Below are 82,411 nucleotides of genomic sequence, written 5' to 3'. Positions count from 1 at the left end.
TGTGTTCGCACCTCCTGTACCGCCGGAAGTTAAGGTGCGGGGTGGACGTATTCAAAAAACACCCCCAAAAAAGGCACCTAAAAAGCCTGTTCCAGCAACCAAGAAGCCGCGCGCGACCAAGGCCGCGGCCGCCGCTCCGGCAGCTCCCGCACCAGCCAAGGCACCTCGCAAAACAGGTGGAAGTACCGGCGTTAAGAAATCCGTAAACCTGAAGGCGAAAGAGCTGGAAGCCTTGCAGGCCGGGTGTCTCCACGATCTGGATGCGAGGCAGGCAAAGTTTGTCGACCTTTGGCTGGTCACGCAAAACGGCACTCAGTCGTATCTCGACGCGGGCTACGAGTGCAAATCCGACGCGGTAGCAGCCGCTGCCGCCAGTCGGCTGTTAAAGAAGGTTAAGGATCACCCATATACCCAGGCGAAGCGCGCGGCGCTGTTTGCTAACACTGAGGCCGTCACCGGAAAGGTCATTGAGCGCATCTACGGCGCGGCCATGGCCGACCCACGCGAGCTGGTGGAATACGTCTACAAGTGCTGCCGGTGCTGCCACGGAAAGAACTTTCGCTACCAGATGACACCGCGTGAGCTGGAGGCGCGTCAGGAGCGGCATAAACAGCTGGTTGCAGAAGCGAAGCACGAGAAGCGCAAGCCGCCGGTATTCGATGAGCTGGGCGGGTTGGGCTTTGATGCCAACCGCGACCCGCACCCGGAATGCCCGGAGTGCAATGGCAACGGCATCGGCCAGCATGTGCTCAAGGACACCCGTCACCTGTCACCGGGTGCGCTGGTGTTGTACGGCGGCGTGAAGGAAACCAAAGACGGCTTGGAAATGAAGGTCTACGACAACCGTCCGTACCTTGAGCTGTTGGGCCGCCTATACAACATGAATATCGAACCGGCGGCGCCGCCTGTAGCGCTCGTCGATAAAGCGGTGCTCGATGAGCGATTGGAGCGGGGCAGGCTCGCCACTCAGGCGCAACGCGAAGCCATGGCCAAGCGCTTGGCCGATATCGCAGGCCTCGGCGACGGCGGTGATGAATGACGCTTTCTGCTGATCGCCAGCCAACCCCCCAAAACATCCGCATGGCCCGCAAGAACGTGAACCTGAGCGAAACCGCTGCGGGCGAACTGATCTACGTGAGCCGTGAGTCGTGGCGCCTGTACGAGAAGGGCGACACCAAAATCAAGCTCGGGCTGTGGGAGCTGTTCCTGTTCAAAACCGGACAGCTTTGGCTCAAGCCTGTTGTTGAAAAACGTCCACCGGCCATCCGCCGCGGACGAACCGAAAATCTGAGGCCGTTCAAGGCCGCCCCCGCTAGGAGCTGAATGATGGCGAACACCGCAGTTAAACCGAAGGGACAAGCGCACGACACCGATCTGCTGATGGCCAGCAACGTGTCGTCGTTCAAACAGTGGCTGATCACTCAGGGTATCGCGGTGACGGAGCCTGATCGCAGCAATGCCGCGCGCGGTGTTCATTACTGGGTTGAGGTACCTGGCTCCAAGCCGGTATCAGTGCAGGAGTGCTTCGGCCGCAAGCAGCGCTACGCACAGACCCACTTCCGCCTGCGCCAGCTGTTGAGCAGCTATCTGGCTTCCCCAGTGGCCACGGCCATCAAGGACATCGTTCGTCCTCAGACGCCCGGTCAGCTGCAAATGGTCGTCAGCGGCAAAATTCAATCCAAGGCGACGGCAGCTAATGCCGAAGTCCCGGCGGTTCTCCAGGCGGTGGCGCGGGATCCAGGTCAGTACCTGCTATCTGAGGCCGATATTGCCCAGGCGCTGGCCATCGCAAGCCCGATCCCAGTGGACGCCCAAGTACAGAACGTGTTCGGCGTACGAGTAGCGGGCGACCACCGCAAAGGAATGACCGTAGCAGCGCACATGAAGGTCTGCGACACCCCCGGTGGGCGCCGGTTGGTGGAAGTGGTCGAGTATCCAATCCACGCCGAGCGCGGTGACCTCAAGGCTCAGGCCGAAGCGTTGTTCAAGCGCGCGCACGCACTTCCCAATGCCACCATTCTGGTCGACGTGCTGGGGGATGGTCTTGTGTTCTTTAAGCACCTTCAGGCGTTCGCAAGTCCAACCGTCGCGCGCTACGGGCTGACAATGGGTCAGACGCTGCCCAAGGGCGGTAACGGGATGCGCTTCGTCAACCGTCGCGCCCAATGCACAGTTCTGGCTACTTATGCGATCCAGCGGGGGACTCTGAAGCTGGTGCTGCCATCCGACTCTGGGTTAAGCGATCCGCTGACGCTGCTGGGTTCCCGGCTGCCTTATTCGTTCGACGAGCTGGGGCGCTACAAGATCGCCAAGCCGTCCGATATCGGCACTGATCATCTGCCGACTGCGGATCTGTTTGAAGCCATTTCACTGGCGTTTCACAGCGTCGAGCTGCCGGTATCGGTGGAAAAGCCGGTCGAGGCCTGCGCCAGCCCAAGCACTGCACCAAAAGCACCAGCCAAGGTGATGGATCAGTACCTGACTGACCTGCGCGATGACTTCGCGATCAGCTGCCCGCTGGTGAAGGATGTCGAGGAAAGCATGGCCGCTTTTGCTAATCGCCGATGGGTGTACGCGCAGGCGATGATCGATGCACGCCCCGCATAGTCCGGGGATAGACCGGGACAGGACTGATGGACTGCCGTTTTTGCGAAAGCAATCGCGTCATCTGGCGGAGGCCTCGAAACGCCCCCGCCTACACCTACTGCCGTGATTGCGAACGCCGGAACTGTGAGGCCCAGGCACACAAGCTTCCGCACGGCGAATACGAATGTGACCGCGCACAGCTGCGGCTCAAGATTTAGAGGTTGCACATGCAAGCAGCAATCGCGGTACCAGCGGCGCCCGCCGCAATCACGCTGACTGATCGCCAGCAGTACCGGCTGGATACCGCGAACATGATTTTCAAGTCGCTGGCGGCCAGCGGGCTACGCATCTTCGGCAGAAAGGATCGCGTGGCGCGCATGGAGCCAAAGCGCCTTGGCGGCTTCTATCTGGTGCTGCCGACGGCCGACGCCCGCCCAGTGGATCTAGGGACGGCGGTGCGCGGCAAAGGCCGATTGTTACCTGGCTTCAGTGGTAGTTACGCCGAGCAGCGGCTGGTGCGATGCCTTGCCACCTTCGTGATGGAGGGGCGCAGCGTACCCGCGGCCATGCTGGCGCAGGCTTTGATGGCCGAGGGGAATCAGTATTTCGACCGGGTGGAAAGCAATTTCAATCAGGTAATCGCTGAGTTCCGATTCTCGCGCGCCTTTACCAAGCCGACCGAGATCAACCGCAAGACCGGGGAAATGAAGTGAAGGTGAGCCAGACCTTGACCAATCTGGTGACCGACGAAGAGTTGATCGTTGTTCGTGTGCAGGGCGACGAATTGTGGCTGCGCAATGAAGCTGGCGAGATCGAGCACGCCCTACGCGAGCACCTACCCGCCGAACGCTGGCGCTTGAACAACATAAATCGCCAGCGCGTTGCGGTGGTCTTCGAATTTCCGGCGCTATTCCAATTCAAGCCAAAAGCGAGATCCGCACCATGACCCTCTTTTTCAGTCGCGAACATTTTGAGCGCTCGTGTCGGCATGCAGGTATCACGGACTTCGCATTCAACGCGGAGACGGGCGAGTACGGGAACGCCCACACACAGAAGACGTTTCTGGTGTGGGAGTCGCTGGTGCAGTCCCGCCAGGCGGGACAACAGCCGAAAGCGTGGCTGCTGGTGCGCCGCGGGCGTGATCAGGGTATCTCCGTGACTCGGCCATATGCGCGCATGACCACGACTGAGTGGGCGCAGAGGGCTGCCAATGGTTGGGAGCAACCGCTGGCGCTGTGGTCGGCCATGCCAGTGACCGGCCCGAGCGAGAACGCCATTCTGAGCGAGCGCCAGCGCCAGCTGCTGGTGAAGGGTTATCACCCGGAGCGCGACCTACGCTATCGCGATGACGAGCTGCTGCGTGCGGCGGCGGGCTATTTGCTTCAGGTGCTGGTGCCGGACTTCGCTCCAACCGTCTGGCCATGGCCTCACGCGCCCATGAAACAAGAATCACGCCTACGCGCTATCGAGAAGGCTGGCGCGCTGCTGATCGCCGAGCATGAGCGCGAGTCGGCACAGCTGGCCAGCGAGGCCGCAGCATGAGCCAGCGCCTGATTCAAGATGATGAACGCTGGCCCGCTTTCGTCCGGCGCTACGCCAATGACCTGGCCGCGTTCGCGCGCGAGGTGTGCGGCATGGAGGTTGACGAGCAGCTGGCGCGGGCCTTCGAAAACGTGCAGATGCCTGACTGCCGTGTGTCGATGGCTTCAGACCTCAATTCGATGCAGCCGGGGGTGATCAGCCCGCTGGCGCCTATCGCGTTCTGGCGCCTGCTGTGCCGTCCCGAGTCGTTGACTATGGTGGCCGCCCCCTTCGGCGACATGCTGCGCTGCTGCGAGCGGTACAGCGGACTGGTGAAGAGTTTTGTTGGCGCGAACTCGTGGGCGCTGGAATACCTGCGCCTGTCGAGCAGCACCATGATGTTGAAGCAACAGGGGCAGTTCTCAGGCGCTGGCGTTCGCTTTATGGCGGCGAGCGAGCATTACCCTGAGCGCATGGCCGGTTTCTGTGGGCGCGATGTCATGTGGTTGATGGAGGACGCCAGCGCCATGGCCGCGGTTAGCTTTCAGGTTGTACGGGAGGGGCTGAACCTCTGCGGTGACGGCGGCATGGTGCTGCACTCGGGCCGGGGACTGCGCAAAGGCTTTTTCCGAGAGACCCAAACCACGCTGAGCTGCCGGGCGTCTGGCAGCAACTGGAAAGCGTTCGTTCTGAACGCCACGCAAGACCGCAAACCGTCTCTGAAAGTGCGCCAAGCGTAGCCGTAGAGTGACAGGGGCCGGGGAACTGGCCCCTTTGTGTGTAAGGATCATATGGCCAAGCCGAAGCCCCAGCGTCTGCGCTTAGAGACAGACCCGAGGTGGCCCGACTTCATGGAGCGCTACGCCTTCAACCTGTATGCGTTTGCGGTTGAAGTGTGCTCGATGGAGGTAACACCGCAGCAAGAAGAGCTATTTGATGAATCCTCAGTCTACGGCTGTCGGGTGTCGGTATCGTCTGGCCACGGTACTGGTAAAACGCGCAGCTTCGGCGTCATCTGCCTGTGGCACCTGCTGTGCTATCTCAACTCCAACACCTACGTAACCGCACCGAAACTCAAGACGGTGCGAGAGGGCGTGTGGAAAGAAATCACCACGATGCTGGCCGAGATCCGCAAAGGCCCGCATGCGTGGATTGCTGACTATGTGGTGATCCAGGCTGAGAAGGTCTATGTGACCGGTCACAGCGCCACATGGTACGTCACCACTCGTACAGCCCCGCGCGGCTCGCCTGAGAACCTGGCCGGTACCCACGGCGACTATCTGCTGTGGTTGGCGGATGAGGCCTCCGGCATCCCGGACGAAAACTTTGGCGTGATCGGGGGCGCCCTGACCGATGAGCGCAACCGCTTCATCATGGCCAGCCAGCCCACGCGCTCTACCGGCTTCTTTTGGGAAACGCACCATAGCCAGTCGATCTACCGGGGCGGTGGCTGGGTGCCGCTGGTGTTCAGCTCCGAAGAAAGCCCGATTGTCAGCCTCAAGTTCATCAAGGAAAAGCGGCTCCAGTACGGCGGCACGATGGAACCCGAATACCAGATCAAGGTATTGGGTAAGTTCCCGACCAACCTCAGCAAATATCTGCTGAGTTCGGTGCTGATCGAGCGGGCGATAGAGCAGGCGAGTCCGATCCTCCCAGGCGAAGAGTGGGGCCACGTCATTGTGGTCGACGTCGCGGCTGGCGTAGGGCGAGACAAGACGGTGGCCACCCACTTGCGCGTTGCAGGCAGGGGCGACCGGATGGCGAACGAGCGTCGGCGCCGGGTTGAGGTGGTCGATATCCCGATCTACAGCGCATCTGAGGACTGGACACCGCTGGCGGTCAAGCTGCGCGACTACGCCATGCGCTTCCCGAACGTAACCATCGTGATCGACGTGACGGCCATGGGTAAGCAGTTCCAGCGCCGACTGGAAGAGCTGCAAGAAGGCAACATGATCATTCAGGGCGTTCTGTGGGGCGCGCGACCGCATTCCAACGAGAACCGCAAACGCTTCATCAACCAGCGGGCGCAATGCACCGTGCACGCCACCGAGGCGATCAAAGACGGCGTGGTCAAGCTGTCGACCAAATACAAGCGCGACCTCATCGACCAAGGCTCCCGGCTGCCTTATTCGTTCGACGAGCTGGGGCGCTACAAGATCGCCAGCAAAGAGAGCATGGCGGCCGACGGCCTGTCATCCCCGGACTTGTTCGACACCCTCTGCATGGCATTCCTTGAGGACGTGAACTACGTGGCGTGCAGCGAAGAGACAGAGGTGGCGCAGTCTTCGCGCGCCGAAGCGACGTTGAGCAAGGCCGCCGACTTGCTGGCGGATGTCGCATAAACATACATTTTATTGTTTGTTGATGTATATTTAGCCGAAAGCGAGAAACAAACCCCGTGTTTCTGGCCTTAATTGCGCAAAATAGCGCCGATCATTGTCCGGGGATAGTTTGAGGTTTTGCTATGGAACTGCGCCGCTACAGGAAGAACTGGCATCGACGCCCCGAGAAAGTGGATTCATCCATGTTCGTGGCCTTTTGGGCTGATCAGAAGTTTGTGTCGGCGCTGGATGCTGAAGGTGTCGAGTGGCTGCTAGCCGGGAAGGACACTCTCAAATCAATCGAAGCGGGTGACCCAAGCCTTACCCGGATCCATCGCGGCACACTGGCGCGGGTTGAAGCGTTCGAACGGCTGGGGGCGCGCAATCTCCGTCGTACTGGCCTAAGAGCCTACACCCGAGATAATTACTGCCGGATCGCCGGGCGCGAGTTCGCTATCTCCCGCAAGTGCAAGAGCGCCGTGTATGAGCGTTTCGTTGCCCACGCGGCCCTCCAACCGCTCCCGGCGGAGGTGGCAGCATGAGCACCAAGCGCAGTCGCCACGATGAGAACCTTGAATATCGGGCGCGGCTTGGGCTGCTGAGCAAGGCAGCCTACGGTAGCGACCCGGTTACCTCTCGAGACTTTGGTTACAGAAAGACGCGAACGGCTGGCGCTACCCTCAAGCCGGGCGATGTTCCCGCGCTGTTAGCGGCAGCACTGGCCAGCGGCCCGATAAAGCAGGGTGAAGCGTTTGAACACTTTCTGGCAGTGGTGTGCGACGACTACCGGTTTCACGCCTTCCATTTCATTGTTGCCCCGGCCCGGGTCGCTGGCGGTCGGCGCCGCGCGGTCATGTTGAGCGAGCGCACGGTTAACGGCAGTGTCGACTTCGGTAAGGACGCGGCCTACGCCCAGCAGCTGGTCGACTACGCCGCGGCACTGGGGTCGCCACGGGTGATAGTTCACGCGCTATCGTTTTGCTGCACCCTAATCCGGCATCTGGTGCGTCTGCCATCCAATGGCATGAACTGGAGCAGCGCCAACCTTCAGTTGCCTGCGGATGACGAACAGCTGCGCAGCAAGTACCACGACAGCTACGCGCTGACGTTTGATCGCTACAAGCAGGCGGCAATCAGTAAGGCGATAAAATACCCGCCGATGGAAGCGCTGGATAAGCAGATTGCACGGGTGGCGCCGCATGCTGGCGAGCAGGGGCATATAACCCTGACCAAGCCGGGCGACCGCATGGAGCGCGAACTTGAAGCGTTGTGCCTGCTATGCCTCGACGAAGAGCGCGAACGGTTGTCTGGCGCCTCTGACGCTGAGCTGATGGCGGGTTGACCGTGGACAGCACAATTGACCCCGCCCTGAGCGGGGTTTGTTTTGTCCGGAGCATGCAAAGTGCCCCGGTGGCGCAAGCGTTGGCGCGGGGATAATCGGCCATCAATTATGGAGCCTCGTGTAATGACTGAATTGAAATGCAATTGCAGGCCACGGCTTGTTGCGGTGGACATGATGGTTGTTATCGAGGGCTTCGAAGACATCAGCCTGCTCTGCTTCAAGGCACCAATCCCAATGCCGGGGAGCAATAGCGGACGGCTCGCCATGTACGAAACAGAAGCCGGGCACGCGTGGAAATTCCTTGAGGCCGTCCACGGAAAGAAACTGTCGGCGAAGATCGTTTCAGGGGCGACGCGCGTTGTTCTGTACACCCTCAGCGGGGTCGTTGTCAGTGAGCCAGGCGCGTCATATAACTGGGAGGATACTTCCGCATTGATGACTGTTACCGCGCGATTGAGCTGGGATAGTGCTGAGCGTGTTGAGGTTGCGAAGGGCGCTCTGAATCGAGCCGAAACGGTAGCGTCCCCGGCAATCAAACTCCCATGATCCCGGAAGCCCGGTTTTATCTGGAGGTGCGCAAGTTCGCACTGACCGAGCCGTCGTATTCCTCCCGTCGCCAAGTAGTGCGTAGCCTGCCGAGCGAGCGCTTTCACCTTCACATGATGGCGCTGCGCGTGTATGGCGATCCCAACGAAACGCTGGCGATCATGGCCGCGGCCGGGCTGTCCACGGTCGATTCCGAGCTGATCGAAAAAGACGTGGTGCTGCCCACCAAAGAACACCTGATGTACCTCAAGCAGCGTTCCGGCATCGTCACACCTACAAGGTCGGTTCGCTGATGGCTGCCAAGAAGCCAGGGAAGCCGCGCGATCCGCTGGTGGTTGCAGCGAGCAAGCTCACCGCCGAGGCGCGGCGCAAGTTCGAAGCTGACCGGGCAAAGCGGATCGGCGATCAGAGCGCGATTCTGTCCGCCGACGACATGGCAGGATTGTACGACCCGAAGCGCGGCCTATTCACGACGTTGGGCGGCGAATTCAGACCGCTGACGCATGACGACCTGATAGCGTTCCGGGCGGCCGTGCATGACATCCAGCGCCGCCATGGCCAGCGCAAGGGGAACGTGCCTGTCTCCGGCGCCGGGGGCGGCATCCTGGCCAAGCAGGTTATCAATCTGTCATCGCCGGATGACCGTGGGCGCGCAACCCGCGAAATCACAATGGTTATCCCCGTCAGCAATCGCGGTGGCGTGGTGCATATCCAGACCAACGCCAGCGCGAAGTCGAACGTGGCGCGTCACCACGTCATGGTGCAGTTCCTTGACTATGACAAGGTGCTGGCGGACGGCAACAACACGCTTGAGGCTGCCAAGCGCATGCTGGCGGGCAAACTGAAGTTCGACTGTGACTGTGGTCGGCACACGTTCTGGTACCGCTACATCGCCAGCATTGGCAGCTTCAACTATGGGCGCCCCGAGGACGGTTTTCCGCGCGTCCGTAACCCCAAGCTGACGGGGATTGCCTGCAAGCACGTCATCCGCGTCATGGCCACGATCAACGCCGGGTCGACGTTCAATCTGTTTGCCAAGCGCATGATCGAAACCGGTCGGCGCACCCTCAGCAACAAGCAAACACCCGTCACCGTCGCCGAGCAGCAAGCGTTCATTGAACAAGCGTTGAAGGACGCCAAAAAGGCCAAGCGCGGCAATGTGATCAGAACGTCTGACGAGCGTGCTGCCCAGCGCAAAGCCCAGCCGTCGTACCAGCGCCAGCAAGAGGCGCGCAAGGTGAAGGCTGCCAATGATCGGCTACGCACCAGCAAGGCCGCCCAGGTGAACCGGAAGGCGTCCAGCGTCCAGCATCAGGCGCTGTCGGCGGCGATGAAAGCTCAGGGCTACAGCGCGAAACAGATCGCCGCGGCGCTCGGCGCAGTAGACAAGGCATAGGGATAAGACATGCTCAACAACATCGCTATTCAAATGAACCGGGCAAACCGCCAGCGCACCCTGCGCGAACCCAACGCGATCCCGTGCGTGCTCTTCGACAAGAAGGTCACCCGCACCAGCGACGACGAGACGAACGACGGCTATCCCACCATTGGCCCGCTGGGCGTTATGAGTGATGAGGACGAAGCGGCTTACGAGTGGGTTGAGGTGGGCGATGCGCGGATTCACTTTTCGCAGGGCTACGCCGCGCCGCTAGGTAACACCTCCGACGATGGTAGCCGGTTGGACTACGCGGAAGGCGTGCTGGAAGCATCCATTGAGATGCTGGCCGATCCCGGTACCGAAGGTTACGTGCAGCCGGGCAAGCGCATGCTGGTGGCCGTGCTGATGGGAGAGGGGGTGATCGTCAACTTTGAGATTGTCGACGTCACCGGCACCGTGAATATCCCCCCGTACACCCGCAAGTACCTGCTGAATCCTCGGCCAGACGAACCGGCGAGCGAAGATCTAGAAGGGTAGCGCCAGGCGCAGAGTGCAGCTGTTCGAAGTCCGGCCCCGGCGTGAAAGCATCGGGGCTTTTTTGTGCCCGGCAGGCGCGCAAACCAGCGCCGGGGAGGGCGTTTTAGCGCCTGTACGCTGGGGGTTAACTCAAGCCTCTGTGTGTACGTGAATGGCTAATTCAACTGAACCCCAAAAAGGACTGGTGTCGCGCCTCATTGGCGGCGCCCGCGATCTGATCATGGGCGGCCAACTCTCCGACATGAGTGCCAGCCAGGCCAATCAGCAGGCTGCGCACCGACTGGCTCAGGTGGACACCTTCGAATCTGATTACGTCGGCATCGAAATGCTGCTGGGCAACTCCGGCAAGCCGGTGCGCAACCGTTCTCAGATCTACATGAAGTACCACTTCATGATGCAGGAGGGGCTTATTTCCACGGCCCTGCGCAACAACATCCAGATGGCGCTGGGCGGTCACGAAACCACGGGGGAAACGGTTTTCCTTGAGGCCAAACCCAAGATCAGCCGCGCCGACAAAAAAATGGTCGATGAGCTGGCGCCGATCATCAAGATGCTCAATGACAGTTGCCACTCCATGGGCTTCAACGCGGCCGGGTTTGGTGACGCCTACGCGAAGCTGTACACCGTCAAGGGCGTAGGGATTGTAGCGTTCGACCACGAAGCGCTGTTCACGCCGCTAGTGCAGCCCTACGAAGAGCTGGGCCGTACTGTCGGCTACGTGGTGAGCCTGGGCGAGAAGCTACAGAGCCGAATCAGTCACATGGACATGGTGCGCTGGAAGATGCCGCGCATGCTCATGCTGCCGCAGATGAAGGCCATCGAGAACGCGCAGAAGATCAATCTGGAAGCCACCGACCTACGCAACATCGTGCCGCTTCCGGGGCTGGTGGGCGGCTCGCTGCTGGAGGCCGCGGAGCAGGATTTCGACAACCTGTACTCGGCCTTGCGCGGTCTGGTGGGGCAGCGTATCGCCAGCTCTATCGAAGAAGTGCTGCTGACGATGAACCTGGCCGACACCACGAAGGAACAGCGCGCCAAGATCATCGAAAACACCAAGAAGATGCTCGTGGAAATGAAGGCGCGGGCGCACAAGCAGGTTGAGGACGGTGTTTATTCCACGTCCCGCAACTTCAACATCATGCCGGTGTGGAACGACAAGCAGCTGACCCAAGTGAGCAGCATCGCTTCCGGCGCCAGCGGCCAGAACTTGGGCGTCGAAGACGTCATGTTTCACGCCAAAAAGCTGGCGGGCACGCTCGGCACTGACATCTCTCAGATGGGCTTCGCCGATCAGCTGTCGGGCGGCCTGGGCGACGGTGGTTCAAACCGCACCAGCGCCATGGGGGCAGAACGCGCCCGCATGCTGCGCACCAGCTACACCAAGACCTGCAACGACACTATCGACCGCCACATGATGGCCAAGTACGGCAAGTGCTGGCCTGACACCGAGCGGCCTTACACGATCCACTTCTACGGTGGTATCGCGGCGCTGGAGGCTGAAAAGCAGGCCAACTCAGAACGCGCCATGAACAAGTCCGCAATTCTGGTGCAGATCCTCGCGCAGCTGCGTGACTTGGGTCTGCCTAAAGAGGTGGTCGCTTACATGCTGGCCAAGGTCGCAGAGCTGGATGCTGAAGGCGCGGAAATGTTTGCCAAAGGCCTGGCCAACGCCAAGCCACCCGTACAGCCAGGCTTCGGCGGCGGTGAGCCGGATATAGATCTGCCCGATGACGCGAACGCCACCACAGACGACGAGGATGCAAGAAATGAATAAGCGCACGGGCGTGATCCGCTACAACCTGAACAACATCAAGCGCAATTTCACCGGCCAGCCGCGCAAGTTGGACATTGATGCCGCCATGCGCCTCTTCAACGGCGCCGCCGTGCAGGAAGCGATCCAGAAGGGCGACATCGTGGGCTACGTCGGGCACCAGTTCCGGGAGAAGTACGGCTTGGACGTTCCGGAAACTGTGCTGGTGGACGGTGTACAGGTAGTGCTTGAACCCTCGGTGCGAACGATCTACCTCAAGTGCCACCCCAACGGCGACGTCGAGCACGAGCAGGAGTTTCTTGCCACTGCGCCCGGTCGCGTTGGCCAGCGCTTGTGGGAAAGCAAGGCGTTTGGCTTCAGCTCGGCCATTTTCGCGCCTGAAGAGAACGGCCTGCGCGTACCGAAGGGCTATTTCGGCATGGATCTGGTGCGGGCACCCAACTACGACGACAACCGCGGCTATGCGGTGATGCTGGATAGCGTGGCGCCGGGCGGGTTTACGTCGGCGGACACCTTCGCAACGGAAAGCGCGGCCCTGCTGGACGCGGTGGACAGCATGATCAAGGTGTCGGACTCCTTTGCCGAGGGCTTGAGCACCGACTATCTGAAGGCGTGCCGGGACAACGATGAGCTGTTGGAGCACAACGCGCAGCTGCTGGAGCGCCTGAGACAAGCAAAGATTGAAGCGCCGATGCTTGATAGCGCGCCGCTGGTGATGGAGCGCGGTATCAACATGGAAATCGGGCAATCAATGCTCGACAGCGCCAAGCGCTTCATGAACAACACCAACCTGCCGGACTACCAGCCTGAGCCTGAAAAAGAGGAAGAAAAAGGCGCCATTGCAGTCGTGGCCAGCAGTGTGAAGAAAGCCATGGCTATGGTCGATTCCGTGATCAGGGGTCAGTAAGCCATGGCACTTGATCATGATGAAACGACGGGCTTTCTGCGGGGCGAGAGCATTGCCGCCGAGATTGAGAAGCTGGCGCAAGAGCTGAAGTTGCTGCGCGACATCGCCGACAGCACCAGCGAGATTGCGCGCCGCCTCAGCCAAAGCCAAGGGCAGCCCCCGGCAACGCCTACACCGCCAGGATCGCCAACGCCTACACCCGGTGGCCGAGGCCCAAGCAACGATCCGGTCAACGATCCCGCGCCACCTCGCCCGGCGGGTAACTCCGACGCTGACAGCACCACGCAGCGCAATCGTAGAGGCCCACCGGATGATCGGGTGAACATTCCCCGACGTGCTGGCGCTCGTGACGCCAATGGACGGTTTATTCGTGATGGCGCCAATCAGCCAGACGAGCAAGGCGGTTCCAGCGATGGCGCCGGGATGGATGGGAGCGCCGCGCGGGCTATTGGTGGGTCAATTGTTGATGCTGCCAGGGACATGGGGAGCAAGCTGACCGCTGATGTCGACAACGTAGACCCGGCCATTCAGGCGGCGAAAGAGATCGGCGGGATTCTTTCGCCTGCACTGGCGGTATTCAAGCCGTTCGGCCGCCTGTTTGGAAGGGACAAGCAGACCAAAGAGCACAGGGAGAACATCGGGTGGTTGCGCCGAATCTGGCGCACGCAAGCGGATGCGAACCGTAAGGGCGGCCGCAGTGGAATGGGCGCAATGCTCGGGATGCTGATGGCGTTGATTGGCACCGCACTGGCGCCACTCAAGATGCTGGGTAAGCTCTTGGGGTTGGGGCGCTTGCTCGGCGCCGCCAGCAGACTGTTGCCTGGGCGTTCGCGTGGTGGTCGCAACTCCAGGGGAGGTGGATCGGGTAGTTCTCGACGTGGCGCGCGGGGCGGCGCTGGCGGGAATGGTGGCAGAGGTGGCGCTGCTGGGAACAACGCGGGGGGCGGTGCCGGTGACTCAGGTGGGCGCGGTAACAGACGCAACGCCGACGGATCGCGTACACGGGGAGCAGATGCGGCTGGCGGCGGGGGGCGTGGCGGACGTCCACCTAGACCGCCAACCCCAAGAGGCGGCGGACTGGGCGGGCTTGCCAAAGGGTTAGGAAAAGGGCTGCTGAAGAAGATCCCTATCATCGGCGCCCTGTTCGGTGGCGCCATGATCGCCTCGGACGTCATGGCCGATGATGACCCCAATCTGTCGAAGGATGAGAACAAGAAAAACAAGTGGGGCAACGTCGGTAGCGGTGTCGGCGGCATTGTGGGCGGCGTGCTGGGGATGCTGGGCGGGCCAGCTGGCGCTATCGCTGGCGCCATGGTCGGTGATGCATTGGGCGGCATGGTTGGCGAGTGGCTGTCCACCGTGGATCTGGAAGCAATCCCCGGCAAGATCGGCGATGCATTCATCAGCCTGAAGGATGGCGCGCTTGATGCTGCCACCGCTGCATTCTCGTTTGTGTCCGACGGTTTCAAAGGCTTCCTTGACGTCCAGGCCAAAGCATTCGAAGCCGTAGGTCAGTGGATTAAAGGCGCCTGGAAGGATGCCACCGACGCGGTGTTGGGCGTTAAAGACACCGTGATGGACAAGGTGCAGGACGGCAAGGATTACGTGGCCGACAAGGCGACCAGCGTTGCAGACGCCGGTTCGAACGTGCTCTACAAGGCCACGGGCGGGAAATTCGGATCCAGCAGCTCCAATGCGGCCAAGGATCAGCTGATTCAGGCGATGGATGCGGGCGGCATCACAGACCCAAAATCCAAAGCCATGTTGATGGCCAACGTTGACCACGAATCGGGCGGCTTCAAGAAGAGTGAAGAGAACCTGAACTACAGCGCCAAGCGCTTGCAGGAGGTGTTCCCCAAATACTACAAGGACGCCGACTCAGCCCGTGCTGACGCGGGCAACCCTGAAGCCATCGCCAACAAGGTGTACGGCGGGCGCATGGGGAACAAGGATCCAGGCGACGGCTACAAGTTTCGTGGGCGTGGCGCGTTGCAGCTGACCGGGCGTGCCCAGTATGAGGAAATGGGCAAGAAGCTGGGCGTTGACCTTGTGAACAACCCTGAGCTGGCGGCAGACCCGAAGTATTCGGCGCAGATCGCCGTGCAGCACTGGAAAAGCTCCGGCGCCGACAAGGCAGCTCAGGCCGGGGACATGGACAAGGCGCGCAAGCTTACCAACGGCGGTACCAACGGCCTGGCCGACGTAAAGAAAAAGTACGAAGAAACCTATCTGGCGCAGGCCAAGGCGGGCGATCTAACGCCTACCCGGCGCGCGGACGAAATGAAGGTGGCGGCGCCAGCAGCAGTGGGAACGGCGGTGGCCAGCACCATGGCAACGGTGGCGTCACCCAAGACGCTGGCCGGAGCGCAGGCGGCCACGCCAATCGGCATCATGGCGCCCACACAGCCGCGGCCGGTGACGGTGGCAAACAGTTCGGTACCGGCAACGCTGGCCGCCCCCAAAGTGGCGAGCTATGCGCCAGCGGCGGCCGACGCCAGCCAGGTGAAGATCCCTAGCATGGCAGAGGTCAAGGCGCCACCGCCGGGCGCTGGTGGCGGCAAAGATGGAGCGACAACGGTCAATCTTGAGGCGCCGCTATCGCAGAACGTTGGCGACCGCAGCATTGCGCATGCCTCCGCGGGCGGGATTGGAATGATGGGGCCGTATTGACCTGCAAACCGCTGCCCAAGGGTGGCGGTTTTCTTTGCCAAGATGACCGCAAAGCATTCCGAGCGCGTCCGTCATGGCCGAAACGTTAAACACAGACCTGATTTTTCGCATGATTGCGCACTGGTGGGCGACCAAGCCGAACACCTACCTTGGCAGCACCTACGGCAACCCAGTCGAAGAGATGCTGCAAAAGCCCCTCAATTCGCCACTGGCCGATTGGTTCCTCGCCAAGCTGCTCAAGGATATCCCCGTGCTTGGCGCGTTCCCCGCAGGGACGATCAACCTGTACGCCTCGTCTGAAGGCGTCGACATCAAAACCGTTCATATCGAGGTCGCTGGCCGCATGTTGAGCCTGTCCGACTTGTCAGAGGTATCCCGTGGCAATTACTAAAGACCAGTTCATTCAGGACGCGGCAGACGAGATCACCAACTACCCGACGCTGGCCAAGCGCTTCCAGATCGGCGATCCGCTGATCACCCAAGGCCTGGCATCTATGGCCGCCATGCTGGCGCAGTTGAGCGCACAGGTGGAAATCACCACCGGTGAGGTGTATCTGAAGGCGCGCGATGTGACCGTATTGGCGGATGCGTCGGTGAAGGGGGTGCTGCCATTCGGCCGCCCGTGTATCGCCGGGATCAGCGTCAAGAATGACGGCACCAAGGTGCTGAAGATCTTGACCGGGCGCGTGTTGCGCGATCAGAACGGGCGGATGTGGCGGGTGACAACCGGTGCTCAGGTGGCTGTGGGCGAGTCCGCCAGCATCGTGGCCCGCCAGGTGGAGCTGCGAACCGTGACACACACCGTCGCGCAGAATCAGCCGTTCTACACCATCGACCTGGCAGAACCTCAAATTGGCCATATTGCTGAAGTGTCGGTGACCGGCTGGGACTACGCCCCCGAGTTCTGCAACGTGCTGGACGGCGATCAGATCTATCACATTCACACCGATGAAAATCAGGTCATCGGGCTAGTGTTCGGCGTTAGCGGGCTTTCAGGGATGCAGCCTGCCGTCGGCACGAAAATCAATATCTCGATCTACGACACTGAGGGCGATATCAGTCCGACCGTCGGCATGGCGTTCTACTTCGAATACACCGATGCCACCGAGAAAGCGACCATGTTGCTGTCTGAGGTGACGCAAGTCGGCGAAGCGCCTATGGACATCCCGACAATGCGCGAGAGCTGTTCCTTTCCGGGGATCTACAGCGAAAACGCGGTCTACCTGTCGAACTTTGATTTTCTGGTGCGCAAGAAGCTGGGCGCGATCACGTTCCTCAGCGTGTGGAATGAGCGCAAAGAAGAGCAGGTGCGAGAGCCGGGTATCGACAATATCAACCGGTTGTATGTGTCAGTGGTCAAGGAAGGGGTAACACAGGCCGCGCTGCAAACTGAGATCACATTCATCATCACCACCGCCGATAACAGCTACCGCATCACGTTCGTCGCGGCGATAGAAAAACACGTTCCCCTCAAGCTCACCCTCTACGTGCCGTCGACTTATGACTCTGCGGCGATCAAACAGGCCGTGCGTGCGCTGATCCTGGACAACTACGGTCGCACGTCGGAGTGGGCCAAGCGCGGCGAAGCCAAGATGCTGAAGAAGGACATCTATGACCTGTTGCGCCAGAACGTCCCGGCGCTCACTCAGCGCGTGGCTGACATCTCGGTCGACCTGATTGGTGATGACACGGCAGATCTGCCCGAGCACTTCCGCTATGTCACGGAAGAGAGCCTGGAAGTGCTCACGGAGACAGCGAACTAATGGAACTCAAGCCCTTATTGCGCAGTGCCGAATTTGACGCCATTGAGTCCGAATTCAAGGCGTTATTCGTCAGTCTCTACCGCAAGAATCTTGCGGGCCAGGTGATTGACGCCAACACGCTCGGGATGCCGCACCTTGGGCCAGACGCCTTTATCAGTCGTGGGTTGAACAACGACGGGCTGGCGCTGCTCAACGACACCACGAGCGACAAAACCCGCATGCTGTTCAAGGCGTGGCGCTACCTCAACCCTCAGCGCGGCACACACTTCCTGCGGTTCTACCTGCGGGCCTTGTTCGGCGACGTCTTCACCATTGACCAGATGTGGTGCAAGAAGGACGGCGCGTATCCGGTCGACCTCATGACGGAGAACGAAATAGGGCTGGCGGGTGAAGAGCTGACCGATTACTTCCTTACCAGTCGCTTGCGCGTGGATATCGAGACAGAGATTGTTCCGGAGCGGATCCTTGCGGCTGCCCGTACAGCGGTGGCTGCCCGGTTCGTGCTGGATCTACGTGCCGCGCGCCGGGCGGCGCTGACAATCCCGATTGCCTGCATCGCCTACGGATTCAACGTTGGGCGTATCACCGGTACCGCGCTTTATCACCAGCGTCGGATCGAGGCGTATACGCAAATCGGCCCAGGCATCAAGGTCGGCGGTTCGAACTTGTTGTTCAGCTCCAGCGACCGTTTAGACATGCAAACCTTCACCAAGTAGGGCCGTTTTTCGGCCTTACGCTTTGCCATAAATAACCGCCGGGGGCTTTATGGCAGATCCTTTAATTCTCAATCCCACGCTGACGCTCGCCGGTCAGGCTGCGGCGTTCAACGCCAACAACACCGGGATTGAACTCATCGTCGACAGCGTTTCGTTTGGCCTGGCTCACTACGACCCTAACGGCTCCGAAGTGGCGCTGGTCAATCCAATCGGTAACCGGGTGCCGTTCGCAGGCGGTAGTCGCCCAACGCCTTACCAGCTGCGCATCAGCGCCGCATGGAAGGAAGACGTGGGCGACGTGCCCATTGGCGAGATCGCTTTCTGGTCTGGTGACACGCTGGTGTTCGTTTGGTCGAGAGCAGACGGCCAGATCGCGTCCTACAAGACCAATGGCGTGGCCTACGTCATGTTCGCGGATCTGGCATTCGCCCAGGTACCGGCGAACAGCATCACTATCGTCATCGATCCCGACCAAAGTGCTGCGCTCGCCGCGCTGTCGGCGCATGAAGGTGCCGCGAATGCTCACCCGCAGTATCTACTGCGCGCGGACGTTGCAAAGGATGCCGGGCCACTGATGGGCCTTGTGCATTCCGCTGGCAGCGCTGCGAATGCGTTGGTGCTAAAGCTGGATGCCCCTGAGTCGAAACTGGCAGCCCTGGCCAAGTTCCAGCGCTTCCAGTTTGTGGCGGCCAGCACCAACACCGGGCCGGTAACGGTCAACATCGCGGGAATTGGCGTCAAAGCTGTGAAGCGTGGCGGCGATAACGGGCTGATCGAGCTGGACGCGGGCGATATCAAGGCAGGATCCCTGTACGACCTCAACTACGACGGCGCCAGCTTCCAGTTGGGCGGTGGCGTGGGTAGCGGCAAGGCGTTTGAGCGCTTTTCATTCACGGCATCGGTGGCACAGACCATCTTCAATGCCCCACACGTCCCCGGCAGCATCATCGTGCTGCACAACGGGCGCGAAATCACCGATTACGCCTCAGCAGCGGACGGCTCCAAAGTCACCAAAACCATCCCTTGCAACTTGGGTGACAACTTCGAAATCCTGGCCTTCAAATCATTCAGGGTTGCTGACGGCTACACCAAGGCCGAGGTTCAAGCCTTGATGAAAACCGCGTCGGGCTTGCCTGTAGGCTCGATGCTGCCGGTACCAACCGGGATTGTTCCTATCGGCTACATGGAGCTGGATGGCAGTGTGCAGAGCATCGCCACCTATCCGGATCTGGCCGCATACCTCGGGACGGCCTTCAACAAGGGCAATGAGGGCGCCGGTAACTTCCGCTTGCCTGATTCGCGCGGCGAGTTTCTACGCGGTTGGGATCATGGGCGTGGTGTGGATGCAGGCCGCGCGATTGGTAGCTGGGCCGCTGACTCTACCAAGGCTCACTTTCACAAATTACCAACGAGTTCAGGCGGGGGCCAGATTTACGACCCTATGGGAGACGTTCCGGTAACGGTGCTGAAAGATGGGGCCGCTGACTGGGCTACGCGTGCCACTTTTGGGGGTGACAACGACACTTTGTCTATTGGGGTGGTGAGAACCTACAACCAAAGCGCCGAATCGGAAACCCGCCCGCGCAGCTTGGCGGTGATGTGGTGCATCAAAGCGTGGAACGCCCCGGTCAATCAGGGGCAGATCGACGTTGCCGCGCTGGCTGCTGAGCTGGAGAAAATGAAATCGGCGGTACCGGTGGGCGCCCTGATGCCATTCCCGGATGGCGTGGTGCCGCCGGGCTATTTGGAAGCGGACGGCAGCCTGTTTCTGGACGCGCTTTATCCTGACCTGGCCGCGTACCTCAACAAGAAATACAACATTGCCGGTGACCCGGCTAACTCCACCCGCTTGCCTGAAACGCGCGGCGAGTTCCTGCGTGGCTGGGATCATGGGCGCGGGGTTGATGCGGGCCGAGTTATCGGCAGCTATCAGACCGGTACCAAGATTCAAGGGGATGACGGCGTAGGGCCGACCGTCCAAGGTATCGGCAACGTCAATCAAATCGACGCTGACCCGGCGCCGGGTTTTAGCGCCGACATCAATTATACGGCCAGCGGTATCACAGCCGGATCATTTGGCTTGCCTTACTGGCGGACAGTCCGCCCGCGCAACCTTGCGGTGATGTGGTGCATCAAAGCCTGGAACACACCGGTTAACCAGGGAACGATTGATATCGCTGTCTTGGCTCCGCTGGCGACCCAAGCGACCGAAATCAAGGACGGGACGGCGAAGGTCGCAACTCAAAATGAAGTTGATGCGGGCGCCGATGACACTAAGTTTGTAACCGCCAAAAAGCTCTTTGGTGGCTTCGGAATGTCCATTGGTACTAGTGGGTTTATTCGACTTCCCAGCTGGCTTGGAGGCTTCACTTTTCAGTGGGGAATTACCGTTGTGAGTTCAAACGGTGATTGCGTAATTACTCTACCGACGAATTACAACACCAGGCACGTTCAGATTCTCGGAATCTCAGGGGCTATCACTGGTATGGCCGTCGCTTACACGGCGGTCAGCTTATCCGGTGCAGTAATCCCGTGCTATGTCCCATCTTCCGGTGCCAAGGCGGGTGGTGGATACAACGTAGTTTGGCTCTCCATCGGGAAATAACTTATGCAAATTTTCATGTCTCCTACAGCTGCCGGTTTTTTCCATCGGCCAGGCAATACCAACATCCCGGAAGATGCTGTAGAGATCAGCGCTGACACATATGCAAGTCTCCTCAGTGGCTTGTCGGCTGGGTTACTGATCGGCTGGGATGATCAGAGTGTTCCGAAGCTCGTTGATCCACCTGTACCCGTTCAGGATATTTCGGCTCATGAGCGAGCGTGGCGCGACGGCGAGCTGTCCTCTGTGATGTGGCTGCGCGAGCGGCACCGCGATCAGCTAGAGATTGCCGTGGCAACAACTTTGACGGCAGAGCAATTCAACGAGTTGCTGGTTTACATGCAGACACTGCGTGATTGGCCTCAGTCCCCCCAATTCCCTGCTTCACAAGAGCGCCCAATCGCTCCGCAATGGCTCGCAGGCGCACAGGAAGATCACCAATGAGCAGAGCAAGCGTACTTGCCCAGAATGACCAAGAGGTGCAGGACTACGTACTGCAATTCAAGACGCGTCCGAATGGGCCAACGGCCCCGATTTCGCACGCAGATGATTCTTTGGCAACCACAGAATTTGTGATGCGGGCGGTGGGGAGTTTTGCAGGGCAAACAACCTTCAGTACGCCCACTGTCGTGCTAACTCCGGCAATGGCTGGTCGCAGAATCGTTGTCAATGGCCCTGCAACAGTGACGTTGCCGTTGTTGAGCGCGGGCACCAGCGGCGCGAAGTTCTATATCCAAAACGTGGGGTCGGGCGACGTCGTGGTCAATCGGCAAGGCTCCGATCTCATCGTAGCTCTTGCGAATAACCTGTCGAGCATCACTATCCCGCCTTTGTCGAATGGTGTTCTCACAATCGGCGATACGAACTATGTATTGGAAGAGGGGATGTCTGCGCTGAAATACTCCGCTGAGTTTGCCACAACACTGGCAGTCATCGGCAAGGAACGTATGCCAAGCGGAAGGCTTCGCCAGTGGGGCACATTGACCACTAGCGGCTCGGGGGATCTGGCAGTGCTGTTCCCAGAGGTCTTCGCCACCCGGCTTCTATCGCTGGTGGCCGTGGCTTACATCGGTGGCGGCCCCACCCGAGACACGAACGTGATGGTTCGCACTGATGGTTTGGGGCGGACAGGTTTTAGCGTGGGCGCATTTCTGACTGGTGCACGAACGGCAGAGGCGGTTTATTGGGTTGCGGAAGGGTATTAAGGGGTATCTATGATCTATTACAGCCAGTCGCCTGCGGGCTTCTACAACACCGAAAGTCATGGCGAGCGAAGAATCCTCGTGATTGATCCGAATTGGTCGCGCCCACTCAAAGACGGCGATCCCGACGAAGAGGCAGAGCCGCAATGGATTGAGGTCGACAACCCGGCGTGCTTGATCCCTGCCAACGCGGTAGCTATCTCCGACGAGCTTTACGAGTCGCTGCTGTTGGCGCCGTCACGTAGCAAAGTCATCGTCCCCGGCCCGGATGGGTTGCCAATGGAAGCGGATCTGCCTCCGATGTCCGACGAGGAAGCCGCCGCAACCGAACGTAGCTGGCGGGATGCGCAGCTTGCCGAGTCGGACGGTGTTGTTTCTCGCCACCGTGACGAAGTGGAGGCTGGTGGCGCCACAACGCTGACCGCCGAGCAATACACCGAGCTGCAAGCGTACCGCCAAAAACTGCGCAAATGGCCGCAGGGTGAAGAGTTCCCACTGGTGGATCATCGCCCGGTGGCGCCGACGTGGTTGGTCGATGGGGAGGTGCTGCTTTGATGCGGCACGCCCACACGCTGACACCCGGCAATCCAGTAGCGAAAGAGGTTTCAAATGGCTGAATTAAACGGCAGCTTTATCCAGCAAAAGGAGGCCTTTGGCTGGTACCTGCTTGACTGGTTTAACAAGCTGTACACCGATACTTCGGCGCTTCAAGAGTTCCGCGCCAGGCGCCCGGCTCAGGCCATGCAGTGGGCGCCGTCGCGCATGCTCGACAAGGTTGAGTCAATGCTGGCGCAGTACCGCAAGAACGAGAACGGCGAGAAAGGCGCAACCACCAAGCTGCCGGTGATTCTGCTCGCGACTGATGATGATTTTTTGGGTACCGGCGCCGACTGGGGCGGCCACCATACTGGGTTTGAGCGCGTGCAAATCTTTGAAGGTGGCTCGTGGTACGACTACCGACAGGACATGCACGACCGGCGTATTCAGGTGGTGGTGATTGCCAGTGATGGCGATACGGCCAAATCACTGGCGGCGCAGCTCAGCGCGTTCATGCAGCAGCCGCACCGCCGCTACATGGACGCCAAATACAAGTTCGGGCAATACGAAGTTCCGGCGCCGATGCAGCTAGAAACGAAGCGCATCGACTGGATGAAGATCGAAACCGAGCAGAAGAACCTGAAGATCCTTGCGGCCGACGTAGCGCTCAAATGCGTCGTGCCGATCTTCCGCGCCCCGGCCGAGGGCGAGCCGAACGACGGCAGTACCAACGTGCCGCCGGGCTATCCAGTTGTCCAAGGCGTGCTTTACCAGCAGCACATGGGGCACGACTTCAAGCATTTGGTGGATGGCGATGAACGTCTACTTGAGTGAAAACGGCGACCAGCTCCCCACCGACGTCGTAATTCGATGGGTGAGCCGGTCGGACTTGACGCCAATCCCGCGCAGCCTGGAGTTCACCGTAAAGCTGATTGATGGCGTGGAAGCCAAGCTGAAGCGGGGCGCCACTATCTGGTCAGGCCGAGAGAACCTGGCTTACAAGATCGTCAAAACACAGAAGGCGCCGCCGCTCGGTGAAGTGCAGGGCAAAGAGCAGCAGCAGGCGATGAGTGTTATCGCGTTGCTGGCCAGCTGCGCGCCACTGGCCGAACCGGTGGCGCAGGCAGTCGTAATGCGGGATGCATCGTTCTCGGCCGTCCTGCGCAGCTGTGGCGCTTACCTGCGCATCGGTAGCGACTTCTCTGTGCCGCGGTTCAGTTGCTTTCGTGGCACACAACCCAGTTACGGCGTAGCCAGGGTGCTACAGGAAGAGGGCGCCGCGCTGGTGCTGGTCGGCGGCAAGTTGCAGGTGATGCGCCTGACCGATATCGCCAAACAGGCGCCGGTTGACGACATTGGCCAAGTGGACTCAAGCGCGAAGGTTGATAGCGAGTTTCTGGAGCTTCAGCAAGTCCCGAGCTTCTACACCGTCGACGACTCTGGCGCGATCATCACCGGGCAGATGGGTGAATCGCGCGTAATCAACTTCATGCCACGGGGCGAGCCGCGCCAACTGCGCAACGCCTCGTGTGTGCTGGTACGCACCAAAACCGTCGACTCTCAGCAGTGCCAGCAGATTCAGGCGGGTAGCGTGCTGGCGGTGGGCGGGGAGAATCTTGTGGTCATCACCGCCGCACACGCTGGCATGCAGAAAACCGGGGCGATGGAGAGCACCAGCCGCCTATGGCTGGGGAGGTTGGTCAATGCTACCTAACTACGCGGCCGCATTCGTGCGGGCGGTCGATGGGAACCGGGAGCGGCGCGAGATCCGCGTCGAGATCCCACCATTCACTGACGGCGCCCAAGAGTTCCCGATTGCGGAAATGTGCTACCCGATGGGCTGCGACTCGACCAACACTGAGATCCGCATTGTCGTCGGCATGCCGATATGGGTGTCATTCCGTAATGGTGATGAGCGCTACCCAATCATCGTGGGGCATCGGCCGGTGAACACGGGCAACGAGCAATCAACTCGGCGCTGGAACCACGATAACTTCGAATTCAACGCCGACAAGGTGTTCACCATCAACGCGGGCGAGAAAATCGCGCTGGTTGTGGGCGGTACCACACTGGTGCTGACGGCTGATTCAATAGCGGCCATTGCCGCGGCGCTGACCATCAACGGGCCGGTTACGCAGACCGGCGGAGACATCACCAGCGACGGCATCAGCGTCCAAAAGCACCCGCACAAGGACAGCTTGAACGGCCTGACAAGCAAGCCTTTGCCGAGTTAAGGAGCGGACTACCGTTCGTCGGGAGAGGGCGCAGATAGGGGGCTTTACGCCCCCTGATTGTCCGGGGACAAAACCGCATAGATATGTGCTTTTGTACAGGCTGTACAAATAGCCACTATGGCGTAATGATGATTCTCGCGGTTATTCTGCGCGCCAGATACGACAAGACCCGCTATAAGCGGGTCTTGAAGGGCTATGCGGAGGTGCAAACTCCCTTAGCCTTGAGTCGAGGGGAATTCCAGCTGTGGCGGCGGGGATGCTCGACTCTGTAGGCCCAATTCTGGCGCGAACACGCGCCCTTGTCTACAGATCCGCCCCCTCACTCATCGAGCAGTCGCGCTTTTTTGTGCGCCCGAGTGGTTTTCGTGCGCCCAAAATGGACGTAAGCGTATGCGATAGACGGGGTTGGATATCAAGCGTTTGTTACCCGTCTTTGCGACTGTACGGCCCAATGGGGATTCATTGCACAGGGCCGACCGTGCGACGCGCTTCACGCCTTCCCAGGCTCGCAACCTGGGGGCATTACCATGTGGGCAAGGGGAATAGACCGGCACCACGTTAAAAACGCCGCGGGAACCGTCCAGCAGGACAAGGTTCGGTAATGCAGCAGGTCTATGAAGTGTCTACTCAGCGGGCAATGGGGGCAGGAATCTAGCCGATTCTTCCAAAAGTGAGTAGCAAGGCGAACCACTCGAAACCTTTATGGGGCCGGGAGGGCTTGCCTGTTCTGAAGCGCAGCGAAAGAACAGGCAAGCGGGAGGTGTTGCGGCGCAAAGCGCCACATTACGCCCCGGCTTTTGGGCTTCAAAATGGTGAGTATTTCCACACTCCCGAGAACCCGCCCCATGCCTAAAACCAACTCCCTGGACTTCTCTTCGCCTGCCGGTGCTGAAAAGGCAATCAAACAGATTACTCAGCAGCTGGGGCGTGCGGGACAAACCGTTGTTTCGTCTGAATTCAGTAACAAGGCCCGGCGCAGTTCCGACACCACTTACCGCGAAGCCTTCCTGACTCTGGTCAGTGGGCAGATGATCACGCTGCGGGTGAACAGTACCGGCGATATCTATCAGGTCGTGCTCAACAAGTCGGTGATGCCGCTCAAGGAACACACCGACATTGAAAAGGCTGTGGGCGAGATCGCTTCCATGGCTGAAAAGAATCAGCATGCATTCCAGAAAGCCCAGGCTCGCAAAGCTGTTGCGTTGCCTCGGGGCATGTCCACACCCAAGCACAAGCAGGTCGATGCGCTGACGCAACAAGTTGCCGAGCTGGACACCCAAATCACCGAACGCAAGGCCACGATTGCAGCGCTGGTGTCGAAGTTGGGCGGCGCCATGACTGATTCGGTACCGGAGCTGACCGGTTTGGACGATGCTGCCCGCGACGTGCTGACCAAGCTGGCGAAAGCCGAAGGCCAGGTGCTGGAGGATGGCGACGTGCCGAGCAAGTCAGGGCGTGACACGTTGATCGATCTCGGTCTGATCGACCGGTACACCGAGAAGGGCGCCAATGTACTCAACGACAAGGGCCGTGCGTGCGCGGCACTGTTGGACTCGGCGCCGCCGGTTTCCCAGTCTTCCACCAGTGATGGATTGCCCGTTCTGACACTGGCGAGCACCTACGTAGCTGCGCGCGAGATCGTGGCCGCCAGCGGGATCATGCTCGACGACGCAGCCACCGCCGGAGCTGTAGCCCATCTGCAAGCTGGCCTTGAAGTCGTCGAGAACAACGGCCCGATCAACCTGGCAGAAGGCAACGTAGAGCAGGCGTTGCACGAAATGCGTATGGCCGAATCCTTCCGGACGGCCATCGCAATGCTCGACAGCGCCAAAGAACGCCAGATGGATGACAAGGCACTGGATCAGTTGGTGGCCATCGCGAAGGTCAGCGCCGCTTCTGAAGATGAAATCGCCGATCAGGACGCACTTGCCACTTTGCTGGCGCTGGCGATGGTCGACGTGGCTGAGGGGATCTACTTCCTGACCGAGAAAGGCCGCCAGCACCTCAATGAAAACGGTATGGACGCCTACGGTGAGCCGTTCGCGGAATAGCCCCGCCGAGCGTGAAGGGTTTCAGCCATAAAACCGCTCGAAAACGTTATAAAATTATTGTTTAATGATACTCGTCTTGTACGGGGATTATTTTATGTCGGATCAAATGCGTCAAATGGAACATGACACCGCACAGGGCCGAGCAGCGTCGACTCGGCTTGAACTGATGCTGATAGGTATGCGGGTAGCGAAGGCGAGCACTGAAGACATCCGTTGCGCTATGGGGGTGATGTCCTTCTTGGAAGCCCTCGAATTCGGGATCCTTCCCGATTGCCTTACGAGCGATCCAGAAGCCGCCGAGCTGGCGCCTGAGCCATTCAACGTCGAAGATCAAGCCGTCTGCCAGAAGGTGTTACGCAAGCTGCTGGAGATCAACGAAGGCGCGAGCCTCGGCCGCGTGGTGATCAACGTCCGGGCGCTATTCAGCCCACATAACCAGCTGCTGGATTTTGATAGTGATGTGTTGAAGCTCCATCCGCGACTTGCGCAGGGAGTACAGGCAAGCGCTGGAGGCTGGCGCGCCTTGTCCGGGCCGGGGCAGGTTCAGCCGGGTGACCACCTCAGCTTCACCGTGGGCGGCAAGCCCTTGTGCGTGAAGGCGCGCGAGGTGCTGTTTGCCGGTACCGACCGTGAGGAAGTCGTCTACAACCGTCGGCGCAATCACTATTTCATCACCGCTATGGCGCTGGCCGGTAACAGCTCTCACAAGGACGTGCTGGTGCGCGCAGCTGGGGGTGTCCAATGATGCTGGCCGGTCAGCAATTCGACGAACGCTCACTGCTGGAAAGGGCGCTGCGCAACATCCGCCCGAGCAAAGACCAGCCGGTGCGCGTGCGGTGGGCGCTGGTGCGCGATGCCTTTGGGCTTGGCTCAATGGCCGCCTACGCCATGTGCAGAGAGTTCCAACTTGACCCTGAAGAGAAGGTAAACCCATGAGCGACCACAGCGAACTGATGCGGCTGGCCAGCGCAGCAACGCAAGGCGATTGGCAGGTTATCGAAACAGAATTGCCTTGTCGTTTAGGGGGTACGCACATAGAACGCCGCATCTTCACCGTGAAAGACCATCCGCAGCTAAAAGCACCTTGGCCGGTAGTGAATGGTTCTGTCGCGCTGGGTACAGATACTGTGCCGGTTCATCACATGGTGAGCATAAGCGCCGAGGATGCTGCATTCATCGCTGCTGCAAGCCCTGCCGCTGTCGTGGCCCTGATCGCCGAGATCAAACGGCTTTCGGAAGAGGTCGAAATTGACGACAAGATCATAGCCGAGCGTGATCGCCTACTGAATGTCATTCCAGAGTGCGCCCCCCACGGCCAGTGCGTGCCTTACGCCATCCAGTGGGTGAAAGACATTCAGGCCGAAGTAAAAGAGCTGACAGAAGAGCGCGACAGCCTCAAAGCCGAAAACGTAATACTTCGAAAGGAAGCTAAATCGTGAGTCCGCCGCCCCTCATCAGCTCGCAGCGCTACCTCAACCCGAAGAAGGTGCAGCGCAAGGCCGGAACGTTCAAAACGTTCATTGTCAGCACGTTGACCGTTGAGTTGCGTGGCGCCATGTACCGGGTGTTGCTCGACGGGCATCACAACTTGGCAGCTGCCAAGGTCGCGGGCGTTGAGCCGGAGTGGCGCGGGCCTTCGCTCAAGATGCAGCGGTTACTCAAGCACAAATCAAAGGCAGACGTGGCGCTGTTCCTCATCAACAACCTGACCGACAGCGACTGGTATTTCATCGACTCCGGCCAGGTGGTACCTGAGCTTCTTGCAGTAGCGTGACTCACCCGCAAAGCACACGGCGCCCTTCGGCGCCGTTTGTGTTTCTGGCCTTCAAATAACGATCAGAACAATAGCGAATAGCTGTTAATATTTGCCTATGGTGTCCGGGGATACTTTTTTATCCACGTTTTTCGCGTTTTTGGCCGGTTTAAGGGGGAAATATGCAGGGGAAGCGGGTTTTGAGCCGTGCGAACTACGAAAACGATTCGGCGTTTGAGAGCGATGTCGATCAGGTGGCGAAAGTCCTGGGGACAGACGGGAAACGCGAGCTGATGTTTTCTCTGCTGCGCGAGTGTCGCGGCTGTGGCCAAGACCCGTCATTTGCCAGCACGGAATACGACGTGAAGCACGTTCGCGGTGTGTTTCAGCGGACAATGATTTGCAAGGTCTGCAACCGTGAAGTGCCAATCGCAAGCGATGAGTGCCAATCCATCGGCCGCATCGTGACCCTGTGGAACACTACCCCGCTGACCATTGAGGGGCGAGTTTCATGATTACCTCAATCGAAAAAGAAGCCGACCTCTGCGCCATATTCATCCGCGAGTTCAACTCCGTGCCCGGTTGGAAGTGTTATCCAGAAGCTGCTGGCTTTGACGTCCTCGTGGTGCATGAGGATGGTCGCCAGATCGGCGTCGAAGCCAAAATGGCACTTAACGCCAAGGTTGCTGACCAGATTCTGCCAAATCGTGGGGATGATCTTTATGGACGCCCCGGCCCGGATTACCGCTTAGTCATTGTCAGCAAAATCACTGACGCGAGCGCTGGCATAGTGAAAATGCTTGAGTGCCTTGGTGTAAGAGTTCTGTTACCTCGAACAGCCAGCTGGACAGCTAACGGTGACCAATTCACCTTTGACCTCTCCAACAAACTGTTGGAAGTCAGTACCAGAAAGCCGTTTTATGACTGGTACATGTTCGACTGGAACCCTTCTGATCGCTGTCCAGTACCGATACTTGCAACCAACCTACCGGCCGGTGTCCCATCGCCGATTCGTCTCACGCCTTGGAAAGAGTCCGCCTTGAAAGTGATTGCACAACTGCGCAGTCAAGGGTTCATAACCGCCAAGCAAATTGCTGGCCACGGGGTGGGCGTAACCGCGTGGACGCAGGCGCCGGGGAATAAACCGGCCTGGCTTGCGAAAGGCGCAGTGCGGGGCACATGGGTTGAAACACCAAACCTGCCCGCATTCGATAAACAACATCCCGAGGTATATGCGTTGGCCGTCGAAGCCCTTGTGAGCGCAGTACCTCAGTTGGGTATGGCCCTTCCGGGCACAGAGCAGGCGACTCCAAATCGTCAGCAATTGGAGCTGGTATGAAGCCGAACGCCGTTTTGATCATCTGCGGGAATTCAATGCCGTGCAGGGTGGCGCCCATCGAATGGCAAAACGTGGTAGCCACCGAACCGGTAGAGAAATTTCAAGGTGGCCCTTTCTACGAAGAAACGCGAGAAGACGATTCATGGATGCGAAGCACTGCGGACTGTCGCGCCGAGCGTGTTCGCGAGAATGCAGAGCAAAGTGATCCGCATCACCCACAACGTCGCAGCAAGGGCGAGAAAGCCCGTAATCGAGGCCGCCGAAAATGAAGACATTAAGCATTCGTCAGCCGTGGGCGTGGCTGATCGTCCGGCCTGACCTCAAAACGCCAGAAGAGCGCGCAGCAGCGGCGCACCAGCTCAAGGACATCGAGAACCGCACCTGGCTGACGAAGTTTCGCGGGCGTTTTCTGGTGCATGCGTCCAAGGGGATGACCAAGAACGAATACACCTTTGCCGCTGAATTCGCCCGTTCCATTGGGGTGACCGTTCCACCGGCCGCAGACCTGCAACGTGGCGGAATCATCGGATCGGTTGAAGCGGTCGACAGCGTTGAGCAGCACCAATCGCCGTGGTACATGCCCGGCAACAAGGCAATCGTGCTCCGTGACCCGCGCCCACTCCCGTTTCTGAGCATCAACGGCCGACTGGGGTTCTTCGAATGCCCTTACGCCTTACCCACCAACCACCCGGAAACCTGAACCGATGAAAGCCCCTATCTACTGCCGCACCAGCGGCCAACGTGTTGGTGGTTGCAGCTGCTACCGATGCCGCCCCACCGATCAAAAGTCGAAGCCGGTTGTGGATGCCGGGCTAGCGAAGTCTGCCCGGTAGCCACAACTGGCCGCTGCCGCAGGCGACTTGAACGGCATCCTACGGCAGAAGGGGCACTGGAGATCATGAGAAGGCACAAGTTACAGCCCCCCGTAAATCAAGGGTTCCAGCGGTGGGGGTAGTTCACCCTAGTGACCTACCCCTAGTTCACAGCTAATGACCTGGGGTAGCTCACAGCTGGTGAGCTATGGGTAGGTCATCAGCTGTGAGCTACCCATAGATCATATGTGTTTCGATATCGTGCAAGCTTGAGAGATATCGAACACGAATGATCTAACCTAGCTCACTGGGATGAGCGATCTTGAAGGCGCGTAGCGTGAGCTACCCTTAGTTCATCCGTGATCGATATCTGACAAGCTTGCTGCGTAGCGGACAATTTTGTAAGGTAGCGACCAAGTTATCGAGGTTACAACGGAATGGCCGAAGAGATCCGCAAGCTCAATCAACCAGCCCCGCGTGGGACATGGGTGCAAACTGAACGCGCAGCGCACGAAGCCTGGGCGCAGTTGATTGATGATGCCCCGCGCGCGGCACAGCTGCTGCATCGCCTTGTGGCGAATATGGACGAAACCGGCGGGCTTGTCGCCAGTCATGCAACGCTGGCCAAGCTCAACAACGTGTCAGTGGCCACCACGAAACGCGCCCTGAAGGTGCTCACAGAGAACAACTGGGTTCAGGCGATCCGGATTGGCGGTGACCGGGGCGGGTGTCTTGCTTACATCGTCAACAGCCGTGTGGCTTGGGCATCGAGCAGAGAAAACCTCAAGCTGGCGTCATTCAGCGCTCGCGTTATTGTTTCGTCCGAGGATCAACAAGACCTCGGCAGCGCCCCGTTGCGGCAAGCCCCGTCGCTTGGGCCGGGGGATATGCAGCTCCCGGCCGGGCCGGGAATGGAGCCGCCCGCGCAAGGATTGCTTGATGGTTTCGAGCCAGATCTACCATCGATCCCGCGCGGATCTGATCGCGGGTAGTCGTATGCTACTCAGATCGTAATCAGGTCAAACCATTCATCCATCGCGTCATCTGCCTTGTTGATAGCCAGCTGGCGCTGCTGGAAATGCACCATAGCCAGCACAGCCACTTCCCCATTCTCTAAATCCGCGTGAAGGCGATATTTCTGCCCTTTCTCGTCTACCCCGTCGGTTTCAAGCCGGGGCTTGTGCCGATTCGCTGCATCCCCCAGCACCATCGTGTTGTTGCCTTCTGATGTCCGGTAATCGCGGATTGCCTGCGCCCAATGATCCTCGGTGAACAGGCAGTCATAGGCTTCCGTTCGCGTGTTGGTCACAAAGGCAAAGCCATCATCCCCCACCTCCCGAAACTTCACTGATTTGGCGATGGCCAGAATTCCCGTGGCTGGGTCAATAAGGCCCACCAACGTCACGCTTTCCCCGGTGTATCCGCTGACCGATGCCATGATTTTCATATCGAGCCTCAAAATAAACAATAAAACGCTAATGTTTTGCTTGCGAGATAAACAATAAAATTATAACGTTTCTCTGCCGAAGGTTACGGCCTAAACGAAAGGGAATAAGTTATGCGCAAGATTATCGAGAGTGTGCCTCATCAGTTCTGGATGGGTTTGCTGGTGGCCGCAGCCATTGGTGCTTACAGCTGGGTCGGCGAGTCGGACTACCAGCAGCAAGTCGAGAGCGCCCAGCTCTATTGTGAGATGTCTGATCGCGGTGCGTGGCCGGTGCGACCCGAGCTGAAGTGTCCGAAACCTGATATCCAGCAGGGGCTACACCTCGTTGCCTTGTGACGTGATTCAAGCCATTTAGCCCCGATTGTCGGGGCTTTTTGCGTTTTTGGCTCTCAAAAAAGTATCCCCGTACCATTTTCGGGTGATTTTGACGCCATTTCGTTTTGCCAGCAAAGTGACTTATCATAATGTCACCATATCCACAGTGCAGGACTCGACATGGCAGCAGCTGGAAAAGATCAGGCGCCGAAGGCCGGTAAGCGAATGGGCAGACCTGTTTCGAATGCTCAGCCGAAAGAGCGCATGACGTTCTATATCGCGTCGGATCTGGCGTTTAAGGTGCGCGCATTGGCGTTTGAGCAGAAAAAGCGCCCTTCCGCAGTATTCAACGACTTGGTGCGGGCGGCACCGGAGCCGAAGCTGCAAGCAGATTTGAGCCGTGAATCGCTTCAGGCTGCGTCCACGTATTCGCGCGCCGATCAGGTCAATGTCGACAAAGAGCGCGTTACGCTCTGGATGGAGCCAGCGCTGGCCCACAAAGTGCGGGCGCTGGCGTTCGCCGAACATGTGCCGCACTCCAAGATCGCCACGGATCTGCTGCAAAAGGCGCCCACGCCTGACCCCAAGATGACCTTGGACTGATTGCAGGTCGTGCAATGAGAGGCGTCGAAAGGCGCCTTTTTTGTGTCTGGAGAACATGAAAACCGGCGCCGGGATGCGGGTTTTTGGCGGGGTATCGTGAGGCTTTCCAGCGGAGCCACGGTAAATGACTGATCCCTATGCAAAGTTGACCGCTGCCGCGCATAGCGGTGCGTTCGGCCTTGGCGTCAAACGCGCACCAACGCCTGCGCAAGTGCGGGCGGGCAACTACCCGAAAGGCAGCCTGCGTCTGCATGGCCTCGCCGTCACCATTGAAACCCCTATGTTCACCCCGCGTACCGGCAAGGCTGACGGTGAGCCGTGGGCAATCGTGTGCATGGCGAACTACGGCTACCTCAACGGGTACAACGGCGCCGACGGCGATGCCTTTGACGTGTACGTGGGGCCAGTCCCCGAAAGCACACTCGTCGTGGTTGTGAATCAGGTGAAGAAGGATCGCACCTTTGATGAGCACAAGGCCGTGCTGGGCTTCCACGACGTCGACGGCGCGCTCAACGCCTACCGCAACAGCTATGAGCGCGGTTGGCAGGGAATGGGCAGCTACGTGGTGTGCTCCGTGAAACAGTTCAAGGCCTGGCTGAAGTCAGGCGATCTAACCCGGCCCCTTGAGGCCGTCGATTTGATTCCTGATGAGGTGAAACCTATGACCGGCGCCGTTGTGGCCTGGGGCGAGAACAATCTGCCCGTAGGCATGACCTTGGGCGAGGTGATGTATGGCCTGCGCCGAGGCGACCCCGACAAACTGCTGCTCGACAGCGCGAACATGGCCGACATCACTGAGTTTTTGAGTGACGGCAACATGCTCGACGCCATGGTGATCGAGTACGCCCAGTTCGACCGCAAGGCCAACCAGCTGCTGCGTGTGATGCGTGCCGCGGCCGCGACGGTCAAGGTCGACGCCGTTGAAGTCAGCAAGCCATTCAAGAACCGCGGCACCACTCAGGTGGCCATGCTGTTCACGATGAGTGACGGCCAAAGCGTTACGGTGTTCTTTCACAACCCGGACAGCACGCCGAACCGGCTCACGGCTCTTGACGAGCTGATCAGCTGGAAGTGGGTGCTGAACAAAAAGGACATCACGCTGGTAGTCGCTCCGGAGCGCGGCCAAGACATCAATCCGCGCCAGGTTGCCCGCCGCATCATGGCGCTGGTGGAGAAGAACAGCGCGAAGTTCCTGAAGGCGAGCGGTGCCAGCGCCGAGAGCGCCGCGAAGATTGAAGACCTGAAAGCGCAGGTGCAGACCAAAGCGGCCGAGCTGCAAGGGCTGGATGAGCAAGTGGCCGAGCTACAGGCCAAGGTCGAAAAACTCACGGTACCGGCCGCGAGCGACGACGCGCAGCCTGAAGGCATCGTGGCGAAGGCATCCGACTACGCCGAGCAATACCTGGCTCAAGCAGACGGCATTGCCGACAAAATCAAAGCGCTGGGTGGTACGCCGCTGACGCGCGAAGAGTTCATGGCGCAGGTAGCGAGCGGTGAGCAGAAAGGCTTCACCCTGGACGTCCTGACCGCGAAGCTCGCCGAGCACAACGCGGATCTGGGCGCGGTGAAGTCCGGCAAGAAGACAGGCCGTGCAGTTGTCGGTAAGGGCGGTACCAAGAAGAACGCCATCGAATGGCTGAGCACTGCAATTGCCGAAACCATGGCGGCCATCGACAGCGGCGGCATTCTGGCGACGATCAACGCCAGCAATTACTTGAGCCAAGTCGCCGAAATGCTGCGCACCCTGGAAGCGCAACAGAGCGCTGGCCAAGACAATCAGGATCATGGCAACGGCGCCGATGATGCCGAGGCGGAAAAGATCGCGCGGTTGCTGGAAATGCTGGCGGGTGCTCGTGCCAGGCTGGCCGACATGGCGCCAACTGATGCGTATTACGGCAATCTGGTCAAAGACATCGCCGACATGGCGAAACAGCTGTGGGATGCCGGGTATCGTGGCCCCGAAGCGACGGCAATGAGCGTGCAGGAAGTGCCGCCGCTGGTGCCAGATGCTCAGGCCGATATGCTCGGTGATGATCCTGCGTTGCGCGACAACCGTACCGATCTGGCGAAGCTGACCGCTGCGCTAACTGCTGGCGACCCTATGGGGGCGCTGGGTGTGCTGGATGCCGTCACCGACGTAGATGCGCTGCGTGAGCTGGTATTGAAAGCGGGCTTCAGCCTCGGCGCAAGTGGCACCAAAGACGAGATTCTTTCCGGTGTCGGGCGTGACCTCGTGCGTGCAGCCAAAGCGAAGGTGGACGGCTTCGGGTTGCGCGAGCTGGATAAGCAAGCCGCGGCCGCCACTCAGGAGCCTGTCAGCACCCTGCCAGCGCCTGACGCCGCCGCGCGTGAACAACGAATCGCCGAGTTGAACGAAAACATCGCCAAGCTTCAGGAAAGCGGCGCCGACGCCTCCGATTACATCGCAGAACTCAAGCAGCTGACAGAAACGCCGCCAGTGGCCGCCAGTGAGCCGCAGAAGCCTACCCCTGATGTTGATGAGGACAATGGGGAGATCGCGCCAGACGGCCGCGAGAACACGGTGAAAACTGCCAAGGGGACGAAGGTTGTCACCGGCTTCAAGGTGATCGAGGCGAAAAAGCTGGTGATCAGCCACGAATCCGACGGCACCGCCAACCCGGACTACCCGAGCGAGCTGCAACCGCGCGACCGTGCGCGTGCGACGTCTCAGGCCTGGGTGCAGAAGACAGCTCGCAATCTTGATCCGGACAGCCTGGGGCGCACCAATCGCGCCGACAGCGGCGCGCCTATCGTCGGTACCGACCGTGTGGTCGAGTCCGGCAATGGCCGCGCCATGGCGATCCGTGAGGCGTACCGCATTGGTAAGGCCGACGAGTACCGCTTGTGGCTGCTGGAACACGCCGATTACTTCAAGGTGAGCGCCGCCAAGATTCAGAGCATGAAAGCCCCTGTGCTGGTGCGTGTGCGCGTCAGTGCCGTGGATCGAGCGGAGTTCGCCGTAGAGGCCAACCAAGACGACAAGCTGGCCATGACGGCGACTGAGAAGGCCCGCAGCGATGCCAAGCGCCTGGATGCCGCCATGATGGCGAAGCTGGCAGACGGTGACCTCACCAGCGCCGCGAACCGCGATTTCGTGAATGCGTTCCTGCAAAGCCTGGGTGATGCCGAGGCGGCGCAGTACATGACCACCGACGGTCGCCCTACCGCCAGCCTGATCAGCCGCGTACAAGCAGCGCTCTTTGCTGGCGCCTACTCCGATGACCGTCTGCTGGAGCTGACCGCCGATTCCAGCAAGCCGGAGATTGCCAACATCGTCAGCGCGCTGAACATGGCGGCGCCGGACTTCATGCGGGCCAAGGAACTGGACGTGGCTGGCGCTGAAGACGCTGGCGAGAAGGTCACCGACTCCCTGGAGCTGTCGCTTGATCAGGAAGCGGTGAACGCGATCATCAGCGCCACCAACGTGCTGCGCAAAGCCAAGGAAAGCGGTTTGGGTCTGGACGAGTTCCTGCGCCAAGGCGACATGTTTGGCGACCTCGATCCGTCCGTTGCCGCAATGGCTACGTTCATCAGCAAGAACAACCGCAGTGCCAAGCGCCTGGGTGCCGCATTCAAAGCCATGGCGCAGTTCGTCGAGTCGGAAGCGCGCCGCAAGCAGACTGCCGGTCTGTTCGGTGATGAACCGGCCAGCTTTGGCGATATCGTCAAGGCCGCCAATGCGCAGCTGGAAAAGGAATTTGGTGAAGGCGTGTTCGCCATCGAGCAGAATGACCTCTTCAGCCAGCCAGCGGCCGCACAGCCTTCTGAGCAGGCCAACCCCGACGAGAAGGACACCGCCTTGCAAGCAGCCAAAGCCTATCTGGACAGCATCATTGAAGGATCCGCTGACTTGAGCGATCCAGACAGTGTGATGAAAGAGCTGGAGCGCATCTACGCGGCGTTCGGTGAAGGTGAACTGAGCGGCCTGTTTGGTGATGCCGCGGATGCATACACGCAGCACGCACTCAAAGCCACGGCGGAGGCCTTCTAGCCATGAACCAGAAGCTAATGAAACGCCTGCTGCTGGGGGCTTTGCTGGCGGCGGCTCTGCAATGCCAGGTCGCAATGGCGGCGTGTGATCCGATGGCGCCGCACCACGGCGAACAGGCGGCAAAGCGCTGTTTACCGGCATAGTGGTATAACGTTCTAGCAAGTGATATCAAAAGATATCTTTTGGTAGAAGATGATACGAACAAATAGAAGCCCGCCGCGTGCGGGCTTTTTTGTGCATGCGCTTTCAACAGTTTATCGGCGTAATTATGATTTTATGACGTTGTGATAAAAAGTAATTGACGGGCTAGAATCTAGCCCATAAAGTAGGCCCATCGAAATCACTGAAGAGCAAACCCGCATGGTTACCCCGGCAGATACCACCACTACCATCCCGAGTGCTCCTGAGCTGGAAAACGTCGGCACCGAGCGCCAGAACCAAATCCTGAATGTCATGTTGGCGGCAATTGGTACAGAGCCAACCTGCTGGACGAAGATCAGCAAAGCGGTCGGCGACCAAGTGAAGATTCGTAAAAACGGCTGGATGACAGTGCGCAACCTTCTCCAGTGGCTCATCGATAATAAATTTGTGGCCCGTGTTCCTTTCGACCCCAAGACCCTTGTGTCTGACACCTTCATTCGCCTGCCTCGCTGACCTTCCCGCCCACACAGCCCCTTCATTGGGGCTTTGTCGGTATCAGCACCAGCCCGAGACAACCCAATGAACACAGTTCTGCATTTGAAAATCGGCGAAAACCGAGCCGTACCACGCCTTTGGATGGAGGGCGTAACACTGGCCCGCGCCGGTCTTGAGATTGGCGCTCTTTATGCGCTGAACGAGCGAAGCGAAGAATCGAAAGGCCTTGAGCTGTGCCGCGTTGACGAAGCCTACGAAGGGCAGACTTTCCTTGTCAGTGAGCGCAACCGGGGCGGTAAGACCGTTCCGTTGATGGAGATTCGCAGCCACCGGCTTGCTGAGGCGTTCGAAGGCATCGAGAAAGTGCGCGTTGCGCTGTTTGAAGGTCGGATCGTCATCACGGCCAACCGCGCCGACGAAAACATTGTGCAGCGTACCCGTCGGTTACTCACGAAAGCGCGTGATGGTGTCGCGCTGGGCGTATGCAGTCTCTTCCATGGCGGAGGCGTGCTTGATAAAGCCCTGCATCACGGTATGCAGCGCTCAGGCGTTAAATCGTTCGTGCAGGTAGGTGTAGAAATGGACGAGCGCTATCTGGACGCCTCACGCCGCAACAGTCCGGAGCTGTGGCCATCGGAGTCGATTGCATTGCTAGGCGATATCCGCGACGTTGATTGGCGTCTGTTGCCTCAATGCGATTTGCTGGCGGGCGGCGTGCCGTGCACTGGGGCGTCCCTCTCTGGACGTTCCAAAAACAAGCTTAAAGCCGCTGAAGAGCATAAGGACGCCGGGGCATTGTTCTTTGACTACCTCGACGCTGTAAAGGAACTGAACCCGGCTGTTGTGGTGCTTGAGAACGTTCCTCAATACCGAAATACCGCGTCCATGATGGTGATTCGCTCCGTGCTGTCGTCACTGGGCTATCACGTCACTGAGGCTGTGTTGAATGGCAACGACTTCGGCACGCTCGAAGCCCGTGAGCGGCTGATCGTGGTGGGAGTCTGTCGTGGCTTGGGCGTGCAATTCGATTTTGAGCAAGTCCGGCCACTGCGCGAGAAGGAAGCCACGCTGCGTTCGATTCTTGAGCCAATCCCGCTCGACTCCAAGCGGTGGCGCTCTATCAAAAACCTGAAGGCTAAGGCAATCAAGGACAAGGCGGCCGGTAAGGGTTTCGCCCCTCAGTTCCTGACCGGTGATGAGACGCTTTGCGGAACCATTGGAAAGGGATACATGAAGCGTCGAGGAACAGAGCCATTCCTCCTGCATCCGGATGACCCTGATATGGCAAGGCTCTTAACGAAGATCGAACACTGTCGAGTCAAAACTATTCCGGAGTGCGTCATTGCAGGTGAGTCGGAAACTGTAGCCCATGAAATCAACGGCCAGTCCGTGTGTTTCGCGAAAGTGGAATCTGTTGGCGTCGGCATCGGCCAGATGATCCAATCTGCGGTTGATTCATTTATGACCGTTTCCCAGCGCCCCCTCCCCCTTGCATAAACAGCTTTATCGACGACAGCCCGCCGAGCGCGGGCTTTTTGGGTAACAACATCAGGAGATTCACCATGCCAGCACGCAAACAGATGTCATTGAAACAAATGGAAATCCATGCGAAAGCCTTGTGCTTCGACTGGAACGAAAAGTACCCAGCGGGCACAACCGTTGACTACGAGTCAACGCTGGGCAGCGGCATAATCCTCCGCGCTGAAACAAAGGGCGAAGCGTTCGTCTCAAGCTGCGAGGCGGTCGTATTCATCAGTGGCGTATCCGGGTACGTGTCCGTTGAGCATTGCAATGCGGTCAATTCGGAAGCTGTCGGCGCCGGTTCGGCAGAATGATCTGAGGAACCAATGGCCAAGCCAAAACTCATAGCGCCCGATGCTTCGCTGCACAACACGGACGCGGCTTACGTTGCCCAGGTGATCAAGCGTACCGGCATGAGTCAGCGTGCTTGTGCTGCTCGTGTCGGCGTGTCGCACGCCACGCTCAAGAACTGGATAGCAGGCACGCACGAATGGTCATACCCGGCGCAATACGCGCTTGAGTGCCTAGCAGCGTTCGCTGATGTGGAATGACCAGCAGCACCCTCAAAGCCCGCCCTGTGCGGGCTTTTTCGTGGGATAACAAAAGATATCAATTGGTACTAACTGATACCCGGCAAGGCAGAACAAGAATATATCTTTGGATATCTCAAGATAGCTGCATGCAGCCGGTACGAAGAGATACGGCGTGGTACGGAAAGATAACCAATAATATTTATGGATATCTTAAGATATCCATTGATACCAGTTTGGTAGAGATATACAGTCGTACCTTGCAGTATCAAGAGATATCTTTCTCTATCTTCTTCTACTTTAAGGTGTCGAATAATGCCTACAACAGTTGCAGTTAGCCCCAAGGGCGGCGCAGGTAAAACCACGACCATGCTTAATCTGGCGCTGCAACTGGCCAAGAAGGGCGCCCAGGTCGCGCTGCTCGATGCTGACCCAAACAACCCGCTGAAGGACTTCGCGTCCGGTGGTCATTGCCCGGATAATCTGCTGATCATTCCAGACGTCAATGAAGACAATATTGGCGACAAGATCCGCGAAGCCGCGGAGAAAGTGCCGTTCGTTCTGGTGGATCTGGAAGGCACCGCGGCGAAGATCGTCGTCAATGCGCTGCAACAGGCTGACTATGTGCTGATCCCAATGCGTGGCTCGCATCTGGATGCAAAAGAGGCGGGTAAAGCGATCAAGCTGGTGACGGATCAGGAAAAGGCAGTTCGCCGCCATGTCCCGAGCTACAACCTGCCGTATTCCATTCTGTTCACCTGTACGCCAGCTGCCTACGAGACGCGTAACACGGCAGGTCTGCGTGATGATCTTCAAAAGATGGACATCCCAATGTTCGAAACGGAAATGAAGGATCGGGATGCCTTCAAGTCGATGTTCAAATTCCAGCGCCCGCTTGAGCTGCTGGATCCGGCATTGGTACCCGGCATCCCCAACGCAATCGTCAACGCCGAAGCCGTCACTGCTGAGCTGCTGGCGAAGCTCAAGTCTATTCAGGAGCCTGCATCATGAGTGGAGATCAACCAAAAGAGCCGCAGGAGGCTGCCAACGCCTTCTCGATCCTGGGGGATTTCAAAGCAAAACCCCCAGCTTCGGCATCAGTGGTTACCAAAGAGATAGAAAAAGATATCTCAAAAGTAGCTAAAGAAAACGGCTTCCATTCTCGTGATGCAAAACCGGATCAGGCCGCGAAAACAAAGCGTTTCAACGCGGCCGAGCCTAAAAAGCAGCTGAACATCAAGATCCCTGTTCCGATGCACGACCGGTATTACCGGATGGCTGAAGAACGGGGAATTAGCGTCTTGCATCAGCTGCTGGGCGATGCGCTGGACGCGCTGGAAGAGAAAGAAGCCAAGGCCGCCGAAAACAAGGAGTAAGCCGTGGATTTGTTCGAAGACGACAAGCGCCTGTTCCTCAAGCCTGTGCTGGCGTTCGCTGATTGCCTGATGGGCGCGTTCGTTGCCGGGCCGTGCGGCTGTATTCGCTGCACCGATGACGACGGAAGCCAGAAGGGCTACACGCACCTGCATACTGTTGAAATTGGGGGCGGCGTGTTCAATCGCCGTTTCGCCACTTCAACCTATTCCGACGTGCGTGGGGCGCTGGCCAAGGCTTGGGAGTCTTTCTACAAAGCCGTGCTTCCTGACGCTGGACGCGCCGACATGGGTGCTATTGCTGCATTTGTGCAGGGTTCGGCTGCCCGACGCATTGAGCTGGTGTTGTACGCTGCGGGCGTTATCAAAGACGTCGACGGCGTACCGCATTTCATGGCCGGGGAAGTGTGACGGCCCACAACGGAAAGGAACGTGACCATGGCTGTGCAAGGGTTTGGGCCGATTCAGGTCGGTGACATCACGCTTACCCCATCCGCCCACCTTTTGGCTTTGGCCAAAGATGAGCAGGCGGAGTTCAAGGTGGACGCGGAAGGCTATCCAGAAATCTGGCTTGGCGGGCGTCTTTGGGAGGTTTCGCCGAACGGCGTGCTTCCACCGAACACCATTCACGATCCGGGCGCGCCGGGGCCGGTAGTGAGGGTGATGGCCATAGAAGATCGCGCATTCATCGTGGCCTGGCTGAGCAGGCCGGAAGTCACTGAGTAACTGAGCAAATACCCTCCGGGGCGCCCACTGCTGGCGCCCCAAAATACGGGCCTGCAAATGATCAGGCCTGTACACCATGCATATTTCCCCCATCGAGAAAGCCCGCCTGAGTTCGCGGCTGCTGGCGCTGCGCCAGATGCTGATCAGCGGCGCGCTCAAGGCGCTTGAGAAGGTGCGCGTCAGCGCTGAAGCCTTGGGCATCCGCCGCAAACTGACCGGCCAGACGGCGACGGCGCCGCAAGTTGATTCAGTGACTGCCGCTGAGCAAGCCTCAGACGACGGTTTAAGCGACGATCCCAACAGCGCCAACTACCGCTATGCCGACGTCGGTTACATCCCCGGCAGCCGCAAAGAAGAGGCCGCAGGCACGATTCGCAAAGCCCGTGCCGAGGGCCGCATGCTGCGCGGCTCCGATATCGACTTCGACGCCATTGAAGAAACGCCCCGTGAAGCGCGGGCGCTGGTGGTCAAGTCCAACCTGTTCGGCGTGGTCGACTGGGAAGCAATCAAGCAGGGCGGCGCCGAGCCAGCCGCTGCATTCCTGATGGATCGCGTTTACGCCTCTATCGCGAAGGAACCAACCGAAGACAGTCCCACCGCCCGCCGCGCCTACGTGCTGGGGCTGGAGACGCTGCGCACGCGCCTGGAGCTGTGCCAGACCCCGAAAGAGGTTGTGGCCACGCTGGACGAGATCCGCGACGAATTGCTGGGCAGCCAGCTGGACGCCGACGAAGCCGAGCGTTACGAAGACGTGACCGGCCGCGCCCGCGGCATGACAGAGCAGATCCGCGGGCTTGAGGCGCAACAGAACGCGCTGCAAAACGCCATGTATGAGGCCAGTGGCCAGAACAACAAGGCGCAACGCGACCTCGAAGGCCGGGTGAGCCGTGGCTGGGGTGTCGGGCCAGAACATGAGCAAGCGGTGCGTGACGCCAAGAAGGCATATCGCGATGCCATGAAGGTCTGGACTGACGTTCTGGAGAAGAACAGGCCCGCCATCGAGCAGCTGACCGCTGCGCGCGCGGCGCTGTATCAGGAGCGAGCTGAAATCACGGGCGTGGCCAAGGCCCGCAACCTGAACTCGCCGATCAATCGCGCGTGGATGTCCATGGGCGACAAGTTCGTCAAGGCGCTGATGTTCCGTGGCCGGTCTGGCTCTGAAGCATTCGCCCGGCATGTGTCCAATGCCTTATCCGGCGATCCGAAGGAATGGGAGTGGGCGGACAAGAAGGGCGGCGATGTCATCGAAGGCGCACCCAAGGCGCCGACGAAGAAGCGCCAGACCTTCGCGCTCAAAGTCGTGGACAAGTTCGACCGCAAGGGCGGGCGCCCGGTCGTCGTCAACTCTACGCGCTCGTTGCAGCAGCTGTGCGGCTTCCGGGCGGTGCAGTCCGGCAACTGGGTGCTGGATGACCGAGACAGCTCCAAATGGCATGTGGAGCAGTCAGCGGGCGCCATGATGGATATGGCGGACGTGCTTGGCATCAGCGAAGAGAACCTGGGCTTTGGCGGTCGCCTTGGGCTGGCATTCGGCGCCCGCGGCAAGGGCGGGAAGGGCGCCGCCACCGCGCAATACGAACCGGTACTGCGCGCGATCAACATCACCAAAATGAACGGCGGCGGTGGCTTGGGCCACGAGCACTTTCACGCGATGGACAACATCCTGCCGGGATTGCTGCGCGGTGAGGCTGGCGCCGCTGATGAATTCGGCGTGGACAAGCCGGAGCTGGTGCCCGAGGGGCCAATCCGGAACGCTTTCGTCGCACTGAAAAAAGCGCTGACCGAGGGCGACCACCGTTTGCCCGAGACGATCAAGTTCACCCCGCGCACCTTCGGCAATGCCCGCCTGAACTTGGACAATCCGAGCCAGGACATTGCCCGCCGCATCAAAGCAGCAGGAAACGCAGAAGCGGCCGTGCTGGCGGTCGACACCTATTTTGGCCAGCGCAATGACGCGCGTTCTCTGAAGTTTAGAAAGAACTGGCGCACCGTTGCCGCGGCGTATTTCTCGCCCGAGGGCACGACTGAAGTGCGGTTGAACACCGGCAAAGGCGTCTCCCGCTACATGGCCGAAGCCGCACTGCTGGATAACTCCAAAGAGGGCAAATACTGGTCATCCACCCCGGAAATGGCGGCGCGGGCGTTCCAAGCCTACTTGGAAGACAAGCTGGCAACGATGGATCGCCAGAACGACTACCTGAGCTGCCTGGCTGACAACAAACACCACTACTTCCCCGAGCAGGGTCTGCCCTTCAAGCCGTATCCGGAGGGAGAAGAGCGCGCGCGTATCGGCGCCGCTTTCGACGAGCTGTTCAAGACGCTGCGTGACGGCAAGACCTTTGAAAAGGCGCTGGCCAACACCGCACTGCTGGATTCGATTTTTGGGGGCTTTGATGAGTAATTTGGGACAACCGGGCGTTCTGTCGCCGATTGAGCGGGCGCGCCTCAGCTCCGAGCTGCTGACGATCCGCGCCGCGCTGGCAGATAACGCGCTGTCGCCTATCGAGAAGATTCGCGCCAGTACCCGCGGGCTGGCTATTCGTGCCCTACTGGGACAAGCACAGAAGCCGGATGCAGATGCAGGCCAAGCCGCATTTGAGCAGGCGCGCCAGTTCTATCAGGAGAATCTGAAGGGGCAATTGATCCAGTCGGTAGTTGGGCCGGTGAGCGTCAACAGCACGGGCTGGAAGAAATCCAAGCAGGGCATGAAGTCCGACGTGCTGAAGGCGCGCTTGATAGAGTTCGTGCGTGAGATTCTGGAGACGGGTACCGCTGGCCAGCGCCAGGAGCCGCACAAGGCCCGCAACGATTCGTTCGTCGCGTTCTATTTCATTCAGAAACAGGTGAAGGTCGACGACCTGCTGGTGACCGCAGGTGTGACGGTGGCCGAAGACGGCAAGGGGAATTTGTTCTACAGCATTTCCCACGCGGATCGCGGGAGCTGGAAGGCATACAAAAACGGCGCCACGGATTATGCAGGGGTAGGGCCCCGCTCCGATGACGCCGCCAACGGAATGCTTGACAGCCTGCCGCTAGTGCAGGAGTCCAGCTCCGTCGAGGACACTGTAGCAGACGATGATATCAATATCACCATACTGGCAGTTGTGGCGGTCGATCCGAACGCGCCAGCGGCCAATGCGAGATATTTCACCAAGGACGACGCCCGTGAAGCTGCTCAGCGGGCGCTGGCAGCTACCTCCACCGCAACGCTGATTACAGGCATCGTGCCGCAGAAGTCTGGCGGCGTGCTTGTGATGGGCGACGTGGCGGCGCTGGACGCCTACGCGCATGCCTATCTTGATCAGGCGAAGTACACCAAGACGTCGACGGGGTTGCTGCTGAGCAAAAGCCAGGCGCGGCTGGCGCAGTACCTGCCGAGTTCGCAAGACGTCTTGCCGTCGGGCGCGGTCATTTACACCTATGCCGATGGCGGGGTATCGGTGGCCGTGGCGCCTGAGCTGTCGGGAATCGCACGCAACCTGCCCGACCTGAAAAGCCAGATGGCGCAGCGTTGGGGGCCGGAGAAGTACCGCGCGGTGTTTGGCGAGGATGCAGCGCAGCAAGACGTGCAGGCCTACAACGAGGAGCAGGCAGCCATAGCGCAGCGCAAACAGGGCACCGCCGATGCTGCCGCGCAGACCTTGGCTGCGCAGCAGCTGGCGCTGGAGCAAGAGAAAGCCGCGAAGGATGCAGAGGCAAAGGAAACGGCCCGCATCGTTGCAGAGAATCAAGCGCGGGATCTGGCCGAGTTTGAACGCACTATCGGCGCCGGGGTGTCAGACAACCCGATCTATCAGGCCTATCTCGACACGTTGGAAGAGCTGCCAACCCAAAGCAGCAACGCCGGGTTCCTCGGCTGGGCAGGGATCCGTGCGGGTGAGTTTGAACGGCTGAAGGGCGGGCGGGTATCGGACAACAAAGATGAATACCTGGCTTACGTGCGCAAGTGGGCAGACGAGCACTTGGCAGATCGGGTGAAGAAACCGGCGGCCGTTGCCGAAGTCCCGACGGAACAGGAAAAATCCCCCGAAGCCCAATATCAAATCGTTGAGTACACGACCAAACGCGACAAGGTGCTGCGCGGGATCATCCGCACTGACCTGACCCTGGCCGAAGCCAAGGCCATCGACCCCTACACCTGGCGCATGAATGGGGGCTACTTCATCCGCGAAAAGCATCTGGCGGGCGATACCAGCGCCATACAGGCCGCTCCGGCGCCGGTTGTGCTTTCCCCGGAGCAGGAGGTGGAAAAGCAGGAACGTGACGCCCGCGCGGCGCTGGAGCGTCAGCAGGAAGTCATTTCCAGCCAGGTGGGAAAACTGCGCGCAGCCGGTGACAAGGCTATTTCCTCCGGCAAGGAAGGCATGAACGCCGACCGCAAAACCAACACCCACCGCCGGGCCGGGATGGCGGCGAGTGCCTACGCCCGGTCAGCAGCTGATGAAGCCGACGGCAAAGCCCTGAACAGCATCGCCGACGCAATCGAGGTCGGCGCCGCCGGGCCGCTGGCCAACCTCAGCAGTCGTTCGCAGCTGCAAGAATTGAACAGCGCGCTTACTCGAGCAAAATACGAATCTGAACGCGGGTTGAGCTACAGCAATCAGCTGGCGCGCCGTGGTCAGCCGGTCGGGCCTGAGTTGTTGCAGCACGTCAGCATGCCGCCGCGACTGGTGTGGTCGAGCCGGTACCAGAGTGCAGCGATGACGCTGGCCAAGAAGGCGGCGCCGGGCAACTCCAAGCTGATCGCAGCCTTGAGCAAGCTGGGTAGCCGCACAGAGCGCTGGGCGCTGGTGAATGACGGCGATATCGCCATCACTCGCAAGGCCTACAAGGTGCTGGGGACGATCAAGGAACAGTGGGATCTGAAAGACCCGATGGAAATGCTGGCGCGTATCGACCGCCTGAATCGCATGGGCATCACCAACGATGCGCAGTTGCAGGACGCTTGCCGGGCGCTGCTGCCGCACCTGGCGGAAAAGCAGGAAGAAAGCGCCGTGGTCAAAGCCGAGCGCGCCATTATCGGCCAGAAGGTGGGGATCGACTTTTTCCCAACCCCTGCCGCTGTGGCGCACCGGATGGCTCGGATGGCGCGAATCAGCAAGGGCACGCGGGTACTGGAGCCGAGCGCGGGCAATGGCAACCTCGCCGACGTCGCTGCCGCTGCCGGTGGCGAAGTGGACGTGATCGAGATCAGCAGCCAGCTGCGCGACATCCTCACGGCCAAGGGCTACAACGCCATCGCGCACGACTTCATGACCTTCACGCCGGAAGAGTCCTATCAGGCCATTTTGATGAACCCGCCGTTCTCCAAGCGTCAGGACGCCGAACACATCATGCGCGCCTACGGGATGCTGGCCAGTGGCGGGACGCTGGTGGCGATTGCGGGGGAGGGTGTGTTTTTCGGTCAGGATCAGAAGGCGGAGCAGTTCCGCGCCTGGCTCGATACGCACAACGCCGACGTCGAAAAGCTGGAAGGCGGGACTTTCCAAGACAACGCGCTTTTGGCGCAAACCTCTGCAAATGCCCGGCTGATCGTGCTGCACAAGTAAGCGATCCAGCGGCGCGCAAACCATGCAAACCCCCATCCGGATGGGGGTTTTTTACGTCTCAAAATCGTTGCTGACACAGATCGGGCGCAGCCCAAAAAACTGGCAACGAGGTAAGACATGAGCAAGAGCAATATTTACGCGCCCGACACCACTCTGGCGGCGGATGAGCAGAAAATCGGCGAGCTGGTGCGTCTGAGCCGTGGTAATGGCAACATGCTCGACAGCACGTCCGACACCGCGGTAAACGCCATCGGCGAAGCCATCAAAAACCCTGACGACATGCTTCCGGCCCGTATGGCGCCACTGATGGCGGCGGTTGACGAAAAGCACCGCCCACAGATCCTGGCTTCCCTGCTCGACGGTATCCGTCGCTTCCAGTACGAACACGGCTTCATGCCTTCGGCGGACATGATTGACTCAGCGCTGTCGCAAGGTCTGTCGGTTGCTGATGGCAGCGCAGGCGTTTTGCCCGGCGGCGCTACGCTGGATAGCGTCAGCAACTCGTTGCAAGGCACTCCGCTCTCTCACCAGCCGAACCGTATTTCGGTCGCGATTTGCGGCGGCCTGGCCGAGTCCATGCCGTTTGGCGCTTACCTGCCGTCCGACCTTTCGTCGAACGAATCGAAACTGGCCATCGTCAACAGCGTTGCCGGTTCGAACTTCGGCGCCCACAAGGACGGCGATATTCTCGACGGCGTGAACAGCGGCCAGCATTACATCAGCGCTGAGCGCTCCGTGGTTGCAGAGTTGGCGGTTGACCGTGCGACTGCGACGTTTGCATTCAAGACCGATTTGGCCGGTACCGGCGCGGGTGTTCCGCTCATCCCGACGCGCACCTACGTCAAGGTCAACGGCCTGAAGGTGGCCATCGAAATCAACCCGAACGCTACTACCGCGGCTCGTCAGATTGCTGGCCAGGTCAACGTCCGCAAGGCCGACGGTACCGTAACTACCCACGGCATTTCCGGCAGCGTCACGTATGGCGCTGGTACCGGTTCGCTGGGTTTTGCCCCGGCCCTGCCTGCGGACGTCGTGGTCAAAGTTGTAGGCTTCATCGACTACGAAGCCAAACCGGAACTGACGCCTACGATCAAGACCAAGGCCGAAAGCTTCAGCCTGTTTTGCACCGAACAGCGCGTGCTGATGCAGGTTACTCCGGGCGCTCGCAGCCAGGCGCAAAACGAACTGGGCGCGGACTTCCTGACCGTCTCGGTGAACTCGGCGCGCCGCCAGTGGGCGAACGAGCGTTACTACCTGGCTCTGGAGAAGATCCGCGAAGTAGCAGCCATCACCGGCAAGATGTTCGACTTCGACGCGGCCAACCAGCTGCTGCAAAAGTCGCGTGCCCAACGCTGGCGCGACTTTGCCGCATTCTTGGGTGAGGTTGACCAAGAGGTCGCCAACAACACCATGGAATACGGCATTTCGATGCTGTTCGTGGGTAAAAAGGGCGCTTCGAACTTCCGCACCATGGGTGCCGACGACTTCACCCCGTCGGGTGTCCAGGCGCGTCCAGGCATCTACCGCGTAGGTCGCTACAAAAACCAGTACGACGTCTACTACACCCCGCGTCATGTCAACGAAACCGCCACCAGTCTGGAAATGTTGGCCATCGGCCGCGCGGCGCAGGTTGCGCGTAACCCTGTCGTGTTCTCCGACGCCTTGGCGCCGACGTTGATCCCGTTGGGCATCCTGAGCGACCTGAAGTCGGGCGCCGCGCTGTATGGCCGCAGCTTGACCGAGATCAACCCGCACGACCTGTCCGCAATGGGCTGTGCGCTGATCACTGTCGAGAACGTCGACACGCTGGTGGACTGATAAGGGGGCGATATGGCTAAGGCAAGTAAACCCGCCAGCGAATCCAAGTCCCGAGCGCCTCGGACAACTCGCCAGGTAGATGCTGCTCCGGCCAGTGATGCCCTCGACAACAAAGAGGCGGGCGCTACGGCGCCCGTTTCTTTGTCCCTCGACAAGGCAGCAACTGGTGACACCACTGATGCAACGAATTCATCCCAGCCACCAGCTGCTGATGGCCAGCCAGGTGATGGGGCTGGCCCAGCCGAGCCACCGGCCGCGGCACTTGTCGTGGGGGAACGGGTTTTCTTCCCCGGTATGGGGCGATTCCCGCCCGACTGGAAGCCCAAGCCGCCACCGCCGCCGGAATCTGAATCGGAGGGCGATGAAGACGAGCAAACCGGCGCCGAGGAAGGGGCTGATGAGGCCGTACAGTCTTCCTCGTGGGGTTTGCCGGACATTGCCGAATTTCCTGCCGAACTGACCCTAGTGAACAACACCCGGAACATCCTCGTGGTGCGCCCGTTGAACACCAGGCTTTTGCAGTTCGGCGAGAAGATAGTGCAGTGCCCGACTGCCAAGCAGTACGACGCGATCAAACGCGAATTCGCTGGCCGCGCGCGGCGAGAGCGCTGGGATTCAGACAAGGGCTTACAGGTGAAACATGGCGAAGATTGAAATCAAGCAGGGGGCGGGGGATGACCCGAGCAAGTTGGCAGAAGCCATCTGTGCCGGACAGTCGTACCCCTTCATGGCGACCATCACTCACAAAGCGGTCAAGCCGCTGCTGGTGCCGTCGACGGGACTCAATGAAGTCATTGCGCCGGGCGCCGAGGGTGTGCAGTTCAAGGTTAAGAGCTTTGAGCAGGCTTGGGTTGTCGTGACCGACAGTGCCGCACTGGCAGCCCGCTACAACAGCGACAAAAAAGACTTCGTAGTAATTGAAGTCCCTGACGTTGTGCAAGAACAGCCCGTGAAAGAGGATTCGGAAGTTTCGGATCCCGCCGACGGCAAGAAACCAGCTACTCGCAAAGGTGCCGATTCGGGTGCTGGCGCGGTGACTGAATAAGGGGGCTGCAAATGACTGTCAACATGTCCCGCGCCATCAACAAGCGCTCCGGCGTACAGCAGAACTACATCGCGGATAAATCCGAGATCGGTTCGGTTGCGTCGGATTACAACGGCGGCTTTATCGGTCGCTTCGCCCGTGGCCGCATCGACAAGGTGTTTGCCGTTTCCCTGTCGCGGATTGACCGCAAGCTGGGTGCAGCGGTGAGCCTGAACATTTCGCCGTTGGGCGAGGCGATGATTCAGGTTTATGAAGCATTGCGTTACGGCACCCAGCAGGCCGTCGTTTCTCGCCTGATCGCCAGCGATGCGGTGAACAAGCTGCTGATTGCGACGGCTACTGTTCCGGCGCAAGCCGGTGGTGAAGCTCCGGCCGTCTGGAGCACTGGCCTCGAAAGCGCTGAGCTTCCGGTAGGCGCTCTGATCGCGTTTAAGCACCACGAATGCTTCAACGATGGTCTGACCTGCGAAATCAACGCGCAAGCGGCTGAGGATGATCAGGGCGTCGCTGTGCCGTCGAAGATCATCACTGTGCAGTTCATCGACAAGGTGAGCGGTAAGACCATCATCGGCCCATTCACCGGCTCGCTGGATTTGAACGCGACCGATGAGTACGGCAACAGCAGCTACATCGCAGACGTGATCGACAAGGGCACCGATGATTTGGACGTGATCGAGGTCGCAGCGAATGCTTCGGTACCGGTGACGTGCGGCTTTTACGGCAAGGCGAACAATCAGGACAAGTTCGTTTCGGCGCATCTGGAGTATTTCACCGAGGGCCGCAAGGTTTACACCGCGACAGAAATGGCCGCGGCTGCTGATCGCCTGCGCCGCTCCAAGCCGAATTTTACCTACCTGAATGCGGGCGGTACCGAAAACGTTGCGCTGCTGTCGCTGATGGCCGACTTGGGCAAAGAGCTGAATAAGCAGTTTCCGTTCGACGTGCCTGGGCGCCTGTCTCCGGAAGCTGCTGTCGCGTTCGTGCAGTCCATCGGCGCCAGCGTGAAAACCCTGTATGGCCAAGCCTATTGGGCGCCACTCAAGCGTGACAACCCGATTGCCGGTGGTAAAGCGTTTTTCGGTACTTCGGGCCAACAGATCGGCCTGCGCTGCGCGCGTAACGCCCAGGTGAACGCCAAGGGCATCGCTCCGCGTAACCGCGTGATTGCAGGCAGTGATTACGGTCTGAGCGGCACCAACATCACGCAGACGTATGACGTGAACGAGGTGGACGATCTGGAGCTGCTGGCTGAAAACCAGATCAACCCGTGCATCTTCAAGGACTACCCAACCAGCGGCGGCAAATACGCTTGGCTTGACTCGCTGACCGGTGCGCAAACCACTGGCGCGAGCAAGCTGATTGCCGTGGCGGAAATGGCGACCTTCCTTGATGACAAGGTGGCGGCCTACGGTCAGGAAACACTGCAAAAGCCAATGAACGATTCCGTCACCATGATGACCCGGTTCATGGCTAAAAACCTGCTCCCGGCATGCGAGTCGGCTGGCTGGTTTAACGGCACCGCCGAGCTGGATGGTTCTGCCTGGCGCACCCGGACTCAACCTGATGAGTCGGCGCCTTACGACATCATGTCGGTGCAGTACGACGTCTGCTACCAAGGGACGAACCGTATCACCAAAGCGCAACAATCCATCATCCGTCAATCGTAAGGGGCTGGTATGAACTTGCTCAGTGAAATCCTCAAAAACTCGACTACCGTGGCGGACGCCGTGCATAAGGCAGCGGCCGGTGGCAGCGATGCTGCCGCCGCGGCCGCTGCGTTGCTCGACAACGCGAAAAACCAGAACAACGCCGACGACGTGCCCGGCATCGTTTACACCGAAGAAATGCGCTTGGACGCTACGCGCGTGGTCTACGAGTGGGCGCAGACCGACGAGCTGGAAGAAGGTGAAGGCTACGGCGATCGCCTGCTGGCGCTGGTCGTTGGTACCGCCGCCCACAGCGACACCGATTTGACCGAAGACGAAGTGGAATATGCTGGCATGGTTGCCGAAGTCGTTGGCGACTATCTGGAAGAGAAGGGCATTCCAGAAGATGACATTGACGCACTGCTCGGCGATGCAACCTTCGACAACGACGTAGCCGAGCGTGTGCATGAAGCACTGCTGGACAAGCTCCCAAATGGCGAAGACGCCATGATGGACGATGCCGGTCGATTCGTTGATGGCGACGATGACGACAAGATGCTGGACGCCACCTACCGCAAAAAAATCGTGGTGCGCGGCGGCAAGAAAATCCGCATCAATAAGCGCATTGCGGGCACCGTCCGCTTGAACGCCAAACAGAAGGCGGCTGTACGCAAGATGCAGCGCAAAGCCTTCAGCGGTGCGGCGAAGATCAAACGTGCCCGCTCCATGCGTGTGCGCAAGAAGATGGGTCTGTAAGCCGTGGATCTCAGCATCGACAAGGGCGCAGCGTACCTGTCCAGTTCCCTCAAGGGTGTGACCGGCACCCTGGCAGGGAGCACGTCGAACAAACTGCTGGGGTCAGCTGCAAGTGCGGTGGGGCGAGCAGGGGAGGGGCTTATCACTGGCGTGGCCAATCAGGCGGAAAATAAGCTTGCTGGCTTCGTGGGTGGCAAAGAAAACCTGAACCTGCTCAAAAGCGGCGCTGAATCGGTCACCGGTACCGTTTCGGCGCTCTGGAATGGCGAAACCACCTTTTCCGAGGTTGGCGAAAAAATCAGCGGTTCCGTGGATGCGCTTCTTGACGGTGATAAGGCCGGAATAGCGTTTGGCGGTGCCGTTGATTCGCTGATGGGGATGAAGGCGGCCAGTAACGACTTGGGCAGCGACTGGGGCAACCTGTCGCCGCTGCTGTTGGCGCGGCTGTTCGTGTGCGACTCCAAGGGCGTCCCCGACATCAAGGAATACGAGGGCGTTTATGGCGCCATGGAAGAAGGCTCGTTTGAAGCGCCGATGAATTGGCAAAGCCCCTTCGAAAACATGGGGGCGGAAACCAAGGCGCCCGCGCTTACCGCGATGATTCAAAGCGGCTCGTTGGTGCCGGTGATCAACGCATTGCAGGCCGTGAACCCGGATCCGAACGGGAAGATCGGCGGCATGCTCGACACGGGAGCCGACAAGCTCAAGGCCGCGGTGAAAGAGCTGGAAGGCCGTACAGGCATGACCAAGCTGAATTCGCGCCAGGTATTCAGCGGAGCGCCGCCGGTACGCATGAACTTCAGCATGGAATTTCGCGCGACCACGGATGCCGCGAAAGAAGTGATGGCGCCGTTACAGCGCCTGCTGGAGTGGGTTTTCCCGCAAGAGCTGGCCGAAGAGGGAATTTTGTCCGAGGTGCTGCAAACTGCGCGCGACGTCGACAGCTTCATCAAGGCGTTGTTTCCATCGTTCGCGCCGAAGCTGCTCGGCCTGACCTACGCTGCGCAGACCTACGCGCCGATGGTTGTGGAGTCGATCAGCTACCCGCTGCACGGGCCGAAGGACTCTCGGGGCAACTTCATCGCGCTGACGGTGCAGGTCAATATGGCCACGCTGACGGCGCTGGATCGCGCCGACATCAAGCGGTTTTTCACCCGGTAAAGCCTAGCCAAACCATGCAAACCCCGCCGCTGTGCGGGGTTTTTTATGCCCGATGATTGCCCTGAATACACAAACTCAGGGGTGTCCCGATGACGGTCAATATCCATCAGGTGCTATCCAGCACCTACCAGAACACTTTAGACCTGGGGCGCAAGGCCTCGACCGCTGACGCGGTGCTGGTCATCCATTCCCCAGGGATGGAAAAGCTACAACTGCTGTGCAAGCAGTTCCCGTGGCCTGTAGCGACAGTCAAAGATGCCATGGAGTTTTTCGGCCCCAACGGGCAGGCGATGGCGCAACCACAGAACAACAAATCCAAGTTCGAAGGCCCGGTAGCTCTCTACGAAGTGCAAGCCGGTACCGTCGGCCAGGAACTGATCAAGATGATCGAAAACGGTGCCGTGTTCGACGCGACAGCCTACGCGGGGCGCCCTGAAGATCATGCCTACAGCCTTGACATCAAGGGTGCCTTTTTTGTGATGGACACCCCCGACCGAGACTGGGAAAACGATACGGCGTTGTTGTTGGCGGGAACAATGCATTTCCACTGGTTCGGCAACAAGTAAGGGGCTGGCATGAAGATCAGCGTGCTGGTCAAGCAGCACATGGCTGTGCTGCCAATTGGCTGCGTGCTCACCGACGAACAGGTAGAGCGCAGCCTGCGGGATGCCGCGCGGCAATATTGTGGCTGCGCCGATCTGGCAAGTGGCGAAGAGGTCGACGACCAGGCGCTGATCGGCAGCAATGTGGCTCAGGACGTGGAGATAAACACCAGCGAGATGTCGTTAATTCGACCGCTGTGGCTGCTGTATCTGGAGCGGGAAAACAGCATGGCGCTGGAGGCATCCCGCTCGCAGGGCGCGGAGCTGTTCGGGCGGTCTGTGGCAGAGGTACAGATGGCGATTCAGGATTATGAAATGCGGCTACCTCAGCTGGCATTCAGTGAAGACTGGACGTTCGTCTGATGGCCAGCATCTTCGAACGCCTCGGTGATCAAGCGCTGGGAAAAGTGGCTGGTGCCCTCAGCGCGTCGGCGCCGGTTATCAAATTCACCAAGATTGCCGGGAATCTGCTTAACGGCAACCTCTCGGCGGCCGCCAACGGGTTGATGGATAACTTCCTTGGGCCGACCAGCTCATACGGCAGCGGCAACGTGGCGCTGGCGGGAACGTCCTGGGCGACTTTGTACGCAATGTATGAGGAATCCATGGGCGTTCTGCGCGAACGCTCCAACCTGTGGCATGTGCTGGTGGAGCCAATAGGCAAAGTCGGCGCGCCGCGGGTGAACTTGCTGGCGACTGAGTTCAGCTACAACGGCGTGCAGCTGGGGTATGAAGCGAAAAAGATCGGCTCTGGGTTCGTCCAAGTGCCAACTGGGGCGGAACCGATGGAGCTGTCACTGACCTGCTACGACGTCGACGGCGAGATCAAGACGTGGTTCGAAGAGCTGAAGCGCCAGCACGCCCACCCGGATGGCACCTACGGCTTGCCGGGCGACTACGCCAACACCTTCACCATTACCCACGGCGCTATTGAAGAAGGCCGCGGCTATGCAAACTCGTGGGTTCTTGTCCCGGTGAGCTGCCAAGTGGCGCAGAACCGTGGCGTCGAAGAGTTTTCGGCGTTGAACCTGACTTTCACGCAGTACGAAACGTTTGGGGCTTTATGAAGGCAATCCAACCTGTGCATTCGTTGCGCCTGTCGGTGCAACCCCGCGAACTGACTATCGGCCAAGTGCAGGAGCTGTGCACCATCCCTTATCAATTCGCCCAGCGCACCATTACTGCATTCCTCAATGCGGTCTGTGAGCAGATCCCACGCCCGCCGGGCAAGCTGTCTGTGACTGATCCACTGCTGTGGTCGGTCAACGAGCGCATGAACGTTGTCATTTTCTATCTGGCGGCGATGATCGAGGGCGGCCCGGACTTTAAACTGGGGAGCGGGCATCTACACGACTACCTGCTGGGTGACACCGATTATGTGGAACGCGTCGAGTTCGACCATGGCGGCGAGCGCCACTTATGTACGCCGCTACATGGGTACCAGGCCGAAGCCATCGAAACGTTGGTGGAGACGGGCACACTGCCAAAAACCTATTTCAGCTGGCAGCTGGGCGTAATGTCGGCCTGCATCCGCGGCGTCGATGAGCCGCCACTGGAGTACGTCGACCCCGTGTCCTACGGCAAGGCGCTGAAGGCGCGAATTGACGTGTTGCGCAGCGCGCGGGAAACCGAGTTTGTGACGCTGTTCGATGCGTATTCACTGGCGTCTCAACAGCTTCAGCACTTTGTACATGCCGTATTCAACGCGCAGGGTGTGCTGGCCGCTCAAGTCACGGAACCGGGGACGGTTGTCGATGGCAAGGAGGTACCCGCGCTGGGGCCAGCCCGATTTCACCCCCGTTCCGGAATCAGCCGAGGGGCGTGTGAATTGCTGGAAGCAGATGACGAACACGAAAGCTGACTTAGCTCTGTACTTCAATCAAGACCTGATAACGGCGAGTCGACTTCCGCAAAGTCAGGTCATCGCGCTGTTTGAGTCGCCGAGCTACCAGAACTGGAAGAAAAGCCAGGAAAACCAGAACAAGGGTCTGTCTGCCGTCATCGGCGGGATCAACAACGTCATCAAGGGGTTGAACATGCTCGGCAATGTGCTCGGTCGACGGCGCCGATAGCGCAAACCCCCTCCCGGAAAACCCGCGTGGCCATCGGAAAATGATGGCCATGTGCTTATGGGTAATGGGATCAGGATATGACGTCGCAGGTATCGCAAAGCCCAGTGATGAAGGCGGTAATGAACGGCTTGCAGGTGCTGTTCATTACGTTCATTTGCTGGCTGGGGAACAACATCAGTTCTTCGGTTAAGGGTTCTGTTACGGACTTCAGCAACAAGCTGGATGGGGTTGTGAAATCCATCGGCGAGATTGCCGCCAAACAGACAATGACCGACCGCGACGTAGCTGCGTTGACGCTGCGTGTGGGCAAGCTGGAAGACAAAAACGAGACGCTGGTACAGCAGGCTGCTCGCCTCGGTTTCAAGGTTGAACAACTGGAGCGGGAGCAGGGCAATGGCCGATAAAGAACTGGTGACATTGGCGCAACTGCAAGCGGTCTGCACCACGCAAAAGGGGCGTGACGCTTGCGGTCAATACCTGGCTCCGCTCAACGTGGCCATGCGTTCGCGTCAGATCAACACCTTCCATCGAATCACTGCATTTTTGGCGCAGATTGCCCACGAATCGGGCGAGTTCTTACGCGTGACTGAAGGCCTGAATTACAGCGCCGACGGCTTGGCCAACACTTGGCCCAGCCGTTACGCCGTGCCGGACGGGAAGGGCGGCTATGTGAAGGTGATGATCGACGGTAAGCCCCGCAACAAGCCGAACGCCTTGGGGCTGAAGCTGGCGCGCAACCCGGAAGCCATTGCCAACAACGTCTACGCCAATCGCTTCGACAACGGGCCGGAGGAAAGCGGCGACGGCTGGCGCTATCGCGGCGCCGGACTCAAGCAACTTACGTTCAAAGCCAACCATCAGGAATTCGGCAAGGCGATGGGCCTGGAGCTGTCACTGGTACCGGACTATCTGCGCCTGCCAGAAGGTGCGGCGCAATCGGCGGCATGGTTCTGGTACAGCCGCGGCCTCAACGCGCTGGCTGATGTTGGCAGCTTCAAACTGATCACCGAGAAAATCAACGGTGGGTTAATCGGCTATCCCTCGCGCGTGGAGTATCTGGCGCGCGCACAGAAGGCGATGCAGACATGAACGATCTACTGCGCTGGCTGGGTCGATTCGTCGAAGAGGGCACCACCGGCAGACCGTCGGTGAAGCGCTTCGGCTTCGCCCTGTGCGTGACCGTGCTGTCGGCAATCATGTGTGTGTTCGGCGGCGTGATGGGCGGCGTGGTGTGGATGGCGCAGGGCAGCCCGCAGGCCACTGAGCTGGTGCGGATCATCGCCGGTTCGTTGGAGGTCATTTCCGGAATGGTGCTCGGCGCCGTCACCACCGGTTACGTCGCCGGGAAGGCTGTCGAGCGGCCGCGCAAGGAACAGGCGGCCCGTGATGAGCCGGACAAGGCATAACTGAGCGCTGAGGCGCGGGAGGTAGGTGTGAACGTATATGGATGGTTTGGCGGTGCTCTCGTGTTGGTGCTGGCGCTGTGGACAGCTGACCACTACCGGCAGAGCGAGAACGCCGCGCAGCAGCAGGTCGACCGGCTGGCGGGTGAAGTCGAGACGTTGACGGCGCACAACACGACACTGGCCCAGGCGCTGACTGATCGCACGCTGGTGCAGGAGCAGCTGGCGCAAGTCAGCCAGGCAACGCGCCAGATGAACAGCACGCTGGCCATGCAGTCGACCCAAATAAACCGCAACTTTGATGAGCTAAAGCGCAATGACCAAGCGATTGCTGATTACTTCAGTCTGTCTGTCCCTACTGCTCTCGGGATGCGCTACGCCCGCCCCGAAACAACCGACCCCGTTGCTTATCGAGCCGCCGCCGCAGGTCTGCGCCAGCCTGGTGCCGTGCCGTCTGCCGGGGCGCCCACCACTCAAGCTCAATGAAGATCCATATCGCGCTATTGATGAGACGGAAAACGCGCTAACCGAGTGCGCCTCTCAAGTGCTCGACTGCATCAAGCAACAGGCCGTTGCACGGGGGATGCAGGGGCGCGGGCCACTTCCGGTTGCGGATCAAGCCAAGTGACAAAAAACGTCATTTTCTGACAAAAGTTGTCCGGGGATACTTTTTTTGATGGCTAAATGCCTGCAAAACGCATGAAAAGGCGAGTTTTGCCGATTTTTAGTGAGGGGATGGCTGGCGTTGCAGGGAAAGCCCGACGGGGGAGGGATCCCGCCGGGATTGGTTCGTGGTGTGCAGTTACATGTGACCCAGCGTCTGCTGGGGTACTGGCTGCTTTGCCATGATCGGGTGATGCGGCGTCACTCGTTCCATGACGAACTTCGACCACTTGGCCATCAGCGGGCGGCGTTTCTCCAGCTGGTTGCCACGCACGTAGGCGCGGGAAGTCGTGTTGCCCACGACGTGCGCCAGTGAGATTTCGCACAGCTCGAACGAGAAAGCGGTTTTCTCATCCGCCCAGGTGCGGAACGTCGCGCGGAAACCGTGAGGCGTGCAGTGCTTCTCGCCCATCTTGCGCAGCAGGCGGCGCAATGCGTTGTCCGGCAGCATCGTCGTCGAACGCGGGCCGTGAAACACGTACTCGCTTCGGCCACGGGAGCCTGTATCGCGCAGTATGTTGACCGCCTCTTCAGTGAGCGGTATCTGGTGCTCGACCTTGTTTTTCATCCGCGCGGCCGGGATCGTCCACACGCGATTGATCATGTCGATTTCTTCCCACTTCGCGCCCAGCGCTTCGCTGGTACGGCACGCGGTCAGAATCAGAAACTGCAAGCAGCGCGCCGTTCTGGAGTCTTCGCCATCCAGCATGTACATGAAGTACGGGATGCGAGAAAACTCCATGCTGTCGAGCTGGGTGACGTTGTTCTGATTGTTCGGCATCAGGTTTTGCAAGTGACCTTTCCAGCGCGCCGGGTTTTCGCCTTGGCGATGCCCATGGGCTTTGGCGTGGTCAAATACCCGCTCCAGGCGGTTGCGCACACGACGCGCCGTTTCTGGCTTTTCCGTCCAGATCGGGTCGAGCACTTTCATGATGTCGGGTGTTTCTACAGATCCGACCGGCATGGTGCCGATTTTTGGAAACACGTATTCAGTGAGCGAGTTGAGCCACTGCTGCCCGTGTTTGTCCGACCACCCTGCTCGATGCCGCTCAATGTAAGCCAGCGCCTCATCTTCAACAGTTACCGCAGCACTAGACGCTTCCTTGCGTTGCTCAAGAGGATCGATCCCTTTGATGACCTGAGCGCGTAGCTCTGTCGCTTTCTTCCTGGCCTCAGTCAGATTGATCTCAGGGAACGCCCCTAAGCCCATATCGTGACGTTCGCCATCAGTTGGGGAGGTGTAGCGAAAGAGCCAAGACTTAGTGCCTGTGGGTCTGACTTTGAGGGCTAGTCCGCCTTTATCTTGGTAGACGCCGGGGATAATTATCGTCGCGATAACTTTCTGATTGAGCGGCATAGTTTTCGACCTTTTTGCAGGGTGTAACGGTATGGGTTCGCATTGCTTGCAGCTTCCATTCTCGGACTGAGTGACAGGGGTTGTGGGAGCTTTCCCAGTCCGTACTTCATTGGGGGTTAGAGGCGCAGATTTTACCGAAAGCTACGGGGATGGTGTATCCCCGGTTGAAATGCCTTGCAGGCCTTGTGGCATAAGGCTTTCCCGAATATCAGAAATTGCCGATCCCACACTGCGCCCCACACTCGCTAAGGTAGCAAGTGAAAAGCTAAGTTCCAATAGCGCAGCAATTAGACGACGGACGGTAGTTGTCATTTAGCATTATCGTCAAGATTGCTGATTTCAGCGTAACAAATTGAATTGTCAGGGGAAGATGTGACACTTACTACCTGTCTGGCGCCTGAACCGGCGCAGAAATAAAAATTCGCTGATGCCAAGCTGCTCACACGCTGGTCGACCAAACAGAACAGCGCGGTGGTCAAAATGAGCGAACTGACGGCGCAGGTTGTGCGCATCCACTTCATTATCGCCGGGTTGGCGTGCTGGTAGGAGCGGGCGAGCCAGACGACGTGGAGCAGTAGCGCCGCGATAACAGGTATAGCCATGTGTCACCCCTTGAAAGTGAATTCGATCAGCCAGCACCACGGGTTGGGGTGCTCGCTCAAGTCGGCGGCCGCCTGGTGCCAATACGAATTGAAGTCTTCTCGGCTGGAATAGCCGCACAACTTCCAGTGCTCAGCGGTGATATCCAGCAGGCGGGTTATGCCCATTTGTCGCACTATCCCCGTACCAAATTTTTGCGGCTTTTCTGGTACGAATTCACGAATCAATTCGAAAGCGTAGCCCATGCCAATCGGCGGTGGGATCAATCCCGAACGGAAGGCTACGCGGGCTGCTGGCATCAACTCTTCCTCTGAAAAAGACTCGAGTCCAAATCGCGCAAGCGCGCCCGCGCAAACAGACGGCTGTGGGCGCAAGGGCAGAACCATCAAGCGTGCTTTGCCGCTCTGTATGTTGGTGCCCACTTGGGGGGAAACCAGAACCTGCGGTAACCGCAGGTCGATGCCTTCAATCTCGTAATGTCTCATCGCGATGTCAGTGTGAAAGCTACCTTTCGGATCGGCTGCTTGTGTTGTTCGAAGAGTCGGGCTTTGAGGCTGTCGATCAACTGCCTTGCCCGGTTGCGTGCGCCCTGATAGTTCATGCGCGGTAAGCCATTGGGTTCCCACGTTGCAGTCAGGCTGTTACCCGCCGCATCCGCTACTGTAAAACTGCCTGTCCATTTCACTGGCTTGCTCGGTTTATCGCCGCTGCTGGTGTCTCGGCGGCCATCAAAAGTCACGATCATTTTTCGCTAATCCTTGGCGTGGTGGCGGACGTTGGCCCGCCGGGCAGTGCTGTTACAAGATGGTTCTGGCGCCTTGCTCGTTTAGCGCGCTTACGATGCCGTTGGCCTGCATCCGCTCCATGATTCGGGCGGCGCGGTTGTAGTTGATCTTGAATTTGCGCTGTACCGCGCTGGTGGACGTGAGGCCTGATTCGCGGACGAAGGCGATTGCTTCAACCAGCAGTTCGTCGTCGGTTCCGATGGTCATCGTCACCCCCTCCGGGGTGCTAATGGTCATCGACACGCCCGCAGCGGTGTCCACGGCGTAAATACCTTCAGGGGACTCTTCGCCGCCCAGCGCTTCCAGCAATGCCGGGATGAACTCAGCGAAGGTCAACATCATCAGGGCGAAGCTCGCGTCGAGCTGGCCAAGGGCATCTTCGCCCCCGTCTTTCTCGGCCTGATCCTTCAGTAAGTCTTCAAACTTCAGGCGTTTAATCACCATTTTGTCGTCGAGCACGAACGACAGTTTGTCCTGCCACGCCATCGACAGCTGTGTGACGACCTTGCCGGTGCTGACATGCAGCTGAACCTCTTCACCGGTCATGTCTTGGCGCTTGCATCGCACAATGCCGCCGTCCTCGTGGGTGTCGCGCAGTTCGCACTCGTCCAACACGAAGAAGTCATCGGCCGCTTTCTGCATTTTCACCCAGTCGGTCAGCGTGGCTGTTGGCGACATCTTCACGGTCAGCGGGCGCACCGGCAGCGTGCCCAGCACTTCGCGCAGAGTTGACAGCAGATCCTCGGCACGCTTGGGGCTGGAACTGTCGACGATGATCAGCCCCAGTGTCGGCGCGATAGCGGCAAAGGTGCTGGAGCGGCGAACGAACGCGCGCGGCAGAAACGCCTGAATGATTTCGTCCTTGATCTGGTCGCGCTCTTTTTTGTAGACCTTGCGCATTTGCTCGGCCTCGATCTCTTCCACCTTCTCTTTGACCGCATCACGCACCACGCTGCCCGGAAGAATGCGTTCTTCCTTGCGGGTGCTCACCAGCAGGAAGTCGCCACTGACATGCACCAGTGGAGCGTCTTCGCCTTTGCCGAATGGGGCGGTAAATCCGTAGGTGGTTACTTCCTGGCTGGCGCAGGCGCGGGCCGGTTTTGAAGCCAATGCGGCTTCCAGCGCTTCGGCTGTGAATTCGAATGCTTGGGTGATCCGGTAGAGCAGGAGATTCTTGAAAAACATGCCTGTTTCCTTACTGATGATGGCTGCATGGCCTGAGCCGCGCACGAACTTGAACTGGGAATGGCCCCTCTCAATCGGAGCCGTTCTTATCTTGTCCTGTCCCTATTGATCCCCGGACAGGTCTGTTTGCGGCTCGCTTTTCCAGACCGGGGAGAGTAAACAGGTTTTCTAAAGTTTAATAGCGTTTTTATGGGGTTGCGCGTAAATTACCCACGGTTTACTTATGGAATCTTGAGCATGAACCTAGAAGTGTTTGAAGGCGCCAGCACCGCGAAGGAAGCGGTTGACGCCGGGAAGCGGGCACGACAGCAGCGATTTAGCCTGTATGCAGACCTGCACAGTCCGAGAGGCATTCGCGCGCTGTTTAAGCATCTGCCTGATGCGGAATGCCATGCCCTCGCGAACCAGATCACTCAGGCGATGCAAGACCGGGGCGGGTTTCCTGAGTTCCTGGCGCGGAAGGTCGAAGAGGCCGCAGGGCTGCCCTTTGGCTATCTGGATCAGCCTTATCCCTACCCTGAACTGCGGGCTTCGCTGAATCGCGCCAAGCGCCTAAAACGCATGGCTGATGCGCGCGGAGAGGCCGCGGTGGGTGCAGTGGGTAAGCGTAATTTTGAACAGCTTGAGCAGGCGTGTTTCGGGTATCGAGGCGTGTCGGAAGCCTTCTATGTGAAGGCCTTTGCGAAGCTGCGAAAGCTGCCAAAAGTTGAGCTGTTCTATGCGCAAAAGCTGCGAGAGCTGGACGAAATCAGAAGGGGTTGAGCGGTGAGCTGTTCAAAAGAACAGTATTTACAATGTCCGGGGATAAGGGATTAATTGGCTGGCAATACGCCTGTATGTTATACAGCGCGCAGCTTATCTGGGATCCACCGAATTAGAGGCAAAAAAAAAGAACCGTCCCGCCTGCAAGCGAAGGTTCTTTTTTTAGACGCATACGATGTTTAGACCATTTGCACCACTAAGCCTTCCATGCTTTAGGCCTGCTTTTTATCAAAGCTATCAGCCGTGGGAACTGCCGCATCGCCCAATAACATCAGGAGATGTCGAACACCGTGCCCCGACTTTACCATAATTGCTTCCATAGCAAAGCCTCGCCGTGCTTGGCAATCATTCATTTTGCCATTTTTGAGAGGCGTTCCCGCCTTTTAACCGCAGCAAGTCCGACTTTTGCCCTTGTCACCTGCCAATCCGGGGGGTGCTTGTGAGCATCATTCGCGCTGCCCGCAAAAACCAGTTCTACGTCCTGCCAACGCCAACAATCGAAGACGACCGCTTGAGCTGGGAGGCTCGCGGAATGCTCGTGTACCTGTTGAGCAAGCAAGACAACTGGACAGTGCAAATCAAAGACCTGATCAACCGCACCAAGAACGCCATCGGCAAGTCTGCTGGGCGCGACAAGGTGTATTCGGTTCTCAAGGAATTGCAAATGGCGGGTTACATCGTCCGCCGGTTTGAACGCGGTGACGGTGTATTCCTTGGGGTCAGCTACGAAGTGTCTGAAGTGCCAGACCTCGACGCTGGTGCGAGCTTCACCGCGAGTCAGAAAAAGGGCAAGGATCAGCCGTTTCCGTCAAATCCGGAAACGGTGGCGCCGGGTACGGATTCACCGCTTACGGCTCAGCCGGATACGGCAAAGCCCGACGCTTTAGTTAATAATAAACAAGCAGTTAGCATTGAAAAAGCAGTTAAAAAACTCACAGCTGACCCTGTGGGAGCGAATGACGACAATTCGCTCAGTGCTGCTGATCGCAAGACACTGGGACAAGCCCCGGCCAACTACCCGCAGAATCCCGACAGTAAAACGTTCGCCGCCTGGCTCGCGTATGCCGTGGCGTTCCATGCCAAGTACCGCCAGTGGCCGATCTACAACCGCACCGTGGGCGGCCAGATGGCCAAGGTGGTCGAGCGCATCGGGCAAGACATCGCCCCGCTGACCACCCGTTACTACGTCGAAGCGGTGAAAACGCCCGCCATTGCCGACAACTGCCACCCCATCAGCTCATTGCTTCGCCACTGCGAATCCTACGTGGTGAAAGCTCAGGCGCACGAGAAGCTGCGCGTGCGCCGCGCAGAGGCCGAAAAGGTCGTGGAAGTCGCAGCCAAGGCTGCGTCCATCACCGTCGCGCCAGAACCGAAGACTGGCGCAAAGCCCGAAATTACCAACGCTGCCAAACAGGCCAGAGCACTGCTCGGGCAGATTGTGGGCGGCACTATGAAAGAGCGACTGACCGCGTAGGGGTGGTGAGCAATGGCAATGGACGGAAGAAGCAAGACGAAGGGCGAAGAGAAATGGCACGACACCGTGGCGGACGTGTGCGGGTGCATCTGTTGCATCTTGGACGGCAGGCCGCGCAATTACGAAGAGCAGGCGTATGTGTCGATCCATCACTGCGACGGCCGCACCAAAAAGCACGCGCATTGGTACGTGCTGCCTCTGTGTGCGGGACATCACCAGCCCGGTACCGGCCCGCTCAAGTCGATGAAAGCGGTACACGGCAACAAAGCCGAGTTCATTGCTGAGTATGCGCGCGAGATCGTGCTGCTTGAGGCGTGTGTGCAGATGGTCGAAGTGGCGGGCCGGGTAGTGCCTGGCGAAGTCCGGATGCTGCTCAGCAAGTGGCACGCCAGCGAACAGTATCAAGACCACGAGAATCGGGGCGCTGCATAACCTCGCAAAAAGGTCGAGCAGAACAACATAAAAACGCTATTGAGTTATTGTGCTGTTGTGTCATTATGTCGTGGACGGTTAGCCATCCAAGGCCTTGACGATGAATTCACCAATGCTTATCAGCCGGGTCGCAGCGGGTGTCCTGCTCGACCGGCTCCGGTTCCTGTCCACCGCCCAGGCGATGCTTGAAACCTTTCAGGCGGCTGAAGAGCCGTTGTTTAGCGCTGATGCATGGGCGCTCGCTGCGGCCGAACTGGCGCAGCGGCTGGAAGCGGGTCTGGCGGTTGAAATGGATCGGGTCAACACGGTGATTCTTGTAGAGGCGCTGGAGGGCAGCAGGATCGGCGCAGCGCGGAAAGGGTGGCAGGAATTGGCCGCGCTTCTGGCGAGTCGATTTGAACCGTACATGGGGCGCCGGGTGATGTTGGATATCGCCCGCGCCGCCGACCGATAACCACGAGTGTGAAGTAGGGAGTAGCACTATGTGTGCAGCGAAAAGAAAAACGCTTGAGGAGGTGCTGACAGAACAAGTCGTCACTTTTTCAAACAGCGACCGACCGGGCGAGATCATCGGCGCCAGTATTGAGCGGTTGTTTAGTGAAGTCGTGAAAGACGTCTTCGCCCCGCACGGTTCGTTCAGCAGCAAGGTGCGCGACGAGATTGCCAAGGCACTGCCGTCAAACATTGCTCAGGTGATCGAACTGCCGCGCTACAACGATCTAATCATCACGGCGCTTAAAGACCGCTGGATGGACGCGGGCGTTACTGGCGACATGCTGCGGCGGGCAGAAAAGGCGATTGATGAAGTCCTTCACGATGACATGATTCCTGAGTTCGTCAGCCTCAACCATCTACTGGACGCCTTTGTCGAGGCGAATCAGGAAAAGGCGCTTGAGCATGGTTGGCACTTGCCGCATGTGACCATCAGCGAGTCAGACGGCATCCGCCAACGCTATATCCACATCCTCTTCGATGCAGAGCCAGAAGCCAGCCACCGCGCCCGGCATGGCCTGCTCGACCGCACGCGTTCCGAAGTCGAATACGCCAACCGCATCAGTGTACGCATCACGGGCCACACCGACCGCGGGCATGAATACGGCGAGGTATACAGCGCCTTGCTCGATGGCGAGCCAATCGGCCGTCATTTCGGCATGACGTCGAAGTGGAAGCGCCAGATCGCGGCCATGTATTTCGGCGCCGCGAAACTGATCATCGACAGCCGTGAAGGCGACCACACCTACGACTGACCCGCGCAGGCGCCCCGCTGAAGGTGCGCCAACCCACCTCAAGGATCTGACTATGCCACTGCGTCACGCCATCGTTTACCTGATCGACAAGAAGCCGGACGGCACCCCGGCAGTGCTGCACACCCCCGACACGGAGCTGGCCGTAACCACCGCCAGCGAAAACATGCTCGGCGACCTCAATGAGAGCTACAACGGCAAGCAGGGCAAGGCGTGGGGCTTGTTCCACCCTGAGTCTGGCGCGTACCCGTTCAGTGGCTGGCTCAAAGCGTACCTGTCCGGCGGTTGCGGGTTCGTGGAATTCACCCGGGACGCCGTAGAACATCTGCAAAAGCTGATGGAAGAGTCGAACCTGACTGTCGGCGGCCACGCGCTGTTCGCGCACTATCAGCAGGGGATGACGGAATATCTGGCCATCGCGCTGCTGCATCACAGCGAAGGCGTGTCGGTCACCGACGAGCTGGACGTAACCCCGTCGCGCCATCTGGACATGAGCCAGTTGCACCTGGCGGCCCGGATCAATATTTCGGAGTGGCAGAAGAACCCCGCGTCGAAACAGTACATTTCCTTCATCAAGGGCAAGGGCGGGCGCAAGGCAACGGACTACTTCCGTGACTTCATCGGTTGTCAGGAAGGCGTCGACGGGCCGGGCGAAACCCGCACCTTGCTCAAGGCGTTCACCGACTTTGTTGAGGCCGAGGATTTGCCGAAGGACAGCGTGCGCGAGAAGACGCTGACTTTGGTCGACTACGCCAGCAGCCAAGCAAAGATTGGCGGACTGGTGACCTTGGACGAGCTTTCCGAGGTGATCGACGAGCAGAACCCGACGGCATTCGCTGACTTCGCTCGTGCAGCTGCTTACGGCCTGTCGCCGGAGATCCCCGCAGACAAACGCACCCTCAACCAGTTTCGCCGCTTCACCGGCCGCGCTGAGGGCATGTCGATCAGCTTCGAATCTCATCTGCTGGGTTCCAAGATCGAGTTCGACGAAGCAAACGGCACGCTGACCCTGAAGGGTCTGCCGGTGGCGCTGCTGGATCAACTGAAGCGGGCCAAGGCCTGATCAAAGCGGCGCCGCCTTCCTGCATGGGCGCGGCGCCTACATGGAGTGATTTATGTGTGAAGTTCTGCTGAAAGCGTTGGGGCCGCGTCCGGAGCGCCCTGTCGATGGATTGTTTATCGCTGCACAGCTTGCCCAAGTCATCGCTGACGGGACGTTGCCGGTCGGCACCAAGCTGAATCAGCAGGAAATCGCAGACCACTACGGCACCAGCCGCATGCCGGTGCGTGAAGCGTTGCGCTGCGTCCAAGCCCAAGGGTTGATCAACGGCAAGCCGCACCACACGCCGCAGGTAGTGGCCATCGCTGCCAACGATGATTCGGAGCTGGCCAGCTCCAAGGCCCGAGAAACTGCGCTGCGGGTAGAGCTGGCCAAGGCTGTGCGCTTGCTGGAGAAATGCCACCCACGCCTTGACCGCCCGAACGATCATCTGGCCCCGGACGTTGCGGCGTTCCTTGCCGCCAATCAGGCGGGCAACGGGGGAGAGCAGTGATGTCCGGACAACAGAAGTTTCCGTGGAAGTCCCACGGTATCACCTTCACCGCTCGCGGCCATCTGGAACGCACGGTCGAAAGCCTGACTGAAGGCAAAACCCCTGAGCACCTGGCTGCCGCGCAAACGCTGCTACGGGAAGCGCTCCACCACCACCGCTTGAGCGCTGACCAGTACACCGAGATCAAAGGAAGATTGCACCTATGAGCCAGAAGCCAGAATTCAACCTGAACACGCCTGATGGCGGGCGCGGTTACATCGACCACCTGTTCAAGACCGTGCTTAAGCGTCACGACTTCCGCCAGTACATCAATGAGCGGCTGGCCGGTGACTTCGCGTGCGCGATGTCGCAGTACATTGAAGGCCTGCGCGTAGATTTGGCCCGGCAGGTCTACAAGAACACGACACAGGTAACGCACTACAACGATGAGTTGCAGGGGCGTCTGCACTTGGCCGATGAGCTGATTCGTGAAGCGTGGCGCCTGATGGATGGCCAAGACGGAAAAACGTCGGGCTGGCATCTGCTGGCGAGCCACTACCTCAACAACCCGGAAGCGCCGGGCGTGGATATCAAGGCCAGCGGCTTGATCGACACTGCCCGCGTGGATCTGTACGAGCGCCTGCACATGCAAGAATTCGCGTTGGTGCCGTACTTCGACGACAGCGTTGGCCAGTGGTTTATCCCACCAGCAGATGATGATCAGCACGAAGGCCAGACCTTCGGCACTTGGCGCCAGGCTATCGACTCGCTGGCGCAGGTTGGCGAACAGCCGGTGGCGCCGGTCGCCAGTGACACCGAAGCGGAACTGGCCGATCTAAGGCAGCGTTACAAACGGCTGCATGCCGACATGGAAACCATTGCCTCTCGCAAGGTTCCTGTGACACTGCCGATTGCCGAATTCGCCGCCGCGGCTATCGCGGACGCCTTGTCAAACACTGCATATAAGAGCGATAGCCAATGACCATTCAACTTGTTGCCGGGCTTTCGCGTGAAACCCTGACCACCGCGCTGAGGGCTATCACCCAAGGCCTTGAAACCTTGGCAAACGGCGCCGCCATCGACTGTTACAAATCCGCGGCGGGGGAGATCCGCGCTTACTCGGCTAATTTGCAGGCCGCGGAAAGCCAAGCAGGGCATAGCTTTGCCGTGGCATTGCCTGAGCGCCGCGAAGCTAGCTTTTACGCAGACGGCCATTACTCAGGCGCTGACCTTGCGGCGATCTGGAACGCCGCACTGATGGCCTCCGCGGCGGAGCTGGAGCGAGCCACGCGCTACATGGAAATCAATGCTACCTCCGCGCAGGGCAAGCACCTTGAGGGGCAGCGCTATCGGGACGAACGAGACGCCGCCGAGCTGCGCAATTCGGAGCTGACCGACTTATTGAGCAAGTCAGGCGAGCTTTTTGGGGCCGTAGAGGATGAACTCGGTGCCATCAGCGCATCGGCAGTTGGTGTTATGCGAATCAAGATCGCCGCTGCCCTAGAACCCAAACCCGAGGGAGAGATTCAATCCGAATACTTGCAGTCTTGCGCCGCCGCAGAACGGGCATTGGCTATAAAGTCGCTGCGCACCAATGCTGATGCAGGCGAGGTTGAGCGCTTGCGTGCCGAACTTGCCGAATTGCGTAAATGGGAACAGTTGATTCGCGAAAATTCTCCACTGGTGCAGCGGATGGAAGCTGCCGAGCAAGAGCGCGACATTCTGCGCGCCCAGCTTGCCGTACCTGCGGAGACTGGTCGACTGATCAACTCCCAAGACAACCGCGGCACTGATCAGCCGTTGTTCGCAGTAATGGAAAAACGCGGAATGGTCACGCTCGATACGCACGACCATGACCGGATTGAGTGGTATCACTCCGACAGCGGCACCACGGCAGATGAACGCACGATTCAGCGCCTGGAGAAAATTCAAGCCTCCGGACGAGAAGTCAAAGGCTGGGAGCGTTACGCGGTGAAGGATATCGACGTGTTTGTCACCGCCTGCTTTACAGAGCAAGGCTGCAAAGACTTCCTTGCGCGTGATGGCCACAACCACACCAAGCCGTACATTTACGCATTCGGTAGCTATCGAAACGGGGAATACCAGTCGTTGCGCAATTGGCTGAAGTCGCTCCCGGCGTCCGCTAACCCTAAGACCGATGGCGTGTTGAAGGATGGAGAGTGATGGAGCTGGTAAATACGGAGATCATGTCCGTCACCTGTGACAAGTGCGGTGCTACTCATCAAACCGCGGACATGCAGGATTTCAGGGATTCCAACACCTACCCGCCGACCGCGCATTTCATGTGTATGGACTGCAATCAACTGGCAACCATTCATGCGGCGCAGATGCCCAAGCGGCTATTTGCTCACCTCGTCAATAAGCTCGCCAAAGAACGATTCGGCGACGTCGATCAAAGATCCTTCAACAGCCTGGGCGTAATTTGAAATGACCAATCAACCGACGATTGACAGCGTGATGCGGCAGGCTCTTGAGCAAGCGCTACTCGCTATGAAGCGCATCTATCAGGCAGGCCATGACAACATCGTTGCTGCGGGCGGTTCCTGCGACTCACCGGATTACATGATGGCAGGTGATCCCACCGCACGGGAGCTGCGCGCTCTTCTCGATGGACAATCGGCAACTTGCGCAAAATCGCAAGTTCCACCATCGGTCGAGCAGCAGGCACTGGTGGCTCTACCTGATGGCTACTGCATCATGCCCAAAAGTCTGACTGCGGAGAATGGAGCGAAGGCGCTGCTGCTGGGGGAATTCAAAGTGACGGTAACCAATGAATGCCCCGAGTGTGCCGAGCTTGATGACCCGGACGAGTATTGCGAGATTTGCGACGGTGAAGGCCAGTACAGCCAGAGTCATACGATTTCTTGGGATCAGATCAAGTTCATTTACAGCAAGGCGGTAGCTGGCCTACGCCTCAGAACACACGCCGACCCGCTGACCTTCCAATTTCGCCATCGATCTACCAACGAGCTGCGCAGCGTCTGCGTGACAAGAGCCGAGGTTGCCGAAGACATGGCAGACACCTTGTTTGAAAAGCTGGTTTCCCAGTTTTGCGAGTGTGAGCCGGTTGGCGAAACGAATGAAGTTGAATGCCGCTGCGACGAGCACGGCGACGAATTTGAACTGGTTGCGGATGCCGACAGTGTTGGCCAGTCTGCGCCGTTAGCGGCAGGTCGCTTATGAGCAGCGCCATTCTCAGCCCATGCGGGCTGTACCGGTACCGCCTCGACCGTGATTGCGGCCTACCATTTGAAGGCAGCAAGATTATTGCCTACTTCGGCATCAACCCATCGACAGCAGACGCAACGCTAGACGATCAGACGGTGCGTAAGTGGCGCGGCTTCACTGTGCGAAACGGCGGCCACCGCTTCATCGTCGGCAACGTCTTTGCATACCGGGCCACCGACGTCGACGAGCTGGCGCGTGTTGAAGAGCCTTTCGGGCTTGAGTGGCGAGAACACCTAACGCAGATCATTGCCGAGGCCGATATTCTGGTGCCTTGCTGGGGGCGCCTGAGCAAGATTCCGCGTGAGCTGCGCCGTGCTCCCACGGAACTCATGAAACGTCTGGTTGAGTCCGGGAAGCCGGTCTTGCACTTCGGAGTGACCAAAAGCGGCGACCCCGCTCACCCGTTGTTACTGCCCTACGAAACACCACTCACGCCATGGAGCGCGGTATGACTGAACAAATGATTGAAGTACCACTGGTGCTGACCGAACAGCAGCGCAGGGACGTCTTGCGGTTCCACGAAACCACCGAGGATGACCAGGGTTACGACGTCTCTGCGGATCGGATGAAGTCGCTGGCGCGTGTCGGGCTAATCCGGTCTATTGGGTTCAAACGTTATGAATTCACGGATGCAGGGCTGGCGCTTGTCGAGGCTGTGCGTGTGGCTGCGAATGAAGATGATGACGTGCAGGAGCTTCGAAAAAAACTCGAGCACGGCACCGGACTTTGCCAACTGAACGTGTTGTGGAAAGACGGGCGTTCGGCGGCAGACGCGACAATCGACCAAGCTCAATACGCGCAGCTCCTGAAAGTCATCGCGCCCGGCGTTGCGGGGGTCAGCTCTGCATTCCATGCTGCTGTTTCTGGCGCGGTGCCGACAGGGTGGAAGCTCGTACCATCCCGACCGACCCAGGCAATGCTTGATGCTGTCTCCGTCGGCGCCCATGGGCGACACGTCGTTGAACAGCGTGCCGAACACATATGGGAGTCGATGCTTCAGGCCATCCCAGTGCTGAGCATGGTCGAGCTATCGCCAGGTACTGAGCCATTCGCTTGGATCGCCGACTATGCAGCTTGTGGGGGCGGCCGAAGCGTATTCACCAGCGAGCAGGCCGCTCGCAATACAGACGCAATGTGTGCCAAAACACCAGTGTTCACCCTTGGCACGGTTTCGGCAGCCATGGCGGCGATTAAAACGCTGGAAGCCAAGGGCTACACCTACACCGGCGCCGAGCAGTGGAAGCCGCCGCTTGGCGCTGCGCCGGACTTCAATCTGATTGACGAGCTGCGCACCGACCGGGAGCGGTTCAAGGATGAGCTTGTATCTGCGCGCGGGATGCTGAGTACCGTCGCCGGGTGCGCTACGCACGAATGTGAGGACTGCCAAGAACACGCGGCGCTGCACGTTGCTGCGATTGATGCACTTATTGCCACCACAGCCGTGGACGACGCCCATGGATAAATCTCAGCCATATATGGGAGGCTGGCGTCTGGTACCGCTTCGCCCGACCCCTGAAATGTTGATGTCCGTCGACGATGAGGCCGAAGACAAGTATGTGGCCCGTGGGCGTGCAAGTAGTGCTTGGACGTCGATGCTGGAGGCGTCACCACTGGCAAATCATCCAATTGAGCCTGATGCATGGCTTGATCCTCAGTCCGGAGAGAAATGCGTCACCATTGGCGCCACGCTGAAGCGCTACAACGAACTGGCAGGCGGTGCGCCAGCTGCGGCCGTGAGTGCATACAGTGAGCCACTGTTTCGCAACCCGACGATGGATGGCCGGTGGTACGCCGCTGACGATATCGACAGCCTTGTGTATCAGCTCGACGTGCTTTTAAACGGCGAGGACGGTGCGGCAGACAATGCGCGACTATGCGACATCGTGGCGCAGTTGAGGGCTGAGGTTGCCCGTCCCGCTCTGCGAGTGACCCAGGGCGAAGATGAGGCTGAAAAGCTGCTACGGGATATCGCGCAGCGCCCCGTTTCCGCACTAACAACGGAGCAGTGGGGGCGGCTATTCGCAATAATCAACCCAAATGCAGAACCTTCTCCCCAAAAGGACACCCCGCTATGAACATGGTCGAGGTGATGCTGGGGGATCTTGAAGACTGGGCGTTGGGCTGGGCAGTGGCGCAGGTTCTTGGCATCGAAGTGAAGCTGTCGCCACCACACAACGGCACCTACTGGCGCGTAGCCCTGGTATCCACCGGCCATTCCTTCCGGCCTTGGACGGACTGGAATCAGGGCGGCCCGCTGATGGACAAGTACGCAAAGGGCTACGGAATCGTTATGGGTAGCGAACCGCCGAGGTTTCGCGTTTTTGCCCACGATGACGGCCCGGTGGGATTCTGCCGAATTGCCGGTGGCGCGACGATCCTTCAAGCGTTCTGCCGGGCGCTGGTGAGACTGCACCGGGGCGACGTGGTGCTGGTGCCGGAGGTGCTGGTGCAGCCGGTGGAGGTTGCAGCCAATGCAGTCAGACCTGTTTGAAGAGCTGAAACCTGTCCCGCCCGAGGATCCCAAGGCGCGCTTGCACAACGACCTGATCAAGCTGGGCGATATGCTCGGTGATGGTCTGGGGCACGAGCCAGACGGGAAGTGGATAGGGCAGGAGTACCGACGTGTCGCTAAGGCGCTTGGGTATGGGCCTCCCCGTCGCAACAACGGCGCCGCAATCAACGCCAGGGTGTCCAGCTACTTGGAAACGGCCCGTTGCGAATGTGGTGGCCTGCTCAAACAGAAGCGCTCCGGCTCTATGCGGGTGTTCTGCACAGCCTGCTGCAAAAACTACCAGCTCAAGACCAGCAAAAAGCCAAAGCAGGCCGCTGGCGCCTGACCCCGCCCGCAGTGGCCCGTCGTGTAGAAGCGGCGGCGCCCCTTTCATAGTATCGTTTGCCGGAATTACGCCCACAAACTGATACCGAAAGGGACTTTCTTGATGTCTAAAAAGCTCATCGCGCTCGCGCTAACCACCGGCCTTGGCCTGCTCACCGGCATTCAAAGCGCATCCGCGGGCGTGAGTCTTTTCAAGGACTACACCTACGGCACGCCCATCGGCAAATACACCCGATCCGCGGGCTATTACGACTGTTCGAACAGCGAGCACACCGGCCGCTGCACCGACAACTTTGATTTTGTCGGGCAGAAATTCACCGTGGCCCTGTTCTTTCGTGAAGACAAGCTGGACGCCGTGGCGCTGATCGCCCCCTACCAGCAGGCGCTATACCAGAAGGTCACCGACGCCCTGTCGAAGTCCTTCAACATCATTTCCATGGAAAACACCCAATCGTTTATCGACATGGTGACGCTGCGCAACACCGCCAAGGGCCAAGACGACTACGTAAAGCAGTTCGCGGCGTTTGAGAAAGCTGCACTGGCAACCGGCGACATCACCTACACCTACCTTGAAGTGCCGGATACCGTCGGGTATGCCAACGTCGACGCCATCATGAAGGCCTCACAGGAAGACGTCCGGAGCGCAGCTATCAGGCTCTTCAGCGACAGCAAATCGTCGAACCTGATCGTCCGCTTTGAGGCGCCGAACGTGAGCTATGCCAATGCGGGAGCGCAGGCCGAAGAATCGTTCTGATTGGTCGACGAGCCTGTGCGCCCTGGCAGGCGCGCAGGCATTCAGCGAAAACACAAAAACGCTATTGAGATAATGCGTCGTTGTGTCATTATGTCGGCATTGCTACTCACAGGGAAAAGGTTCATGAGCGACTGCGTGCCGTACGCCATTCATATCGCTACCGGAGAGGAAATGGCGGTCGTAATGTCATTGGCTCAGCAGCGAGGCTGGGACAGTGAGAAGGGTATGAATGGTATTGCTGCGTGGTACATGCTTCGCGATATGGGCTTTCAAATTACGCCCATGAAGCGACCGGAAGACCGGGTGACCTTGAAGCGGTTTCTTCCAACGCTCGATGCAAGTAAGACGTACATCATCAGCGTCACGCATCATTGGTTCACTGTTCGCGATGGCATACGCTTTGATAAAGCTCGCACACATCCACGAACCGAAGTGGCAGCTTACATCGAAGTGCAGCGCCCAGCTGATCAGATGGATGCGTGCTATGAAGCGCTGGCAGAAGGTGCTTGTGCTTATCGACGCTCATTCGGCGCCGGGGATGTCCTGATCGAACATGTTCATGCTGAAGTAGAGAGCGCGCAGTGAGCGAGTGCACCGATTACACGATGACCACACAGCAGGCCGCCGATGTCACCGCGCTTGTAGGTGTGCCACTGGCCGGGCGGATCAGCCTGTTGACCGACTACTGCAACGAGCATGGATCGGAACGGTTGGTTGAGCTGTTCGCCCAGTTCATCGGGATGGCGAACGCAGTCGCTGACAACTGCCGGAACATGACCGATCTAGTGTTGATCGGTGAGTTGGGAATGCATCCCGATAGGTTCGACAGCTTGAACCTGCCGACCGTGCTGGGAGCGTGTCAGGGCGTGGTGCTTGCCGCCCAGTGCGATCCTGCTGGCGCGTGTGAGGGTTGTGCCTACCGGGTTGGCTCAATGGCGAATCAATCGCCGATGGCTACAAGTGACGCCGCCTACATGGCATTCGACCAGAGAGGGTTCATGTGTCATGCGGAGACTGATGACAGGGGAAACCCCACCAAGGTGTGCGTAGGGCACGCGAAGGCGTTCAAATGCGCCGGGGACGCATAGCCATGGCCAAGAAACTGACCGCCAAGCAGATGGAAGGCCGCTACGAGGCTTTGAACGAAGCCGCTGAGCACCTGCTGATGGATTGGACGAATGTGCCCAGCGAGCTTGCTGAGGGCCGGGTGATGTCTGAATGGCTGAAGAGGCAAGCCGAAAAGTGGCTGGCGCGTGCTAAAGAAGCTCGGAAAGCTTCAAGGTAGACGCTCTCGTTCAGCATACATCACCGCCTGGAGTTCATGCAGAGCAGTGAGATTGCCGCCGTTGGTGTCACGCCAAGCCTGATGGGTGATTTTGTAAAGCCGATCGATCTCGGCAAGAACGGTGCGGTACCGGGCAACCTCAAGCGCCAGCCGACGAACCTCGGGGCTTGGGTACTTGACCCACAGGGTACGCAATTCGTCTTGGGTCACCGGTATGAACGGCGGTAGTTTCGGGGGCATGGATGAATGCCTTTGGCTGTATGTATAACCAGTATGCTGGGATGGCTTCGGCACTGCAAACCGAGTGATGAGAGCCGCCCCCGGCCGAATGGAAAGCTATCTGAAACAAGCCTTTCAGAGAGCCTGATATTAGAATGACACCTACTTTTTTTGAGCAATCGTAAAAGCCGTGCCCACGGCAGGAGAAAGACCCCGATGGAACTGATGGACGTTGCAATGCCTAGCCTGGTTTTTTTCAGCACTTGGTGCGCGTTGCTGTTGCTCGCCCAACTCTGGCGCGAGGTGTGGAACTGGCTCGATGACCATGCGCGGCCGATTGCGCATAACCCTTTGATGGCTTGGGTGCTGCGGGTGTGTTTCCGTAATCGGGTGGAGGCGGGTGATGTGTGGCTGTACGTGCTGCTGGTGACGTTTTGGCCGCTTTACCTTGCGGGTGTTGTGATTTTCTTTTCTGCGCGCGGCGCTCGTGGGCTACGGCGCTGGTACAAGCATCGGAATGCCGCGACCGTTAGCGCGTGACGTCTTGCCATTGGCTGCAAACGAAGAGAGTGCACTTTATGGGCGTACAACCGATTACCGACGTCGACGAATACAGAGCAGTCCTCAATATCGTCGTGGCAGCTGAAACGGAGGGTAACTACCTACTGGCACGACCGCTTCGCGCATTGATTGATGCGTCCCCATTTGACGGGTGCTGGTGCAATGGCCACGCCCGTCGCCCACATGAGCCAGCGTGCGTAACCTGCGGCGGCGAAGGTTTTGTGCCGGCGACGAAGGCTACACGCCATGACTGACGACGGACTTGGAAAGGCGCGCGAGGATCTGGCTGAAGTCAGACGGCGCCTAGAAAACACGCAAGCGATGCTTGAGCTGGCCCCAATGAAGCCAGGCATTCGTGAGAGCGAAGCCAAGGCGAAAGCGCTGGCGTCTATCAAAGAAACGCTGCAAAGCGTCGAGGCGCTGGCGCAGACCTTGGGCGGCATTCCTGCGCCTGTGCGCCACTGAAAGGAGGCCATGTCATGGTTGTAAAAGCACGAAAAGGGAAGCCAGCCTCCTCGGCACCAGAAAGCCCGATTGAATGGACGCGCGCAGACCCGGCCGCCCTGAAGTTGTTCGATCCAGCGTCGAAAACCTGCACCATGAATTGCGGCCCACATGGACTCGATCCGCGCAGCCGTGAGGAGCGACTATTCCTGTGCGACGACTGCACGATTAACGAACCGAAAGCGATTCGCACGATGATCCATCTGGTGATGGCGGTGGTTGACTATGAAGGCCGCGACCCGGTGCGGGCCTTTACCACGCCAGAAGAGGCCGAGGTGTATCTGGCCGTCGTGCAGGCGCATCAGCGCACACGGCCCAGCGTACTAACCCTGGCTGATGATGAGGTTGACGATTGGGAAAGCCTTCTCCGTGAATGGGAGGATAAGCACCCGGCGCCAGGTCATGGATCTGCCAACCGCTTCGAAATTGAAACCATTCCCTTGGGCTTTGAGTAGAGAGGAACCTCCGCCATGACCGAACCCTACACCGCAAAAATCACCATCGACATCAAGGCCGTCAGCGTCGAGCACGCGAACGAACTGTGGCTGGCCGCCGTTCAACTGATCGAAACAACGACCTCCAAAGGCAGTAGCTATCTGCCCGGCAAAGGGGAGGTGAGCTTTACCGTGGTCGAGACGGGCAACCCAGACGCCGGATCGCTTCAGCGAGAAATGAACGAGCTGATGGCCAAGGCGCTGCGTGGCGAGCTGGACTGATCCTGACGTTGCCGTAACGTGTTGAAAACGCTTGTGACCTTGCTAAAAGGAACCCGATCTATGTCGACTGAACGAGGGCTTAGCCAATGAGTATGGAATACGTGCGCAAAAGCTACGGGGTACCGGCCAAGCGCGGCATGCGCGTGCTGTACACCGGCTGCGGGCGGCATGAGTACGGCACGATTCGAAGCGCGCGCAACGGGCGCCTGATGATCCGGCTCGATGCCAGCAAGCTGACGATGCCGTTCCATCCGACTTGGGAGCTGGCGTACCAGCCCGAGGAAGTCAAAGCAGCCTAGCGCCGCGTTACGAAACGAACACTAGGCTCAATGACAGGGAGAGACAGATGGCCAAGCAACTGCCGTTGGCTGAAAAGACCTATCACCCTGAGCGCGACCAGACGCATTACGTTGGCCGCAAGGGATACGTGACGCTGTGCGGCATCAAGCTGGGCGACATCGAGCAGGGGCTACCCACTGATGCGCTGGTGGACTGTCCGGCGTGTGTCGATCTCGTGCAGTACGTGCAGACCCACAAATTCGACGAGCCAGGACAGACCCGACATGGCAAAGATTGACAGTGTGGCGTTGCGCCAATTCCTCAACCCGGTGAATGACGCCAGTGCCGAACACCGTAAGGCCATGAAGCCGCTGGCGCGCCTGGACGAGCTGACAACCCGTCAACGCAACAAGGTGCTGCGCGAGTGCGCCCAAGCCGAGCAGGCCTACAACGCCGCTGTGGGTGAGTTGATTGGGGGAGTGAATAAGCTGGTGCTGGACGCCGAGGCCGAAGAAGCCGCGCAGGTATAGACCAACCGCCATTCAATGGAAGCCCGCCGCGTGCGGGCTTTTTTGTGGCTGATGATCGGCGAGTGGCAAACCAGATAAAAACACACAAACGCTATTGTGTTAGTATTCTGTTATGTCATTATGTCGTATATCAATTCACGCGCACGGAGGCTTCTATGACCGGCCAGGCACTACAGCGTCACGAGATCGTTTTTACTATGGCACCCGACAGCAAGGTGCGTGTTGAAGGGCTGTTGAAGCGTTGCGGCCACCAAAACCTCAACCTGTTGCTGGCGCGAGGGCTGGCGCTGGTTGAGTTCGTGCTGGATCAGATCGACATGGGGCGCGTGGTTGGCAGTGTAATCATGGGCGAGAGCGAGTTTCTGCCACTGAGTGAGCGGCCGGAGCTGCTGAAGCCGTCTCGACCTCGGCCAGCATCTGTTCGACCGGCCGACAATCCACCGTCCGCCGCCGCAGACGTCGCTGTCAGCGCCGATCACCCGAAACTGATAGCAAGGCAGCGGGTGCTGGTGGAAACGATCCGTGAAGAGCGCGAACCGCGGGCGCGCAGATTGTTCAAGCATGCAGCCTTCGCCGTAAACGATGATGCTGGCCCGGTACGGTCACTGGCGTTCCATCTGGAGCGTAGAGAATCCATGGGGCTGCCGCCGCCAATCTCCTACAACGGCCACGCCTTGCCCGGTGAGCTGCGCGAGCACCATCTGGAAGAGATACAGCAAATGATGGCCGCCGAGTCGATGGCCACGCACTTCATGATGTGTGAAGCCACTGAAGAGCTGTCCTACTTCGGGTATTTCCCAAACACTGGGTGGCACCGCTTGAATGCCGGTACCCGCGAGTGGACGCTCGACGGTGCCATTTTGGCCGGTGAGCGATCCCTGTACCCGATGGATCTGGCAGCGCTCTACCTGCGCCGTCAAGCCAGCAAGCCGCCCGAGCAGCAGCTGCAAGCCTGACCCCCGGCACCCCTCCCTGATTGATGGCGAACACCTGCAAACCCTGCGGGTGGCGCCGCCGTGCGCGCCATTACATTGGCTGGCGCTATTCAAGGGGGCGGTTCCATCCCCGTTTGATCGTCTGGAGGCTGTGAATTGAGCGTGTTTGAAGTGGCCGATGAGGCTCGCAGTGATTTTGAGTGTGACCACGAAGGCCCGTTTGAGCGCAAGAAAGGTGCGATGGGGCGCGACATGGATGAATACAAGGATCCGCAAGTGCAGCGCGAATACATGATTTGGCTGCGCGCCCGCGGCTCTGTGCGTTCCTGTCACTGCTGTGGCGGCGTGGTGGCGCGATGAAGGGCCGCATCTTTTCCGAAGAGGATCTGGCTCGTCTACCGGAGAGCATGACTCGCCGGGCGCTGGGCAAAAAGCCTGCTGTCGGCAAGGCCGTGCCTGAGCATTTGCGCATGGCTGGCGACGAACCCAAGAAGTCCGGAAGCAACGGCGGGATGAAGGCCATGCAGGCGCTGGGGCGTCTGGAAGCGGGTGAACTCAACAAGACAGAAGAGGCGTATCGGGCGCACCTCGAAATGCGCCGGATGGCTGGCGAGATTCTTTGGTACCAGTTTGAGCCGTTCCGGCTGGTGCTGGCCGCGAAGACGACCTATGCGCCGGACTTCTTGGTTCAGCTCGCCAGCGGCCATCTGGAAGTGCATGAGGTGAAGGGGCACTGGATGGAAGACGCCCGGATAAAGATCAAGGTGGCCGCCAAGATGTTCCCCGTTTTCAAGTTCATAGCCGTGATGAAAGAGGGCGGGAGCAAGGGCCGGGACGTGTCGTGGAAGGTGGAGGAATTCTGAATGCAGCTCGACGAAGCCACGCAACAAGCGCATGAGGGATATCTCAACCACGTACTGGCTTGCAGTTCGTGCTATCCACCAACAAAACGCTATTGTTTGTGTGGTTCAGAGCTGCATGACAGGTACCTGGCTCAGTACCTGATGAGTCTGGATCTGCACGCACGGCGCACGTACTTGGCGCGCCTTGAGGCAGTGAACCCGGCACGTTGTGAGGCGCTGAAGGTGCTACTGCTCGAAATCAACGAGCGTGAAAAGTCGACTTAAGTCGTAGGAAAGCGCTCTAAAACACAGCTATCTTCCGCGTTCTTGGTGATATCCAGACGAGCGGTCGAAGCGTTTGATTTGATTGGATCCACCCGGAATCATCGGGAAACAGGCGGTTAATTCCGAAATCGGCTTGGTGCGAATCCTAGAAAGTTGGCAAAACGTCCGTGGGTGTGTGGGAACTTTTTCGGCAAATCGGGGTTGCGATTGGTACGGGGATACAATCTAATGGCGCTCTGACAGCAGTAGTCGTAAAGGTGACGTCAAAGTGTCCGATATTGGTGCTAACGAAAACGCAGTAGCGCAGGTAGAAAGCGCGCCGATCAATCCGGCGCCTGAAAGCCTGGCGATGTTCGAATCTGATGAGTGCGGGGAGGGCATGAGTCCGGCCAGCCGCTCAAAGGAAGAAGAACAAGCTCTGCGCGATATTGTCGGCGCTCGGCTTGTGAGAGCGCGGCGGGCGGCAGGCCTCAAGGATCTAGACGTAGCGATTCGCCTCGGCCACTCCAATCTGACCATGATCAGCCTCTTTGAAAACGGGCACCGTTCGCCGAGCCTGAAGAACCTTCAGGTACTGGCCGACCTCTACAGCGTCACCACGGATTACCTGCTCGGCCGCACTGACAATCTTGGGCTTGAGCCTGAAGAGGGCAATCAGGCGCTGATCACTGGCGTGCTGACGGGCGTGTTGACCAAATACAACCAGCGTTATCTGGAAGGCTTGGCCTCTGTGATGGCCATCGGCGTCGAAGGCGCGAGCATGGATCGGGTGCTGCTGGGCAAAGTGGCAGACATATCCGTCGAGCTGAGCGATTCGTTGGCAGTCATCCGCAAGCACCACGGCGCCGCTTTCGAAGGGCTGCGTGGCGGTGGGAAGCTGGAACGGCTTATCTCCGAATTCTCGGTAACGATGAAAGACCATATTTCGCGCAAACAACACGAATCCGCACTTATTGAATTCGATCATCCTGTCTGCACGGTGCAGCAGGTGAGTGAGGCAGTACAACACGCCCTGTTTGTTTAACACCGGCTTGTAAGCCAGCCACCCGGCATAGGGTGGCCATGCCGGGCTGTCGTGCGCTAGGTGCTGGGCGGATGGGGCTGTTCACACGGTTCCGCCGTTATTGGGGGCTTTCGACAGGGAGTCACCATCAGGCATTCGAAGCTGGATAACGGTCAAAGTTGGGGAAGTGGTTCGACACCATTGCAGCGCCAGCCGTGGCGTCCCCTGTACGGTACTGGGAAGCCCGTTTCGGCGGGCTAGTCCTTTCAGGATCCGGCCCGCAGTTGCGGGTTTTTTTGCGCCGGACGCGCAGAAGGTTGGCGTTTTTTACGTGGCCAATAGCCAAAAGACTTTGCATTTAAGGTTGCTAACCAGTGGCACGGAAAAAAATCGAGGGTACAGACGTACAACCCAAGCCCGCCGGGGACAAAGAATCCCCGGACAGCGGTAAAACCCGTGTGTTCGCACCTCCTGTACCGCCGGAAGTTAAGGTGCGGGGTGGACGTATTCAAAAAACACCCCCAAAAAAGGCACCTAAAAAGCCTGTTCCAGCAACCAAGAAGCCGCGCGCGACCA

At 59.1% G+C, this 82,411-nt stretch carries 107 protein-coding genes and 2 pseudogenes; 101 read left to right on the top strand and 8 right to left on the bottom strand.

Annotation, left to right across the window (positions count from 1 at the left end; genetic code table 11):
• From ACP7EE_RS25100 to ACP7EE_RS24920, 37 genes are all read left to right on the top strand, one after another.
• Positions 1-1,039: terminase small subunit (locus tag ACP7EE_RS25100; protein WP_426237559.1), on the top strand; the 1,039-nt coding region annotated here is incomplete at its 5' end.
• On the top strand, positions 1,036-1,323 hold the full coding sequence (locus ACP7EE_RS25095; protein WP_426237557.1) for a hypothetical protein: 288 nt from the start codon (positions 1,036-1,038) through the stop codon (positions 1,321-1,323). The genes ACP7EE_RS25100 and ACP7EE_RS25095, both read left to right, overlap by 4 nt.
• A gap of 3 nt (positions 1,324-1,326) precedes the next feature.
• Positions 1,327-2,607, top strand: a complete 1,281-nt coding sequence (locus ACP7EE_RS25090) for a hypothetical protein (protein WP_426237555.1) — start codon at positions 1,327-1,329, stop codon at positions 2,605-2,607.
• A gap of 206 nt (positions 2,608-2,813) precedes the next feature.
• Positions 2,814-3,299 carry a hypothetical protein gene (locus tag ACP7EE_RS25085; RefSeq protein ID WP_426237553.1) on the top strand — a complete coding sequence of 162 codons (486 nt, stop codon included), beginning with the start codon at positions 2,814-2,816 and terminating at the stop codon, positions 3,297-3,299.
• 14 nt (positions 3,300-3,313) lie between these two features.
• Positions 3,314-3,532 carry a hypothetical protein gene (locus tag ACP7EE_RS25080; protein WP_426237551.1) on the top strand — a complete coding sequence of 73 codons (219 nt, stop codon included), beginning with the start codon at positions 3,314-3,316 and terminating at the stop codon, positions 3,530-3,532.
• The gene (locus ACP7EE_RS25075) at positions 3,529-4,128 is read left to right on the top strand and encodes a hypothetical protein (protein ID WP_426237549.1); all 600 of its coding nucleotides are present in this window, start codon (positions 3,529-3,531) and stop codon (positions 4,126-4,128) included. Before ACP7EE_RS25080 ends, ACP7EE_RS25075 begins: the two co-directional genes overlap by 4 nt.
• Positions 4,125-4,847, top strand: coding sequence for a hypothetical protein (locus ACP7EE_RS25070; RefSeq protein WP_426237547.1), 723 nt, complete (start codon positions 4,125-4,127; stop codon positions 4,845-4,847). The genes ACP7EE_RS25075 and ACP7EE_RS25070 overlap by 4 nt, the downstream gene beginning before the upstream one ends.
• 111 nt (positions 4,848-4,958) lie before the next feature.
• Complete coding sequence (locus tag ACP7EE_RS25065) at positions 4,959-6,449, top strand: hypothetical protein (RefSeq protein WP_426237545.1); 1,491 nt, start codon at positions 4,959-4,961, stop codon at positions 6,447-6,449.
• A gap of 122 nt (positions 6,450-6,571) precedes the next feature.
• Positions 6,572-6,970: a hypothetical protein gene (locus ACP7EE_RS25060; protein ID WP_426237543.1), complete on the top strand. Its 399-nt coding sequence runs from the start codon at positions 6,572-6,574 to the stop codon at positions 6,968-6,970.
• On the top strand, positions 6,967-7,770 hold the full coding sequence (locus ACP7EE_RS25055; protein WP_426237541.1) for a hypothetical protein: 804 nt from the start codon (positions 6,967-6,969) through the stop codon (positions 7,768-7,770). The genes ACP7EE_RS25060 and ACP7EE_RS25055 overlap by 4 nt, the downstream gene beginning before the upstream one ends.
• A gap of 123 nt (positions 7,771-7,893) precedes the next feature.
• Positions 7,894-8,316, top strand: a complete 423-nt coding sequence (locus ACP7EE_RS25050) for a hypothetical protein (RefSeq protein WP_426237539.1) — start codon at positions 7,894-7,896, stop codon at positions 8,314-8,316.
• Entirely contained in the window at positions 8,313-8,609 is a 297-nt protein-coding gene (locus ACP7EE_RS25045; protein WP_426237537.1) for a hypothetical protein, read from the top strand. Before ACP7EE_RS25050 ends, ACP7EE_RS25045 begins: the two co-directional genes overlap by 4 nt.
• Positions 8,609-9,712: a hypothetical protein gene (locus tag ACP7EE_RS25040; protein ID WP_426237536.1), complete on the top strand. Its 1,104-nt coding sequence runs from the start codon at positions 8,609-8,611 to the stop codon at positions 9,710-9,712. The genes ACP7EE_RS25045 and ACP7EE_RS25040 overlap by 1 nt, the downstream gene beginning before the upstream one ends.
• A gap of 9 nt (positions 9,713-9,721) precedes the next feature.
• Positions 9,722-10,231 (top strand): hypothetical protein, encoded by a 510-nt coding sequence (locus ACP7EE_RS25035; RefSeq protein ID WP_426237534.1) that lies wholly within the window; start codon positions 9,722-9,724, stop codon positions 10,229-10,231.
• Between the two features lie 184 nt (positions 10,232-10,415).
• Positions 10,416-12,005, top strand: coding sequence for a hypothetical protein (locus ACP7EE_RS25030; RefSeq protein ID WP_426237532.1), 1,590 nt, complete (start codon positions 10,416-10,418; stop codon positions 12,003-12,005).
• Positions 11,998-12,909 carry a hypothetical protein gene (locus ACP7EE_RS25025; protein WP_426237530.1) on the top strand — a complete coding sequence of 304 codons (912 nt, stop codon included), beginning with the start codon at positions 11,998-12,000 and terminating at the stop codon, positions 12,907-12,909. Before ACP7EE_RS25030 ends, ACP7EE_RS25025 begins: the two co-directional genes overlap by 8 nt.
• A 3-nt stretch (positions 12,910-12,912) precedes the next feature.
• Positions 12,913-15,579, top strand: a complete 2,667-nt coding sequence (locus tag ACP7EE_RS25020; RefSeq protein ID WP_426237528.1) for a glycoside hydrolase family 19 protein — start codon at positions 12,913-12,915, stop codon at positions 15,577-15,579.
• Between the two features lie 73 nt (positions 15,580-15,652).
• The gene (locus tag ACP7EE_RS25015; RefSeq protein ID WP_426237526.1) at positions 15,653-15,970 is read left to right on the top strand and encodes a hypothetical protein; all 318 of its coding nucleotides are present in this window, start codon (positions 15,653-15,655) and stop codon (positions 15,968-15,970) included.
• Positions 15,957-17,342: a hypothetical protein gene (locus ACP7EE_RS25010; protein WP_426237524.1), complete on the top strand. Its 1,386-nt coding sequence runs from the start codon at positions 15,957-15,959 to the stop codon at positions 17,340-17,342. The genes ACP7EE_RS25015 and ACP7EE_RS25010 overlap by 14 nt, the downstream gene beginning before the upstream one ends.
• Positions 17,342-18,058: a hypothetical protein gene (locus tag ACP7EE_RS25005; protein ID WP_426237522.1), complete on the top strand. Its 717-nt coding sequence runs from the start codon at positions 17,342-17,344 to the stop codon at positions 18,056-18,058. The genes ACP7EE_RS25010 and ACP7EE_RS25005 overlap by 1 nt, the downstream gene beginning before the upstream one ends.
• Positions 18,059-18,107: 49 nt before the next feature.
• Positions 18,108-20,663, top strand: coding sequence for a tail fiber protein (locus ACP7EE_RS25000; RefSeq protein ID WP_426237520.1), 2,556 nt, complete (start codon positions 18,108-18,110; stop codon positions 20,661-20,663).
• A gap of 3 nt (positions 20,664-20,666) precedes the next feature.
• On the top strand, positions 20,667-21,104 hold the full coding sequence (locus ACP7EE_RS24995) for a phage tail assembly chaperone (protein WP_426237518.1): 438 nt from the start codon (positions 20,667-20,669) through the stop codon (positions 21,102-21,104).
• Complete coding sequence (locus ACP7EE_RS24990; protein WP_426237516.1) at positions 21,101-21,865, top strand: gp53-like domain-containing protein; 765 nt, start codon at positions 21,101-21,103, stop codon at positions 21,863-21,865. The genes ACP7EE_RS24995 and ACP7EE_RS24990 overlap by 4 nt, the downstream gene beginning before the upstream one ends.
• 9 nt (positions 21,866-21,874) lie before the next feature.
• Positions 21,875-22,417, top strand: coding sequence for a phage tail assembly chaperone (locus ACP7EE_RS24985; protein ID WP_426237514.1), 543 nt, complete (start codon positions 21,875-21,877; stop codon positions 22,415-22,417).
• 54 nt (positions 22,418-22,471) lie between these two features.
• Positions 22,472-23,233 (top strand): hypothetical protein, encoded by a 762-nt coding sequence (locus ACP7EE_RS24980; RefSeq protein WP_426237512.1) that lies wholly within the window; start codon positions 22,472-22,474, stop codon positions 23,231-23,233.
• Positions 23,214-24,113 (top strand): hypothetical protein, encoded by a 900-nt coding sequence (locus tag ACP7EE_RS24975; protein ID WP_426237510.1) that lies wholly within the window; start codon positions 23,214-23,216, stop codon positions 24,111-24,113. Before ACP7EE_RS24980 ends, ACP7EE_RS24975 begins: the two co-directional genes overlap by 20 nt.
• Complete coding sequence (locus ACP7EE_RS24970; protein WP_426237508.1) at positions 24,103-24,633, top strand: hypothetical protein; 531 nt, start codon at positions 24,103-24,105, stop codon at positions 24,631-24,633. Before ACP7EE_RS24975 ends, ACP7EE_RS24970 begins: the two co-directional genes overlap by 11 nt.
• An 845-nt stretch (positions 24,634-25,478) precedes the next feature.
• Positions 25,479-26,684, top strand: a complete 1,206-nt coding sequence (locus ACP7EE_RS24965) for a hypothetical protein (protein ID WP_426237506.1) — start codon at positions 25,479-25,481, stop codon at positions 26,682-26,684.
• 94 nt (positions 26,685-26,778) lie between these two features.
• A complete protein-coding gene (locus ACP7EE_RS24960) occupies positions 26,779-27,429 on the top strand; it encodes a hypothetical protein (protein WP_426237504.1) in 651 nt (216 codons plus the stop codon).
• Positions 27,426-27,620, top strand: coding sequence for a hypothetical protein (locus ACP7EE_RS24955; RefSeq protein WP_426237502.1), 195 nt, complete (start codon positions 27,426-27,428; stop codon positions 27,618-27,620). Before ACP7EE_RS24960 ends, ACP7EE_RS24955 begins: the two co-directional genes overlap by 4 nt.
• Positions 27,617-28,123 carry a hypothetical protein gene (locus ACP7EE_RS24950; RefSeq protein ID WP_426237500.1) on the top strand — a complete coding sequence of 169 codons (507 nt, stop codon included), beginning with the start codon at positions 27,617-27,619 and terminating at the stop codon, positions 28,121-28,123. The genes ACP7EE_RS24955 and ACP7EE_RS24950 overlap by 4 nt, the downstream gene beginning before the upstream one ends.
• Entirely contained in the window at positions 28,120-28,458 is a 339-nt protein-coding gene (locus tag ACP7EE_RS24945; protein WP_426237498.1) for a hypothetical protein, read from the top strand. The genes ACP7EE_RS24950 and ACP7EE_RS24945 overlap by 4 nt, the downstream gene beginning before the upstream one ends.
• 179 nt (positions 28,459-28,637) lie before the next feature.
• Complete coding sequence (locus tag ACP7EE_RS24940) at positions 28,638-28,952, top strand: hypothetical protein (RefSeq protein ID WP_426237496.1); 315 nt, start codon at positions 28,638-28,640, stop codon at positions 28,950-28,952.
• Entirely contained in the window at positions 28,949-29,776 is an 828-nt protein-coding gene (locus ACP7EE_RS24935; protein ID WP_426237494.1) for a hypothetical protein, read from the top strand. Before ACP7EE_RS24940 ends, ACP7EE_RS24935 begins: the two co-directional genes overlap by 4 nt.
• Positions 29,773-30,045, top strand: a complete 273-nt coding sequence (locus tag ACP7EE_RS24930) for a hypothetical protein (RefSeq protein ID WP_426237492.1) — start codon at positions 29,773-29,775, stop codon at positions 30,043-30,045. Before ACP7EE_RS24935 ends, ACP7EE_RS24930 begins: the two co-directional genes overlap by 4 nt.
• The gene (locus ACP7EE_RS24925) at positions 30,042-30,476 is read left to right on the top strand and encodes an ASCH domain-containing protein (protein ID WP_426237491.1); all 435 of its coding nucleotides are present in this window, start codon (positions 30,042-30,044) and stop codon (positions 30,474-30,476) included. The genes ACP7EE_RS24930 and ACP7EE_RS24925 overlap by 4 nt, the downstream gene beginning before the upstream one ends.
• Positions 30,477-31,025: 549 nt before the next feature.
• Positions 31,026-31,580, top strand: a complete 555-nt coding sequence (locus ACP7EE_RS24920) for a hypothetical protein (RefSeq protein WP_426237490.1) — start codon at positions 31,026-31,028, stop codon at positions 31,578-31,580.
• An 11-nt stretch (positions 31,581-31,591) separates the two neighbouring features.
• On the opposite strand, the gene ACP7EE_RS24915 is transcribed toward ACP7EE_RS24920, so the two are convergent.
• Positions 31,592-32,035 (bottom strand): hypothetical protein, encoded by a 444-nt coding sequence (locus tag ACP7EE_RS24915; protein ID WP_426237489.1) that lies wholly within the window; start codon positions 32,033-32,035, stop codon positions 31,592-31,594.
• Between the two features lie 111 nt (positions 32,036-32,146).
• Between ACP7EE_RS24915 and ACP7EE_RS24910 the strand changes: the two genes are divergently transcribed.
• From ACP7EE_RS24910 to lysC, 30 genes and pseudogenes are all read left to right on the top strand, one after another.
• Positions 32,147-32,371, top strand: a complete 225-nt coding sequence (locus tag ACP7EE_RS24910) for a hypothetical protein (RefSeq protein ID WP_426237488.1) — start codon at positions 32,147-32,149, stop codon at positions 32,369-32,371.
• 159 nt (positions 32,372-32,530) lie between these two features.
• The gene (locus ACP7EE_RS24905; protein ID WP_426237487.1) at positions 32,531-32,953 is read left to right on the top strand and encodes a hypothetical protein; all 423 of its coding nucleotides are present in this window, start codon (positions 32,531-32,533) and stop codon (positions 32,951-32,953) included.
• Between the two features lie 124 nt (positions 32,954-33,077).
• On the top strand, positions 33,078-36,965 hold the full coding sequence (locus tag ACP7EE_RS24900; RefSeq protein WP_426237485.1) for a hypothetical protein: 3,888 nt from the start codon (positions 33,078-33,080) through the stop codon (positions 36,963-36,965).
• A 2-nt stretch (positions 36,966-36,967) separates the two neighbouring features.
• Positions 36,968-37,108 carry a hypothetical protein gene (locus ACP7EE_RS24895; RefSeq protein ID WP_426237483.1) on the top strand — a complete coding sequence of 47 codons (141 nt, stop codon included), beginning with the start codon at positions 36,968-36,970 and terminating at the stop codon, positions 37,106-37,108.
• Positions 37,109-37,325: 217 nt separating this feature from the next.
• Positions 37,326-37,619 (top strand): hypothetical protein, encoded by a 294-nt coding sequence (locus tag ACP7EE_RS24890; protein ID WP_426237481.1) that lies wholly within the window; start codon positions 37,326-37,328, stop codon positions 37,617-37,619.
• 66 nt (positions 37,620-37,685) lie between these two features.
• Positions 37,686-39,098, top strand: coding sequence for a DNA cytosine methyltransferase (locus ACP7EE_RS24885; protein ID WP_426237479.1), 1,413 nt, complete (start codon positions 37,686-37,688; stop codon positions 39,096-39,098).
• A gap of 65 nt (positions 39,099-39,163) precedes the next feature.
• Positions 39,164-39,436 (top strand): hypothetical protein, encoded by a 273-nt coding sequence (locus ACP7EE_RS24880; RefSeq protein WP_426237477.1) that lies wholly within the window; start codon positions 39,164-39,166, stop codon positions 39,434-39,436.
• A 12-nt stretch (positions 39,437-39,448) separates the two neighbouring features.
• Positions 39,449-39,673, top strand: a complete 225-nt coding sequence (locus ACP7EE_RS24875; RefSeq protein WP_426237475.1) for a helix-turn-helix domain-containing protein — start codon at positions 39,449-39,451, stop codon at positions 39,671-39,673.
• Positions 39,674-39,967: 294 nt separating this feature from the next.
• Positions 39,968-40,663 carry an AAA family ATPase gene (locus tag ACP7EE_RS24870; protein WP_426237473.1) on the top strand — a complete coding sequence of 232 codons (696 nt, stop codon included), beginning with the start codon at positions 39,968-39,970 and terminating at the stop codon, positions 40,661-40,663.
• Positions 40,660-41,028, top strand: coding sequence for a stability/partitioning determinant (locus tag ACP7EE_RS24865; protein ID WP_426237471.1), 369 nt, complete (start codon positions 40,660-40,662; stop codon positions 41,026-41,028). The genes ACP7EE_RS24870 and ACP7EE_RS24865 overlap by 4 nt, the downstream gene beginning before the upstream one ends.
• 3 nt (positions 41,029-41,031) lie before the next feature.
• Positions 41,032-41,436, top strand: a complete 405-nt coding sequence (locus tag ACP7EE_RS24860) for a hypothetical protein (RefSeq protein ID WP_426237469.1) — start codon at positions 41,032-41,034, stop codon at positions 41,434-41,436.
• A 27-nt stretch (positions 41,437-41,463) separates the two neighbouring features.
• Positions 41,464-41,751 (top strand): hypothetical protein, encoded by a 288-nt coding sequence (locus tag ACP7EE_RS24855; protein WP_426237467.1) that lies wholly within the window; start codon positions 41,464-41,466, stop codon positions 41,749-41,751.
• 76 nt (positions 41,752-41,827) lie between these two features.
• Positions 41,828-44,152, top strand: coding sequence for an LPD1 domain-containing protein (locus ACP7EE_RS24850; RefSeq protein ID WP_426237465.1), 2,325 nt, complete (start codon positions 41,828-41,830; stop codon positions 44,150-44,152).
• Positions 44,145-47,300 carry a hypothetical protein gene (locus ACP7EE_RS24845; RefSeq protein ID WP_426237463.1) on the top strand — a complete coding sequence of 1,052 codons (3,156 nt, stop codon included), beginning with the start codon at positions 44,145-44,147 and terminating at the stop codon, positions 47,298-47,300. The genes ACP7EE_RS24850 and ACP7EE_RS24845 overlap by 8 nt, the downstream gene beginning before the upstream one ends.
• 117 nt (positions 47,301-47,417) lie before the next feature.
• Positions 47,418-49,118, top strand: a complete 1,701-nt coding sequence (locus ACP7EE_RS24840) for a hypothetical protein (protein ID WP_426237461.1) — start codon at positions 47,418-47,420, stop codon at positions 49,116-49,118.
• A 12-nt stretch (positions 49,119-49,130) separates the two neighbouring features.
• A complete protein-coding gene (locus ACP7EE_RS24835; RefSeq protein WP_426237459.1) occupies positions 49,131-49,772 on the top strand; it encodes a hypothetical protein in 642 nt (213 codons plus the stop codon).
• The gene (locus ACP7EE_RS24830; RefSeq protein ID WP_426237457.1) at positions 49,759-50,163 is read left to right on the top strand and encodes a hypothetical protein; all 405 of its coding nucleotides are present in this window, start codon (positions 49,759-49,761) and stop codon (positions 50,161-50,163) included. The genes ACP7EE_RS24835 and ACP7EE_RS24830 overlap by 14 nt, the downstream gene beginning before the upstream one ends.
• Before the next feature lie 11 nt (positions 50,164-50,174).
• Positions 50,175-51,830, top strand: coding sequence for a hypothetical protein (locus ACP7EE_RS24825; protein WP_426237455.1), 1,656 nt, complete (start codon positions 50,175-50,177; stop codon positions 51,828-51,830).
• Between the two features lie 9 nt (positions 51,831-51,839).
• Entirely contained in the window at positions 51,840-52,565 is a 726-nt protein-coding gene (locus ACP7EE_RS24820; protein WP_426237453.1) for a hypothetical protein, read from the top strand.
• A 57-nt stretch (positions 52,566-52,622) separates the two neighbouring features.
• Positions 52,623-53,726: a hypothetical protein gene (locus ACP7EE_RS24815; protein ID WP_426237451.1), complete on the top strand. Its 1,104-nt coding sequence runs from the start codon at positions 52,623-52,625 to the stop codon at positions 53,724-53,726.
• A gap of 89 nt (positions 53,727-53,815) precedes the next feature.
• Positions 53,816-54,292, top strand: coding sequence for a hypothetical protein (locus ACP7EE_RS24810; protein WP_426237449.1), 477 nt, complete (start codon positions 53,816-53,818; stop codon positions 54,290-54,292).
• Between the two features lie 9 nt (positions 54,293-54,301).
• Entirely contained in the window at positions 54,302-54,691 is a 390-nt protein-coding gene (locus ACP7EE_RS24805; protein ID WP_426237447.1) for a hypothetical protein, read from the top strand.
• The gene (locus ACP7EE_RS24800) at positions 54,691-55,395 is read left to right on the top strand and encodes a hypothetical protein (RefSeq protein WP_426237446.1); all 705 of its coding nucleotides are present in this window, start codon (positions 54,691-54,693) and stop codon (positions 55,393-55,395) included. The genes ACP7EE_RS24805 and ACP7EE_RS24800 overlap by 1 nt, the downstream gene beginning before the upstream one ends.
• The gene (locus ACP7EE_RS24795) at positions 55,392-56,189 is read left to right on the top strand and encodes a hypothetical protein (RefSeq protein ID WP_426237444.1); all 798 of its coding nucleotides are present in this window, start codon (positions 55,392-55,394) and stop codon (positions 56,187-56,189) included. Before ACP7EE_RS24800 ends, ACP7EE_RS24795 begins: the two co-directional genes overlap by 4 nt.
• Complete coding sequence (locus ACP7EE_RS24790; RefSeq protein WP_426237442.1) at positions 56,170-56,400, top strand: hypothetical protein; 231 nt, start codon at positions 56,170-56,172, stop codon at positions 56,398-56,400. The genes ACP7EE_RS24795 and ACP7EE_RS24790 overlap by 20 nt, the downstream gene beginning before the upstream one ends.
• 77 nt (positions 56,401-56,477) lie before the next feature.
• The gene (locus ACP7EE_RS24785; protein ID WP_426237440.1) at positions 56,478-56,804 is read left to right on the top strand and encodes a hypothetical protein; all 327 of its coding nucleotides are present in this window, start codon (positions 56,478-56,480) and stop codon (positions 56,802-56,804) included.
• Positions 56,805-56,811: 7 nt separating this feature from the next.
• The gene (locus ACP7EE_RS24780) at positions 56,812-57,489 is read left to right on the top strand and encodes a glycoside hydrolase family 19 protein (protein WP_426237562.1); all 678 of its coding nucleotides are present in this window, start codon (positions 56,812-56,814) and stop codon (positions 57,487-57,489) included.
• On the top strand, positions 57,486-57,806 hold the full coding sequence (locus ACP7EE_RS24775) for a hypothetical protein (RefSeq protein WP_426237439.1): 321 nt from the start codon (positions 57,486-57,488) through the stop codon (positions 57,804-57,806). Before ACP7EE_RS24780 ends, ACP7EE_RS24775 begins: the two co-directional genes overlap by 4 nt.
• A gap of 27 nt (positions 57,807-57,833) precedes the next feature.
• A complete protein-coding gene (locus tag ACP7EE_RS24770; RefSeq protein WP_426237437.1) occupies positions 57,834-58,289 on the top strand; it encodes a hypothetical protein in 456 nt (151 codons plus the stop codon).
• Positions 58,198-58,431, top strand: a pseudogene (gene lysC, locus ACP7EE_RS24765) (Rz1-like lysis system protein LysC); the annotation flags it as partial. The gene ACP7EE_RS24770 and the pseudogene lysC, both read left to right, overlap by 92 nt.
• A 174-nt stretch (positions 58,432-58,605) precedes the next feature.
• Here the strand turns inward: lysC and ACP7EE_RS24760 are convergent.
• The 6 genes and pseudogenes from ACP7EE_RS24760 to rdgC form a co-directional block, all read right to left on the bottom strand.
• Positions 58,606-59,823 (bottom strand): tyrosine-type recombinase/integrase, encoded by a 1,218-nt coding sequence (locus tag ACP7EE_RS24760; protein ID WP_426237435.1) that lies wholly within the window; start codon positions 59,821-59,823, stop codon positions 58,606-58,608.
• Positions 59,824-60,131: 308 nt separating this feature from the next.
• Positions 60,132-60,425 (bottom strand): hypothetical protein, encoded by a 294-nt coding sequence (locus ACP7EE_RS24755; protein ID WP_426237433.1) that lies wholly within the window; start codon positions 60,423-60,425, stop codon positions 60,132-60,134.
• Between the two features lie 3 nt (positions 60,426-60,428).
• Positions 60,429-60,908, bottom strand: a complete 480-nt coding sequence (locus tag ACP7EE_RS24750) for a hypothetical protein (protein ID WP_426237431.1) — start codon at positions 60,906-60,908, stop codon at positions 60,429-60,431.
• Positions 60,905-61,168, bottom strand: a complete 264-nt coding sequence (locus ACP7EE_RS24745) for a hypothetical protein (protein ID WP_426237429.1) — start codon at positions 61,166-61,168, stop codon at positions 60,905-60,907. Before ACP7EE_RS24745 ends, ACP7EE_RS24750 begins: the two co-directional genes overlap by 4 nt.
• A gap of 52 nt (positions 61,169-61,220) precedes the next feature.
• Positions 61,221-61,415 carry a DNA translocase FtsK gene (locus ACP7EE_RS24740; protein WP_426237561.1) on the bottom strand — a complete coding sequence of 65 codons (195 nt, stop codon included), beginning with the start codon at positions 61,413-61,415 and terminating at the stop codon, positions 61,221-61,223.
• Between the two features lie 60 nt (positions 61,416-61,475).
• A pseudogene (rdgC, locus tag ACP7EE_RS24735) lies at positions 61,476-62,393 on the bottom strand (recombination-associated protein RdgC); the annotation flags it as partial.
• 237 nt (positions 62,394-62,630) lie between these two features.
• On the opposite strand from rdgC, the gene ACP7EE_RS24730 reads away from it, so the two are divergent.
• From ACP7EE_RS24730 to ACP7EE_RS24630, 21 genes are all read left to right on the top strand, one after another.
• The gene (locus ACP7EE_RS24730; RefSeq protein WP_426237427.1) at positions 62,631-63,155 is read left to right on the top strand and encodes a hypothetical protein; all 525 of its coding nucleotides are present in this window, start codon (positions 62,631-62,633) and stop codon (positions 63,153-63,155) included.
• A 439-nt stretch (positions 63,156-63,594) separates the two neighbouring features.
• Positions 63,595-64,629, top strand: coding sequence for a hypothetical protein (locus ACP7EE_RS24725; protein WP_426237425.1), 1,035 nt, complete (start codon positions 63,595-63,597; stop codon positions 64,627-64,629).
• Positions 64,630-64,641: 12 nt separating this feature from the next.
• The gene (locus ACP7EE_RS24720) at positions 64,642-65,061 is read left to right on the top strand and encodes a Ref family recombination enhancement nuclease (RefSeq protein ID WP_426237423.1); all 420 of its coding nucleotides are present in this window, start codon (positions 64,642-64,644) and stop codon (positions 65,059-65,061) included.
• Between the two features lie 100 nt (positions 65,062-65,161).
• Positions 65,162-65,515: a hypothetical protein gene (locus tag ACP7EE_RS24715; protein WP_426237421.1), complete on the top strand. Its 354-nt coding sequence runs from the start codon at positions 65,162-65,164 to the stop codon at positions 65,513-65,515.
• Positions 65,516-65,543: 28 nt separating this feature from the next.
• The gene (locus tag ACP7EE_RS24710; protein WP_426237419.1) at positions 65,544-66,308 is read left to right on the top strand and encodes a hypothetical protein; all 765 of its coding nucleotides are present in this window, start codon (positions 65,544-65,546) and stop codon (positions 66,306-66,308) included.
• A 52-nt stretch (positions 66,309-66,360) separates the two neighbouring features.
• Positions 66,361-67,368 (top strand): nucleoid-associated protein YejK, encoded by a 1,008-nt coding sequence (gene yejK / locus ACP7EE_RS24705; RefSeq protein ID WP_426237417.1) that lies wholly within the window; start codon positions 66,361-66,363, stop codon positions 67,366-67,368.
• Positions 67,369-67,420: 52 nt separating this feature from the next.
• Complete coding sequence (locus ACP7EE_RS24700) at positions 67,421-67,858, top strand: GntR family transcriptional regulator (protein WP_426237415.1); 438 nt, start codon at positions 67,421-67,423, stop codon at positions 67,856-67,858.
• A complete protein-coding gene (locus ACP7EE_RS24695) occupies positions 67,858-68,064 on the top strand; it encodes a hypothetical protein (protein WP_426237413.1) in 207 nt (68 codons plus the stop codon). Before ACP7EE_RS24700 ends, ACP7EE_RS24695 begins: the two co-directional genes overlap by 1 nt.
• Complete coding sequence (locus ACP7EE_RS24690; protein ID WP_426237411.1) at positions 68,061-68,819, top strand: hypothetical protein; 759 nt, start codon at positions 68,061-68,063, stop codon at positions 68,817-68,819. Before ACP7EE_RS24695 ends, ACP7EE_RS24690 begins: the two co-directional genes overlap by 4 nt.
• Positions 68,816-70,021, top strand: coding sequence for a hypothetical protein (locus ACP7EE_RS24685; RefSeq protein WP_426237410.1), 1,206 nt, complete (start codon positions 68,816-68,818; stop codon positions 70,019-70,021). The genes ACP7EE_RS24690 and ACP7EE_RS24685 overlap by 4 nt, the downstream gene beginning before the upstream one ends.
• Positions 70,021-70,284: a hypothetical protein gene (locus ACP7EE_RS24680; RefSeq protein ID WP_426237408.1), complete on the top strand. Its 264-nt coding sequence runs from the start codon at positions 70,021-70,023 to the stop codon at positions 70,282-70,284. The genes ACP7EE_RS24685 and ACP7EE_RS24680 overlap by 1 nt, the downstream gene beginning before the upstream one ends.
• Position 70,285: 1 nt before the next feature.
• On the top strand, positions 70,286-71,041 hold the full coding sequence (locus tag ACP7EE_RS24675) for a hypothetical protein (RefSeq protein WP_426237406.1): 756 nt from the start codon (positions 70,286-70,288) through the stop codon (positions 71,039-71,041).
• The gene (locus ACP7EE_RS24670; RefSeq protein ID WP_426237404.1) at positions 71,038-71,538 is read left to right on the top strand and encodes a DUF1643 domain-containing protein; all 501 of its coding nucleotides are present in this window, start codon (positions 71,038-71,040) and stop codon (positions 71,536-71,538) included. Before ACP7EE_RS24675 ends, ACP7EE_RS24670 begins: the two co-directional genes overlap by 4 nt.
• Entirely contained in the window at positions 71,535-72,548 is a 1,014-nt protein-coding gene (locus ACP7EE_RS24665; RefSeq protein ID WP_426237402.1) for a hypothetical protein, read from the top strand. Before ACP7EE_RS24670 ends, ACP7EE_RS24665 begins: the two co-directional genes overlap by 4 nt.
• Positions 72,541-73,161 (top strand): hypothetical protein, encoded by a 621-nt coding sequence (locus ACP7EE_RS24660; RefSeq protein ID WP_426237400.1) that lies wholly within the window; start codon positions 72,541-72,543, stop codon positions 73,159-73,161. Before ACP7EE_RS24665 ends, ACP7EE_RS24660 begins: the two co-directional genes overlap by 8 nt.
• Complete coding sequence (locus ACP7EE_RS24655) at positions 73,158-73,577, top strand: phage protein NinX family protein (protein ID WP_426237398.1); 420 nt, start codon at positions 73,158-73,160, stop codon at positions 73,575-73,577. Before ACP7EE_RS24660 ends, ACP7EE_RS24655 begins: the two co-directional genes overlap by 4 nt.
• Positions 73,558-73,923, top strand: coding sequence for a hypothetical protein (locus ACP7EE_RS24650; protein ID WP_426237396.1), 366 nt, complete (start codon positions 73,558-73,560; stop codon positions 73,921-73,923). Before ACP7EE_RS24655 ends, ACP7EE_RS24650 begins: the two co-directional genes overlap by 20 nt.
• A 102-nt stretch (positions 73,924-74,025) precedes the next feature.
• Positions 74,026-74,676, top strand: coding sequence for a hypothetical protein (locus tag ACP7EE_RS24645; protein ID WP_426237394.1), 651 nt, complete (start codon positions 74,026-74,028; stop codon positions 74,674-74,676).
• A 123-nt stretch (positions 74,677-74,799) separates the two neighbouring features.
• Positions 74,800-75,261 carry a hypothetical protein gene (locus ACP7EE_RS24640; protein ID WP_426237393.1) on the top strand — a complete coding sequence of 154 codons (462 nt, stop codon included), beginning with the start codon at positions 74,800-74,802 and terminating at the stop codon, positions 75,259-75,261.
• Positions 75,258-75,764 (top strand): hypothetical protein, encoded by a 507-nt coding sequence (locus ACP7EE_RS24635; RefSeq protein ID WP_426237391.1) that lies wholly within the window; start codon positions 75,258-75,260, stop codon positions 75,762-75,764. The genes ACP7EE_RS24640 and ACP7EE_RS24635 overlap by 4 nt, the downstream gene beginning before the upstream one ends.
• A gap of 2 nt (positions 75,765-75,766) precedes the next feature.
• Complete coding sequence (locus tag ACP7EE_RS24630; RefSeq protein WP_426237389.1) at positions 75,767-75,961, top strand: hypothetical protein; 195 nt, start codon at positions 75,767-75,769, stop codon at positions 75,959-75,961.
• On the opposite strand, the gene ACP7EE_RS24625 is transcribed toward ACP7EE_RS24630, so the two are convergent.
• A complete protein-coding gene (locus ACP7EE_RS24625) occupies positions 75,953-76,201 on the bottom strand; it encodes a hypothetical protein (protein ID WP_426237387.1) in 249 nt (82 codons plus the stop codon). The two genes, ACP7EE_RS24630 and ACP7EE_RS24625, sit on opposite strands and share 9 nt — an antisense overlap.
• Positions 76,202-76,396: 195 nt before the next feature.
• Between ACP7EE_RS24625 and ACP7EE_RS24620 the strand changes: the two genes are divergently transcribed.
• The 13 genes from ACP7EE_RS24620 to ACP7EE_RS24560 all read left to right on the top strand — a co-directional run.
• The gene (locus ACP7EE_RS24620; protein WP_426237385.1) at positions 76,397-76,720 is read left to right on the top strand and encodes a hypothetical protein; all 324 of its coding nucleotides are present in this window, start codon (positions 76,397-76,399) and stop codon (positions 76,718-76,720) included.
• A 267-nt stretch (positions 76,721-76,987) separates the two neighbouring features.
• Positions 76,988-77,206: a hypothetical protein gene (locus tag ACP7EE_RS24615; protein ID WP_426237383.1), complete on the top strand. Its 219-nt coding sequence runs from the start codon at positions 76,988-76,990 to the stop codon at positions 77,204-77,206.
• Positions 77,207-77,220: 14 nt separating this feature from the next.
• Positions 77,221-77,700: a hypothetical protein gene (locus tag ACP7EE_RS24610; RefSeq protein WP_426237381.1), complete on the top strand. Its 480-nt coding sequence runs from the start codon at positions 77,221-77,223 to the stop codon at positions 77,698-77,700.
• Positions 77,701-77,715: 15 nt separating this feature from the next.
• On the top strand, positions 77,716-77,961 hold the full coding sequence (locus ACP7EE_RS24605) for a hypothetical protein (protein ID WP_426237379.1): 246 nt from the start codon (positions 77,716-77,718) through the stop codon (positions 77,959-77,961).
• A gap of 86 nt (positions 77,962-78,047) precedes the next feature.
• Positions 78,048-78,260, top strand: coding sequence for a hypothetical protein (locus ACP7EE_RS24600; protein ID WP_426237377.1), 213 nt, complete (start codon positions 78,048-78,050; stop codon positions 78,258-78,260).
• Between the two features lie 47 nt (positions 78,261-78,307).
• A complete protein-coding gene (locus ACP7EE_RS24595; RefSeq protein WP_426237375.1) occupies positions 78,308-78,538 on the top strand; it encodes a hypothetical protein in 231 nt (76 codons plus the stop codon).
• Positions 78,525-78,770, top strand: a complete 246-nt coding sequence (locus ACP7EE_RS24590; RefSeq protein ID WP_426237373.1) for a hypothetical protein — start codon at positions 78,525-78,527, stop codon at positions 78,768-78,770. Before ACP7EE_RS24595 ends, ACP7EE_RS24590 begins: the two co-directional genes overlap by 14 nt.
• A gap of 155 nt (positions 78,771-78,925) precedes the next feature.
• Positions 78,926-79,726: a hypothetical protein gene (locus tag ACP7EE_RS24585; protein WP_426237371.1), complete on the top strand. Its 801-nt coding sequence runs from the start codon at positions 78,926-78,928 to the stop codon at positions 79,724-79,726.
• A gap of 135 nt (positions 79,727-79,861) precedes the next feature.
• On the top strand, positions 79,862-80,065 hold the full coding sequence (locus ACP7EE_RS24580) for a hypothetical protein (RefSeq protein WP_426237369.1): 204 nt from the start codon (positions 79,862-79,864) through the stop codon (positions 80,063-80,065).
• On the top strand, positions 80,062-80,568 hold the full coding sequence (locus ACP7EE_RS24575; RefSeq protein WP_426237367.1) for a hypothetical protein: 507 nt from the start codon (positions 80,062-80,064) through the stop codon (positions 80,566-80,568). The genes ACP7EE_RS24580 and ACP7EE_RS24575 overlap by 4 nt, the downstream gene beginning before the upstream one ends.
• Positions 80,569-80,832 carry a hypothetical protein gene (locus ACP7EE_RS24570; protein ID WP_426237365.1) on the top strand — a complete coding sequence of 88 codons (264 nt, stop codon included), beginning with the start codon at positions 80,569-80,571 and terminating at the stop codon, positions 80,830-80,832.
• Positions 80,833-81,100: 268 nt separating this feature from the next.
• Positions 81,101-81,856, top strand: coding sequence for a helix-turn-helix domain-containing protein (locus ACP7EE_RS24565; RefSeq protein ID WP_426237363.1), 756 nt, complete (start codon positions 81,101-81,103; stop codon positions 81,854-81,856).
• A 353-nt stretch (positions 81,857-82,209) separates the two neighbouring features.
• The coding region (locus ACP7EE_RS24560) for a hypothetical protein (protein ID WP_426237361.1) at positions 82,210-82,411 on the top strand (202 nt) is incomplete at its 3' end.

Source organism: Pseudomonas sp. TWP3-2 (genome assembly GCF_049897765.1).
Classification (GTDB): Bacteria; Pseudomonadota; Gammaproteobacteria; order Pseudomonadales; family Pseudomonadaceae; genus Aquipseudomonas.
Note: the sequence above shows the minus strand (reverse complement) of the source record. Positions and strands in the feature narration are given on the sequence as shown.

Coding starts and splice junctions, on each gene's coding strand:
- ACP7EE_RS25095 (WP_426237557.1), top strand. CDS start 1,036: ATGACGCTTTCTGCTGATCGCCAGCCAACCCCCCAAAACATCCGCATG.
- ACP7EE_RS25090 (WP_426237555.1), top strand. CDS start 1,327: ATGGCGAACACCGCAGTTAAACCGAAGGGACAAGCGCACGACACCGAT.
- ACP7EE_RS25085 (WP_426237553.1), top strand. CDS start 2,814: ATGCAAGCAGCAATCGCGGTACCAGCGGCGCCCGCCGCAATCACGCTG.
- ACP7EE_RS25075 (WP_426237549.1), top strand. CDS start 3,529: ATGACCCTCTTTTTCAGTCGCGAACATTTTGAGCGCTCGTGTCGGCAT.
- ACP7EE_RS25070 (WP_426237547.1), top strand. CDS start 4,125: ATGAGCCAGCGCCTGATTCAAGATGATGAACGCTGGCCCGCTTTCGTC.
- ACP7EE_RS25065 (WP_426237545.1), top strand. CDS start 4,959: ATGGAGCGCTACGCCTTCAACCTGTATGCGTTTGCGGTTGAAGTGTGC.
- ACP7EE_RS25060 (WP_426237543.1), top strand. CDS start 6,572: ATGGAACTGCGCCGCTACAGGAAGAACTGGCATCGACGCCCCGAGAAA.
- ACP7EE_RS25055 (WP_426237541.1), top strand. CDS start 6,967: ATGAGCACCAAGCGCAGTCGCCACGATGAGAACCTTGAATATCGGGCG.
- ACP7EE_RS25050 (WP_426237539.1), top strand. CDS start 7,894: ATGACTGAATTGAAATGCAATTGCAGGCCACGGCTTGTTGCGGTGGAC.
- ACP7EE_RS25045 (WP_426237537.1), top strand. CDS start 8,313: ATGATCCCGGAAGCCCGGTTTTATCTGGAGGTGCGCAAGTTCGCACTG.
- ACP7EE_RS25040 (WP_426237536.1), top strand. CDS start 8,609: ATGGCTGCCAAGAAGCCAGGGAAGCCGCGCGATCCGCTGGTGGTTGCA.
- ACP7EE_RS25035 (WP_426237534.1), top strand. CDS start 9,722: ATGCTCAACAACATCGCTATTCAAATGAACCGGGCAAACCGCCAGCGC.
- ACP7EE_RS25025 (WP_426237530.1), top strand. CDS start 11,998: ATGAATAAGCGCACGGGCGTGATCCGCTACAACCTGAACAACATCAAG.
- ACP7EE_RS25020 (WP_426237528.1), top strand. CDS start 12,913: ATGGCACTTGATCATGATGAAACGACGGGCTTTCTGCGGGGCGAGAGC.
- ACP7EE_RS25015 (WP_426237526.1), top strand. CDS start 15,653: ATGGCCGAAACGTTAAACACAGACCTGATTTTTCGCATGATTGCGCAC.
- ACP7EE_RS25005 (WP_426237522.1), top strand. CDS start 17,342: ATGGAACTCAAGCCCTTATTGCGCAGTGCCGAATTTGACGCCATTGAG.
- ACP7EE_RS25000 (WP_426237520.1), top strand. CDS start 18,108: ATGGCAGATCCTTTAATTCTCAATCCCACGCTGACGCTCGCCGGTCAG.
- ACP7EE_RS24995 (WP_426237518.1), top strand. CDS start 20,667: ATGCAAATTTTCATGTCTCCTACAGCTGCCGGTTTTTTCCATCGGCCA.
- ACP7EE_RS24990 (WP_426237516.1), top strand. CDS start 21,101: ATGAGCAGAGCAAGCGTACTTGCCCAGAATGACCAAGAGGTGCAGGAC.
- ACP7EE_RS24985 (WP_426237514.1), top strand. CDS start 21,875: ATGATCTATTACAGCCAGTCGCCTGCGGGCTTCTACAACACCGAAAGT.
- ACP7EE_RS24980 (WP_426237512.1), top strand. CDS start 22,472: ATGGCTGAATTAAACGGCAGCTTTATCCAGCAAAAGGAGGCCTTTGGC.
- ACP7EE_RS24975 (WP_426237510.1), top strand. CDS start 23,214: ATGAACGTCTACTTGAGTGAAAACGGCGACCAGCTCCCCACCGACGTC.
- ACP7EE_RS24970 (WP_426237508.1), top strand. CDS start 24,103: ATGCTACCTAACTACGCGGCCGCATTCGTGCGGGCGGTCGATGGGAAC.
- ACP7EE_RS24965 (WP_426237506.1), top strand. CDS start 25,479: ATGCCTAAAACCAACTCCCTGGACTTCTCTTCGCCTGCCGGTGCTGAA.
- ACP7EE_RS24960 (WP_426237504.1), top strand. CDS start 26,779: ATGTCGGATCAAATGCGTCAAATGGAACATGACACCGCACAGGGCCGA.
- ACP7EE_RS24955 (WP_426237502.1), top strand. CDS start 27,426: ATGATGCTGGCCGGTCAGCAATTCGACGAACGCTCACTGCTGGAAAGG.
- ACP7EE_RS24950 (WP_426237500.1), top strand. CDS start 27,617: ATGAGCGACCACAGCGAACTGATGCGGCTGGCCAGCGCAGCAACGCAA.
- ACP7EE_RS24935 (WP_426237494.1), top strand. CDS start 28,949: ATGATTACCTCAATCGAAAAAGAAGCCGACCTCTGCGCCATATTCATC.
- ACP7EE_RS24930 (WP_426237492.1), top strand. CDS start 29,773: ATGAAGCCGAACGCCGTTTTGATCATCTGCGGGAATTCAATGCCGTGC.
- ACP7EE_RS24925 (WP_426237491.1), top strand. CDS start 30,042: ATGAAGACATTAAGCATTCGTCAGCCGTGGGCGTGGCTGATCGTCCGG.
- ACP7EE_RS24920 (WP_426237490.1), top strand. CDS start 31,026: ATGGCCGAAGAGATCCGCAAGCTCAATCAACCAGCCCCGCGTGGGACA.
- ACP7EE_RS24915 (WP_426237489.1), bottom strand. CDS start 32,035: ATGAAAATCATGGCATCGGTCAGCGGATACACCGGGGAAAGCGTGACG.
- ACP7EE_RS24910 (WP_426237488.1), top strand. CDS start 32,147: ATGCGCAAGATTATCGAGAGTGTGCCTCATCAGTTCTGGATGGGTTTG.
- ACP7EE_RS24905 (WP_426237487.1), top strand. CDS start 32,531: ATGGCAGCAGCTGGAAAAGATCAGGCGCCGAAGGCCGGTAAGCGAATG.
- ACP7EE_RS24900 (WP_426237485.1), top strand. CDS start 33,078: ATGACTGATCCCTATGCAAAGTTGACCGCTGCCGCGCATAGCGGTGCG.
- ACP7EE_RS24895 (WP_426237483.1), top strand. CDS start 36,968: ATGAACCAGAAGCTAATGAAACGCCTGCTGCTGGGGGCTTTGCTGGCG.
- ACP7EE_RS24890 (WP_426237481.1), top strand. CDS start 37,326: ATGGTTACCCCGGCAGATACCACCACTACCATCCCGAGTGCTCCTGAG.
- ACP7EE_RS24885 (WP_426237479.1), top strand. CDS start 37,686: ATGAACACAGTTCTGCATTTGAAAATCGGCGAAAACCGAGCCGTACCA.
- ACP7EE_RS24880 (WP_426237477.1), top strand. CDS start 39,164: ATGCCAGCACGCAAACAGATGTCATTGAAACAAATGGAAATCCATGCG.
- ACP7EE_RS24875 (WP_426237475.1), top strand. CDS start 39,449: ATGGCCAAGCCAAAACTCATAGCGCCCGATGCTTCGCTGCACAACACG.
- ACP7EE_RS24870 (WP_426237473.1), top strand. CDS start 39,968: ATGCCTACAACAGTTGCAGTTAGCCCCAAGGGCGGCGCAGGTAAAACC.
- ACP7EE_RS24865 (WP_426237471.1), top strand. CDS start 40,660: ATGAGTGGAGATCAACCAAAAGAGCCGCAGGAGGCTGCCAACGCCTTC.
- ACP7EE_RS24855 (WP_426237467.1), top strand. CDS start 41,464: ATGGCTGTGCAAGGGTTTGGGCCGATTCAGGTCGGTGACATCACGCTT.
- ACP7EE_RS24850 (WP_426237465.1), top strand. CDS start 41,828: ATGCATATTTCCCCCATCGAGAAAGCCCGCCTGAGTTCGCGGCTGCTG.
- ACP7EE_RS24845 (WP_426237463.1), top strand. CDS start 44,145: ATGAGTAATTTGGGACAACCGGGCGTTCTGTCGCCGATTGAGCGGGCG.
- ACP7EE_RS24840 (WP_426237461.1), top strand. CDS start 47,418: ATGAGCAAGAGCAATATTTACGCGCCCGACACCACTCTGGCGGCGGAT.
- ACP7EE_RS24835 (WP_426237459.1), top strand. CDS start 49,131: ATGGCTAAGGCAAGTAAACCCGCCAGCGAATCCAAGTCCCGAGCGCCT.
- ACP7EE_RS24830 (WP_426237457.1), top strand. CDS start 49,759: ATGGCGAAGATTGAAATCAAGCAGGGGGCGGGGGATGACCCGAGCAAG.
- ACP7EE_RS24825 (WP_426237455.1), top strand. CDS start 50,175: ATGACTGTCAACATGTCCCGCGCCATCAACAAGCGCTCCGGCGTACAG.
- ACP7EE_RS24820 (WP_426237453.1), top strand. CDS start 51,840: ATGAACTTGCTCAGTGAAATCCTCAAAAACTCGACTACCGTGGCGGAC.
- ACP7EE_RS24810 (WP_426237449.1), top strand. CDS start 53,816: ATGACGGTCAATATCCATCAGGTGCTATCCAGCACCTACCAGAACACT.
- ACP7EE_RS24805 (WP_426237447.1), top strand. CDS start 54,302: ATGAAGATCAGCGTGCTGGTCAAGCAGCACATGGCTGTGCTGCCAATT.
- ACP7EE_RS24800 (WP_426237446.1), top strand. CDS start 54,691: ATGGCCAGCATCTTCGAACGCCTCGGTGATCAAGCGCTGGGAAAAGTG.
- ACP7EE_RS24795 (WP_426237444.1), top strand. CDS start 55,392: ATGAAGGCAATCCAACCTGTGCATTCGTTGCGCCTGTCGGTGCAACCC.
- ACP7EE_RS24790 (WP_426237442.1), top strand. CDS start 56,170: ATGACGAACACGAAAGCTGACTTAGCTCTGTACTTCAATCAAGACCTG.
- ACP7EE_RS24785 (WP_426237440.1), top strand. CDS start 56,478: ATGACGTCGCAGGTATCGCAAAGCCCAGTGATGAAGGCGGTAATGAAC.
- ACP7EE_RS24775 (WP_426237439.1), top strand. CDS start 57,486: ATGAACGATCTACTGCGCTGGCTGGGTCGATTCGTCGAAGAGGGCACC.
- ACP7EE_RS24760 (WP_426237435.1), bottom strand. CDS start 59,823: ATGCCGCTCAATCAGAAAGTTATCGCGACGATAATTATCCCCGGCGTC.
- ACP7EE_RS24755 (WP_426237433.1), bottom strand. CDS start 60,425: ATGGCTATACCTGTTATCGCGGCGCTACTGCTCCACGTCGTCTGGCTC.
- ACP7EE_RS24750 (WP_426237431.1), bottom strand. CDS start 60,908: ATGAGACATTACGAGATTGAAGGCATCGACCTGCGGTTACCGCAGGTT.
- ACP7EE_RS24745 (WP_426237429.1), bottom strand. CDS start 61,168: ATGATCGTGACTTTTGATGGCCGCCGAGACACCAGCAGCGGCGATAAA.
- ACP7EE_RS24740 (WP_426237561.1), bottom strand. CDS start 61,415: ATGACCATCGGAACCGACGACGAACTGCTGGTTGAAGCAATCGCCTTC.
- ACP7EE_RS24730 (WP_426237427.1), top strand. CDS start 62,631: ATGAACCTAGAAGTGTTTGAAGGCGCCAGCACCGCGAAGGAAGCGGTT.
- ACP7EE_RS24720 (WP_426237423.1), top strand. CDS start 64,642: ATGGCAATGGACGGAAGAAGCAAGACGAAGGGCGAAGAGAAATGGCAC.
- ACP7EE_RS24715 (WP_426237421.1), top strand. CDS start 65,162: ATGAATTCACCAATGCTTATCAGCCGGGTCGCAGCGGGTGTCCTGCTC.
- ACP7EE_RS24710 (WP_426237419.1), top strand. CDS start 65,544: ATGTGTGCAGCGAAAAGAAAAACGCTTGAGGAGGTGCTGACAGAACAA.
- yejK (WP_426237417.1), top strand. CDS start 66,361: ATGCCACTGCGTCACGCCATCGTTTACCTGATCGACAAGAAGCCGGAC.
- ACP7EE_RS24700 (WP_426237415.1), top strand. CDS start 67,421: ATGTGTGAAGTTCTGCTGAAAGCGTTGGGGCCGCGTCCGGAGCGCCCT.
- ACP7EE_RS24695 (WP_426237413.1), top strand. CDS start 67,858: ATGTCCGGACAACAGAAGTTTCCGTGGAAGTCCCACGGTATCACCTTC.
- ACP7EE_RS24690 (WP_426237411.1), top strand. CDS start 68,061: ATGAGCCAGAAGCCAGAATTCAACCTGAACACGCCTGATGGCGGGCGC.
- ACP7EE_RS24685 (WP_426237410.1), top strand. CDS start 68,816: ATGACCATTCAACTTGTTGCCGGGCTTTCGCGTGAAACCCTGACCACC.
- ACP7EE_RS24680 (WP_426237408.1), top strand. CDS start 70,021: ATGGAGCTGGTAAATACGGAGATCATGTCCGTCACCTGTGACAAGTGC.
- ACP7EE_RS24675 (WP_426237406.1), top strand. CDS start 70,286: ATGACCAATCAACCGACGATTGACAGCGTGATGCGGCAGGCTCTTGAG.
- ACP7EE_RS24670 (WP_426237404.1), top strand. CDS start 71,038: ATGAGCAGCGCCATTCTCAGCCCATGCGGGCTGTACCGGTACCGCCTC.
- ACP7EE_RS24665 (WP_426237402.1), top strand. CDS start 71,535: ATGACTGAACAAATGATTGAAGTACCACTGGTGCTGACCGAACAGCAG.
- ACP7EE_RS24660 (WP_426237400.1), top strand. CDS start 72,541: ATGGATAAATCTCAGCCATATATGGGAGGCTGGCGTCTGGTACCGCTT.
- ACP7EE_RS24655 (WP_426237398.1), top strand. CDS start 73,158: ATGAACATGGTCGAGGTGATGCTGGGGGATCTTGAAGACTGGGCGTTG.
- ACP7EE_RS24650 (WP_426237396.1), top strand. CDS start 73,558: ATGCAGTCAGACCTGTTTGAAGAGCTGAAACCTGTCCCGCCCGAGGAT.
- ACP7EE_RS24645 (WP_426237394.1), top strand. CDS start 74,026: ATGTCTAAAAAGCTCATCGCGCTCGCGCTAACCACCGGCCTTGGCCTG.
- ACP7EE_RS24640 (WP_426237393.1), top strand. CDS start 74,800: ATGAGCGACTGCGTGCCGTACGCCATTCATATCGCTACCGGAGAGGAA.
- ACP7EE_RS24630 (WP_426237389.1), top strand. CDS start 75,767: ATGGCCAAGAAACTGACCGCCAAGCAGATGGAAGGCCGCTACGAGGCT.
- ACP7EE_RS24625 (WP_426237387.1), bottom strand. CDS start 76,201: ATGCCCCCGAAACTACCGCCGTTCATACCGGTGACCCAAGACGAATTG.
- ACP7EE_RS24620 (WP_426237385.1), top strand. CDS start 76,397: ATGGAACTGATGGACGTTGCAATGCCTAGCCTGGTTTTTTTCAGCACT.
- ACP7EE_RS24615 (WP_426237383.1), top strand. CDS start 76,988: ATGACTGACGACGGACTTGGAAAGGCGCGCGAGGATCTGGCTGAAGTC.
- ACP7EE_RS24610 (WP_426237381.1), top strand. CDS start 77,221: ATGGTTGTAAAAGCACGAAAAGGGAAGCCAGCCTCCTCGGCACCAGAA.
- ACP7EE_RS24605 (WP_426237379.1), top strand. CDS start 77,716: ATGACCGAACCCTACACCGCAAAAATCACCATCGACATCAAGGCCGTC.
- ACP7EE_RS24600 (WP_426237377.1), top strand. CDS start 78,048: ATGAGTATGGAATACGTGCGCAAAAGCTACGGGGTACCGGCCAAGCGC.
- ACP7EE_RS24595 (WP_426237375.1), top strand. CDS start 78,308: ATGGCCAAGCAACTGCCGTTGGCTGAAAAGACCTATCACCCTGAGCGC.
- ACP7EE_RS24590 (WP_426237373.1), top strand. CDS start 78,525: ATGGCAAAGATTGACAGTGTGGCGTTGCGCCAATTCCTCAACCCGGTG.
- ACP7EE_RS24585 (WP_426237371.1), top strand. CDS start 78,926: ATGACCGGCCAGGCACTACAGCGTCACGAGATCGTTTTTACTATGGCA.
- ACP7EE_RS24575 (WP_426237367.1), top strand. CDS start 80,062: ATGAAGGGCCGCATCTTTTCCGAAGAGGATCTGGCTCGTCTACCGGAG.
- ACP7EE_RS24570 (WP_426237365.1), top strand. CDS start 80,569: ATGCAGCTCGACGAAGCCACGCAACAAGCGCATGAGGGATATCTCAAC.